Consider the following 112,514-nt stretch of genomic DNA (forward strand, 5'->3'; position numbering starts at 1 on the left):
GCTCGGTCTGGTCGATCACAAGCGCTGGCATCGGCACGGCCGAAACGAATTCGGCAAGGTTGGCATCGGACATGAATGGCCCCTTGCGTTTAGTCTCCGGCACGCACGGGTTTCAGGCCGTCGCGGAATTTGCGCATGTTGTTCTGATAGTGCAGCGCGCTGAGCGCGATCTGCTGCGCTGCCGCCTCGTCCAGTTCGCGCACCACTTTGCCGGGCGCACCCATGACCAGTGAATTGTCCGGGATTTCCTTGCCTTCGGTGATCAGGGCGCCGGCCCCGATCAGGCAGTTCCGCCCGATCTTGGCGCCGTTCAGCACGATCGCCCCCATCCCGATCAGGCTGTTGTCGCCGATCGTGCAGCCGTGCAGCATAACCTTGTGGCCGATCGTACAATTCTTGCCGATGGTCAGCGGAAACCCGGCATCGATATGCATCACGCAGTTTTCCTGCACGTTGCTGCCCTGCCCCACGCGAATCTCCTCGTGATCGGCGCGGATCGTGCAGCCGAACCAGACCGAGGCGCCCTGTTCCAGCACCACCTTGCCGATCAGGTTGGCATCGGGGGCTACCCAGGTGTCCTCGTGGATTTGCGGGGCGTAATCGCCCAGGGCATAGATCGTCATTTCATGCTCTCGAATTCTTGCTGCAAGGCGCGGACGTGCTCTTGCAGCTTGGGTTGCTGGATCCGCCGCATCCGCTCGGCGCTGACGATGGTTTTCAGCTTGTCCTCGGTCGCATCCAGATCGTCGTTGATCAGCACATAGTCGTAATAGCCCCAATGGCTGATCTCGTCCCAGCTTTTCATCATGCGCTTGGCGATCACCTCGGGCGCGTCCTGCCCGCGTGTTTCAAGCCTGCGGCGCAGTTCCTTGATCGAGGGCGGCAGGATGAAGATCGACAGCGCGTGCTTGCCCAGTTCCGAGTTGCGGATCTGCACCTCGCCCTGCCAGTCCACGTCGAACAGCACGTCCCGGCCGCTTTGGATCGCTTCGCGAACCGGGTCGGCGGGCGAGCCGTAGAAATTGCCGAAGACATGCGCGTGTTCCAGCATCTGCCCGCTGGCAACCTGCTGACGAAACTCGTCCTCGGACAGAAAGTAGTAGTCCGTCCCGTGAACCTCGCCCGGGCGGGGCTTGCGCGTCGTCGCTGAAACCGAGAACTGAAGATCGGGGTCCCAGTTCATCAGCCGATGGGCCAGCGTCGATTTACCCGCGCCCGAAGGCGACGACAGAATGATGAGAAGGCCCCGGCGATCCGCCATCTGTGATTGTCCTTGTTTATTCAACGTTTTGTACCTGTTCGCGCAACTGGTCTATCACCGCCTTTAACTCCAGGCCAACCGCCGTCAGCTCGGCGTTCTGCGATTTGGAGCATAAAGTGTTGGCCTCGCGGTTGAACTCCTGCGCCAGAAAATCCAGCTTGCGGCCCACCGGGCCGTCCTGCGCCAGCAGCGCCCGTGCCGCGGCGACATGGGCGGTCAGCCGATCGAGCTCTTCGGTGATGTCGGATTTCACGGCGATCAGCGCAAGTTCTTGGGCCACGCGGTCCGGGTCGGCACCCTGGGCGTTGTCCAGAACTCGGGCCAGATTCTGACGCAGCGCAACGGCCATCGCGTCGGCGCGGGCCTGGGCCAGATCGACGGCTTTCGCGGTCAGCGCCTCGATCCGGTCCAGATGTTCGGCCAGGACCGCAGCAAGGGCCTCGCCTTCGGTACGGCGCATCTCGATGAAATCCGCCAGCAGTTTTCCGAACGCGGCCTTCAGCGCCTCGACTAGTGGCGCGGGGTCATCGTCTTCGGCGCTGGTATCCAGCATCCCTTTCAGCGCTAACAGGTCGCCGGCCCGCGTGGGAGCCAGGGAAACGCCCTGTTGCGCCGCAAGTTCCTCAGCCCGCGCGATCGCCGAAAGCGCCGCGCGCATCGCCGGTTCGTTCAGGCTCAGGTCGGTGGCCGATTCCTGCCGCGTGATGCGCAGGTTCAGCGTTACGTTGCCGCGGCTGATCATGCGCGACAGCTCGGCCCGCAGCGCCGCTTCGAGCCCGGTCAGCCACTCGGGCACCCGCAGCCGCATGTCCAGCCCCTTGCCGTTCACGCTGCGCAGTTCCCAGCTCCAGCCATGCGGCCCGCAGCCCCCTTTGCCCGAAGCAAAACCCGTCATGGATTTGATCATGCCTGCCCTTTCCGACTTTCGCCCTGCGCTGCTGCACCTAATGCCATCGCACCGGTCAGGGCAAGGGTTTGCTGATGGCTGACTTCATCCGGACAAGTTAACCATTCGTTAAAGATTTGCTCCAATTTTAAGTAAACCCGTGTCAATCTGTCAGTCACAAGGACAGGTCGGTTGCAGTTGGCCGCAGCGCCGCAGCAGACCAAAGGACGGCCATTCGACACGAGGTGATGAAATGAAAACCTTCTTCGGGAACGGTTCCGGGCCGAAACTTGGAAAGATCATCGCAATGGACCGCTTTGGCAGTGGGCGCAGTCTGTCGCCGATCCGTCAGGCAGAATCTTACTGGACCGCGCTGCTGGGCGACGACGGGGTTCCCCGGCGGTCGCAGATCGATCCGCGCGGACTGGAAAACATTCTGGAATACACGTTCATCCTCGAACGCATCGCCCCCGGGCTGGCCCGGTTCCGGCTGGCCGGAAGCCATCTAAGCAAGATCGCCGGCATGGAAGTGCGCGGCATGCCGCTGACCGCGTTTTTAGAGCCCTCGTCGCGCGACCGGATCACCGAGGAGTTGGAGACGGTTTTTTCGGAACCCGCGATCGGAGAGTTCGCCTTGGTTTCGAAAGGCAAGCTGGGTCGGGTCCGGCTCGAGGCGCGGATGATCCTGCTGCCGCTGCGCAGCGACCTGGGCGATGTCAGCCGGATTCTTGGCGTTCTGGTCAGTGATGGCGCAATCGGCGCCACGCCCCGCCGTTTTACGATCGAAGCCAGCCACGTCCGGCCGCTGGTCGCGGTTCGGCGGCGGGCTGAAAAACCCCGGCTCGAGTCCGGGTTTGCCGAGGAACAGACCGAGTTCAAGGGCCCGTCTGGCCATCTGAAGCTTGTCTATTCCCGAGACGATTGATCCCTGCTGGGTCGAACGAAAAACGGCGGGCCGAGGCCCGCCGTTCCCGTTTCGGATCAACCGAGATCAGCCTGCTGCGCGATTCTTGCGTTCGCGGCGCAGGTTGGTCAGCTCTTCGGCCACCAAGAACGCCAGCTCGAGCGACTGCGACGCGTTCAGGCGCGGGTCGCAGGCGGTGTGGTAGCGGTCCGACAGGTCCTCTTCGCTGACGGCGCGGACGCCGCCGGTGCATTCGGTCACGTCCAAACCGGTCATCTCGAAATGCACGCCGCCGGGGATCGTGCCCTCGGCCTGATGCACGCCGAAGAAATCCCGCACCTCGCGCAGGACCGATTCGAACGGCCGGGTCTTGTATCCGGTGGCCGACTTGATCGTGTTTCCGTGCATCGGATCGCAGACCCAGGTCACCTTGGCACCCTCTTCCTTTACGGCTTTGATCAGGCGCGGCAGATGCTCGCCCGCCTTGCCCGCGCCGAAGCGCGCGATCAGGGTCAGACGGCCTTCTTCGTTGTCCGGGTTCAGCTTGGACATCAGAACCTTGAGGTCCTCGACCGTGGTGGTCGGGCCGCATTTCAGGCCGATCGGGTTCAGCACGCCCCGGCAGAATTCAACATGCGCGCCGTCGGGCTGACGGGTGCGGTCACCGATCCAGATCATGTGACCCGAGCCGGCCAGCCACTTGCCCGAGGTCGAGTCCAGTCGCGTCAGCGCTTCTTCGTACTCCAACAGCAGCCCTTCATGGCTGGTGTAGAATTCGACGGTCGAGAATTCATGGGTGGTGTCGGCGGTGATGCCGGCGGCTTCCATGAAGTCGATCGTGTCCTGAATGCGGTCGGCGATCTCGGAGTATTTCTGCACATCCTGTTCGTCGGTGAAGCCCAGCGTCCAGGAATGCACGCGGCTCATGTCGGCGAAGCCGCCGGTCGAGAATGCGCGCAGCAGGTTCAGCGTGGCCGCGGCCTGGGTATAGGCCTGCAACATCTTCTCAGGCTTGGGCTCACGCGCCTCGGGCGTGAAGGCCAGCTCGTTGATGATGTCGCCGCGATAGCTGGGCAGCTCGACCCCGTCGATGACTTCGGTCGGGGCGCTGCGGGGCTTGGCGAACTGGCCGGCCATGCGGCCGACCTTGATCACCGGAACTTTGGCGCCATAGGTCAGCACCATCGCCATCTGAAGCATCACCTTGAAGGTGTCGCGGATCGCGTCGGCGCTGAACTGGTCGAAACTTTCGGCGCAATCCCCACCCTGCAGCAAAAAGGCCTCGCCGCGACCGGCGGCACCCAAATGTTGCTTGAGGCGCCGCGCCTCGCCTGCAAAGACCAGCGGGGGATACTGCGAAAGCTTGGCCTCGACCTTGGCCAAGGCGGCCTTGTCGGTATAGTCTGGCATCTGAACCCGCGGCTTGCTGCGCCAGTTCGATTTTTGCCACTCGGTCATAGCTTTGATCTCCGCTGATGTATTTCAGGTGGTCTCTATACAAAATCAACGGACCAGAGACCATAACCGATTTGCGCCTCTTGACGTCGGAAACAAGCTTTGAGCATGGTGGCGGTCAAATTCGCCGCAGGCCCCGTGCCTCGGCCCGCCGAATCAAGGACAGTTCGCCATGCAAGAACAACGCCAAGTTGTCACCGTGGACACGGACGCGGCGAAGCCGCGCAATTTCGTTTTTGTTCTGTTGGACAAGTTTTCCTTGCTCTCATTCGCTTCGGCGCTGGACAGTCTGCGCATCGCGAACCGCATGGCGGACCGGCAGATCTATGCCTGGAGCCTCGCCGGCGAAGGCGGCGAGACGGTGCAATGCTCGGCCGGAACCACGTTCCAGCTGGATCGCGATCTGGACGAGTTGCAGCGCGATGACGTTATCATCGTCTGCGGCGGGGTCGATGTGCAGGCCGCCACGACCAAGAAGGTGTTGAACTGGCTGCGCCGCGAGGCCCGTAAGGGGCTGCGGATCGGCGGGCTGTGCACCGCAGCCTATACCCTGGCCAAGGCCGGGTTGCTGGACGGCAAACGCGCCACGATCCACTGGGAAAACGCCGACAGTTTCGCCGAGGAATTCGAAGACGTCGAACTGACCAAATCGGTGTTTGTGCTGGACGGCAACCGGATGACGACGGCGGGCGGTACCTCGTCGATCGATTTGATGCTGAAACTGATCGCCGATGACTTCGGCGAAGAACTGGCCAATGCGGTGGCCGACCAGATGATCTATTCCTCGATCCGCACCGATCAGGACACCCAGCGCTTGTCGACACCCACCCGGATCGGCGTGCGGCACCCCAAGCTGAGCCAGGTCATCTTGATGATGGAAAAGAACATCGAGGAGCCGATCTCGCCCTCGATCCTGGCCAAGGAGGTCGGCATGTCCACCCGCCAGCTCGAGCGGCTGTTCCGGCGGTATCTGAGCCGTTCACCCAAGCGCTATTACATGGAGTTGCGGCTGCACAAGGCGCGCAACCTGCTGATGCAGACCGACATGAGCGTGATCAACGTGGCGCTGGCCTGCGGTTTTGCCAGCCCCAGCCATTTCTCGAAATGCTACCGCGCACATTACAACACCACGCCCTATCGCGAGCGTGGGACGCAGAGCGGACGGCTGTCGGTCTGAGCGCCTAGAACTTGTCCAGAATGAGCTCGTCGGGCGTGTTGATACTGAACTGCAGAACCGTCACGCCGTCGTTGCGTTGATGCAGAAGGGCTTATTGGTAGAGATAGCTGTTCTTGCCGTTCCAATAGATCCGCATTTCCTGCGAAAAACCATTCTCGAGCTCTATCCGCTTGGCCACATCTGCATTCGTCAGGCAATACGGAACAAGGTCACGCAGCTGACCTTGCAGGGTTTACATCTGCTGCGGCGTGTATGCGTCAGCCCCCCAAATCGGCTGATAACGTTCGAGAATTCGCGGTTTTTTCATCTTGGTGTCGACGAAGGATTCATAATCGGCATAGGTCGCAAAAAAACCTTGTCGGCCGCGGCGGGAAGGGGCGACAGGCAAAAGACTTTGGCTTCGAGAAGGCGGACCATGTCAATCCGCTTTGAAGTGTATCGCTACACCCCTAGGATGATCTCGCTAGCCTGTAAACGGCACCCTGCCCGACCGAGATGAACCAGATCGCCCCGTCTGGGGCCTGCACGATGTCGCGGACCCGTTCGGTTTCGGGGCCTTTGATCTGCTCGACCTCGCGCAGCGGGTTTCCGGTCAGCCGGGCGATATAGTCGAATTTCAGCGAGCCCACGAAAATATCACCGCGCCATTCGGGAAACATGTCGCCCGAATAGACCAACAACCCCGAAGGCGCGATGGACGGATCCCAGTACAGGCGCGGCTGCTCCATGCCGGGTTTACTGGTGCCCTCGCCGATCTTATCCCCTGAATAATGCGTGCCGTAGGAAATCACCGGCCAGCCGTAATTGGCGCCGGGTTTGACAAGATTCACCTCGTCTCCACCCTTGGCGCCATGTTCGGAAACCCACAAGCGACCTCGCGCATCGATGTCGGCGCCTTGCGGGTTGCGATGGCCATACGACCAGATCTCGGGGCGGGCATTAGCCTGCCCGACGAAGGGGTTGTCAGCCGGGACCGTGCCATCCCGATTGACGCGCACCACCGTCCCCATATGGGTCGTCAGGTCCTGCGCGCTCGGCCGGTCTCCACGGTCGCCCAGTGTCACGAACAAGGTGCCGTCTGGCGATTCGACCACGCGCGATCCGAAATGCCGCCCGCCCGAGCCGCCGGGAACGGCCTCGAAGATCACGCGCAGGTTGGTCAGGCGGCGGCCGTCTTCGGACAGGCGTGCCACGGCAAGCGCGGTTCCGGCCCCGCCAGGTTGCGGTTTGGAAAAGGTCAGAAAGATCTCGCGACTGCTCGCGAAATCACGGGCCACGGTCACGTCCAGCAACCCGCCCTGCCCCCGCGCTGCAACCTTCGGCACGCCCCGCACGCGCTGTGCCTGACCATTGCGGGCCAACAGCAGGTCTCCGTCGCGTTCCGTCACCAGAAAGCTGCCGTCGGGCAGTAGCCCGATGGCCCAGGGCGTGTCCAACCCACCCAGCATCCGGGTTGCAGTCAACGGGCCGAACGATGTCCGCAAGCCGTCCGCCGCCGCGGCCACAGTCGATGCCATCAGCCAGAGAATCGCGAAAATCCGGATCATGATGAAGCCTCACATGCTGTCTGGGTGGGCGATGGCCCATACCAAGCCCATCAAATCAAATAGTGTTAACGCCACCAAAGGCACATCTTTGTTTGGACTTTTCTTTTTCCGACAGCTTGCCTAGGGTCGGGCCAGAACGACATCGTTCCAAACAGGGAGTAACCTTATGAAAAAGCTGCTTACTGCAACTGCAGCAACCGCATTGCTGGCCGGTGCCGCAATGGCCGACGACGTCAAGCTGGGCATTCTGCTGGGCTTCACCGGACCGATTGAATCGCTGGCCCCGGCCATGGGCGCGGGCGCCGAACTGGCAATCGCCGAAGTGTCCGAATCCGGCAAGCTGCTGGATGGATCCACCGTCACCCCGATGCGCGCCGATACCGGCTGTATCGACAATGGTCTGGCCACCTCGAACGGTGAACGCCTGATTGCGGATGGCGTGGCCGGCATCATCGGCGGCGACTGCTCGGGTGTGACCGGCGCCGTGTTGCAAAACGTCGCCATTCCGAACGGCATGGTCATGATCTCGCCCTCGGCCACCTCGCCGGGCCTGTCGACCATGGAGGACAACGGCCTGTTCTTCCGCACCGCCCCGTCGGATGCACGCGAAGGTCAGGTGATGGCCGACATCCTGAAAGAGCGCGGCATCAACTCGATTGCCCTGACCTATACCAACAACGACTATGGCAAGGGTCTGGCCGACGCGATCCAGTCGTCGTTCGAGGCGGTGGGTGGCGAAGTGACCATCGTCGCCGCGCATGAAGACGGCAAGGCCGACTACTCGGCTGAAGTGGGTGCGCTGGCCTCGGCCGGTGGCGACATCCTGGTGGTTGCCGGGTATCTCGACCAGGGTGGTCTTGGCATCATTCAGTCGGCGCTGGACAGCGGCGCGTTCGACACGTTTGGCCTGCCCGGTGGCATGATCGGTGACTCGCTGCCTGCCAATGTCGGCCCCGACCTGAACGGCTCGTTCGGTCAGATCGCCGGGTCCGGCGGTGAAGGCGCCGAGAAGTATTTCGCCATGGCCGAAGCCGCTGGTTTTGACGGCTCGTCGCCCTACTCGCCCGAAAGCTATGACGCCGCGGCGCTGTTCATGCTGGCAATGCAGGCCGCGGGCTCGACCAATCCGGCCGACTATGCCGGCAAGGTGATGGAGGTTGCCAATGCACCCGGCGAGAAGATCTATCCGGGTGAACTGGCCAAGGGGCTGGAACTGTTGGCCGCCGGTCAGGACATCGACTATGTCGGCGCTTCGGGCGTCGAGCTGATCGGACCGGGCGAAAGCGCCGGCTCGTATCGCGAGATCGAGGTTCAGGACGGCAAGAACGTGACCGTCAAGTTCCGTTGATCGTTCGGTTGACCACATGAGATCAGACAGCCCGGGCCTTGTGTCCGGGCTGTTTCAATGACAAAAAGCGCCACCCTTTCGGGAATGGGGCAACAGGAAGAGCCGCGAAAGCCGCGGACAGGGGAACACATGATCGTCGTCGAGGACGTGCACAAGCATTTCGGCGGTTTCCATGCGGTGGACGGGGCGTCGCTGGAAATCGAAAAAGGCTCGATTACCGGCCTGATCGGCCCGAACGGGGCTGGAAAAACAACTCTTTTCAACGTGATCGCGGGTGTTTTGCCACCGACCAGCGGCAAGGTCTGGATGGATGGCGAGGATATCACCGGTCTGCCCCCGCACGAACTGTTCCACAAAGGCCTGCTGCGCACCTTCCAGATCGCGCACGAGTTCTCTTCGATGACCTGCCGGGAAAACCTGATGATGGTGCCGGGCAACCAGTCGGGGGAATCGCTGTGGAACACCTGGTTCGGCCGCAAGCGGATCGCCGACGAAGAGCGCGCCCTGCGTGCCAAGGCGGACGAGGTGCTGGAATTCCTGACCATCGAACATCTGGCCGATCACAAGGCGGGTCAGGTCTCGGGCGGCCAGAAAAAGCTGCTGGAACTGGGCCGCACGATGATGGTGGACGCCAAGATCGTGTTCCTGGACGAAGTCGGCGCTGGCGTGAACCGCACCCTGCTGATGACCATCGCCGATACGATCCTGCGTCTGAACAAAGAGCGCGGTTATACCTTCGTGGTCATCGAGCATGACATGGATTTCATCGGCAAGATCTGCGATCCGGTGATCTGCATGGCCGAGGGCAAGGTTCTAGCGCAGGGTACGCTGGACGAGATCAAGGCCAACGAGCAAGTCATCGAGGCCTATCTGGGCACCGGCCTGAAGAACAAGGACAAGCTGGAGGCAGGGGCATGAGCGACAACCCCTACCAGGACGACAAGGGCAACAAAGACGCCTCGATCACCAATACCCGCGGCATGGGCACCATGACCCCGGCGCACCGCGTCAGCGGCAAGACTGAATATGTGGGCGGTGGCCCATTCTTGATCGGCGACAGCATGACCGGCGGCTATGGCAAGGGCCCGGACATCCTGCACGATTGCACCATCTCGGTGGACAAGGGCGAGATCGCCGTAATCGTCGGCCCCAACGGCGCCGGCAAATCCACCGCGATGAAGGCAGTGTTCGGGATGCTGGATGTGCGCTCGGGCTCTGTGCGTTTGGATGGCGAGGACATCACCAACCTCAGCCCGCAGGACCGGGTGGTCAAGGGCATGGGCTTCGTGCCGCAGACCTCGAACATCTTCACCTCGATGACGGTTCAGGAGAACCTCGAGATGGGGGCCTTCATCCGCACCGACGACTTCTCGGACACGATGGAGCAGGTTTTCGAGCTGTTCCCGATCCTGCGGGACAAGCGCAACCAACCCGCCGGTGAACTGTCGGGTGGGCAGCGGCAACAGGTGGCCGTGGGCCGGGCACTGATGACAAAGCCCAAGGTGCTGATGTTGGATGAACCCACCGCGGGCGTTTCGCCCATCGTGATGGACGAGTTGTTCGACCGCATCATCGAAGTTTCGCGCACCGGCCTGCCGATCCTGATGGTGGAACAGAACGCCCGCCAGGCACTCGAGATTGCCGACAAGGGCTATGTGCTGGTTCAGGGGCGTAACGCCTATACCGGAACCGGCAAAGAGCTGTTGGCCGATCCCGAAGTGCGAAAAAGCTTTTTGGGGGGGTAAGGATGAAATTCAGCGTAGTTTCAACAGCCACTTTCTTGTTGACCGCGGGTCACGCCACAGACGTGTTGGCTCGTATCAATAGAGAGGGGCAGATTCTAACGTGTCAGGCTCAAGTTATTTACCGCCATCAAGAGGCTTGCGAAGAATTCTCCGACCTAACAATTCGATTTGTAGGACACGGCCGAATTGGAGCGCCTGATCGCCATGTGTACATCATAAAGGAACATGAGTTGAAAGAAGTCAGTGAGTTTGGAGTAGCGGACACACTGCTATGGGACGACCAACAAGGCAAAAACTTGTTTTTCTTCAACTCTGAGCCTTTTTCTGACAACCCAACGGCCACTTTTGTTTGGGCAATCCACCGGATCGGGCCCGAAGGAAACGTTCGGGAGGACTATGCGGGAGGCGTCATTCAGGGAACCTGTCGCTGGAGAGGAGTGTAACGAATGGACTTCCTCAACGCCCTCGTGGCGCTTTCGAATTTCGTTCTGATTCCCGCGATCGCTTATGGCAGCCAGTTGGCGCTTGGGGCGCTGGGGGTCACCCTGATCTATGGCATCCTGCGGTTTTCCAACTTCGCCCATGGCGACACGATGGCCTTTGGCGCCATGATCGCCGTGCTGGTCACCTGGGGTTTCCAGGCCGCGGGCATCGGGTTCGGCCCCCTGCCGACTGCGCTGCTGGCCCTGCCCTTTGCCATTCTGGGCTGCATCGCGCTGGTACTGATCACCGACAGGCTGGTCTATCGCTTCTATCGCGATCAAAAGGCCAAACCCGTCATTCTGGTGATCGTATCCATGGGCGTCATGTTCATCATGAACGGCTTGGTGCGGTTCATCATCGGCCCCGATGACCAGCGGTTTTCCGATGGCGCGCGATTCCTTATCTCCGCGCGGGATTTCAAGGCTCTGACCGGATTGAACGAGGGGCTTGCTATCAAAACCTCGCAAGGCCTTACCGTAATCGTGGCCGTTGTGGCCGTGGCACTGCTGTTCTGGTTCCTGAACAAGACCCGCACGGGCAAGTCGATGCGCGCCTATTCCGACAACGAGGATCTGGCCCTGCTGTCCGGCATCAACCCCGAACGCGTGGTGATGATCACCTGGATCATCGTCGCCGCGCTGGCAACCACGGCGGGCGTGTTGTACGGGCTGGACAAAAGCTTCAAGCCGTTCGTCTATTTCCAACTGCTGCTGCCGATCTTTGCCTCGGCCATCGTCGGCGGGCTGGGAAATCCGATCGGCGCCATCGCCGGTGGATTCATCATCGCCTTTTCCGAGGTGACCATCACCTATGCCTGGAAAAAGGTCCTGACCTATCTTCTGCCCGAAAACCTTGAGCCGTCGGGTTTGGTGCAGCTCTTGTCAACTGATTACAAATTCGCGGTCAGCTTCGTCATTCTGCTGATCGTGCTGCTGTTCAAGCCCACGGGCCTGTTCAAGGGGAAAGCGGTATGAGCGAAACGGTCAAGAACACCCTGCTGTTTGCACTGGTCGGCGGGCTGATCCTGCTGACCGGCTTCATGCAAAGCTGGAATACGGCGATCCTGATCGTGAACATGGGCCTGATTTCTGCGATCATGGCGATTGGGGTGAACCTGCAATGGGGCTTTGCCGGCCTGTTCAACGTCGGCGTCATGGGCTTTGTCGCTTTGGGCGGGCTGGCGGTGGTTCTGGTCTCGACCCCGCCGACGCCAGGAGCCTGGTCCGCCGGCGGGTACGGGATCGTGCTTGCGCTTCTGCTGGGGGCGGCCACCGTGGTTGCGGCGGTCATGGCGGCCAGAAAACTGCCCAAGGGACGCACTCAAACGCTTGCGATCATTGCGATCCTCGTCGTCGGGTTCTTCGTGTATCGCGCCGTGTTCGACCCCAGCGTCGCAGCCGTCGAGGCGATCGACCCCGCAGTGGCCGGCAATATCGGCGGTTTGAACCTTCCGGTGCTTCTGGCCTGGCCCGCCGGTGGCCTTCTGGCCGCCGGAGCCGCATGGCTGATCGGCAAGACGGCCCTTGGGCTGCGGTCGGATTACCTGGCCATTGCCACGCTGGGCATCGCTGAAATCATCATTGCCATTATGAAGAACGAGGACTGGCTGGCGCGCGGCGTCAAGAACGTTTATGGCATCCCGCGCCCCACCCCGTTCGTGGGCTATGAGATCGACCTGCAAAGCGATCCGTCCTTTGTCGAACGTGCCGCGGGTCTAGGCCTGGACCCGGTCACCGCATCGACGCTGTGGGTCAAGACCGGCTATGCCTTCCTGTTCCTCGTCGTGCTGCTGGTCCTGCTGTGGATGGCTCAGATGGCGCTCAAAAGCCCGTGGGGCCGCATGATGCGGGCCATCCGCGACAACGAGGTGGCGGCCGAGGCCATGGGCAAGGATGTCACCCGCCGCCATCTGCAGATTTTCGTGCTGGGCTCGGCCATCTGCGGCATTGCCGGGGCGATGATGACCACGTTGGACGGGCAGTTGACCCCCAGCGCCTATCAGCCGCTGCGGTTCACGTTCCTCGTCTGGGTGATGGTGATCGTCGGTGGATCGGGCAACAATTTCGGCTCGGTCCTTGGGGCGTTTCTGATCTGGTTCCTGTGGGTGCAGGTCGAACCGATCGGTTTGTGGTTGATGGATCTGATCACCGCCGGTATGCCGGACGGCAGCGCGCTCAAGACGCATCTTCTGGACAGTGCGGCCCATATGCGCCTGTTCACGATGGGGCTGATCCTGCTTATTGTTCTCAGATTCAGTCCAAGGGGCCTGATCCCCGAGAAATAGGCGCCAGCGCCTGCAAATTGCACAACCCGCGCCGGCCTTCTGGCGCGGCTTGTTGATTCTGGGCCCGGAAATGAATAGGAAAATCAGGCGCGTCCGATCTTTCAGCCGTTGCCCGCACCACCAGCGGATACCAACCCAGACCTCTAAAGTATTGGAACACCATGACTTCTACGAACGTCAAATCAACCGTTCTGTTGGCCGGGCTGGCCGTTCTGGCCGGATGCATTCCATCGCCCCGCGACCTCGAAACAACCCCTGTCAAGGTTCAGACACCCAAGGGCGTCGTCACCTGTCAGCTGTATAGGCAGGACCGGGTCGACTGGGATCGTGCGATTGACTTTCCGGCAACCAAGATGACCGTCCCCGAGGCGGATGCTTATTGCCAGCAGGAAGGCCAGCGCCGTCTGGGGCGCTGACATCACCACCTAAATTCAACGGTTTCGGAACAGGCCGCCCAGAATGCCGCGCACGATGCGGCGGCCTGTGGTTCCCTTCAGCTCCTTGATAACGGCCTCACCCAAGGCACTGGCGAAACTGTCCTGTTTTCGATCCCTTCGCGCGGATGATCGCCCGACAAGGCTGCCGCTGTACCGCCGGGCCGAGGCATACTCGCGGTCGGCCGGGCTCTGAGGTTCCACCTCTTCTTCGTCTTCGGCGGCCTCGGCCTCCTTCGCGGCCTGCGCGGCGCGCGCTTTCAGGATCTCGAACGCTGATTTTCGATCCAGCAACGTGTCGTATTTTCCGGCCATGGGCGAGTCCGCCATGACCGCCTGGCGCTCGGCCGGGGTGATCGGCCCCAGCTGCGAGCCGGGCGGGCGGATCAGGGTCCGCTGCACCATGCCGGGCACGCCCTTCTTCTCGAGCATCGAGGTCAGCGCCTCGCCCACACCCACTTCGCGGATCGCGGTTTCCGTATCGAACTCCGGGTTCTCGCGATAGGTTTCCGCGGCCAGCCGCAGGTTCTTGCGATCGCGCGCGGTGAAGGCGCGCAGAGCATGCTGAACCCGGTTGCCCAACTGGCCCAGAATGTCCTCGGGGATGTCGGCGGGGTTCTGGGTGATGAAATACACCCCCACGCCCTTGGACCGGATCAGGCGCGCAACCTGCTCGACCTTGTCGATCAACACTTTGGGCGCGTCGTCGAACAGCAGATGCGCCTCGTCAAAGAAGAAGACCAGCTTGGGTTTCTCGGGGTCGCCGACCTCGGGCAGTTCTTCGAACAGTTCGCTCAGCAGCCACAGCAGAAAGGTCGCATACAGGCGTGGCGACCCCATCAGCTTGTCCGAGGCCAGGATGTTGACCATGCCCTGCCCGGTCGCATCGGTCCGCATCAAATCGGCCAGTTCCAGCGCCGGCTCGCCGAACAGGTTCGTGCCGCCCTGGTTCTCCAGCACCAACAACCGGCGCTGGATGGCGCCGATCGAGGCGGTAGACACGTTGCCGTACTGCAAAGACAGCTGCGCGCGGTTTTCCCCGATCCAGACCAGCAGAGCCTGCAGGTCTTTCAGGTCAAGCAGGGGCATCCCCTCTTCGTCGGCGACGCGAAAGGCGATGTTCAGGATGCCCTCCTGCGCCTCGCTCAGTTCCATCAGGCGCGACAGCAGAAGCGGCCCCATCTCGGAAACGGTGGTGCGCACCGGGTGGCCCTGTTCACCGAACAGGTTCCAGAAGGTCACTGGACAGCGGTCATAGGCGTAGTCCGAGAACCCAATCCGCGCCGCACGCTCCATGAAGGCCTGATGCAGCTTGTGATCGGGGCTTCCAGCCTTGGCCAGACCGGACAGGTCGCCCTTGACGTCGGACAGAAACACCGGCACCCCGGCCTTGGAAAAGCCTTCCGCCAGGATCTGAAGGGTCACGGTCTTGCCCGTCCCCGTCGCACCCGCGATCAAGCCGTGCCGGTTGGCATATTTCAGGCGCAGGCCTTGCGGCTGCGTATAGTCCTTGCCACCACCGCCGATGAAAATTTCGTCCGTCATACGTTTCCAAACCCCTGAAACCTACCGATCTGAGGCCACCATACTAACTTAACCTTTGACTGCCATAGTTGATTTGGCATCCCGGATGGGATGCAAACTTCCTCCCTGTCGACTGGCTGTGCCTTCGGGCACAGCCTTTTTTTGTCCGGTGGAGTTTTCTGTCTGATACCACATTAAAAATCTACGATAGCAGTTGACCGCTGCGGCTGCCTCTCGTAACGTTCCCGCATAACTAAGTCGGCCAGTCCGACGGGGAGATACATCGATCGAAGGGAGCCGGACGAACGGCTCCCTTTTCCTTTGATGACCATACCTGTACCAATCGGCGGAAATCCGTTTGGCGTGCGCCGCTGGGCGAGTTTTCCGCCTGACACCGCCCGTGTTGGATGCTAGACGAAGGCAAACGCTGTTTGAGCACCGTGAGGCAGACATGATCAAGAAACTTCTTCCACTGACCCTGTTGGCGGGTGTCGCCCTGACCGGTTCGGCGCTGGCACAGGAAGCATCGAGCGGGTCGGAAACCCCGGCCCCCACCGGCTCGGACCTGGATTTGGGCGAAACCGGTCCGCGGGTGGGCGAACAGTACATCAGGGAAAAGTCCGGCGATTGGGAGGTGTCCTGCATCAAGACGCAGGAAGGCAATGACCCCTGTGCCATGGTCCAGATCCTGAACGGCCCTCAGGGCGAACCGATTGCCGAGATCACCATCGGCAAGCTGCCCGAAGGCGGTGCCGCAGTCGCCTGGGCGAATGTCATCGTTCCTCTGGAAACCCTTCTGCAGGCGCAATTGGCGATTTCGGTCGATGGCGCGCCGCGCAAACTGTATAATTATCACCACTGCGTTCCGGTCGGCTGCGTGGCGCAGCTGGGGCTGACGCAAGGCGACATCGACGCGATGAAGGCCGGGTCGAAGGCCGTTTTGTCACTGGTTCCGGCCCGCGCGCCGGATCAGATCATCAACATGGACATGTCGCTGTCGGGTTTCACCTCGGGATTCGACGGCCTGCCGATCAACCAGAACTGATCCGGACACGCTTGGATCGGCAAAGCCGCCTTTGGGGCGGCTTTCTCATATCCGTTTGAGGGCCAGCACCGCGTTCAGCCCGCCGAAGGCAAAGGCGTTGCTCAGAACGACGTCGACATTGGCCTCGCGCGCCTCGTTCGGCACCACGTCCAGAGCACATTCGGGGTCGGGCTCTTCATAGCCGATCGTAGGCGCGATGATGCCATCTCGCAGCGCCATGATGCAGGCCAGAAGCTCCACCGCCCCGGTGCCGCCGATCAGGTGCCCGTGCATGGATTTGGTCGACGAAATCATAAGCTCATCGGCATGCGGGCCGAACACATCTGCCACTGCGGCGCATTCGGTCTTGTCATTGGCGGCGGTTCCGGTGCCGTGGGCGTTGATGTAACCGACATCGCTGGCGTTCAGCCCGGCATCCTTCAAGGCACCCGCCATGGCGCGCGCGGCACCCTGTTTGCTGGGCATCACGATGTCCGAGGCATCCGACGTCATGGCAAAACCCGCGACCTCGCACAGGATTTCGGCGCCACGGGCGCGGGCGTGTTCGTATTCCTCGAACACGAAAACTCCGGCACCTTCGCCCTGAACCATGCCGTTGCGGTTGGCGCTGAACGGGCGGCAGGCGTCCTTAGACATCACCCGCAGCCCTTCCCAGGCCTTGACGCCGCCAAAACACAACATGGATTCCGAGCCGCCGGTAATCATCACCGGCGCCGCGCCGCTGCGCACCATCTGGAAGGCCAGTGCCATCGCATGGTTCGACGACGCACAGGCTGTGGAAACGGTAAAGCTGGGGCCCTTCAGGTTATGTTCCATCGAAACATGGCTTGCGGCCGCGTTGTTCATCAGCTTGGGCACCACGAAGGGATGCACCCGGTTTTTGCCGTCCTCGTAGACCGAGCGATAGTTGTCATCCCAGGTCGAGACGCCGCCCCCGGCCGTTCCCAGCACAACGCCCGACCGCGCCGCCAGGTCGCCATGAAACGTGAGGCCCGCCTGATCGATCGCCTCCTTCGCGGCGGTCAAGGTGAACTGGGTAAAACGATCGTACAGCGACATCTGTTGCCGGTTGAAACGGCCCTCGGCCTCGAACCCGCGCACCTGCCCGCCGATCTTGATCGCCAGGCGTTCGACATCGCGAAATTCAAGCTCGGAAATCCCGCAGCGACCTTCGCGCATGGCCTCGAACGTGTCGGGCACCGAATGGCCCAACGCGTTGATCGTGCCCGCGCCGGTGATGACAACCCGTTTCATGGCCTCGTGTCAGACCTTTTCCGCCACGAGCTTTTCGATGCCGGCAATGATCGCCGCCACGTTCGAGATGTCGAAATCGCTGGCCTCGGGCTCATTGGCGTTGAACGGGATGGAGATGTCGAACTCTTCCTCGATCGCGAAGATGCTTTCAACCAGGCCCAGACTGTCGATCCCCAGATCCTCGAGCGTACTTTCGGGCGTCACGTCCGATGGCTCCAGCACGGCCTGCTCGGCAATGATTGCGATGACGCGGTCGCTGATGCTCATGTCATTCCCCTGATTGTCGCGTTGGCGTTGATTTAGTCGCTCGGCGGCTGTTTGAAAACCGCCTTTTTCAACGCCTCAACGTCACGCGCGATGCGCGGCAGGCGGCGCTGTGCCTTGTAGATCTCGGTATGGGTGGACATTTTCACGCCCGGATAGCCCATGATCACACGCCCGGCCGGCACGTTCGACAGGATCTTGGTTCCGCCGCCCGCGATCACCCCGTCTCCGATGAAGATATTGTCGACGACGCCTGTCTGCCCGCCCAGAACCACGTTGTTGCCGATCTCGACCGAGCCGGAGACGCCGGTCTGGCCGCACAGCAGGCAGTCGCGCCCGACCCGGGTGTTGTGGCCCACATGCACGAGGTTGTCGAGTTTCGACCCGCTTCCGATCACGGTGTTGCGGATTGTGCCGTTGTCGACGGTGCAGTTGGCGCCGACCTCGACATCGTCGCCGATTTCGACCGCGCCCAACGAATGGATACGCAGCCAGCTTTGGGCCTTGGCGTCGCCGGCATCTCCCATCGTCTTACGCACGTTTTCAACGCCCGAGACCTCGGGCGTGACGAAACTGAACCCGTCGCCGCCGATCCGGGCGCCAGGTTGGGCGATGAAGCGGTCTCCGATCTCCGCGCGCGCGCCGATGCTGACCATCTCGCGCAGCAGGCAGTTTTCGCCCAGAACCGCATCCATACCCACATGGCATTGCGCACCGATCACGGACCCCGCGCCGATCCGCGCGCGCGGGCCGATGACGCAGAGCGGGCCGATCGAGACACCCTCGCCGATCTCGGCGGTCGGATCCACGACGGCCGAGGGATGCACGCCGGGCTCGACACCCTGCCCCCGGTCCAGCATCGTGGTGATGCCCGCCATCGCCATGCGCGGGCGGGTCACGAAGATTGCGCCCTCAAGGCCCATGGCCTTCCAGTCGGCGCCTTCCCAGACCACGGCACAACGCGCCGCACCCTTTGCCAGAGCCTCGGCATATTTCGGTGCCATCGCCATGGCCAGATCGGTAGGACCGGCGTCGGCCGGTTCGGCCGCCCGCAGGATCGTCAGGCTGGTGTTTCCTTCGGCCGGCGCCCCCAGGGCGTTGGCGATTTGCTGCAAGGTAAACTGCATCGCGGGCTTCCTCGTGACAGGATCTGCCCCGTGATTACCCCTGAACGTCGGGCAGGACCACCCCCGCTTTTTGCAGCGCGTCCCAGATCTTGGCATCCCGGCCATAGACGTCGCGACGATACTGCACATCGCCCTTCGGCGCGATATAAGCAGTGCGGTAGATCAGATGCACCGGAACGGGCTGGTCCAGATCCACCTTTGTTTCCTTGCCGGTATTCAGGATCCGGTGGAAAAACGCCTTGGGGTCCTCTTCCTGCCGCGCCAGCAGCGCATAGGCGAACTCGAACGGTTGAGCCAGACGGATGCATCCGTGGGAAAAGGCCCGGACCTCCCGCGCGAACAGGCTTTTTTGCGGCGTGTCATGCAGGTAGATGTTGTATTGGTTCGGGAACATGAACTTGACCAATCCAAGGGCGTTGCTCTGCCCCGGCGGCTGGCGCATGGCAAAGGGAAAGCTTCTGGCCGAGAACTGGTTGAAATCTACGGCCCCGCGGTCCACCTGTCGCCCCCGCCGGTCGGTGATTTCCAGATGGCGTACGGCATTGGGGTTGGCCCGCAGTTTCGGCAGATACTCCTTGGTGATGATCGACCGTGGCACGTGCCAGCTGGGATTAATCACCATGTGTTCCATCTGATCCGAAAACTCGGGACTGCGGCGATCATGGGTGTTTTTGCCGATTACGGCGCGGGTTTCAAAGGTGACGCGCCCTTCGTCAACGATCTTGGCCGAGAAATCCGCCTGGTTGACCAGAATATGCCGCTCACCGCGATCAGCCGGCAGCCAACGCTCGCGCTCGAGCGCGACGATGACCGATTTCAGGCGGTCGGCGGGGGACCTGTTGATCTCGGCCACCGTGCCCTGCCCGGCGACTCCGTCGGGTTCCAGCCCATGCGCGCGCTGAAAGGCCTGCACCGCCGAAACCATCGCGTCATCGTAGACGGGGCTGGCCGTCGGCTTCATGAAGCCCATCGAAACCAGCCTGTTACGCAGTTTCAAAACCCCGGCCCCGCTTGCGCCGCGTTCGTATTTCCCGTTGGGTACGGTCGGCCCCCAACCTCCATGGCGGATCAGCTCCTGCAGAGCCAGCTTCTGCTTCATAAGAGCGCGATATTGGCTGGATCGCGGGGCAAGTTGCGATACGTAAGCTCCTTCGTCATCAGCCAGCATGGCCGACAGGTGCTCGGATGCCGGTCGCACGGCCACGGGACGCACCAAGCCGTCGTCGATCTCGGACGGGCGCAGAACGCCCGATTGCACGTCGCGTGCGTACCGGACAAATGCGAGGCTGAGCGCCGCTTCGACCGCACCAAGTTCGCGAGGCGTCCGCGCGTTTTCCATCCGCGCCAGCAGGCCTTCGACGTCATAGGTTCCGGTTGGCAGGCCGTGTAGATGCGCCGAGGACAGGGCCTTGATAAGCGCCGTACGCCGCGCGACATACTCGGGCCCGTCACCGACCCAGATCGAAGAAAACCCATTAGACCGATAAAACGCGGCGATTTCGTCCTGGCGAAGCGTGCTTTCCGCAACTGCCATCCGAAATGCGGTTTGTACCGCGTCCTGTGCCGTGGCCGGGGTGTGCCCAACCGCAAGCACGAGACCGGCAACCATCAGCAACCGACGTGTTTTCTCATGGATGAAATTCATTCCGTACCTCAATTCAATCAACAACTTGCGCAACCATTTCCCGAGCCGTCCAAGTATTGGTCAGCGGGTGGCGGATTGTCCATTCACAAAGCCCGGATCGGGCGGATCGGCTTCGGCGTGATGCGCGCTTGCATCTTTGAGGCATCGAAACACGCAAGCGGGTGAATTTTGCATCACGTGCGCAAAAATTTGCCGAAAATTACCCGTGGCGTACATGCGACCCAAAGACTTCTTGGCCACCGAATCCCGGTGTGGCATACATTTCGGCATCTGGGATGGAATTAAATTAAGAAAGCGCGCGTAACATCGTGTGCAGGCAGGAACAGTACGGGACGAACACGAAATGACCAAGAGCAGTGCATCGGGAATCACCCGGCGTGCCCTTCTGGGCGCATTTGCGGCAACGGCCGTAACCGCAGCACCGACCTACGCGAATGCAGCAGGATTTCTCCGCGGTGGCGGTGACATCCGTCGCATCCGCATGTATTCCGGGCGCACCGGTGAACGCATCGACATGATCTATTGGGTCGATGGAAAATACATCAAAGACGCCGTGAAAGAGATCAATCATTTCATGCGCGATTGGCGCACAGATCAGTCTACCAACATCGACCTGCGCACCATCGACATCATGGCCGCCGCACACAACCTGTTGGACGTAAATGAGCCTTACATGCTTCTTTCGGGCTATCGGTCGCCGCAGACAAATGCGATGCTGCGCCGCCGCTCGCGTGGTGTCGCGCGCAATTCACTGCATATGAAAGGCCAAGCTGCGGATCTGCGACTGGCATCGCGCTCTGTGTCGCAGATGGCCAAAGCGGCCATGTCCTGCCGTGCCGGCGGTGTTGGTCAGTACTACCGCTCGAATTTCGTGCACATGGATTGTGGTGACGTCCGCACTTGGCGCGGCTGAAGCCACAGCCCGGTGTTCCACCTGCCGCCCCGGAGCCCCCGCGCCCGGGGCTTTTTGTTTTGCCCCCCGCCCAATCGCCATAGGAGACGACAGGGGCACGCGTCCCGTTTCCGGATTGGCTATCATGGTTCTCGGAAGTGGCGCACCTGAGAGGATTCGAACCTCTGGCCTCTGCCTTCGGAGGGCAATTCCCAGTCCTCACAGCGCCTCAATCCTGCTTCCCCAACAGCGTAGCCTGAGTAAAACAATGCCCTTGTATTGTTAGGGTTTAGGGTTCATTCTGCCTACACCTACCTCACGGCACCGCTATCCAGAAAAATCTGGTGTCCAGCTGGTGTCCAGACCTACGACAACGAAAACGGACGACAAATGGCAGACCGACAGACAGTCAACTCGCGCGGCGACATCGCTGCTCTCGAACCACGACAGACACGCTATCGCGCCTGGGATGCGCAAACGCCCGGCCTGTGCGTGCGGGTGCAGCCCTCGGGCAGTCGCACCTGGTTCTATGAATACCGCGACCCGGGCGGCGCAAGGCAAGCCGTGAAGATTGGCAACGCCGACCGCATCTCCCCTGCCGATGCACGCAAAGCGGCTCGACAGTTCGGCCTCGACCCGGCAGCAGACAAACGCAAGGCCAAGGCCGACCGGGCAGCAAAGCAAGCCGAAAAAGACGCAGCAGCTCTGCGAACAGTCGGTGCCTATCTCACAAACGAATACCAGCCCAACCACCTGGATGCGACGCGCTCGGGCGATGCCACTGCCGACCGCATCCGCAAAGCCTGGGCCTCGCTGCTCGACAAGGATATGGCGCAGATAACCGTGCTGGACATTGAGCGCGTGCGTCGTGGTCGGCTCCAGGCTGGTTTGAATGCGCAAACCCTCAACCGCGACTGGAGCGCCCTGCGTGCCCTGCTCCACTCCGCTCGACGGGCCGGGCTGATAAGCGATGTGCCCGAGCTGCGCAAACTCAAGGAAAACGACGCCAAGCGCATCCGCTGGCTCGGTCAGCGCGACCCGAGTGAGCGCGACAGGTTCCTGGCTGCTTTGGCAGACACACCCGAGCCAGCCCGCACGGTTATTCTCGTCTCTTACTGGACGGGAATGCGACGAGGTGAGGTGTTCAGCCTTGAGTGGGGCGACATCGACTTTGAGCGCGGGCAGATAACCGTGCGGCCCGAGATTGCCAAAACAGGCAGCGCCAGGCACATCCCTCTGCACCCGACGCTGGCAGAGCATCTGACCGGGCTGTATCGCATCTCTGCTTTGGTCTGCCCGTCCCCCAAGACAGGCGAGCGGCTCACGCATATCAAAACCGCGTGGTTGTCGCTGACCACTCGCGCAAACCTGAGTGATTTCCGGCTGCACGATGTGCGCCACGACTTTGCATCCCGCTTGGTCCAGAACGGCACCGACCTCTATGTGGTCAAGGATTTGCTCGGTCACAGCTCCATCACACTGACCGAGCGATACGCCCACCTGGCACCCGAGCGGCACAAGCAGGCACTGGAGGGGCTGGGATGAACCCACTTCTCGTAGCTATGGATGCGCTGGCCCAGGACATCGCAGATGGTCGCGACAGGGTTTCGACCGACGACTACGCAGTGTTCTGGCACGACCTGAGCCGTGCGGGCGACTACCTTTTCGGCAACGACCACGAGCAGGGATACCGCGAGCTGGATTACTTGCGCCTGCGCGTGCCCGAGGCCCGCAAGGCAGAGACACAGCGCAGGAAAGCAGACGCCCGGGCTGTAGCGGTTGTCGAGGAATACCAGCGGCAGCTGAGCGAACACGGCAACGATGAGGCAGCGGCCCGCGCCACAGCCCAGGTGCTGGGGATGTCTTTGCGCAGTGTCTACCGCGCCCGTGAGCGTGTCGGCACACAAACGGCAATCCAGCTCAGCTCACCCGGGCAGCACAGGTAACAGCCAGGCTGATTCTGCATCGCTCTACCTAGGGTCAAAAGCTACAACCAAAAGATGACGGCGATGGCGATGCAAATTGCAGACCAAAACAGTTCACCACATCGGCCATAATGGGTGGCGACACACCGCTAATCCGTCAGTCGGGCAAACAGGTTTTTAACACGGTGGCGTTTGCGACAAAGCTTGGCGTCGTGGTGGGCAGGAGTGCTTCATCCCCGACGCGCTGGAGTGCACGCATCGAAACCCTGCACGGAAAGCGTCTCCCGGAACCAGACCGCATTGCGCCCCTTGTCTCCTAAGAGCACCTTGCCCGGTTACAATCTGCCCAGAAAAGCCAACGCACCTTTAGCGTCACAATCGAACAATATTTCTGGACCAATCATCCAAACCATCCTGCGTTGTAGCCAATAAAACCCATCAATCCCAAGGTGGCCAAAACCAACAAAGTTGCGCTTGCGGCCGCAATCCAAGCGGCGACTTCCACACGCTCCAGTCGATCTTCAAGCCGGTTGCAACGATCTTGCACGTCCCTCAGACCAATGTTGTTCATAGTACTTAGTGATCTGGCAAGAGCAGTATTCAAGCCTGTCATTTCTGTTGTGTATTCCAAAAATTCTTCTTTTGTTGCTGTAGCCCTCTTCTCCGCAATCTCGTTGGTTGCGCGTTTTACGAAATCATCTGTCAGCTTGGTAACATGCGCCATGTGAATTCTTTCGGTGGAACGCCTCATTTCACAATCCTTTTTGGCCTCAGTTGTTCGACGCTGTTTGTCGGTAAATTGTATGAAAGTTCTTATCCGAACCTTTGCTACAGGGTAACCGCCAGCTCCCGTGATGCGTCAACCCAGAGCGGCAGCTCCGTCCGCACTGTGGTGCTTGCCCCGTTTTCAACCAACGTCACTGTTTGGAGACGCGGTCGTTCGTCAATAGTTCCTGACCCAAAGCGCATCAAAAAATCGGCTGTCAGTTCTAAAATTGACAGCCGATTATCTAGGACAGACCGCGTATCTGTGGATAATTAGGTTGCCATCACTCGAAACAAGAGAGGTGGCAGATGTCCAACCAAACACCCATCCAACAACTACGGCGCAAGGCTCAGCAAGTGCGCGTCGGCTCAGGGACGGCAAAGACTACGAGACAGGCTCAGACCCTCGGATTACGCCAAAGCGGCCACAGGCGAGCTCCTGTCGTGCCCTGTGCCCACAGCAGCCGAGCTGGCATCGGCCGAGCGCATCGCCGGATTCACCGAAAAGAAGCTCGGGCAGCTGCGGCAGGTATTCGTGCCGCGTAACACGACCCCGAGGTGGTCGGACCGCGAGCCGCATATGGAGTATTACCCCCTGTCTGCGAGAACGGTCGCAAAACGCGTCGCTGGTGCTGCTCAGTTCGCGTTCTGGCTTGGCGTCGAGCACGCGGGCAGTTTCGACGCCGCCCTGGCACTCGACGACGCTGGAGTGCGGCTGAAGGCACTAAGCACGAACCTTGAGGACAATCGTGAGATGGCGCAGGGTGTCTTTCGCGAGTTCCAGACCGCCCTGTTCGACCTGGGCTGCGACCTGGCAGGGCTGCACGACCACTCAGTGCTGCGCGGGCCGGATGGGTGCTGGTTCGTGATGCGTCGCGACTACACTACCTTCGCGACACCCCGCATCGCCCTGTCGCCGCTGACCAAAGCAGGCGTCGGAGCGACGGAGTGGAGCGCCTGGTTCTACTGGGCTCACTCGAGCGGGCTCGTCAACTACGGTGAAAACTACATATCGACGGGCGCGCACGTCTCGGATGTCGAGGAGAAACAGTCATACCGCGCGCTGCCCAGCGTGCTGCGGCGTTTCGAGGTTATGGGCATCAAGACGCCCGTGCCGCAGGCGCACCTGATGCTGCTGTGCCCCGAAGCCTGGAACGAAAACGGTTGAGTGTGGTAATCGGGGATATGGTCAGTTTCTCAGAGCAGCTCCAGCAAATCCGCGCCAGGCAGAGCGAAGATCCGCTCGTGGCTGATGTCAGACGCTGGCTCAAAGACGAGGCACACAGGTTCTGCCCGGTTGAGACCGGTGGCGGGGTTGTGGAGATGCTGGCAGAGCCTGAGCTGGGCGGCTGGGCCGTTCGTCCAGCCCACGGGCAGCTTGTCGCAAAGCAGCTGGCAGCACCTGCACCCAACGAGCCTGGGGGAAATCTGGGCTTTGCTGTTTATGAGCACGGGCACCTGACGGGCCACTACATCTGGCCCAGCTGTTTCGACCATGCTGTCGAGACTATGGGCTGGCGACCGCGAGAGGCCCGCAGACAACTGCTGGAGATGGGCCACCTCAAGGGCAACAAAGGGCGGGTTTCAACCACGCTGCCACATCGGCTGGCCAAAAAAGTGAAGCTGCCCGAGGGCGCGAGATATGTGCCGCGAATGCGGGTGCTTGCCCTGCGCGGGCTGTATAGTCAGGAGACAAACCAATGCGCTGTGCTGGATGTTCTGAGACGCTGAGCGAGGCCAGAGCGGCCGAGAGCCTGTTCTGCACCTCTGAGTGCGCCCAAAGGTATTCGGAGCGCCAGGAGAGCGGCCTGTCCACTCCGTTCGAGGCAAGTTCTCAAGTGCGCTGGCCCGACAGGGACCGGGCACTTCGTGCGATGGGTGCGGGGCACCTGACGACCGAGACAACAAGGCGCAACCAATGGGGGGTGACACCGCGCCGGTTCAGGCGCTGAGCCACCGCTCCAGCAACATACGCCCGTCCGCGCTCAGACTACCATCGCGACGCAGGATTTGCGCCATCCTCTGTCGGCTCAGCCCGATTTCCTCCGCTGCCACCATCGCCGTGATACCCCGGCGCTCCATCTCATTTTCCACTTGCGAGACGACATCGGGCTGCAACGGGTTTTCACCCGTCAGCCTGACGCACTCTGCCAGAAGTTGCACCAGCCGCCGCCGTATCTGGTCGTCCATATTTTCCCAGAAGTCGTCGTCGGCAACCGTGTCGCGCACCCGGGCAGCGAACCTGCGCGCACCTCGTCTCACGGGGTCGTTCTTCTCAATATAGCTTTTAGATTTTCGCACGTTATCACCATATAATTTCGATGTGTCTTGACAACTTTTCTGCCCCTGATTATGTTCAATGTCAAGGCACCACAAAAACACGCACGGCTCGTTACTCGGTGTAACCACCCAACTCGTGTCAGCTGCCCTCTACCCACCTACGACACGAACGATGGAGGTCCTGTATGGACAGAACCGAGAGACTGGCCCGAGCCTACAACGTAGCCCAAAGCTGCGGTGTGTATCGGCTCAGCCCCGATGAGGTAGAGCAGCGCCTGGTGGAGCTGCTGCCCGACAACGATATGACCCTGGTGCGCCCTGCGCTCGATGAATACCTGGCAGCAAAGCGAGCGGGCGAGGCATCCTCGAAAGTGTCGCGACTACGGGCAAAACTCACCACCGTCGTGAGCTCGCTGTGGTCCGATGCGATGCAGGCTGACAGACGCGCGGCCGCTGAGGCTGAGGAGGCCAGGCGCAAGGCGCTGCGAGCCGAGGAACAGTATCTGCTGGATGCAGCTGCCACACTGGCCCAGACAGTGGACGCAATGCCAGAGCCGACAACGCAGCCCTCCGAGCGTGATCTGGAGCGTATGGACGAGCTGGCCCGGTGGGCTGGGCACCTGTTTGCTGCTGCCGAGCGCGAGCGCAAGAACGGCTTTGGTGGTCCGTTTGCCGAGGCGCTTGATGCAGGCTCACGAGCGTTGTGGGCACAAGCGTGCGAGGTCGGGTGATGCGCGGGCTTAATAAAATTATGAGCCTGCTCACGCTGCTGGGTGTGGCTGCGCGTGGATATAAGCGTGGCGGCGTAGGCCGAGCCGCTGACAGAGTGGTGCGCAATCGAGCACGAGCCTACGCTCACAAGACGCTGGCACGCATCCTGCGCCGGTGGATACCGTGAGACGGTATTTACGCGACCTGAAGCGACTGGCCAGCCAATACGACCGCACGGTAGAACACACACGAGGCGGATATGCCCGCCTCGTGCATCCCACCAAGGACGACCTGTTCGTTGCTGCGACGCACAGCTGCGCGCGAGCGTTGGCCAACATCCAGGCCGAGCTGCGCAGACGACGATAGCGCCACTGTATCCCCGCAGCTTGCACAGCCCGTAAATCTGCCTAACCTTGTGGGGTATCCAGACACCTCGCAGGAGCAACCACGATGAGCGCCACCGTCCGAGTTCATTCATCCGACATTGAAACAGGCACGCTCAGGTTCAGCTCCGGCGAGAAGTCGCTTTATCAGTCGGTCTTGCTGCGCACCATAGCGGATGCCTGCGGGCAGGGCCTCGGCTCAGTTCCAGCCGACCACCGCGAGAGAACCATCCAGGAGGCGCGTCGCTGGCTGCTCGACAACGGCCCCGACTTCGCGATGGTTTGCAGCTTTGCCGGATTGACGCCCGAGGCTGTGCGGATGCGCGTGCAGCTCATCGCAGCCCGGGGCTGGCCTGGTGAGATATTCAAAGGTCGCGGTCGTCGTCCTGACCTTCGCAAGAGCGTGGCCTGAGTGTATTCCAGCGGACCACACTCGTGAATTTTGGATTTTATTTTTCCAGCAGCCCCGATGCTTGCTGAGAGCAGACGGTTGGAAAGTGGTCGGCCATATTGATACGACACCCACAGAGAAGCACAGACAGGCACCCCCCTGACCAACCCCCCCCGGGGGCTCGGCCTCCACCCCCGCATTCTCACAAACACACAAACGATAGCCCCCGGGCCGCTCAGCTCGTGGTTCGCCGTGGTTCGCTGCCCTTGGGTTGCACGGTGTAACCACACGGGCTGCGCGCTGGCACGACAACCTACCGACCACTCGTCCCTGTCCAGTCAAAGCGCCGTGCGATACTGCACGGCGATGAGTGCGCACAGTCCACAGCTTTTTGGTGTCCATAGCGGTGTCCAGCTCGACAACCGCTCAGACCCTCATCAGCTAAGTTACTGAAAGTAATGGCGCACCTGAGAGGATTCGAACCTCTGGCCTCTGCCTTCGGAGGGCAGGGAACTACGCCCACGCTGCCCTCTTTTGGACAATCTAACCCCTTGCTTTCCTTGGGAAAAGAGGTACGACCGAGCCGTTTTGTCCATTCGGCTTTTTGAATTTGTCCAATTTTTGTCCACCGGAATGTCCGGTCAGGGTTTATTTTGCGTTCAATACACAGCTTATAATGATTTGAAAACAAACACTAAAATCGTTGCCAAAACAACTTAGTGCGCTGCCCTATGTGGGCAGAGTGCTAAATCGGTAGGAAACGGCTCCAAAGCTAAATTGGTTGCAAGATTGAACTTCTGAAACTGCCAAGTTCAATCAGTTACCACACTTGCAGATTTTGAAATGGGCCATCACCACGCCCGGTGACTACGATAATACCACTGAGAACCTTACGGTCGTCGGAACGCGCCACCCACGCGGTTTGGGGAACAGGTGCTGGACGAGTTTCAGGTGCTGTAGGTCGAGCCAGAACAAGCGCGACATAGACAATCCTCCTGCCGCCCTTGAATCATGACGGCCTTGCCGATGGAATCGGCCAATGCAATGGCCGCTCAGAACGGCGAACCGATCATCCGACGAAAGGCATCAGATGACGGCAGTGAGCCCAAGGCAGACGTGAATAAGCTTCAAAAGAGGTCCCGGGTAAACAGCATCCGGTTTCCCTAGGAGGTGATGCCGACGTCCGCTTTGGACGCAGGCATCAATCTGAAAGTTTCCAAGAAATTCGGTTTTGTCGATCAATTTGCGGCCGTTTCGTGATATGATTTCCGCGGAAACCGGTGTGGGGAGGTTCGCAATGAAATCATTTCTTTCAATGACAACGGCACTAGGGGTCCTGGGCGCCGCTGCATTCGCATTCGAGCCGACGCCCGACGGTTCGAGCCTCAGCAAGGCTTTTCCCGGTAAGTCCTATTCCCCCTACGCCCAACGTGGGATACCCGACCGGCCTCTCTGGGGGGATACGCATTTGCATACGTCCACTTCGTTTGATGCAGGTGCTTTCGGCAACCGTTTGGACGCGCGGGCTGCCTATCGCTTTGCCAAGGGTCAAGAAGTGCAGGCAACAACCGGCTTCATGGCGCGGCTTTCACGCCCGCTCGATTGGTTGGTGGTTGCTGACCATTCCGACAACATGGGTCTCTTCGACATGATCTATGCACAGGACCAATCCATCATGTCGGATCCTGAGGGTAGCCGCATCGCAACCATGGTGGCGAATGGCGGCGACGAAGGGGTGGCAGCCGCTCTGGAACTCATCGACGCATATTCGCGTGGTGAGGTGATTTCTCCGGTGCTTGCGGTCCAGGCAGGATCAAAACCCTTCCGCTCTGTCTGGCAGCGCCAGATTGAGGCCGCAGAAGAAGCTTACGAACCCGGTCTTTTCACTAGCTTCATCGGCTATGAATGGACCTCGTTGATCCAGGGTGGAAACATGCATCGCGTCGTCGTTTACCGCGACGGAGGTGAAAAGGCTGGCATGATGGATCCGTTCACCACCGAGGCACCCCTTGGTTCCATCAATCCGCGCGACTTGTGGAAATGGATGGCGAACTATGAAGATGTCACGCGCGGAGACGTGCTTGCCATCGCACATAACGGCAACCTGTCAAACGGCATTATGTTTCCTGAAACCGCGCAGTATGATGGCCGGCAACTGGATGCAGAGTATGCGCAGACCCGTGCAATGTGGGAACCCGTCTACGAAGTAACGCAGATCAAAGGGGATGGCGAAGCACATCCCTTCCTCAGCCCGAACGACGAGTTCGCCGATTACGAAACCTGGGACAAGGGCAACCTGAACTTGTCGGAATTGAAGACCGACGACATGCTTGCCGGTGAATACGCGCGTGAGGCGTTGAAAACCGGGTTGCTTCTGGAAACGTCGCTCGGCACCAACCCCTACAAGTTCGGGATGGTTGGATCGACTGACAGCCACACATCACTCGCCACTGCTCAGGAGGATAATTTCTTTGGTAAGCATTCCGGGGCCGAGCCCAATCCTGAACGCCCCGGGCATATCGTCGGCCAGTTCGGAGACGTGGCAATTTTGGGCTGGGAAATGGTCGCATCCGGCCTCGCAGCCGTATGGGCGAGTGAGAACACGCGCGAAGCGATCTTCGATGCGATGGAGCGCAAGGAGGTCTATGCAACGACGGGATCGCGCATCGTGGTACGTTTCTTCGGCGGCTGGAACTACACGATGGATGACCTGACCTCGCGGACCCCTGCAACGGCAGGCTATGCCAAGGGCACTCCGATGGGCGGGGATCTTCCGCCGCCATCCGAAGGTTCGGAAGCGCCAACCTTCATGGTCTATGCGCTGAAGGATCCGATCGGCGGAAATTTGGATCGCATTCAGATCGTCAAGGGCTGGCTCGATGCCGACGGCGAGACACACGAACAGGTGTATGACGTGGCCTGGGCCGGTGATCGGGAGCCGGACGCAAACGGCAAATTGCCCTCCATCGGTTCCACCGTCGACGTGGAGCGTGCCACCTGGACGAACTCGATCGGGCAGGGTGAGATGGGAACGGTATGGACCGATCCTGACTTTGATCCCTCTCAATCGGCCTTCTATTACGCCCGGGTTATCGAAATCCCGACCCCGCGCTGGACGGTGTACGATGCTTTCCGAATGGGCGCGTCGCTGCCTGACGATGCACCGACGGAGACGCAAGAACGTGCCTACACGTCACCTATCTGGTACACGCCTGGCTGAGCCTAATTTCTCGGTTAAGTGGTTCTCCGGAACTAATGGCACGGTGCCTATTAATATCACCAGTCGTCCCCTGAAGAAGGGTGAGCCCAAGGCGTTGGTGTCGGTCGGTTACCCGGTTCTAAGATTGCGCAACATGCGGTTCAGAAAGCAGACATTTACTTCCTTCGGAAAAATGAATGCTTGCGCTTCCGTGCTGTCGACTGCCGGTCAGCAGGTTTGTCCGCACTGTGGTCCCTGCCCCGTTTTCAGCCAACGTCCGCTGTCTACAGAAGCGGTCGCTCGCTCATAGGTCCTGAACCTAGCAGACCAAAGACAATTTCGGCTTCCGAGCCCAAAAGGTCCACACAACCAATATCGCACCACAGAAAAAATGGGCAAATGGGAGCGCCGAAAAACAAAGACCTGTGTAGATATGGCGCTCGCGACAGGATTCGAACCTGTGACCTTCGGCTTCGGAGGCCGACACTCTATCCAACTGAGCTACGCGAGCATTGACCCGTTAGTACCATCTTGGACTGCATTCGCAAGCCCAAATTGCCAATCGGTAAATGGATCTTCGGTGGGAGTATTCTCGGTAAATTTTGTTCTGCCAGCCGACGAAAACCGCCCGAGATCAGTGTCCAAAATTTGTCCAAAATAGTGTCCATCTCTGTGCTATTTTGAGCATTTCTGTGCAACTTTGGGTGCCTTTCAAGGCACCTCTCAGCAAGGAAAAAACACTCTCAAGGACGGGTGCTTTTCTTTACTTTTCAAAGTCTTATTGAATGATTTCCCTGGGTGTCTCCGAAGCGGCCAAAATGGCTTTCGGAGGGCAGCGCTCTATCCAGCTGAGCTACAGGTGCGTTGGCCGTTAGCTAACCTCGTTCCGATCCGGGTGCAACCGGATTTTGCACGGACCGGAATGCAATTTCCGGCCGGATCAGGCGAAAAGATCATGCGCCAGTTCCAGCGCCTCGACCAGAGTGTCGACCTCGTCCTTTGTGTTATATAGGCCAAAGCTGGCGCGGCAGGTTGCGGTGACGCCCAGGTGATCCATCAACGGTCCGGCGCAATGGTGGCCGGCGCGGACGGCGACGCCTTTCTTGTCCAGAATTGTCGACACGTCATGCGCATGACCTGCGCCGTCCAGTGTAAAGCTGAAGATCGCCGCCTTGTCCGGCACAGTTCCCTGCACCTGCAGCCAGTTGAGCCCACCCAGCCGCTGCATGGCATAGTCACGCAGGCCCGCCTCGTGCGCGGCTATGTTTTCCATGCCCAGATCCATCATGTAGTCCAGCGCGACACCCAAACCGATGGTCTGCACAATACCCGGCGTTCCTGCTTCGAACTTCATCGGCGGATCATTGTAGATCACTGCCTCCTTCGAGACCTCCTTGATCATGTCGCCGCCGCCGATGAAGGGGCGCATTTCCGCCATCCGCTCGGACTTGATGAAAATGGCACCGGATCCAGAAGGCCCATACAGTTTGTGCCCGGTGATGGCGTAGAAATCGCAGCCAATGTCCTGCACGTTCACGGGCATGTGCACCGCGCCCTGGCTGCCGTCGACCAGCACGGGCACGCCCTTGGCATGGGCGCCTTCGGTGATCGCCTTGACGTCGACCACCGTGCCCAGAACGTTCGAGCAATGCGTAACTGCCACCAGTTTGGTCCTGGGCCCGATGGCGTCGATCACGGCCTGCGGGTCCAGCGCGCCGTTGGCATCCACATCCACCCATTTCAGAACGACACCTTGGCGTTCGCGCAGGAAGTGCCAGGGTACGATGTTGGCATGATGCTCCATGACGCTCAGAACGATCTCGTCGCCGGCCTGCATCCGCGGCATGGCCCAGCCATAGGCAACCAGATTGATGCCCTCGGTCGTCCCCGAGTTCAGCACGATCTCGTTCTCGTCGGCCACCCCAAGAAACCGCGCGACGGTGCCACGCACGGCTTCGTATTTCTCGGTGGCCAGGTTCGATAGATAGTGCAATCCGCGATGCACGTTCGAATACTCGTGCGCATAGGCGTTGGTGACCGCATCGATCACCACCTGGGGTTTCTGCGCCGACGCCCCATTGTCGAGATAGGTCAGGGGTTTCCCGTTCACCTGCCGCGAAAGGATCGGGAAATCAGCGCGGATTTTCTGGACATCATACATGAACAAGATTCCCTAGACCGGCCCGCTGGGGGTCATCATCAGAACGAACGGAATAGCCAGCAGCCCCGAAATCAAAATCACCACAAAGGACTTGCCCAGCGAGTGAAACTGGTGCGCCTGGTTCACGAAATGCAGGCTGATGTACAGGCTGTACAGGCTCATGGCGAGGAACAGCATCAGAAACATCGCGGGCATCACCAGGACCACGACGAAGATGATCAGCTGGCCCAGAATCTGCAGGAACTGCAGCCAGATCATCAGGACCATGATCCCATCCAGGCTGGCGGTTCCGCCCAACATCCGCCCGACAAATAGAAAGGCGAAAATGCTCAGCGCCAATGCCCCGGCCGAAGTCGCCAACGACTGCACGACCGGTTCAAAAGTCATGCTTAGCGACGGATCCAGCGCCGGGAAGACCAGCGTCGATGCTGACTGCGCCAAGGCGTTCAGAACCACGACCAGCGCCAGTGCGATCCACAGCACTTCGCGTGGAGGAATGGACGCCAGCAGCCGACGCGCGGCCTCGGCCGGATTGGCGAGGGTCAGAATGGCGAGGTTGCCCAGAAAGGCGCTGTTCATGTTGCAGTCCTCGATGCCTGTGCCAGACCCGAAAACCAGAACCACACGAAAACCGCAACCCAAAGCAGGCCGGCCCCCGTCAGTACCGGACCGGGGCCGATGAAGCCGGCAATCAAGCCATTCAGCAGAACCAGTGGCGACGACGCCAGAAGCGCCCAGAACAACGCAACCCGCGCCCTGTAGGATGTGATCGGCGCGCCCAGCAGCCGGGCGATTCCGCCGGATGCCCACGCAAGAGCGTAGAACATTAGCGGCAGCATAAATACCGAGCCCAGCAAGGCCCCGCCCATCAGCATGTTCAGATCCAGCCCCTCAAGATGGGCCCGACGCGCCAACCCCGGCAACTGGGCGACAAAGCCGATCACGCAGAAGGCCATGACGAAGACCAACGCACGGTCTTCGCGCGGACCCATCTCCAGAAGACGGCGCACCACGCGGCCGGGGCCGCGATAGGTGGCAACGATATCGGTGGTCACCGGCATCAGCTGTGCCGCGCCAACCAGCCTTCCAGCCGCGAGACGATGTCCTCGGCCAGCGCTTCGTCTTCGATCTCTTCCACGGCTTCGGCCAAAAAGGCCAGCGTCAACATATTCGTTGCGTCCTTGGCCGGAACCCCGCGCGAGCGCAGGTAGAACAGTGCGGTCTCGTCGATCGCGCCCGAGGTCGACCCGTGCGAACAGGCCACGTCGTCGGCATAGATCTCAAGCTCGGGCTTGGCGAGAAACTGACTGTCATCATCCAGCAGCAAAGACTGGCTGATCTGGTAGCCGTCGGTCTTCTGGGCGCCTTCCTTGACGAGGATCTTGCCTTGGAACACGCCGGTCGCGCCGTTGCGCAGAACCTTTTTGAACACCTGGCGGCTTTCGCAGTGCACCGCGTCATGGGTGATGAACACCGTGTCGTCATGGTGGAAGTCGCCATCGCCTACACAGGCGCCGGCCACATGAGCCACCGCATCGTCGCCAGTCAGCTCAACCACCTGTTCATTGCGCGTCAGCACGCCATTCACGGTCAGGGTGAAAGATTTATAGACGGACTCCTTGCCCAGCCGGGTGAACATATGCGTAGCGGCGCGGCGCTGATGATCCCTGCCCTGCGCCCGCACATGGTGTAGTGTGCCGCCGTCGGCAATGTCGATCTCGATGCACTTGTTGAACCGCGAGGCCGCCGGGCCATTCTCAAGGATTGTCACCTCGGCGCCGCTTTCCACGCGGATCACGTGGTGCAGGATCGCATCCGAGCTTTCGGATTCGTGGCGATAGATCAGGCTGATAGGCTTGGACGGCTTGCCGGTCACGTGGATCGCCACGCCGTCCTGCGCAAAGGCGGTGTTCAGAGCCGCCAGCGGGCGCTGAACCGGGGTCTGGCCCCGCTCTTCGAGCACGCCATACAGCTGCTTGGCCCAATGGATGTCCTTGCAGCATATATCCTCAAGCCGGTCGATGCTCACGCTTTCCAGCGTCAGGTCATCGCTGTCCTCGGGGCTGAACACACCATCGACGAAGACGATCTTCAGGCGGTCGAACCCGTCAAAGACCATCGGCTCGTCGGTGTGGAACACCTCGGCCGCCGGGGCCTCGGGCGAGTTCAGCGTATCGGGACGCGTATATTTCCAATACTCGTCGCGCCGCCCGGGAAGACCCATGGCACGCAGTCGGGCCAAGGCCGCCTCGCGTGCCTCGCGGGTGCAGCCGGCTTCGGGCATGCGCAGCGTGGCCAGCCGCGCCTCGGTCGCGGTTTGTTTCACGTCGGGCAAAGCCATCAGTTCACCTCGGCAAGAATGTCGGCGTAACCGTTGTTTTCAACTTCCAGCGCCAGCTCGGGCCCGCCGGTCTTAACGATCCGGCCGTCGGCCATGATGTGCACCACGTCGGGTTTGATGTGGTCCAGCAGGCGCTGATAGTGCGTGATCACCAGGAACCCGCGGCCTTCGTCGCGCAGCGCGTTCACGCCCTCGGCCACCAGCTTCATCGCATCCACGTCAAGGCCCGAGTCGGTCTCGTCCAAGATGCACATCTTAGGCTCCAGCATCGCCATTTGCAGGATTTCGTTGCGTTTCTTCTCACCACCCGAGAAACCCACGTTCACGGGGCGCTTCAGCATGTCGGCGTCGATTTTCAGCGACTTGGCCTTTTCGCGCACCAGCTTGAGGAAATCCGCAGCAGAGAGTTCTTCCTCGCCGCGCGCCTTGCGCTGGGCGTTCACGGCGGTGCGCAGGAAGGTCATGTTGCCCACGCCCGGGATCTCGACCGGGTACTGGAACGCCAGGAACAGACCCGCCGCGGCGCGCTCTTCCGGCTCCATCTCCAGCAGGTCTGCGCCATCCAGCGTGGCCGCACCCTCGGTCACCTCGTACCCGTCACGGCCCGACAGCACATAGCTGAGCGTCGACTTGCCTGAGCCATTCGGCCCCATAATTGCATGTACCTTACCGGCCTCGACCGTCAGATCCACGCCCTTGAGGATCTGTTTTTCCTCTTCCTCAAGCTTGACGTGCAGGTTCTTGATTTCCAGCATTTTTTGTCCTTTTGCGTATCGTAGGGACGCGCCGGCCCCAATCTGTTCCTATCCCGGCACTCTGCGCAGCAACCGCGCCGCGATCCATCCCAGGACCGCCCCGCCGCCGATCGCCCAGACCGGGTTGATGAAATCGGTGTAGTTGACGTTGACATAGGTCGCGCCCAGCAAGCCGCCCAGAACCGGCAGCGCATAAGACGCTGCGGTCAGGACATCACACCTGCGGTTGCGCAGCGAGCGGGCCATCAGCCGACCGAGCCTTCCAGCGAGATCGCGACAAGCTGCTGGGCCTCCATGGCAAACTCCATCGGCAGCGCCTGCAGCACGTCCTTGCAGAACCCGTTGACCACCAGCGCCACGGCCTCTTCCTCGTCCATGCCGCGCTGACGGCAATAGAACAGCTGATCCTCATCGACCTTCGAGGTGGTGGCCTCGTGCTCGACCCGGCTGCTGTTGTTCTTGACCTCGATATACGGAACGGTGTGCGCCCCGCATTTATCGCCGATCAGCAGGCTGTCGCACTGCGTATAGTTCCGGCTGTTCTTGGCCTTGGGGTGCATCGACACCAGCCCGCGATAGGTGTTCTGGGCCTTGCCAGCGCTGATGCCCTTGGACACGATGCGCGACTTGGTGTTCTTACCCAGATGGATCATCTTGGTGCCGGTATCGGCCTGCTGGTAGTTGTTGGTGATGGCGATCGAGTAGAATTCGCCCTGGCTGTCATCGCCGCGCAGGATGCAGGACGGGTATTTCCAGGTCACGGCGCTGCCGGTCTCGACTTGGGTCCACATCACCTTGGACCGGTCGCCCCGACAATCGGCGCGCTTGGTCACGAAGTTGTAGATGCCGCCTTTGCCGTTCTCATCGCCCGGGAACCAGTTCTGGACGGTCGAATATTTAACCTCGGCGTCTTCTTCTACGATGATCTCGACCACCGCGGCGTGCAGCTGCGCGGTATCACGCTGCGGCGCGGTGCAGCCTTCCAGATAGGACACGTACGAGCCCTTGTCGGCGATGATCAGCGTCCGCTCGAACTGGCCGGTGTTTTCGGCGTTGATGCGGAAATAGGTGCTCAGCTCCATCGGGCAGCGCACGCCGGGCGGCACATAGACGAACGACCCATCCGAGAACACGGCCGAGTTCAGCGTGGCGTAGAAATTGTCCGACACCGGAACCACCGAGCCCAGGTATTTTTTGACCAGTTCGGGGTGTTCTTTGATCGCCTCAGAGATCGAGCAGAAAATGACGCCGGCCTTCTTTAGCTCGGCCTGGAACGTCGTGCCAACCGAAACCGAGTCGAACACCGCATCCACGGCGACCTTGCGGCCCTCGGCCGGGGCATCTTCGGCTCCTTCGACGCCTGCCAAAATCATCTGCTCTTTCAGAGGGATACCTAGCTTCTCGTAAGTAGCCAGCAGTTTGGGGTCGACCTCGTCCAGCGACTTGGGCTTGGTCTCCATCGATTTGGGCCGCGCATAGTAATACTGGTCCTGGAAGTCGATTTCAGGATAATGGACCATGGCCCATTTGGGCTCTTCCATCTGGGTCCAGCGCTCGAAGGCCTTCAGACGCCATTCGGTCATCCACTCGGGCTCTTCGTTCTTTTCCGAGATCAGTTTGACGATATCGGGGTTCACGCCCTTGGGCGCATACTCCATCTCGATATCCGTATCCCACCCATATTTATAGGTTCCGACCTCGCGCACCGCGTCAACGGTTTCCTGATCGACACCTTCTTTTACTTGGGTCTGGTCCAAAGCGGCCATGTTCCACCCTCCGTCAGATCACGCGGCCCGCGCGCGATGCTTTTTCTCTTTTTCCAGCCACGTTTCGGCGAAACGCAGCACGTCTTCTTCACTCGTCTCGGGGCCCAGCGAAACGCGTACCGCGCTGGCCGCCGTGGCCTCGTCATATCCCATCGCAGTCAGTACCGCGCTTGCCCTTACCTTACCGCTGGAGCAGGCCGACCCGGCGCTGATCGCAAAGCCCGACAGATCCATCTGCATCACCTGCGTTTCGCCCTTCCAGCCGGGCGTCGCAAAGCACAGGGTGTTGGGCAACCGACCCTGATCTTTCCCGACAAAAATAGTAGATTTAGAACCAGCCTCAAGAGCCTTTTCTAGAATATTTCTAAGTTCTGCAACCTTTTCCCAAACTCCGTTTGCCAGATCCCGCGCCGCCGCTTCAGCCGCAGCGCCGAACCCCGCGATTCCAATGACATTTTCCGTCCCCGACCGGCGCCCCATTTCCTGGCCACCGCCCTTGATCCGGGCCTCCAAATCGGTGCCGCGTTTCATGACCACGGCACCAACGCCCTTTGGCCCGCCCAGTTTGTGCGCCGAGACCAACGCCATCTGCACATCCAGCCAGTTGAAGGCGATGGGCAGTTTCCCAAACGCCTGCGTTGCATCGGTGACGGCCAGACCCTTGGGCAAGGCCTGAATGATACCGGTTTCGGAATTCGCGAGTTGCAAGGTGGAACGGGCCGGGTCGGCCACGTTGACGGCGCCTTTACTCGACACCGGCAAATCTTCTACGATCCAGGCCCTTACGGCATCATGTTCGATCGCCGCGCCGTGCAGGTCGCGGCCTTCCAAGGCCAGCGCCGCCCCCTCGGTCGACCCAGATGTGAACACGATATCGGCCCCATCAGCCCCAATGGCCGCCGCCACCTGCGCACGCGCCTTTTCGATGATCGCCTTGGCCGCACGCCCCTCGGCATGGACCGAGGACGGGTTCCCGCAGACCTCCATCGCCGCGATCATCGCGTCGCGCGACTCGGGGCGCAGCGGGGTCGTGGCATTGTGATCTAGGTAAACACGTTTCATGGAGTCACCTTTTCCGGCAGGCGTTCAGGTTGCATCGCCTGTCTCATCCGATCAATCATCCACAACAGAAAACAGGCTAGGCACGGCCGGACAAGGCGCCAGTTCGTTCTCGATGACATCCGACAGCCGGGTCTGGTGCAGAAAAACGTAGACATGGGCGCTCAGGCTTTCCCAAAGGCGGTTGGTCAACGACTGCGCCCGGCTGCCGGAAGACGCCCCAGACGCCCCAGCGCCCTTGTGCATGGCGTCCACGGTCTCATCGACGGCCGACAGAATCTCGACTACGCGAATTTCAGATGCTGGCCGCGCCAGACGATAGCCGCCGCCCGGCCCGCGCACCGATGCGACCAGATCGGCGCGGCGCAGTTTGACGAACAACTGTTCCAGATAAGGAAGCGAGATGTCCTGACGCTCGGAAATCTCACCCAGCGTCACCAGGGTGTCGGCGGGCTGAAGCGCGATGTCGGCCAGCGCAACCATCGCATAACGACCTTTGGTGGACAGCTTCATTTCCTCGATCCTTCCGGCGTGAACCGCGTGAAAACATTGACGTCGCCGCAGTCAATGCGTATCTCCGTCGGACAGCGTGTTCACGCTGCGATACTCAATTAGAACCGTTCTAAGGTGCCTGACGATAACCGTCAAGTATATCGCGGCGCCCGCGAGAAAAAGACAGGACAACCGCACACATGCCCGAGGTGATTTTTCCCGGACCTGAAGGCCGCCTGGAAGGCCGCTACCACCCGCAGAAGGAAAAAGACGCACCGATCGCCATCGTGCTGCACCCGCATCCCCAGTTCGGCGGGACCATGAACAACAAGGTCGTCTACAACCTGCATTACGCGTTTTACAACATGGGCTTCACGGTCCTGCGCTTCAATTTCCGGGGCGTCGGCCGCAGCCAGGGCGAGTATGATCAGGGCGTAGGCGAGCTCAGCGATGCCGCGGCGGCGCTGGACTATCTGCAGTCGATGAACAACAACTCGAAACACTGCTGGGTCGCAGGCTTTTCCTTTGGGGCCTGGATCGGCATGCAACTGCTGATGCGCCGGCCCGAGATCACCGGCTTCATCAGCGTCTCACCGCCGGCCAACATGTATGATTTTTCTTTCCTCGCGCCCTGCCCCTCGTCGGGCCTGATTATCAACGGCACCGCTGATCGTGTGGCGCCGCCTGCGGATACCACCGCGCTGGTCAACAAGCTGCATGAGCAGAAAGGCATCACCATCACCCATACCGAGGTGGAAGGCGCCGACCATTTCTTCCAGGGCGAACACATGGATACGTTGATCACCAACGTCACCGACTATGTGAAACGTCGCCTGACCGAGAACACGCGCTGATGTCGGATACCATCACCACCTTGGCCGCCAAACTGGCCGAGGACACCATGAAGGTCATGGACGAGACAGGCCATGACCGATTCTATGTCGAGGTTGGCGAAGTGCTGGGCGCGGCCTCGCAATCGCTGGAAGAGGCCTTCCTGACCGAGATCCGCGTGCGCCTGGCCGAGCGCAAGGCCCGTCAGTTCGTCATCCGCAAGCTGTCGGAACATCGCGCCAAATTGAAGGCCATCGAAAAGAAATAAGCCGCAAAAAAAGGAGCCCTCGGGCTCCTTTTTCATGGTCGCATCGCGATCAAATCTCAGTTTTGCTTGACCTCTCAGCCAAATAGGCTGCGTCGGTTTCGACGGACCCCCCGTCAGCAAGCCACCCACTCGCCGCAATGAGTGCCGAAGCACAAAGGACGAACTTGACAAAAGTCGTCATCTGAAAAACTCGTAACAAAAACACCAATAACTATCACTACGATACATCAACTCACCGTTTGTCATAGTCTGGATTACCTGACCTCTGCGTCAACCCACGTCCCGGCCCTTGCCAGATCCGTTCCGGTTGTGGTCAACCTTCGCAAACTTCGAAACAAGGTGCCGCCTCATGCCCAAAGCCTATCTGATCCTTCTGCTGGCCGTCGTCGCTGAAACCATCGGAACCACGGCCCTACAGGCCAGCCAGCAATTCACGCGGTTTTGGCCTTCGGTTCTGGTCGTGGTCGGCTATGGTGTCGCCTTCTACCTGATGGCTCTGACCTTAAAGGTGATGCCCGTTGGCATCGTTTATGCCATCTGGTCCGGGCTGGGCATCACGTTAATCGCCCTGATCGGATTCCTCGTTTTCGGACAGCGGCTGGATTGGCCTGCGGTGCTGGGGCTGGCGATGATTCTGGGCGGAATCCTCGTCATTCATCTGTTTTCGCACACGGCGGTGCATTGATCTCGCGTTAGGGCTGGTAACTTGTGGCGTCCCGCGTTATGCGCGCGGCAACTTCCCGTTCAAAGGCTGACTTCATGGACCTGCGCAACATCGCAATCATCGCCCACGTGGACCACGGCAAAACGACCCTGGTGGACGAACTTCTTAAACAATCCGGCGCGTTCCGCGAGAACCAGGCCGTGGCCGAACGCGCCATGGACAGCAATGATCTTGAACGCGAACGCGGCATCACCATTCTAGCCAAGGCCACCAGCGTCGAATGGAAGGGCACGCGCATCAACATCGTCGACACCCCCGGCCACGCCGATTTCGGCGGCGAGGTCGAACGCATTCTCAGCATGGTCGATGGCGTCGTGCTGCTGGTCGATGCCGCCGAAGGCCCTATGCCCCAAACCAAGTTCGTGACCTCGAAGGCGCTGGTGCTGGGGCTGCGCCCGATCGTGGTGCTGAACAAGGTCGACAAGCCCGATGCCGAGCCCGACCGCGCGCTGGACGAGTGCTTTGACCTGTTCGCCAACCTCGGCGCCGACGATGACCAACTGGATTTCCCGGCCATGTACGCCTCGGGGCGGTCGGGCTGGGCCGACATGGAACTGGACGGACCGCGCAAGGATCTGTCGGCGCTGTTCGACCTGATCGTCGATCACGTTCCCGCCCCCAAGCAAATCGCGCGCAAGGATGAACCCTTCCGCATGCTGGCAACGACCTTGGGCAGCGACCCGTTCATCGGCCGCATCCTGACCGGCCGTGTCGAAAGCGGCACGCTCAAGGCGGGCGATGCGCTCAAAGCGCTCAGCCGCGACGGCACCCTGATCGAGAATTTCCGCGCCACCAAGATCCTGGCCTTCCGCGGTCTCAGCCAGCAACCGATCGACGTGGCCGAAGCGGGCGACATCGTGACCATCGCGGGCATGAGCAAGGCCACCGTGGCGGATTCGCTGGTGGCGCCCCAGGTTGACGAGGCCTTGCCCGCCCAGCCGATCGATCCGCCCACCATCACCGTCACCTTCGGCATCAACGACTCGCCGCTGGCGGGGCGTGACGGCAAGAAGGTCCAGTCGCGCGTCATCCGCGACCGCCTGATGAAAGAGGCCGAATCCAACGTGGCCATCCGCGTTACCGACACTCCGGGCGGCGAAGCCTTCGAGGTCGCGGGCCGTGGCGAATTGCAGATGGGCGTTCTGATCGAGAACATGCGCCGTGAAGGGTTCGAACTCAGCATCTCGCGCCCACAGGTTCTGTTCCGCGAGGAAAATGGCCAGCGGCTGGAACCGATCGAGGAAGTCACCATCGACGTGGATGACGAATATTCGGGCGCCGTGATCGAAAAGATCACCGGCGCGCGCAAGGGCGAACTGGTCGAGATGCGCCCCGCCGGTGCCGGCAAGACCCGCATCATCGCGCATGTCCCGTCGCGTGGGCTGATCGGCTATCACGGCGAGTTTCTGACCGACACCCGCGGCACCGGTGTTTTGAACCGCGTGTTCCACGGCTGGGCGCCGCACAAGGGCCCGATCCCCGGCCGCCGGGCCGGCGTTCTGATCTCGATGGAGAATGGCCAAGCCGTCGCCTATGCGCTGTGGAACCTCGAGGAGCGCGGCCGCATGTTCATCGGCCCGCAATCTAATGTGTATCAAGGCATGATCATCGGTGAGCATTCGCGGGACAACGACCTCGAAGTGAACCCGCTCAAGGGCAAGAAGCTGACGAACGTGCGCGCCAGCGGATCGGACGACGCGGTTCGGCTGACCCCGCATGTCCAGTTCTCGCTGGAGGAGGCCATCGCTTATATCGATGACGATGAACTGGTCGAAGTGACCCCGAACGCGATCCGCCTTCGCAAACGATTCCTCGACCCCCACGAACGGAAGCGGATGGCCAAATCCGCCTGATCCGAACGGCAAACCGACCTTACTCGGAAGCAATGACGTCAGCTTGACGTCATTGTTTCCGCTCTGATTTCGTTGGGAAAAACGAAAAAGACACGCTTTCTCCAACGGCCATTTGTTTCAACTGTACTTTTTCGGGAACACGGTCTGAATACTCTCCCGTCAGCCTGGCCAGAACCTTGCGATTGTGGCGCATCGGGGGTGTAATCATGGCGTGAATGTGGCGCCGATTCTGTATGCTCTGCCAAGCCGTGGCATCGCAGTTGGCGTGTTTTTTTGAGTAACCAGTGCCGAGGAGCTTGGTCATGGTAGTATTTTCCCGCGTTTTCATTGTTTTTTCACTTTTTTTCACGTCCGGGATTTCGGCCGGAACTGAGGCAAGCGCGGCGTGTACCGTGAAAACAGCTCGTCAATCAGGGGCGTCCGCTCAAGTACTGTGTGAATGCGATCAAGTCACAAGAAGTATGCTGAGATACATCCAGCGCCGCGCGGACTTTGAACAAATTCTGACGAGGCTAGGAGCCGAATGTCCGCAACTTGCCGTGCTTTTAACCGATATACCGACAGCCTCGATCGGCTTTCAACAACAGAAAAGTGGCGACGGACCGTCCGAACCTGAAACTGGCAGCTCTGGCGCGCAGGGGGCAAGCACGACCGTTGGCAATGGTGGCATCACCGGCGGTGACGATGGGGGCAATACCGACGGCGGCGATGGGGGCAATACCGACGGCGACGGTGGAGGCAATACCGACGGCGACGGTGGGGGCAATACCGACGGCCGCGATGGGGGTAATACCGGCGGCGATGGGGGCAATACCGACGGCGACGGTGGGGGTAATACCGACGGCGACGGTGGGAGCAATACCGGCGGCGGCGATGGGGGCAATACCGACGGCGGCGATGGGGGCAATACCGGCGGTGACGATGGAGGTTGCACCTGTTCAGGGCCCCCGGACGCCGACGACGACAAGCCAGATCGCGACGGAAAAGGCAAGAAAAGCGGAAAAGGTACAAAGGGCGACAAGGGTGGAAATGGAAAAAATAGTGGAAACAAGTCCGGCGATGGTCGCAAGGGAAGCACGGGCAACAATGGTGGTGGCAATGGGCCCGAGGGAAGCAGCCCAGGCAAAGGCCACAATGCTAATAACGACGAGAGCTGACGGGGCTTGAACTCGGATGCAGGGCTTCAATTTGAGGCCCTGCATTCAACCATTTCGTCAATCGATTCGCGCCAGACGCAAATTCAGCTGCGCCGAAAAACCCCGACCCAACGATGGGGTTGATTGGGATCTTGCATGCGCAGGAATAGGTACCTGGTCGATGCCCACGGCTTGATCTGGTTGGTTTGATTGTCCAGAATCATATCGCCGCGCGGCGACCGATAGACCAAAACCGCATGGCCCCGGCGTCTCGTGTCCAGTACGGTCGCGATAAGAAGCCGCTTGGGATCAACGCCAGCTTCGATCAGGTTTCTCTTTTTCAGCAGAACGAAGTCTTCGCAGTCCCCACCCAACTTTGTCGGCAGCGCCCATTTTTCCTGCAGCCGGTATTGTGACTGGTCAGAAACCTCCCTGGTCGAGGCGTTCACGTGGCGATTGATCTGCTTCACGACCAATAACTCTCGGTGACCATCAATCGTTCGGCTGGATCCTTCCGAGCATGCCCAACTGTATCGTTGGCAGAGTTGAGACGCGCCCGATGGCGGCTGAGCAGGGGTCGCCCCGGTAATGAAAGCGCTGTCAGCCAAGGCTGCGGAACTGAACGCCGCCATGGCAACAGCCGCCAAAATACCCAATGCGCGACACCGACCAGCCGCCACTACAGGTCCGGATCGCAATTTCAGTGCAGAAGATTGGGTCGCCTTCTTCATCTCAACCTCCGGATCTTGACAGCACACTGGTCACCGGATGAAAATCTAGGTGTCTGCAATCAACTAAGTGTCATGCAAATACCCAAACACGGCAACCTTCCGCCAAATTCGGGTCGAAAAACGGCGAAAATCCGTCTGTCAATCAGGCAATTTGGGATCAAGACGATGGCAGAAATGGGCACCAAGAGGCCGGCAGGCCGTTTATCGCTAGGCGCGAAACGCCGGCATTTGCGGGTGGCGCAAAATCCTACTCAGCCCCACAAACCAAGTCAGTTAGCGTCGCAAGAAACAAGGTTTGCGTTGTCTGGACGTTTGAAAAGGGCGGCCCGTGCCTCGGGCCACCGGGTCATTCGGTCGTTTCGACCACGATCAACTCGCGTTCACTGGCCCCGCGCGCATGATCCAGCGCCTGCTGGTATTCCGGCGAGTTGTAGCAGGCCACCGCGTCTTCGACAGACGGGAACTTGGCCACGACATTGCGCGGCCGTTCCTTGCCCTCAAGCTGAACGTACCGCCCTGCCCGGGCGATGAAATGCCCGCCATGCTTGGCAATCGCAGGGCCTGCCAGTTCGGCATATTTTCCATATGCTTCGGCATCGGTTACCGTGACATGAGCAATCCAGAGTGCTGGCATTCTAACCTCCCAATACCAGTTCCGCCGCCTTGATGGCCGCGGCTGCATTCGACGGATCGCGTCCGCCGCCCTGAGCCATGTCGGGGCGTCCACCGCCGCCCTTGCCGCCCAGTTCCTGCACGGCCGCCCGAACCAGATCGACCGCCGAGATCTTCTGCGTCAGGTCGTTGGTCACGCCGGCCGCAACCGCGGCTTTTCCACCGCTGTCGGCAATCAACAGAACCGCGCCCGAGCCGAGTCGACTTTTATGTTCGTCGATCAAGGCCGGCAGGTCCTTGCCCGAGACCCCGCTCAGGGCCTGGGCCAGGAACTTGATGCCGTTGACGTCCTTGGCCACGGCACCGTTCGCCTGCCCCGCGCCTCCGGCCATGGCCAGTTCGCGGCGCAGCTGTGCAACCTCGTTCTGCAGGGCCTTGCGTTCGTCCAGCAGGGCCTTGACCCGACTCACCACATCCTCGGGCTGCGCCTTGAGTTCGGACGCGACCTGCACAAGACGGCGATCCTGGGTCGAGAGGTATTCGAGGGCGGCATCCCCCGTCAAAGCCTCGATCCGGCGCACGCCGGCGCTGCTGGCGCTGTCGCCCAGGATGACAAAGGTGCCGATGTCACCCGTGTGGCGCACATGGGTGCCGCCGCACAGTTCGATCGACCAGGTCTCGCCGTCATGACCTTTGCCCGTGGGCGCCTTGCCCATCGAAACCACGCGCACCTCGTCGCCGTATTTCTCGCCGAACAGCGCCTGCGCGCCCAGCTTACGGGCATCGTCCGGCGTCATGATCCGGGTTTCCACGGGCGAGTTCTGACGGATGAAGGCGTTGACCTCACGCTCGACCGTTTCGATTTCCTCTGGCGTCATCGCCTTCGTGTGGCTGAAATCGAAACGCAGACGGTCTGCGGCGTTCAGAGAACCGCGCTGCGCCACATGCGCCCCCAGCGTTTCGCGCAGGGCCTCGTGCAGCAGGTGCGTGGCCGAGTGGTTGGCCCGGATCGCGCTGCGACGGGCATGGTCGACCTCAAGTTCCACCGCCTCGCCCTTGGCAAATGGGCCACGCTCGATTGTAACCTTGTGCGCGATCACCTTGCCGTCGGCGAACTTCTTGGTGTCTTCGACCACGGCAACCTCGTCGCGGTCCTCCAGGCGCCGAATGACGCCGGTATCGCCGACCTGACCACCGGCTTCACCATAGAACGGCGTCTGGTTCGTGACGATCCAACCGCTTTCACCCGGCTCCAGCTTCTCCACCAGCGCCCCGTCGCGGATAACGGCCAAGACCTGGCCCTCGGCTTTCTCGGTCTCGTAGCCCAGGAAATCGGTCGCACCGGCGGCGTCCAGAACGTCGAACCACACGGCCTGATCGGCGGCTTCCCCCGATCCCGCCCAGGCGGCCCGAGCCTTGGCCTTCTGTTCGGCCATCGCAGCATCGAACCCTTCGGTGTCCACGGTCCGGCCCTTCTCACGCAGGGCGTCCTGCGTCAAATCCAGCGGAAAGCCATAGGTGTCATACAGTTTGAACGCAGCCTCGCCGGGCAAGGGCGCACCGTCGGGCAGGCCCGCCACTTCGTCATCCAGCAGCTTGAGGCCGCGGTCCAGCGTCTGCTTGAACCGGGTTTCCTCCAACAGCAGCGTTTCCTCGATCAGCGCCTGCGCCCGGCCCAGCTCTGAATATTGCGCGCCCATCAGTTGCACCAGCGTGGGCACCAACCGGTGCATGACCGGATCCTTGGCGCCTAGCAGATGCGCGTGACGCATGGCCCGGCGCATGATCCGGCGCAGCACATAGCCACGCCCGTCATTCGACGGCATCACACCATCCGCAATCAGGAACGAGGTCGACCGCAGGTGGTCGGCGATCACCCGGTGATGCACGTTCTGATCGCCGTAGGGGTCGACATTGGTCACATCCGCCGACGCCTCGATCAGAGTTTTGAACAGATCCGTATCATAGTTGTCGTGGCTGCCCTGCAGCAGCGCACCGATCCGTTCCAAACCCATGCCGGTATCGATCGACTGCATGTCCAGTTCACGCATCGAGCCGTCCTCGAACTGCTCGTTCTGCATGAAGACGATGTTCCAGATCTCGATGAATCGATCGCCGTCCTCCTCGGCCGACCCCGGAGGACCGCCCCAGATGTGATCGCCGTGATCATAGAAGATCTCGGTGCAGGGGCCGCAGGGGCCGGTGGGGCCCATCTGCCAGAAATTGTCGCTGGTGGCGATGCGGATGATCCTGTCCTCGGGAACGCCGACCTTTTTCCAGATTTCGAACGCTTCGTCGTCGGTATGATAGACCGTCGTCAGCAGCCGGTTCTTGTCGATCCCGAACTCGTTGGTGATCAACTCCCAGGCGAAGGGAATCGCCGCTTCCTTGAAGTAATCCCCAAACGAGAAGTTGCCCAGCATCTCGAAGAAAGTATGGTGGCGGGCCGTGTAACCGACATTGTCCAGATCGTTGTGCTTGCCGCCGGCACGCACGCATTTCTGCGCGGTGGTAGCGCGTTTGTAGTCGCGGGTCTCGAGGCCGGTGAACAGGTTCTTGAACTGCACCATGCCGGAGTTGACGAACATCAGGGTCGGGTCGTTGCGCGGCACCAGCGGGCTCGACGCAACCACCTCGTGCCCTTGTTTAGCAAAGTAGTTCAGAAAGGTTGAGCGGATATCGTTCAGCGTGGGCATTGGGCTCTCTCAGCGCGCAGTCATGATCTGTCGCGACGGTTTAGCCGCCCGCCCGCCGATAGTCCACAGGATTGCTGCACCGCAAACGAAACAGGGCGGCCCAAAGGACCACCCTGCCTGTCTTTGACCCGGTCGATCACGCTTCGAGGATGTCGTCCTCGTCCGCCCCGGGCGGCATGTCGAACTCCAGCCCGTGCGCGGCACGGATCTTGTCTTCGATCTCCAGCGCAATCCGGCTGTTCTCGCGCAAGTACTGCTTGGCGTTTTCCCGCCCCTGCCCGATCCGTTCGTCGCCATAGCTGAACCACGAGCCCGATTTCTCGACCACGCCGGCCTTGACGCCCAGGTCCAGCAATTCGCCCATCTTGCTGATGCCTTCGCCATACATGATGTCGAATTCCACCTGCTTGAACGGCGGCGCCACCTTGTTCTTGACCACTTTCACGCGGGTCTGGTTGCCGACCACCTCGTCGCGGTCCTTGATCGCGCCGATGCGGCGGATATCCAGGCGGACTGAGCTGTAGAATTTCAGGGCGTTGCCGCCGGTCGTCGTTTCCGGGCTGCCGAACATGACGCCAATCTTCATGCGGATCTGGTTGATGAAGATCACCATGCAGTTGCTGCGGGCGATCGAGCCGGTCAGCTTGCGCATTGCCTGGCTCATCAACCGGGCCTGCACGCCCACATTGCTGTCGCCCATGTCGCCTTCCAACTCGGATTTCGGCGTCAGCGCCGCCACCGAGTCCACCACGACCATGTTGACCGCCCCGGAACGCACCAGCGTATCGGTGATTTCCAGCGCCTGTTCACCCGTATCGGGCTGCGAGATCAGAAGCTCGTCCAGATCCACCCCTAGCTTGCGGGCGTATTGCGGGTCCAGCGCATGTTCCGCATCGACGAACGCACACACACCACCGCGTTTCTGCTGTTCTGCGATGCAATGCAGGGTCAGGGTCGTCTTGCCCGAGCTTTCCGGGCCGTAAATTTCGACGATCCGACCCATCGGCAAGCCGCCGATGCCCAGGGCGATGTCCAACCCCAGAGAGCCGGTCGAACTGGCCTCGATCTCCTGTCGGGCGCCGTCGCCCAGTTTCATGATCGACCCCTTGCCGAACTGCCGCTCGATCTGGGCCAGCGCGCTGTCGAGCGCCTTTTGCTTGTCCGCGTTTTTCTTGTCGCTCATCGTCAGAAGATCCGCCATTGTCCTGTCGCCTTCCCTTTTGTCACACCCGAAACCGGGCGGCAATCGCTGCTTTGTTCGCCTCTTGTTCCTTATGAGATCAAAAAGTGAACATTTCAACCAAAACTTTCAGGATTTACTTTCAACAAAAGATGTTAACGAGACGTTTACTTGAGGCTTGGGTCGCGGCATGATCGCGCAAAGCGCTGAAAAATAACGCTTTTTTCAGCAATTCGCGCTGCGAATCCGGCCGCATCATTGACCTTGCGGACAAGCCCGGCCAAACATTGTCCCATAAACAGGTTTAGCGTTGGGCAGTAGTTTCATGCTGATATTCTTCAAAGAACGACTGGCTTTGCTGTCCGTCCCCAAGACCGGCAGCACCGCGTATTTCAAATCGCTGCGTGATCGGGCCGATATCGTGGTGTCCGGCCCTCCCGATCTTAAACACGCGCCGGTGCGCCGGTTCGACCGGTTCTTTCAGAACATTTTCTTGAAGATGTACGATACCGAAATCGAGGTCATGGCCGTTGTCCGCGAGCCTCTGGATTGGCTGGGCAGTTGGTACAGGTACCGATCGCGGCCTGAATTGCAGGGTCACGAAAAGGCGACACATGAACTCAGCTTCGACGCCTTCGTTCAAGGCTACTTGCGCACACCGCGCCCAGCCTTTGCCGACGTGGGCAGCCAATCCGAATTTTTCAGAACGCGCAGCAATGGCCGCGGTGCGACCCATATTTTTCGCTATGACAACCAGCAAGCAATCCTCGAATTCCTGCAGGACCGTTTGAAAACCGAAATCAACCTGACCCAGGAAAACGTGTCGCCAAAACGCCAGATGGACATCGCGCCGGAGACCGAGCGACGGTTTCGCAAGATCCACGCGGCCGAGTTCGACCTGTACGGTCGGGCCAGATGACTCAGCTCAGATGCTGCTGCACCGATTCGGCCAGTTGCGTCAGCGAAAACGGCTTGGGCAGAAAACTTGCGTCGGGCATTTCCGGACCGGACTCACCAAAGGCGCCCTCGGTGTATCCCGACATGAACACCACCCGCACGTCCGGCCTGTCGATGCGCGCCTTGGAGACCCAGGTCGGGCCGTCCATACCCGGCATGACCACATCGGTCACAAAGACATCGACATGCAGATCCGGGTCTTCAAGGAGTTTCAGCGCTTCCTCGGCGGAACCGGCCTCGAGCACAGTATAGCCCTTCAGACGCAAGGCGCGGGTCGCAAAGGCCCTGACCGGTGCCTCGTCTTCGACCAGCAGAACCACGCCCTCGCCGGTATGGTTGGCGCCCTGTTCCTCGGCCTTGTGTTCCGGCGGCTTTTCGGTTTCGGCCGTACTGCACACCGGCAGCAGTACGTTGAATTCAGAGCCGCGGCCTTCGACGCTGTCCACGAAGATGAACCCGCCGGTCTGCTTGACGATCCCGTAAACCGTTGACAACCCCAGCCCGGTGCCTTCGCCGGTGCGCTTCGTGGTGAAGAACGGCTCGAACACCTTGTCCAGCTTGTCCCCCGGTATACCGATTCCGCTGTCGATGACCTTGACCGAAACATATTCGCCGGGCGCGACGGTTGCCCGGTCACGTCTGAATTCTTCGGTCAACACGACGACTTCGGTCTCGATGCGGATATCGCCCCCCTCTGGCATGGCGTCACGCGCGTTGACTACGAGGTTCATCAACACCTGTTCCAACTGACGCTTGTCCGCCCGCACGGGCTTCAACACCGGGTCGTGGCTGAGGACCAGCCGGATCTTCTCGCCCACCAGTCGGTTCAAAAGGTGGATCAGGTCGGAAATGGTGTCGCGCAGGTCCAGGACTTCGGGCCGCAACGTCTGTTTGCGGGAAAACGCCAGCAACTGCCCCACAAGGGCGGCCGCGCGGTTGGCGTTCTGGTTGATTTGCACCAGGTCCGCATAGTCAGGATCACTCGCCTCGTGCCGCAGCAGCAGCAGATCGCAGTGACCTGAAATTGCGGTCAGCAGGTTGTTGAAGTCATGCGCGACGCCGCCGGCCAACTGCCCGACGGCCTGCATCTTCTGGCCCTGAACGAACTGTGCTTCCAGCGTCTTCAATTCCGTCGCATCATGCAGTACGGCCAGCAGACCGACCTCACCATCATTAACGACCCGGGACAGGGTGACCTGAACATAGATGTCCTTGTCCTTCCGACTCAGCCGCAGAAACTCGGAACATGGGGGGGCCTCGCGCTGAGCCACATCCGTCAACAATGCGGATACCGGGCGGTTCAATCCCTGCATGATCTCACCGATGTTGGTCTGGCCGACAGGAAAGTCACCCAACAGTTTCGCAGCAAGGTGATTGGCCTCGATGACATCTCCGGTCAGCGACAACCGCAACAACGGCACAGGCAAGTCGTCCACCGCCGGCGCCCATTGGGCCGGTTTGGTGTCGTCGATCTCGATCAACGCCAGGTCTCGGCCCGAGTTCGTCCGCTTAAGTTCGGTGACACAGATACGGCTCACTGCATCGTTTCCTTCGATGCGAACCATGCCAGCGCCCTTCGAAGTCCTTGCTGAAAGAACCTTCTGCAGCGCGTCGGGGACCCGGCTCAGCAGTTCTTGCGCAGGCGGATTTGCCGCAAGTACACTGTCCTTGTGCCCCAAAGTGACCACCGGAACCGACACTTGCGCCCATTGCTGGCGTCCCGATACCTTGATTCGCCACAAAAACAGGCCGTTGCCGAGATCAACGGTCAGGACCGGAATGCTGGCGCCCTTGCTCACGATGTCTTCGGCCGCCCGGCCATGGGCCACGGCCCGAGAATGCATGCGCAGCAAAATGGGCGACGGGTTGGCAAAGACGGACCGCAGACACCGATCCAGCCGGACGCCAGGACCGGCGTTGAACCGGCTTCGGGCCGCTGAATTGGCGATGACAATGGTCCCGTCGGAATCGGAGATAAAGCCAGGCGCGGGTTCCTTTTCCAGAAAGGCAGCCAGTATCGCCCTGACCTTGCTGTTCGCGCGTTCCTCAAGCAAGCCACGAAGCGACACGAAGAAAAATACCGCCAGAAAGGACCCGCCGACCGCCAGAATGCCGGGCGTCCATTCATCAGGGATTGTCGACAGCATCGGCAGCATGCATACGCCCACGGCCGCCCCCAGCAAAGACAGCATCCGCGACCAACTGGGCAATGATCTGTCGTTCAGCCTGGGTACCGCCCCAACCGTCTGAGTCATAAAATAGCCTGTTTCAATTCGCCCCGTGTGCAGTCGGGCACACGGATGGTAAATATGACGTTAACGCAAGCCTCGGCGCTAACTTCTACCTTGAGTTGTTTTCAGCCCGTGGCTATCTCGTCAAGTGAGCAGTGAAGAACCCATCGGTTCCGTGTACAACCTGCCACAATTTTCGGAACCCGCACGTCCAGTCTGGGTGTTCCGCCAGAAACCGGTCGACGCGCCGGTCATTCTCGACATCCAGCAGCGAACAGGTGGCATAGGCCAGCACACCCTGTCCGGTGACCAACGGCGCCACCTGGTCAAGAATGCCGTCCTGAATGCCGGACAGCTCGGTCAGCCGGTCCGGTGTCAAGGCCCATTTGCCGGCGGGCGCGCGGCGCCAGGACCCGCTGCCCGAACAGGGCGCGTCCACCAGCACCAGGTCGAAAGGCCCGTGTCGTGCGACCTCATGCGATGCCAGTGGTGTCACGCTTACCCCGGCCCTGCCCGCCCGCACCGGCAAATCCCGCATCCGGGCCGGGTTTGCGTCATGGGCAAACACCTGAACCCCCGTGTAGGCAGCCATCGCCAGGGCCTTGCCGCCGCCGCCTGCACAGAAATCCAGAACCCGCATGCCGGGCTTTGGGTCCAACTCGGCAACCACCGCCTGGCTGGCCGCGTCCTGAAGTTCGACTAGCCCGCGCGCATAGGCCTGGCCGTTCGATACACGACGCGCACCCGAGACGACTTCGAGCGCGGTTGCGCAGGCTGGATGCGGGACCACCTCGACACCATCGGACAGCAGCGTCGAGACGGCGGTTTCCACATCTGCCCGGGCAAGATTCACCCTCAGATGGACCGGCGCCCGCCGCTGCAAGGCGACGGCGGTGGGGCGCGCCAGATCACCGAGGGACCGCTCGAAGATCGGCCACAGCCATTCGGGGATATCATGTTCCTCGGCCACGGTGGCAAAGGCGCGTCCGACCTCGTTGTCCTGCACCGGCGCCGGTGCGTGCCGATCCCCAGAGAAAAAATCGTCCAGCTCTTCGCCCGCGGCGCGCAGCGCACCCAGCATCAACCCACGCCCGGTCATCGCTCCGCCGCGCGCCGCGTAGGACCGCATGCACCGGACTGCATCGAACACGTGGTCGCGGATGGCCGCGCGATCCTTGGACCCGGCGAAGCGGCTGCGCCGCGCCCAGCCGGTCAAAGCCTTTTCGACGGGCGCACCCGATAGGATGTCGTCAAGGATTTCGATGGCGGCCTGAACCCGCGCGGCTGGTGTCATCTGCTGATCCGTTCGGGCAACCCGTTGGCGCCTTTACATGATGCGGTAGTTGGGGCTTTCGCGGGTGATCTGCACGTCATGCACATGGCTTTCCTTCAGGCCCGCGCCGGTGATCTTTACGAACTGACAGTTGCGCCGCATCTCTTCGATCGTGGCACATCCGGTATAGCCCATGGCCGCACGCAGGCCGCCGACCAGCTGGTGCACGACGGCGCTGGCCGAGCCTTTGTAGGGCACCTGCCCCTCGATCCCTTCGGGCACCAGCTTGTCATTCGCGGCGTCCTTTTGGAAATAGCGATCAGCCGAGCCGCGCGCCATCGCGCCCAGGCTGCCCATGCCGCGATAGGACTTGAACGAACGGCCCTGATACAGGATCACTTCGCCCGGGCTTTCGTCGGTGCCCGCGATCATCGAGCCAACCATGGCGCAGGACGCCCCCGCCGCGATGGCCTTGGCGAAATCGCCCGAGAACTTGATACCACCATCGGCGATGACCGGAACGTCTCCGGCGGCCGCTGCGCAATCCATGATCGCGGTCAGTTGCGGCACGCCGACACCGGCGACCATGCGCGTGGTGCAGATCGAGCCTGGCCCGATCCCGACCTTTACCGCATCGGCACCGGCGTCGATCAGCGCCTTGGTCGCGTCTGCGGTGGCGACGTTGCCTGCGATGATCTGCACTTCGTTCGACAGGGCCTTGATCCGCTTCACCGCGTCCAGCACCCCTTGGGAATGGCCGTGCGCAGTATCGACCACGATGATGTCGACGCCCGCATCCACCAACCGCTCGGACCGTTCGAAACCGGCATCTCCAACCGACGTGGCCGCCGCGACGCGCAGCCGGCCCAGATCGTCTTTGCAGGCCGTTGGATTCAGCACCGCTTGCTCGGTATCCTTCAGCGTCAGCAGTCCGGTCAGCTTGCCGTTGGCGTCCACAACCAGCAGCTTTTCGATCCGGCGGGCCTTCATCAGGCTGATGGCTTCTTCCCGGTCGGCCGGTTCTTGCAGCATGGCCAGGTTGTCCGAGGTCATCATCGCGCGGATTGGCTGGTCGTCCGAGGTGGCAAAGCGCATGTCGCGATTGGTTACGATGCCGACGACGCGGCCTTCGTCATCCACCACCGGGAACCCGGTGAAGTTGTAGCGCTCGACCAAGGCCTTGGCATCGGCCAGCGTCTGATTGGCGCGCAGGGTGACGGGATTGTAGACAATGCCGGATTCGAAACGCTTGACCCGGCGCACCTCGCGGGCCTGTTCTTCGACCGTCAAGTTTTTGTGGATCACCCCGATGCCGCCGGCCTGTGCCATCGCGATGGCCATGCGCGCCTCGGTCACAGTGTCCATGGCCGAGCTGAGCAGCGGTATGTTCATGGTGATCGCGCGCGTCACGCGCGTGGACGTGTCTGCCGTTGCCGGCAGCACCGACGAGGCCGCCGGAACCAAAAGAACGTCATCAAAGGTGAGTGCCTCACGAATCTGCATCTGCTAACCCCATGCAAAACCCCGTTTGGCGGTGACCCTATTGCATGGTTTCGACAAAAGGAAAAGCCCCTGCCCCAACTTGTTCGCCCACAAACCGCCGCGATGGCGCGGAAAACGACGCAAGCCGTGCAAAACCTGCCGCGGATTGGCCTTTCCCTTTGCCTCGAAACCCATATCTTGCCGCCATACGCGCGAACACCAAAAAGGCATCCGTCATGACCACCGATCCCCTTGTCGTCTTTACCCCATCGGGCAAACGCGGACATTTTCCCGTGGGTACTCCGATCCTGACGGCGGCCCGGCAGCTGGGAGTCGACCTGGATTCGGTCTGCGGTGGGCGTGGGATCTGCTCGAAATGCCAGATCACGCCCAGCTATGGCGAGTTTCCAAAACATGGCGTCACGGTCCGCGAAGACGCGCTGAGCGAATGGAACGCGGTCGAGCAGCGCTATGACGACAAGCGCGGTCTGAAACCGGGCCGGCGTTTGGGCTGTCAGGCCACCGTTCAGGGTGACGTGGTGATCGACGTTCCACCCGAAAGCCAGGTTCACCGCCAGGTGGTGCGCAAGGCCGCCGCCGCGCGGGCCATCACCATGGACCCGGCCACGCGCCTTTATTTCGTGGTGGTCGAGGAACCGGACATGCACTCGCCCACCGGCGATTTGGAACGGCTGGAGCGTGCCCTGCGCGAGCAGTGGCAGATCGACGCCGTCACCGCCGACCTGTCGCTTCTGTCCAAACTGCAGCCGACCCTGCGCAAGGGCAAGTGGGAGGTTACGGTTGCCTTGCACGAGGGGCACAAGGACAGCGTGGCGCGCATCGTCGAAATCTGGCCCGGCCTGCACGAAAACGGGCTGTACGGGCTGGCCATCGACCTCGGCTCGACCACCATCGCCGCGCATCTGACCGATCTGGAAACCGGCGAGGTCAAGGCCTCCTCCGGCCTGATGAACCCGCAAATCCGGTTCGGCGAGGACCTCATGAGCCGGGTCTCTTATGCCATGATGAACCCTGGCGGTGATCAGGAAATGACCCGGGCCGTGCGCGAGGCGATCAACGATCTGGTCACCTCGATCGCCGACGAGGCCGGGATCGACCCGGCCCTGATCGTGGAAACGGTATTCGTCTGCAACCCGGTCATGCACCACCTGCTGCTGGGTCTGGACCCAGTCGAGCTGGGCCAGGCGCCCTTCGCGCTGGCCACATCCGAAAGCGTCTCGCTGCCCGCGCGCGAGATGGATCTGACCACGATGAACCCGCGCGCGCAGGTCTACATCCTGCCCTGCATCGCGGGCCATGTTGGTGCCGACTGCGCCGCCGTAGCGCTGAGCGAAGAGCCGGGCAAGTCGCAGGACCTGGTGTTGATCGTGGACGTCGGCACCAATGCCGAGATCCTGCTAGGCAACACGACCCGCGTGCTGGCATGTTCCTCGCCCACCGGACCGGCGTTCGAGGGCGCGCAGATCAGTTCGGGCCAGCGCGCCGCGCCCGGCGCGATCGAGCGCATTCAGATCGACCCGGTGACCAAGGAACCCCGGTTCCGCGTGATCGGCTCGGACAAGTGGTCGGACGAAGACGGGTTCGAGACGGACATCGCCACCACCGGCATCACCGGCATCTGCGGGTCGGGCATCATCGAGGCGGTGGCCGAAATGCGCTTGGCCGGCCTGCTGGACGAGAGCGGCCTGATCGGCTCGGCCGAACAGACCGGCTCCAGCCGCTGCATCCCCGAGGGCCGCACTCATTCCTATCTGATTCATGATGCCAGCGCCGAAGGTGGCCCACGCATCACCGTGACCCAAGGCGACATCCGCGCGATCCAGCTGGCGAAATCCGCGCTCTATGCCGGGGCGCGGCTGCTGATGGACGAGATGGGCGTGGACAAGGTGGATCGCGTGGTGCTGGCCGGGGCGTTCGGCGCCCATATCTCGACCAAACATGCGATGGTTCTAGGCATGATCCCCGACGCGCCGCTGGACAAGGTCTCGAGCGCGGGCAACGCCGCCGGTACCGGCGCGCGCATCGCGCTGTGCAACATCGCCGCCCGGGCCGAGATCGAGCGCTTGGTGCGCGAGATCACCAAGGTCGAAACCGCGATCGAGCCGAAATTCCAAGAGCATTTCGTCGCCGCCAACGCGATCCCGCACAAGACCGACCCCTTTCCGGAACTGTCAAGGGTCGTCAGCCTGCCCGCCCCATCCTTCAACACCGGGGGCGATGCGGAAAAAACTGGCCGCCGTCGCCGCAGAAAGGCATAGTCGAGCGAAACGCGGAGGGCGTCCTTGCAACTGGCGAATGAAGACCAAGCTGAATACTGGGGAAACTCGGCGTCAGGCACCAAGTGGTTGACCTTCGAGGACAAACTGGACCATATGCTGGCCCCGGTTCTGGACCTGGTTCTGGAGCGCGCCGAACTGACGTCCGGCCTGCGGGTGCTGGACATAGGCTGTGGCACCGGTGCCAGCACGGTCGCTGCGGCGCGCGCAGTCGGACCCGAGGGGCACGTTCTGGGTGCCGATATCTCGGGCCCGTTTCTTGACCGAGCCGCACTGCGTGCCGACGCGGCCGGCCTGCCCAACACCGCGTTTCAACTGGCCGATGCCCAAGTCGCACCGTTTGAGCCGGAATCCCGCGACGTGGCTATTTCGCGTTTTGGGGTGATGTTCTTCGACGATCCTGTCGCCGCTTTTGCCAATATCGCAATGGCACTGTTTCCGGGCGGACGGATGATCTTTGCCGCCTGGGGGCCGCTGTCAGACAACCCGTGGTTTCGGGTGCCGCATGTGGCCGCCACGGCGCATCTGGGCCACCCACCCAAATACGGACGCCACGCGCCCGGCCCGCTGGCCTTTCAGGACATCGACCGCGTCACCCGCCTGATGACCCAGGCCGGGCTGCGCGATGTTTCCGGCGAACCTGTGACCCTGCGCCTGCCCGGCCTGAACAGCGTCGAGGAAACGGCCAGCCTGTGTACCCGCGTGGGGCCTGCCGCGCGAGTCATCGCGCATTTCGACGGGTCCGAGGACGACGCCCGCATCATCCAGCGCGCCGTTCAAAGCGAATTTGAACGCTTCGTCGTCGATGGTAATCCCGGGCTGCCCGCGGTCATCAACCTGTTTCAGGCCCGCCGCGCCGCCTAAGGCGGCCCCTGGCCGTTGCACCCATTGCGGCCAATGCCGCATCCTGGGGCGACCTTTTCCGACCAAGGTCCGTGGCAAATGGCGATCGGCCGGGCAATAGTGGGGGCAGCATGAAACTACCAAAGCCCGATCTCAGTTCCGGAAACTGGTCCCTGTCCCGCGCCTATCTTGCGGCCAGCGTCGTGGTTATGGGGACCGGCGCTATCGTAATCGGCGGCTGGGTCACGGGCCGGATCGAAGATGCGGTCGTACAGAACTCTGCCAATTCCGCAGCCCTCTACATGGAAAGCATCCTGTCGCCGCTCAGCCAGGAACTAGCCCACGGCGACAGCCTTTCGGACCCGGCAGCGCGGGCCGTGTCCGAGCTGTTCGATCAGCAATCGATGCAAGAGCGGATCGTCTCGTACAAGATCTGGAAAAAGGACGGGCTGATCGCCCATGCGTCAGACCCCGACATCATCGGACGCACGTTTCCCCCCACCGACGATCTGAAACGCGCCTGGTCGGGGCAGATCTCGGGTTCGTTCGAGAAACTAGACCGCGCCGAGAACCAAGCCGAGGCCGCGATGGGCATTCCGCTGCTGGAAGTCTACAGCCCCATACGCGAGATCTGGTCCGGCGAGATCATCGCCGTCGGCGAATTCTACCAGCGCGCGGATCAGTTGCAGACCGACCTGATGCAGGCCAGACGCACCAGTTGGTTCGTGGTGGCCACGACTTTCGGGCTGAGCACGCTGATCCTGTACCTGATCGTAGCGGTCGGCGACCGGACGATCCGCACCCAGTCCGACCTGCTGAAGGCCCGTCTGGCCGACAGCCAGAAGATGTCGCAACAGAACGCCGACCTGCGTGCGCGGGTGATCGAGGCATCGGACCGGTCAACCGCCCAAACCGACCGCTTTCTGCGCAAACTCGGTGCCGAGCTGCATGACGGCCCGGCCCAGTATCTGGCGTTGGCAGCGCTGCGGTTGGATTCGGCCTTTCCCCAAGACGGGTCCGGCAACAAGGTCGCCCACGAGGTTCACCAATCGATTCAACGCGCGCTGACCGAGATCCGCGCCCTGTCCCGCGGGCTGGCGGCCCCCGACATAGAGACGCTGGACCTTGAGGACGTGATCGTGCGCGCCGCCAGCGACCGGTCGGTTCCCGACGCGCCCGCCCCCGAGTTGTCGATCAGCGGCGACGTGATGCCCGCGTTGTCCTACGCCGAAAAGCTGTGCGTTTTCCGTTTCGTGCAGGAAGCCCTGTCGAATGCCGCCCGTCACGCAAAAGGGGCGAAATGCACCGTTACCTGCACTTCAAGCCCCGACGAGCTGTCGGTGGCGGTCGCCGATGATGGTCCGGGGTTCGATCCGTCAGATGCCATCAAGCTGGGTACCGAGGGCGGTCAGGGCCTGATGGGGCTGCGCGACCGGGTGGAAAGCATCGGAGGGCGTTTCGAGCTCAAAACCGCCCCCGGTGCGGGAACAACGATCAAAATGACTCTGTTTCACAGGCAAGCGAGGCCGAGATGACCACGACAATCGTATTGGCGGACGATCACCCGATTTTTCGGGACGGATTGCGCCGGACATTGGAAGATTCGGGTGAATTCAAGGTGCTGGCGGCCGGCGAGAGCGCCAATGAGGCCGTGCAACTGACCCGAGACCACAAGCCCGACCTCGTCATCCTGGACCTGTCCATGCCGGGCGGCGGAATCGCCGCCACGCGGCAGATCGCGGCCATGGAGGATCCACCGCGCATTGCCATTTTGACCGTCTCCGAGGACAGCAACGACGTCGCCGACGCGCTGGAGGCCGGGGCGACGGGTTACATCCTAAAGGGCGTCACGGCCAGCGCCTTGACCGGATCGCTGCGCAGCATCGCCGCCGGCGAAGGGGTCGTGTCCCCCGGGCTGGCCGCGCGGGTCCTGTTCTCGATCGGAAAGAGCAAGACCAAGGTCGCCGAACCTGACGGGCTGAGCGACCTGACGCATCGCGAAGAGGAAATCTTGCGTCGCGTGGCCAAAGGGCTGAGCAATCGCGAAATCGCCGAAGAGCTGACGCTTCAAGAAAAGACCGTAAAGCATTATATGACAAGCATTCTGTCCAAGCTGCATGCCCGAAATCGGGTCGAGGCGGCACTGATCGCCCACGACGCCTGGAAAACCTGACGCCCAACTGAAAACGACCCCAGAAATTCCGGAGGCCGTAATTGGTTTGCTCGACGGCTTGCTCAGTTCGTGATCGCGTTCAACCGCTGCATATCGGCCGAGGTTGCCGGGCGTTCGACCACTGTCCGGTTGTATGGATCCTTCAACTCGTACCGGCCGGCCTCGATTTCCTCTTTCCAGCCATTGGTATAGCGCACCTCGATATTGCTGCCCTGGCGTTCCACCTTGGCTGGCCGGCCACCGGCACTGTTGCCACCAGACGGCACGCTGTTGATGGTCACGCTGTCGGCCAGCGAACGCAGTCGGGTCAAGTCAGAGCCGGTCGCCGGTCGCTCCTCAACCGTACGGTTCTGCGCGTTCTTGCGTTCATAGCGCCCGTTCTCGATTTCTTCCTTGGTGCCGTCTGAATAGCGAATCTCGACGCCGCTGGCGCTGGTTTCAATCTTGGTCACGCGCACCGGGCCATTGCCCGATCCCGACGCGGCAGCGGATCCGCCGCGCTTGCTTTTGCCGCTGCGGGACTTGTCGTCGTCGTCATCATCGTCGTCGTCCCGGTCATCATCGCGGTCATCATCCCGATCGTCGTCTCGGTCATCGTCGCGGTCATCATCCCGATCGTCGTCTCGGTCATCGTCGCGGTCATCATCCCGATCGTCGTCCCGGTCATCGTCGCGGTCGTCGTCACCATCCTTGCCTTTGCCGCTTTTTGCAAAAGCATAGGAGGGATCCACATGGAAACCGGAGTCAAAGTCAAAACTCAGCGAATAGGGGCTGGCGGCGAAGGCTGACGCCAGGGCTGCGGTGCTCAACAACCTTGCGATTTTCGTTTTCACGCTCATCTCGATATCCTTTCCTGTCAAAACGCCCTTCCTGACGCTATTGGGAAAAGGCTAACAGGCTGGGGACACGGCAACATCGGCCCATGGTCGGGCGAATTTTCGGCCCTTGGGACCCTGCCCCACAGGTCTTTCATCCGATCAGGATGCAAACGTACCGGCCTGACGCCGAGACAACGCGATTTCGATGTCAATCAATCGCGCGATTGGGGGATGGCCTTGAGATAGCTGGCAATGGCCAGACGATCTGCGTCGCTCAGCTTCGCGGTATTCAGCACCACCTCGGCCATCTCGCCCCCGGCGCTGTCATAGTCCGGCGTGAACCCGGACCTCAGATACTCGGCAATATCCGCTTCGGACCAGTCCAGCTGATCGGGGGCCAGCCCCGGGATGCGCCCCTTTCCGCTGGGATTCGGGGCGCCCTGCAGCCATTTCGACAGGATCAACCCGCCCAGGGCATTGCGCGGGGTATGACATTCTCCGCAATGGCCCAGAGCCTCGACAAGGTAGCGGCCGCGCTGCTGCTGGCCGGACAGATCTCCGTCCATGATCCAGCCAGACCGCAGAAACAGCAGCTTCCACCCTCCCAAGGCCAGCCGCAGATTGAACGGAAAACCTACCTCGTGGGGTGCATTGGGCGTGGCGTCGGCTGGAAGGCTCATCAGGAAGGCATGCAACGAGACGACATCCTGCGGCGCCATCCTGACGTAGGACGCATAGGGGAAGGCTGGGTAATAATGCTGTCGGTCCGGGCTGCTGCCATGCCATAGCGCGCTTGCCAGATCGACGGGCGTCCAATCGCCGATCCCGTGAACCGGATCACTGGATATGTTGGGCGCGACGAAGGTACCGAACGGCGTCGAAAACCTGCGCCCACCGGACAAAACCAGGCGGGTATCGCCCTCGGCCCCGGGTGCCGAATGGCAGGCCGCGCAGCCGGCGGCATGAAACGCCTGTTCACCCTGCGCAATGTCGGGAGCCAGACCGCTCAACCTCGCCGGATCAGCCAAACGCGGGCGGGTCACGAAAAGTCCCGCGCCCACGATCACGGCCGCGAAGGCAGCGGCCGTGAATCCCCATTTTCGCATTCCACCCTTACTCCTTGGGGGCGCGATAGGCCTTGTGGCACGCCGAACACGCCCCACCCAGAGGCCCCATCGCGGCCTTCAGGGCATCAAGATCCTGCCCGGCGGCCGACTGCATGGCAACAGCGGCTTCGGCCAGGGCCTGCCCCTTGGCGCTGACATCAGGGAAATTCTGCCAGATCGCCGGCAAAGCACGCGAAGACGGATCGCCCGCATTGTCGGTTCCGGCCGGCCACATCGCCGACTGATCGACTTGGGTCAGCGTGGCCAGATTGTTCGCCGCAGCCGCCGCGACCTTGGCATCGTATTCGGCCTCGCCCTTGGCCATGGCGCCCAACTGACCGATGTTGAACGCATAAAGCGACATCAGAGACTGCCGCGCCTTAACTGCGGGGTTCTTCGCCTCTTGCGCCATGCTGGTACCTACGATCGCAACCGACAGAAGACCGGCCGCCGCAAAAGAAAGATATTTGGTCATAATTCTGCTCCCTTGTTGAACACACAAAGACTAGCTTGAATAATTTTTCTTGTAATTGTTTGATATTTTGCTGAGCCTGTTCATTTATGAACAAGACAAATTGGGATGACATCCGCTTCGTGCTGGCCGTCCGTCGCCATGGTTCATTGAACGCTGCCGCGACGGCCCTGAACGTTACGCATGCCACGGTCCTGCGCCGGGTCGCTGCGTTCGAGCAGCGCCACGGTTGCCATCTGTTCGGCAAAGCCACGTCCGGCTATGTACCCCGCCCCGAGGCACAGCAGATCTTCGCCGCAATGGAGGATGTCGAAAACGCGGTTCTGGCGCTGGATCGTACGATTGCAGGGGCCGACCGGTCCCCGGTCGGAAAAGTGCGGATCGCTTCGACGGACAGCCTGTGCCAGATCGTGCTGCCATGTATCTTGCGCCGAATCTCGGAACGGTTTCCGGGGCTTGAATTCACTTTGCTCAGCAACAATACGCATCACGACCTGACCCGCCTGACGGCGGACATTGTGGTGCGCCCGTCCCCCGGATTGGATGGCGGCCTGACCGGCCAGATGGCCGGTACACTGCGCTTTGCCGTCTATCACGATGGCACGCCCAGCCAGAAATGGCTGGCCCTGCAAGGCGCGCTGGGCAAGTCGAAGCCCGCGCAGTGGATGGCGGACAACATCGCGCCCGCGGCCATCATCAGCGGTGCCGACAGCTTCTTGGTCCTGCGGCAGATGGCTGCCGAAGGAGCGGGCAGGACGTTCCTGCCGACCTTCGTCGGAGACGCTGACCCCAGACTAAAGCGCGACCCCGAAGTGCCCCCCGGGATGGCCGTGCCCCTTTGGGTCGCCATGCTGGAAGAGATTGCCCACACTCCTAGGTTCGCGCTGGTGCGTGACCAACTGCTGGCACGGCTTAGACCGCTGTTTGCAGCAGAGCACGCCTGACGCTCAAACGAGCGCAACACATTGCCAAAGCGGGAAAAATCTGGAGCGAGTAGCGCGCACCATGTTGCTGTTGCAACGTGTCGCAAATTGTCCGATCCGGCCAATGTAGGTTGCAAAACGCGACCGACGCTTGTAGCACGGTGTTGCAGAGTGTCGCAAACAAACGCACCCCAAGAGGGGGGGCTAAAGGGGGGGCCGGATGGCAGGCAGTCTATCAGCAGTAAAAATCAAAAACGCCAAGCCGGGTGACAAGCTCTTGGATGGCGACGGGCTATTCTTCATCAAATCGGACTCGGGCGGGAAATGGATCTACCGCTATCGGTTCCAGGGCAAGCGCAGGGAAATGGGCCTTGGCTCGTTCCCGGCAATCTCCTTGGCCGAGGCCCGGAAAGAACGGCTGAAATGGGAATAGTCCGCGACCGATTCTGAAGAACTCCAGGTCCAGTCTGGTGAAGGTCGAGGATCTGGAAAACCTGATCGAAGGAAGAGCGGCCTAATACTGCAAGGTGGGGGGGCCAATGGGGGGGCTGCAAAAGCGGCCCCTCTTTTTTGTTTTTGTTTTACAGTGTGTTGAGGGGATTTTATGGAGCGGGTAGCGGGAATCGAACCCGCGCGTTCAGCTTGGGAAGCTGACAGGCTACCATTACATCATACCCGCCGCAGGAGCTGAAATAGCACCGGATGCGCACCGGGATCAAGCGGCGATCTGCTGGAAAGACGCGTTATTGCCACAGAAAAAGGCCGGGCTGAACACCCGGCCCCGGAACAGCGTCAAACCCACATCAGGCCCGGCGGCGGCGGCCGCCACCCCGACGGCCACGCGCGCCCTCGCTTTCGGCGCCTGCGGCATCGGCCGGCTTGTTGAACTTGATCCATTCGCCGCCATGCGGGTCGTTGTTGGTCAGCAGGTTGGCGGCGCGGATGGCCTCCATTTCCTTGCCGGCGCGCGGCTTGGTCGAGCCCAGACCGAACATCTGAACGAAGGTTTCGTCGTCCATGCCCTCGGGCAGGATGATGCCCGCCGCCGCAACCTCGGCCCTTTTCTCAGCAATCTTCTTCTGCGTCACCGGCAGCGCCACCGGGTTCATGATGGCCGAGGTCATGCCCGCGCCCATCGCCATCGGCAGGAAGGCGTTGTTGATGCCGTGACGGTTCGGCAGACCGAACGAGATGTTGGACGCGCCGCAGGTGGTGTTCACGCCCAGCTCTTCGCGCAGGCGGCGCACCAGGGCAAAGACCTGAAGCCCCGCAGTTGCCATCGCACCGATCGGCATCACCAGCGGGTCCACAACGATGTCGTGGGCCGGAATGCCATAGTCGGCGGCGCGCTGGACGATCTTCTTGGCAACCTCAAAGCGCACGTCGGGATCTTCGGAAATGCCCGTATCGTCGTTCGAGATCGCAACGACCGGCACGTTGTATTTCTTGACCAGCGGCAGCACAAGTTCCAGGCGATCCTCCTCGCCGGTGACCGAGTTCAGCAACGGGCGGCCTTCGGCAGCCTCGAGCCCGGCCTCCAACGCGCCCGGAACCGAACTGTCGATGCACAGCGGCACATCGACCAGACCCTGCACCAGTTCGACGATCTGTTTCATCAGCGGCGGTTCGGTCTCGTTCGGGTTGGGGTTCGAGTTGTAAACCACGCCCGCGTTGATATCGAGCACGGTCGCCCCGGCCGCCACCTGCGCCAGCGCGTCCTGCTCAACGGTCGAGAAATCGCCCGCTTCCAGCTCGGCTGCCAGCTTCTTGCGGCCGGTGGGATTGATCCGCTCGCCGATCACGCAGAACGGCTGATCGAAGCCGATGATCGCGGTTTTGGTCTTTGATTCTACGACTGTACGGGTCATGTCCGGTCCTTAAGCGTTTACAGGCTTCGCCGAGGCGCCGCCGTTTTCGATGGCCCAGTTGGCATTGGTCTTGATGCCGCCAAGCGGGAAGAAGTGCACGTTGGTGATGTTGAAGTCGGGGTTGGCCGCCTTGTGTTCGGCCAGCGCGGTGATCACGTCGGTCGGCTCGTAGGGCAGCAGCAGCTTGGACACGTCCATGGCGCGCTTCTGCAGCACCTTCAGCGACGGGCCCACGCCGCAGGCGATCGCGAATTTGATCAGCGTCTGCAGCTTGGCCGGACCGGCGATGCCGATGTGGATCGGCAGGTCGATCCCGGCCGCCTTCAGGCCGTCGGCCCATGCGATGATCGGCTTGGCGTCAAAGGCAAACTGGGTGGCCAGCGCCATTTCGGCGTCTGTGGTTTCGCTGAATTTCTGCTTCCAGCGCAACGCCTCGTCCACGTTTTTGGTCGAGCCGTCCGGGTCGATATCCTTGTTGCCCTCGGGGTGACCTGCGACGTGCAGACGCTTGAAGCCCGCCTTGTCGAACAGTCCCGTCTCAAGCAACTGCATCGAGCTGTCGAACTCGCCATGCGGCTTGTCCACGCCCCCGGCCAGCAGCAACGCCTGATCGACGCCCGCCTCGCCCTGATACATGGCGATCCAGTTCTCCAGCGTCGCCGCGTCCTTGATGATGCGGGCCGGGAAATGCGGCATGACCGGATAGCCCTCGGCCGTGATCCGCTTGGCGGTCTTGACCATGTCCTCGATCGGCGTGCCCTCGATATGGGCGATGTAGACGCGCGTGCCTTCGGGCAGCAGATCGCGAAAATCTTCGACCTTCTCGGCGGTGCGCGGCATCACCTCGATCGAATACCCTTTCACAAAGGCTTCGACGGCAGGGTTCACCGGGGCCTTTTCGGCCGCATCACGTTTTTTGAAGTTCAGCAAAGCCATCGCGGCCTCCCATAAAGATCTGGGGCTCATGCCCAACCGTCATTTCCGATCAGGGCCTTGAGGCGATCCTGATCGTATTCCGTTTCCAGGCGCAGCGCCTGGGCCTCGGCGATCTCGGCCGGGTCGCCCTCAACCTCGAACGGCTCGGCCTTGCGCCACTCGGCCAGGTAGGCGTCGCTGTCCTTGGCGTTCACCTTCATGGCGGCGCGGTCGATGGCCTGTTCGAACCGTTCCGACAATTGCCGCTTGGCCCCGCGCCGGCCCTTGCCGACGATGACCTGAGCGGGAATGTCGCGCCAGTATACGATGGTGACGTCAGGCATTGATCGTGATTCCTCCTAACCAGATGGTCCGGTTCTAAACGGCAATGTGGGGCCGGGTCGGTCGGATTTCGACACACGGCGCTGTTCCAGCGACCTTTTCGCCCCCTTGGGATACAGCGCCTCGGGTCGTCTCTCCAGTGCCGATGGGCATCAAAATCCTCATGACCTTAATGAGCATCTTGCACGTCGGACGCCCGCAACCTAATGTCGGGGTAACTCGTAAATCGGAGGGCGTGACGATGGCGCCCAAGCGTCCCAAAGGTGCGGGCGCGTTCCCGAAAGTGGTCGAAAGCCCCGCGCCGGCAAGACCCGATCCAGATGCGCTGTATGCGGCGCTGGATCTGGGAACAAATAGCTGCCGCATGTTGATCGCCCAGCCCAAGGGCAGCGGGTTCCATGTGGTGGACAGCTTCTCGAAGTCCGTGCAACTGGGCTCGGGGCTTGAACGGACCGGACGTCTGTCGCGGTCCTCTATGGCGCGCACCATTCAAGCCTTGCGCATCTGCCAGCAGAAGCTGAAGCGCAACAAGGTCAAGCGCATGCGGCTGGTGGCGACCGAAGCCTGCCGTCGCGCCCGAAACGCGCGCGACTTCATCCGGCAGGTGAAACGCGAAACCGGCCTGACCTTGGAGATCATCCAACCCGAGGAAGAGGCGCGCCTGGCCGTGATTTCATGCGCGCCGCTGGTCAGCACCAAGACCGAGCAGCTGCTGGTGGTCGATATCGGCGGCGGCTCGACCGAGCTGGTCTGGATCGACCTGTCCTCGGTGCCGCGGCGCGACCGGCCATCGGCGATCATGCGGTTGCACAACGGGTTCCACACCGCCGACAGCCCCTTTCCTGCGGCCAAGGTGGTGGACTGGATCAGCGTGCCGCTGGGCGTGGCCACCCTGCGCGACCAATTCCACGATGTCGAGGACGACGCCGCCCGGTTCGCGCTGATGAGCTGGTTCTTCGAAGAAAACCTGGCCGATTTCGCCCCCTACAAGGATGAACAGGCCCGCGAGGGGTTCCAGATCGTCGGCACCAGCGGCACAGTCACGACGGTCGCGGCCTCGCATCTTGGGTTGAAGCGTTATGACCGCACCAAGGTGGACGGGCTGCGCATGACCAGTGATCAGATTGACAAGGTGATACGCGGCTATCTAGAACTCGGCCCTCAGGGTCGGCGCCGCGATCCGCGCATCGGCGAGGACCGGCAGGCCCTGATCATGTCCGGCTCGGCCATTTTGCAGGCGCTGCTGCGCTGCTGGCCCACCGACCGCCTTTCGGTTGCGGATCGGGGGCTGCGCGAGGGTCTGCTCTATGCCCAGATGAGCGCGGACGGGGTATTGGAAGACGGACCGTTCTGATGGCGAAGACACCAACCGGCAAAAACACCTCGGGGCGCGGGCAGCGTGACCTGAAGGTCAAGGTCAAGACCGCACGCGGGCGCAAGCTCAGCTCGACCCGTTGGTTGCAGCGGCAGCTGAACGACCCCTATGTGAAACGGGCGCAGGCCGAGGGGTATCGCGGGCGCGCGGCCTACAAGATCATGGAGTTGGACGACAAATACCGGTTCCTGGTGCCGGGCGCGCGGGTCGTCGATCTGGGCTGTGCGCCGGGGGGCTGGTGCCAGGTCGCGGTCAAACGCGTGAACGCGCTGGGCGAGAAATCGGGCAAGCGGATCGGCACCGTTCTGGGCATCGACCTGCAAGAGGTCGAACCCATCGCCGGTGCCGAGATCCATCAGTTGGACTTCATGGAAGACGACGCTGACGAGAAGGTCAAAGCCTGGCTGGGCGGCAAGGCCGACGTGGTCATGTCGGACATGGCCGCTGCGTCGTCGGGGCATAAGCAAACCGACCACCTGCGCATTATCGCCCTGTGTGAAACCGCCGCCTATTTCGCTTTTGACGTTCTGGAACAGGGCGGCACCTTCGTCGCCAAGGTTCTGGCAGGCGGGGCCGAGGGCGACCTGCAGAAACTGCTGAAACAGAAGTTCGAGAAGGTCGCGAACGTCAAGCCGCCGGCGTCTCGGTCGGACAGTTCCGAGAAATTCGTGGTCGCCACCGGGTTCCGGGGCTGAGCTTAAATGTCTTCCGCGGTTTTTGCGCCCGCGAACTGCTGTTCCCGCAGGGATGCGGTAGCCAACCCCAGCAGCATCAACGCGTCGCCATGCCCGAGATAGACGACGGGACGGCTGCGCAGGGATTCGATCCGTTGAACCAGCGCCGGGTCGCGTGGCATCGAGGCTTTCTCGGACCTCGTGGGCGGGAATGTCGAATGCAACATGGTACAACCATCACCAAACGGGCCTTTTGCCCTCGGCGAAGGGATAGGTCGGAAATCTGCCGTCAAGATGGCAGGATCGGGGAAGTTCGGTGCCGGGTCAGCGGCCCAGTTGATCGGCCAGCGCCCCAAGCGCCGCGCTGTCGGGCAGAACCTTCAGCCCCTCGCGCAGAACGGCGCGCGCGGCCTCGACGCCGCGATTGATCTGCGCCAGTTGGACCAGCATCGGCCAGGCCTCTTCGCGCTGGGGATCCAGGGTCACCACCTGACGAAAGGCCTGTTCGGCCGCCGGCGCGTTGCGCAGCGTCAGCGCCATGCCACCCAGGACCAGATGCGTTTCGGGGAAGTCCAGCCGGTTCGACAAAGTGCGCTGCCAATCAGCCATGGCTTCGCGCGCGTTGGTGCGCTGCAACGGGATCAGCGCCTGCCCGGGAATGGTCAGGAATTCCTTGGCGGCCGACAGCCGGACGGACCGGACCGGGTCGGACAGCAACTGGGACAGCCGGTCGATCCGGTCCGGCAGGTCGGCGGACCGTTGCAGCGGAACCGCATTGGCCCGCACCAGCGGGTCGGCATCCGCCAGCAGACCGGCAGTGGTCGCCGCCAGATCCGCCGACCCATGCTGTTGCAGCAGATAGGCCGCAGTGGCCCGCACGATGCCCGGCTGATCCGCGTCCAGCGCGATCGTCATCAGAGCTTGGGGGTCGGCGCCCTGACCGGAAAAGGCCGGCGCGAAGACCGTGCCGAAATGCGGCCGGCGGTGGGCCGGGTCCGGGTACCACGCGTCGATCGTGGCCGCGGCCCAAGGTTGATCCCGATCGCTGTGGCAATCGGTACAGGCGTCCGCGCCGAGGCCCAGATCGGGGCGCGGCACACGGAAACTGTGGTCGCGCCTGCCATCGACACCCATGTAGACCCGCTCGATCATGTGGCAGCTTTTGCATTGCGCCCCCTCGCCCCCAGGCGTGTGGCGATGGTGCGCGGGATCGTCGTACAGCGCCTTGCGCAGGGTCGGAAAATCGGGATTGCCCGCCGGGGAATGGCACTGCGTGCAGACGGCGTTGCCCTCGGCCTTCAAGGTTGCCCCGTGCGCCTCGTGGCAATTCAGACAGCCAACGCCCTTCGCGTACATCTTTGATTGCAGAAACGAGCCGTAGACATAGACCTCGTCCATGATCTGGCCATCGGGCTGGTAAAGACCGGGCCGCAGAAGGGCCAGATTGTAGGCATCGTGGAACGGTATGCCCGGCAGCGGATTTCCATCCGCGAACGCCTCGCGGCGGGAATGGCAGGAGGCGCATTGCTGAATCTCGGCCTCGGTGTCCCCCCTGCCCCAGCGCATAGAAAACCCGAACGCGTCCAGCCCGGCAGGCATGGTCTGGCCACGGGTCCACTCCAGATGGGCCGAGCCCGGACCGTGGCAGGCCTCGCACCCCACGCCGATCTCGGACTGGGTCGAGGCATAGCTCTGCGTCTGCACGTCAAAGTTCTTTTTGAACTCGGTCGCGTGACATTCAGCGCAGCGGGCGTTCCAGGTCTTGTAGGAGCCCGTCCAGTGCAACCCGTCGTCCGGGGGCAGATCCTGATCCGGGTAGAGGTGGTACCAGCGTTTTTCCACCGTGTCCCAGACCACGTCGAAGCTCTGCAAACGGCCGGGTTCGGTTTCGAACAGATATTGCTGCAACGGCTCGATGCCCACGACGGAGTGGACCCTGTATGTCCGCGTTTGGCCGTCCTGCTCGGTCACGTCTGCGATGTAGACGCCATCTTCCTGTCGGAACTCGACCGCCATGCCGTTGTCCGCGAATGTCGTGCCGTCGAAATCGGCCACCACGTTTTCAGGCGTGGGCGCGGTCCAGGCCTTGGCGTGATGGGACCCGATCCACGCTTGCACTTGTTCGTCATGGCAATCCCGGCAGGCTTCCGAGCCGACATAGTCCTGCGCCACCGTTGGCCCGGCAAGCAGGATGCTTGCCAAGGAGATTGCGGATGCCCATGCGGCGTGCGGCCAAATCGTCATACGTTTCCGACCTCGTCATGATTGTCGATATCCATCAGCGCACCGTTGAATTCGGCTCCAAAGATCATGATGGCCGCGCTCAGATACAGAAAGATCAATGCGGCCATGGCGCCGGCCAGCCCCGCATAGGTGGCGCTGTAGCTTGCGAACTGACCGATATAGAGCGAGAACGCCAGCCCGCCGGCCAGCCACAAACCCAGCGTCAACAGCACGCCAGGAAGGATCTGGCGCAGCGAATGCCGACCGACCGGCAGAACCAGATGGGCCAGCAGCACCGTCAGTGCCGGGACCGCCACGGCGAAGGTCCACCGCAGGCGTTCGACCGACAACCAGTCAGCGACATTCACTGACGTCTTCTCGGACATCAGGCGGGAATAGATCGGCAACAGCAGTTCAACCGCCGCAACGATCAAAATCGCGGCGCCACCCAGAATGACCAGCCCCAGACAGAACAGGCGCGTTTTCCAGAACGGCCAGCTGTCGGTGTCGTGATAGGCCTGATTGATGGCCGCCCGAACGGCTACTACTCCGTTCGACGCGAAGTAGACGGCAAGCACTGCACCCAAGGTAATCGTTCCCGACCCTGCCCCGTTCAAAACCGCGCGAAGTTCGGCCACGATCGGCTCGGCCACGTCCTTGGGCCAGACGCCGAAAATCAGGCCGATCATCTCGTCGGTGACATAGTCCTGCGACAGCAGGCCGGCCAGAGACACGGTGAACAGGGCAAAGGGAAACAGCGCCAGCATCAGAGACATGGCGACATGGCTGCTCATGACGAACCCGTTCTTGTCGTCGAAGCGCCGGACGGCCAGCCAAAGCGCCCGAACGAAGCGGCCCAAAACGGGAATCAGGACATGTGTCATTTGGAAACCCTAGCCTGCAACTCACGACGAAAGAACCGGCCAATGCGTCAATTGCACGAGAATTTTCCGAATAACTGTCTGGCCCGATTGCACAAAGCCTGCCGTCCGTGCAGGATCGCCATTGGACAATACCGTTGCACCCAGCTCGCGCTGGAACAGCCGAGGCCCGAATGACGAAATCCGCTCCGCCGACCCGCACACCGCTGAGGTTGAGTGTCGTTCGCGACGTCACCATCGTGCTGACCCTAGTGGTGCTGGGGCTTTACGCAGGTGCAAGTTTTCTGGTTCCGCTGACCATGGCGCTGTTGATCAACGTGCTGATCATAGCGCTCAGCGACCGTGTGATCGCTCTGACCCGCGCGCCGGTGTGGTTGGCAAATCTGGCTGCCGTCACGGTGGTTCTGGCCGGCCTGTTCATGATCACCTACATCCTGGGCAGTCAGGCCACGCAGTTCGCACGGACCGCGGGCGACTACGAAAACCAGCTCGACGGCGTTATCAACCGCGTGACCGGCCTGGTCGGGAACGATGTGACCGCCTTTGTGCGCGACAATCTGATCAGCATCGACATGGCCTCGGTCGCGCGGGTTCTGCTGGGCAGCGCCACCTCGATGCTGAACCAGTTTTTCCTGATCAGCCTGTATGTCGCCTTCCTGATGGCCGAGCGGCTGGCCTTCCGCAAAAAGCTGAAGATCGCGGCCGGAAATCCCGTCACCGGGGGCGACCTTTCCACGGTTCTGGATGCGATAACCTTCAGTCTGCAGCGCTATGTCGGGGTCAAGACCTTCATCAGCCTTGTCACGGCCGGGATCAGCTATGCCATCTTTCGGGCTCTGGGGCTGGAATACGCGGAAACCTGGGCCGTTCTGACCTTTGCGCTGAACTTCATCCCGTCGATCGGCTCGATCATCGCGGTTGTTTTTCCGGCGATGATCGCCCTGGTTCAGTTCGAAACGCTCGGCCCCTTCCTGGTGATCGTTTTCGGGTGCGGCACGATCCAATTCCTGATCGGCAACTTCCTGGATCCGGCCCTGCTGGGCCGTTCGCTGAACATGTCAACCTTTCTGGTGATTCTGGCGCTGACCTTCTGGACCACGGTCTGGGGTCTGATCGGCGCGTTCCTCAGCGTTCCGCTGACTGTTTGCATCCTGATCATCTTCAGCCACATTCCGGCCCTGCGCCCCGTCGCCGTTTTGATGTCGTTGGACGGGCGCCTGGCCGAGGACGTCAAATCGCCGCGTGCCTGACTTCGGTTGAACACCCTGAAATCAGGGGTGGATCGGCCATGAATGCGCTGCTAGCCTCCAAATATTGCAATGGCTTGGCCGAATGATCCACCGGGTCCGGCGCAAAGTGTTTGGATGACCGTTTGTGATGATTGGACCGCCATGACACCGCTTGACCAAATCAACGATCTCAAAGCCCGGATGGCCCGATCGATCATCGGACAGACACAGGTCATCGACCGCCTTCTGATCGGCCTGCTGGCCAACGGGAACCTGCTGATCGAAGGTTTGCCCGGCCTCGCTAAAACTCGTGCAGTAAAGGCGATGGCCCGCAATCTTGATGCCGAATTCAGCCGCATTCAGTTCACGCCCGACCTGCTGCCGTCCGACGTCACAGGGACCGAGGTCTATACCCAGACCGAAGCGGGCGGCACCTTCCGGTTCGAGCCCGGCCCGATCTTCGCAAATATCGTCCTGGCGGACGAGATCAACCGCGCTCCGGCCAAGGTTCAGGCCGCGCTGCTCGAGGCGATGGAGGAACGGCAGGTCACCGTGTCCGGCACCACCCACAAGATGGAGCCGCTGTTCATCGTGATGGCCACCCAGAACCCGATCGAGCAGGAAGGCACCTATCCGCTGCCCGAGGCGCAGATGGACCGGTTCCTGATGCATGTTCAGATCACCTACCCCCCGGTCGAGGACGAGGTGCTGGTGATCCGTCTGGTGCGCGGCGAGGACACCGCCGCCAATTCCGGGACCACTGCCGAGAAACCGTCACCAATCCCGCAAGATGCCGTTTTTGCCGCCCGGCAGCAGATCGGGCAAATCCATGTCTCGGATGCGATGGATCGGTACATGGCCGATCTTGTTCAGGCGACCCGGACGCCGTCCGCGCTCAGCGATGACCTCGCCGCGTGGATCGAGATCGGCGCCAGTCCGCGGGCATCGCTGGCGCTGGACAAGTGCGGCCGGGCCCATGCCTGGATGAACGGGCGCGATTATGTCGACCCGGCCGACATCCGTGCCATTGCCCATGACGTGTTCCGCCACCGTATCACGCTGAGTTTCGAAGCGCAGGGCGACGCCAAGACCGCCGATGACGTGATCGACGAGATCCAGAAGCTCGTCGCCCTGCCCTGATCGTAACAAAGGAGAGCCGCGTGTCCCCGACCGCAGCGACATCCCGCGACCCACGCATCCACGTCGATGCCCGCCACCTGCTGAGCCTCGGCGGGCGCACCGGCGCGCTCAGCCTTCTGCCCCGGCAGCCGGCCCGTTCGGTGCTGAACGGCCGCCATGCCTCACGCCTGCGCGGGCGCGGCCTGAATTTCGAGGAACTGCGCACCTATCTGCCCGGAGACGACATCCGCACGATCGACTGGAAAGTGACGGCCCGAACGGGCGAGCCACATGTGCGCGTCTACACCGAAGAGCGTGACCGCCCGGCTCTGCTGCTGGTGGATCAGCGGGTTTCGATGTTCTTCGGCACAAAAGTCTACATGAAATCGGTAGTGGCGGCCGAGGCCGCGGCCATCGCCGCCCATCGGGTTTTGGCACAGGGCGACCGCGTCGGCGGTATCGTGTTCGGTGATACCGACCTGGCCGAACATCGACCGCAGCGCCGCCCGGCGGCTTTGCGGCAGTTTCTGTCCTCGCTCGGCGCACTCAATTGCAGCCTGAATGCCGGGCTGCGCCCACAGACCACGGTCTCGCTGAACCAGGTGCTGCAACAGGCTGCGCGCATCGCACATACCAATGCCTTGGTCTGTGTGTTCTCGGACTTTGACGGCCTGACCGACGGGTCCGAACGGCTACTGCGCCGCCTGGCCCATTCCAATGACCTGATCCTGTTCGACATTTCCGACCCGATCTCGCGCCACATGCCGCCCGAGCTGCGGCTGACGGTCTCGGACGGCAACCAGCAGATCGAACTGGACGCGTCTGACAGACAAATGTCGGACCGCGTGACAAGGGCGATGGAGCAGAGGTTGGCACAGCTGCAATCCTGGTCGCGCCGATACGGGTTTCCGATCGTCCCGCTGACCACGGCCGAGCCCGCATTGGCCCAGATACTCCGGCTGTTCGGCCACCAAGGGGGACGGTCATGACCCCGGACACCGAAGGCAAATCGCTGGTCGAACTGCTGGACATGCTGAAACCGGCGCCCGAGCCGGCTCCGATTTCCATGGTACCGCAGACCTGGGGCTGGGTTGTTCTGACGGTGGCGCTGTTGCTCGTGGTTGGTCTGATCCTCGTGACGATCTGGCGGCACCGGCGGGCAAATGCCTATCGGCGGCTTGCGCTGAAGGAATTGGACCGGTGTCAGAATGACCCGGCCAAAGCCGCCGAGATCGTTCGCCGTGCCGCCCTTGCCGCCTTTCCCCGGTCTCAGGTGGCCGGTTTGACCGGTGAAAACTGGACGAATTTTTTGGGCCAAACCGCTGACCTATCAGGATTTTCCGCCTCTGCCCTCGGCAATCTGGCAGCCGCCCCCTACCGCAAGGGGATCTCAGACCCGAATGCCGCTGAACTGGCGCGGTACTGGATCAAGTCGCATCGGTCCAAGGGGGCGGCGTGATGTTCAGTTTCGCCGCGCCTTGGGTTTTTCTTCTGCTGCCACTGCCGGCACTGGTCTATTTCCTTGCTCCGCCGCACCGGCAACGGGTCGATGCCATTCGCATCCCGTTCTTTCGCCACGTCGCCCAGGCTGCCGGGGCCGAGCCGCAGTCTGGCTCGGTAACCCTGAGACGCACGCGGATGCAATCCGGGCTGGTGATCCTGATATGGGTGCTGCTGGTTCTGGCAATGGCCCGGCCCGAAAGGTTGGGCGACCCGATCGTCGTCGAAAAATCCGCCCGCGACGTGGTGCTGGCGGTGGACATCTCGGGTTCGATGGACCAGCGCGATTTCAGGGCAGAAGACGGCACGCCCAAGCAGCGGCTGGAGGCCGTAAAGGACGTTCTGCGTGCCTTCATCGCCGGGCGCAACGGCGACCGGATGGCGCTGATCATCTTCGGCACCCGCGCATTCGTTCAGGCTCCGTTCACCGAGGATTTGCAAAGCCTCAACGGTTTTCTGGACCAGACCGCTGTCGGCATGGCGGGTCCGAACACGGCGCTGGGCGATGCGATCGGGCTGGGCATCCGCACCTTCGAGTCGAGCGAGGTGGACCAACGCCTGATGATCGTATTGTCGGACGGTGCCGACACCTCAAGCCGCATGACGCCGGTCAATGCCTCGTCGATTGCGGCGGACAAGGGTGTCGTGATCTATACGATCGGCGTCGGCGACCCGGCTGCCAGGGGCGAAGACCGGGTCGATCTGGACGCGCTGAAGGACATCGCCAACAAAACCCAAGGCCAGTATTTCTTTGCCGATGATGAGGCCGCCCTGACAGAGGTCTACCAGCAGATCGACGCCCAGAACCCCCGCGTGGTGGAAACCCAAAGCTACCGCCCGAGGATCAGCCTTGCACACTATCCGCTGGCGGCGGCGCTGCTCTTCATCCTCGCCAGCACCTTGGGCTTGAGTCTCACACTGGGCCAGAGGCGCGCGGCATGATCGACGCTCTGGCCCAGTTTCATTTCCTGCGCCCCTACTGGTTGCTGCTGTTGCTGCCGATCGCTGCCTTCTGGTGGCTGACCCGGCCACGCAGATCCGGCAGCTCGGAACTGCCTGCGGGCATCGCGCGCCACCTGGCGCAGGTACTGCGTCTGGGTGCCGAGGATCAACGGCGGGTCGGTCCGCTGGACCTCGCAATGCTCGCCGCCAGTCTTCTGACCCTTGCCGTGGCAGGGCCGACATGGTCACGGGCGCCGAACCCTCTGATTGCGGACACCGCGCCGCTGGTGATCGCGCTCAAAGTCACCGACAGCATGGAGTCGGCCGACCTCGCGCCGTCAAGGCTGGACCGTGCCAAGTTGAAGATTACCGATCTGATCAACACCCGCGCAGGTGCGCCCACCGCCCTGATCGCCTATGCCGGATCCGCACACCGGGTCGCGCCGCTGACCGAAGACGCCAACATCCTGCGCCCCTTGCTCGAAGGGTTGACCCCGGCGGTCATGCCGGTCGCGGGCGATGCCGCCGGTGACGCGCTGACGCTGGCGCAGGACATTCTGGGCGATCAGATGGGCACAAGTGCGGTTCTCTTTGTACTCGACGATGTCGATCCGCAGCAGGTTTCCGCATTGGGACAATCTGATATCCCATTGTTTTTCCTGACGATGCTTCCGAATGGTCGCCAGATTCCGCAACTGGACGGCCTGCGCAATGCCTCGATCGTTCCGTTCTCGGGCGATGACCGCGACATCATCCGACTGAACCGCGGTATCACCAGCAGTTTTTCCGCGGCCTTGGGCGAGGACGATCGCGTTGACTGGCAGGACCGCGCTTGGATTTTGGCCTGGCCCGTCGCCTTGATCGCACTGCTGTGGTTCAGACGTGGCTGGGTCATTCGCTGGGGATTTGTGGCATTGCTGTTTCTGCCGCCGACCGGCGCGCGCGCAGACGCTTGGCGGGACTGGTTCCTGACCCCGGACCAGCAAGGCCAGATCGCCATGAACCGGAAGGACTACGCCGCGGCCAGCACGCTGTTTCAGGATCCGTATCACCGAGGCTACGCCCAGTTGAAAGCCGGGCAATATGCGGAAGCGTCTGAGACCTTTACCCAGCTTTCCACGCCCGAAGCGGCGTTTGCCGAAGGCATGGCCCGCATCCGAAATCGACAGTATCGTCCGGCCATCGCGGCCTTTGAAACCGCGCTGGAGCGCCGCCCGGATTGGCCAGAGGCCGCGTACAACCTGGCCGTCGCCAAAGCCATTCTGGCCGAGGTCGAATCCACCCGTGAGCAATCCGACACCGGCGAAGCGTCGGGCATCGGGGCTGACGACATAGTGTTCGACAACGAAGCCGGTCTGGGCGCGGACACCACGCAACCGGCCGAGACCGGGGACGCCGCGACCCTGTCGGCCGACCAGTGGATCAGTGCCATCGACACCGACATGCAGGACTTCCTGCGCAGCCGGTTTGTTCTAGAAAATCAGGAGCGATCCCAATGAGGTACCTTGCGCTCTTGATAATGCTTCTATGCCCCGCTCAGGTTTTGGCGCAAGCAACAGACTTCCAGCCCCGCGTCACGATCGAAGTGCCTCCGGATCCGACAATCGTCGGCCAACCCGCCATCGTTCGCCTGAAGGTGCTGGTGCCGACCTACATGCCAAATCCACCGGTCTTTCCATCGCTTGAACAGGAAAACCTTCTGGTGCGCTTGCCCGATCGCGCTTCGGGGCCGGTCAGCGAGAGCGTTGAGGGCGAAACATGGTCTGGGGTTCAGCGCAGCTATCGGCTGTATCCGTTCGCCCCCGGTACGTATGAATTTGCAGCGGCCGCGGTGCAGGTGACCTATGCCGATCCCGAAACCAACGATCCGGTTCAGGTCTCGGTTCCCCTGCCCGCCGTTCGCCTGACAGTCGAGGTTCCTGACGCAGCCCGAGGACTGGATCCCCTGATAATCGCTGACAGGTTCGAACTGTCTCAGGAGATTGAGGGCGATACCAGCCTTCAAACCGGAGACGCACTGACCCGCACCATCACGGCCAAAATCACCGGAACGACCCCGATCATGATCCCGCCTTTGTTGCCCGAGATCGAGGACCCGTTGTTGCGAGCCTATCCCAATGAACCCCGATTGTCGGAAACCGAAGACCGGGGCGTCCTGTCCGGCCAACGTACCGACCGCGTGACGTATGTGGCCCAGGACGGCGGACAGACCCAATTGCCTGCTGTCGAGATCGATTGGTTCAACCTCAAGACCAACAAGATCGAAACTGCGCGCGCCGATCCCGTCGACCTCGTTCTTGCGCCGCCGCCGTGGCAACCTCCGGACCGGGAAACGGTGATACGTCTGATCGGCTATTTCACCATTGGGGCCGCAATATTATGGCTTGTTTTCCGCAAACTATATCCGGTTTTCAATGTACATTTGGAAGCCGCCAGACAAAGCAGGCTGGCCTCGGCCGCGCATGCGTTTTCGGAACTCAAAAAAGCTGTGCGCCAACAAGACATCGCCCGCGTTTATCAGACGTTGGAAGACTGGAAACGGCGGCTGGCCGACCCACCAGACACTGCTGAATTCGAGGCTTCTCTGGCCGAAATCGGAGCGTCCAGATATGGAAGAGGTAATCTCCAACCGGAAAACTGGCGCAAGGTCCGCGATTGTCTTGATCGTATCGCCCGCCCGCGGCGTCACTCTCAATCCGGCTTGCCTCAGCTCAATCCCTGACGCGGTTGCCACCCTCTTACCCTACGTCAACCTCATTGGAGCCGAATCCTTGGGAACTATCTTCCAACATAAGTATTTTTGGATTGGTCTTTGTGATAGTTTTCAATTGCCTAGAGGGGCTTGTCTTGATTCCCCTTTTTGCCGAACCGCCTGACCTGGAAAGGGCGTGTTGAATTATTGACGGATCGGGGGGCGCATTTTCCCCCTTTTGACTTTCCTGCAAGGCCGTTTTTGCCTGACCACATAAGGAGAAAAAGATGTCATCACAGGGAAATTTAACGCATTTATGGCGCAGAGGGTTGCGGCGACTGGCCGTGGCCACGGTGTCCCTCGCGCTGGCCGCACCGGCTTGGGCACAGGATCAGAAACCGAACATTCTGGTCATCTGGGGCGACGACATCGGTCAGTCGAACATCTCGGCCTATACCATGGGTATGATGGGGTATCGCACGCCGAATATTGACCGGGTTGCGAATGAAGGCATGATCTTCACTGATTATTATGGCGAGCAATCCTGTACCGCAGGCCGGTCGTCCTACATCATGGGTCAGTCAGTGTTCCGCACAGGGCTGTCGAAGGTCGGCCTGCCGGGTGCGGATCTTGGTATGCAGGTCGAAGATCCGACCATTGCTGGTCTGTTGAAGGACCACGGCTATGCCACCGGTCAATTCGGCAAGAACCACTTGGGTGACAAAGATGAACATCTTCCGACAAACCACGGATTTGACGAGTTTTTCGGCAACCTGTACCACCTGAACGCGGAAGAGGAGCCCGAGAACGAAGATTATCCGGGCGATGCGGTTCTACCCGATGGCCGGACCTTCCGCGAAGCCTTTGGCCCGCGTGGCGTCATAAAGTCCAAGGCCGACGGAACCATCGAAGATACCGGACCGCTGACCAAGAAGCGGATGGAAACCGTGGATGACGAAACCGTGGCTGCGGCGATCGACTTCATCAAGCGTGCCCACGAACAGGGCCAGCCCTTCTATGTCTGGTGGAACGGAACGCGCATGCACTTCCGCACTCACGTCAAAGACGAGATGCGCCAGCAGGCCAATGACATGACCGGTCGTGTGATGGACGAATACTCGGCCGGCATGATCGAACATGACATTCATGTGGGCCAGCTGCTCGACCTGCTTGACGAGTTGGGCATCGCAGACAACACGATCGTCCACTACTCGACGGACAACGGACCGCACTACAACACCTGGCCTGATGCCGCGTCCACGCCCTTCTGGGGTGAAAAGAACACCAACTGGGAAGGCGGCTGGCGCGTACCCTCGATGGTGCGTTGGCCCGGCAAGATCGAACCCGGCTCGGTCACCAACGAGATCGTGCATCACATGGACTGGCTGCCCACCTACCTGGCGGCGGCCGGAGATCCCGAGATCAAGGAAAAACTGAAGCAGGGCTACAGTTCGCCGGCCATGGGTCGCGACTATAAGGTACATCTGGACGGCTACAACATCCTGCCGCTGTTGACCGGTGAAACCACCCAAAGCCCGCGCAAGGAAATCTTCTATTTCTCGGATGACGGCGACCTGACCGCCCTGCGCTACGGCGACTGGAAGTTGATCTTTCTGGAGCAGAAGGCCTGGGCCACCCTGCGCGCCTGGATGGAACCCTGGACCGAACTGCGGGTGCCGATCATCGTGAACCTGCGGCGCGATCCCTATGAGCGCGGATACCGGACCTCGAACACCTATTATGACTGGATGATCGACCGCGTGTATCTGCTGGTGCCGGCTCAGCAATATGTGGCGAATTTCCTGGCGACCTTCCGGGAGTTCCCGCCGCGGCAGGAAGCAGCTAGCTTCAGCTTGGACCAGGTGATCGAGACGATGCTGACGCCGACCAACAACTGATAAAGGTCGGTTCTACTCTCGAGGGTCGCCGGCCTGAGCGGCGACCCTCATTATTTTGCAATAAAAGGATATTTCGTGTTTCGACAGCTTGTTTCATTCGCCCTTCTTGCGCTGCCGGCAGGGCTTGCGGCCGACCCCTTGCTCAGTTGGACCGATAGCCCCAGCAAAGAGCGGATCATCGCCTTCGTCGATACGGTGACTACGCCGGGCACCAAGTAATACGTCATCCCCGCCGACCGTGTGGCCGTGTTAGACAATGACAGTACGCTGTGGGCAGAACAGCCCGTCTATTTCCAGTTAATCTATGTCATGGATAAACTGGCTGAGAAGGCGCACGACGACCCGTCGATTCTGAGCACGCCGACGTTGGAAGCCGCCGCCAGGGGCGACGCCGAGACCGCATTGAGGGGCGGAGAGGACGCCCTGATCGAAGTCGTCAGCGCCACGCATTCGGGCCTTAGCGTCGAGGCGTTCCTGGCAGCCGTCGCCGAATGGTTCCAGACCGGGCGCCATCCCCAAACGGGGCTGGCTTATGACCAGATGACCTATCAGCCCATGGTCGAGCTGCTCAGAGACCTGCGCGACGAAGGGTTCACGACCTATATCGTCTCGGGTGGCGGGGTACATTTCATGCGCGTCTTTACCCAGGATGCCTACGGGATACCCCCCAACCAGGTTCTGGGAACTAATGCCTAACGCGTTTACGAACTGGTGGATGGCGCGCCCACGATCATGAAGACGCCCGCGCTGGCGTTCATCGACGACAACGAGGGCAAGCCCATCAACACCGAGCGCACGATTGGCAAACGCCCCATCATGGCTGTCGGAAACTCGTAAGGTGATTTCGCAATGCTCGAATGGACCACCGCCGGCGACGGGCCGCGGATGGGGGTTCTGATCCACCACACCGACGCCGAACGGGAATGGGCATATGACCGCGACAGCCACATCGGGCGCCTTGTCGACGGTCTGGACAAAGGCCCGGAAATGGGCTGAGTTATCGTGGACATGGCCAAGGACTGGTCCCGGGTTTTCACCGGATCGAACTGAAGCGCGGAAGGGTTGCCCCCAATGTGGACATTCATCGCCTCGCTATCGGTCTTTGCCGTCTATTGCGTCGCGGTGTTTTTCTCGGTGCGGGCGGCGCAGACGGCGCGCACGCCGCAAGGGGCCGTCGGGTGGGCGGTGTTTCTGCTTTCGGCGCCCTTTCTGGCGGTTCCGCTGTACCTGTTTCTCGGCCATCACCGGTTTCGCGGTTATCACATCGCACGCAAGGAAAGCGAACGCGTGGTCGAAGGCATTCGCGCCTTTTCCGACGCCGCCAAACCCGACCCCACCGGCCTTTCGATCAACCCCAGGCCGTTCGAGGCCCTAGCCCACCTGCCCGTCTGCCGTGGCAACAGCATGGACCTGCTGGTAGATGGCCAGGCGACGTTTGAGGCGATCTTCGCCGCGATCGATCGGGCGCAAAAATACGTTCTGATCCAGTTCTATATCGTGCGCGACGATGCGCTTGGGATCGAACTTCAGGAAAAGCTGATCGACGCGGCCAGCCGTGGCGTGCATGTACGCTTCATGACCGACGCGGTCGGCAGCTATGGCCTGCCATCGGCCTATCTGGAAGAGCTGCGCCGGGCCGGTGTGGACGTAGCCGACCCACGGGACCAGCGCGGACCGAATTTCAGGTTCCAGCTGAATTACCGCAATCACCGCAAGACCGTGATCGTCGATGGCGAGATCGGATTCATCGGCGGCCACAATGTCGGCATCGAATACCTTGGCCAGGATCCCGAATTCGGCCGCTGGCGCGACACCCACATCCGGATGACTGGCCATATCGTGCGCCAGTTGCAGTTGATCTTCACCGAGGACTGGCACTGGGCCCGCGGCGAAGACCTGATCGATCTGCTGGACTGGGCCGGCAGCGAATCCGACCGGAACATGAACGCGCTGCTGGTGGCGACCGGTCCCGGCGACGACACGGAAACCGGGGCGATGATGTTCTTCGCCGCGATTGCCGCGGCGACCGACCGCGTGTGGATTGCCTCGCCCTATTTCGTGCCCGACATCGACATCATGTCCGCGCTGAAGAATGCCGCCCTGCGGGGCGTGGACGTGCGCATCCTGTTGCCCGACGCGATCGACCATCGTCTGCCCTGGCTGGCGGCCTTCGCCTATTTCGACGAGATTCGCGACTGCGGCGTGCGCGTCCTGCGCTATACCGACGGGTTCATGCATCAAAAGGCCTTCGTGGTCGATGACACGCTGGCAGCCGTCGGAACCACAAATCTCGACAACCGCTCGTTCCGGCTGAACTTCGAGGCGATGGCCCTGTTCTTCGACAAACGCGCGGCCGAGGCCGTGGCCGACATGCTCCGCACCGATTTCGAGAACAGCTATGAGTTGACGCGCCGGCTGATCCAACAGCCGCCGCATATCCGCCATGGGGCCCCGCTGGCCCGCCTGTTCGCCCCTATCCTCTAGGGGTTCACGTGTTCTTCGAACATCCGGGTCATCAACGCGACGAGAAAGGCCGTGGACAGGCCAAAGGCCAGCAGCCCGGTCACGGATGCAAAAGCGCCGAAGATGCGTAACCCCTCCCCCAGAACGATGTCGCCGTAGCCCAGCGTGGTGAAGGTCACCAACGAAAAATACAGCGCCGAGTTCCAGTCGGGCAACACGTCACCCAGAACCCAGACCACCGCCCAGATCCAGACCTGAACCGTGTGCGCCGCGACGATCACACCCAGGGAAAAGGCGATGGGTCCGGCGGTACGCAGGATGCGGCTGCGGCTCTGCCAGTTCTGGTCCAGCCGGCGCAGCACCAAAACGCACCAGGTCAGCAACCCGATCTCGATCAGGAAACACAGCCCCAGATAGAAGCTGCCCCAAAGGATCTGTTGCAGCAATGTCATGTCTCACTCCGGCAATTGTCCAACCCCGAACTCGAAGAATGACGGCATCAAGCGCCCGGCACAAGGGACGTCCACGTGCGGCGAAATGAAAGCGTGGAGTTCGGGCACTGGACACCGGCGCCGCGTGCCGCACATTCTGGGGTGGAGTATGACAGGCCCTGACATGTTGCTGGAGTTTCACGATATCCACAAAACCTATCCCGGCGGGCGCCCGGTTCTGAACGGTGTTTCGCTGTCGCTGGATCATGGGCAGACCCTCGCCCTGACCGGCGAAAGCGGCAGCGGCAAGAGCACGCTGCTGAACCTCGCGGCCACCCTAGACCGGTTCGACAGCGGTGAAATCCTTCTGGATGGCACCGCCTTGTCACGGCTCGGCGACGCCGACCGCGCGGCGCTGCGCCGGACGCATGTGGCGCTGGTGTTCCAGCAGTTCAACCTGATCCCGTCGCTGACAGTCGCGCAGAACCTGTCGTTCCATGCGCGGCTGGCAGCCCGGCACGATCCCGAGTGGGAGGCGCATCTGATCCGGCGGTTGGGGCTGTCCGATCTGACCGAGCGTTATCCTGAAGGCCTCTCGGGCGGACAGCAGCAACGGGTGGCCATCGGGCGCGCCCTGGCGGTTCGGCCTCGGCTGCTGCTGGCTGATGAGCCCACCGGCAACCTGGACGAAACCGCCAGCGCCGCGGTGCTGGATCTGATGCTGGCGCTGGTTGCGGAAACCGGCGCCGCGTTGCTGCTCGTCACGCATTCCCAGGCCATCGCGGCTCGCTTGGACAGGCAGGCCCATCTGACCAACGGCCGTATCGCATGATCGGCACCGCCCTACAGGCGCTGTGGTCGCATTGGCGCTGGCACCGGGTGCAATTGGCTACCCTGCTGACCGGTATCGCCTTGGCGACCGGGTTGTGGTCGGCCGTTCAGGCCATCAATGCCGAGGCGCGCGCCAGCTATGACCGGGCCAATACGCAACTGGGGCTGGGGCAACTGGACGAGTTGATCCATCCCTCGGGGCGCATCCCGTTGGAAACCTACGTCGGGCTGCGCCGTTCGGGCTGGCAGGTCGCCGCGGTTCTGGACGGCCGGATCGACACAGGCGGACGATCCGTGCGCCTCATGGGGGTCGACATGGTCTCCTACCCGGCCCTGCCTGCGCTGACTGATCCGCAGGGGAACCCACCCGCCCCCGAAGCCGTACTGACCACACCCGGTCGGCTGTTTGCTACACCCGATCTGGCCGCGCAGCTTTCGGAGCGGCGGGATTTGCCTCCGATCCTGACCAGCACGGCGCTGCCGCCGGATCTAGTACTGACGGATATCGGCACCGCCGAAGCCATTCTGGGTCAGTCAGGCATTCTGACGCGCCTAGTGGTGCTGCCCGACCAGCCCCGCGCGCGCCCGTTGCTGGATCAGGTTGCGCCCGACCTGCGCCGCCGGGGCCCGGACAGCCGAGTCGACACGGCGCGCCTGACCGACAGTTTTCACCTGAACCTCTCGGCCTTCGGGCTGTTGTCCTTTGCGGTGGGGCTGTTCATCGTTCATGGCACGGTCGGGCTGGCCTTCGCGCAGCGGCGCGGTATGGTTCGGACCTTGCGCGCGCTTGGAGTGCCGCTGGCTACACTGTCGCGGCTGATGTTGGCCGAGCTGGTCGTAATTGCCCTGATCGGCGGAACGCTGGGTCTGATTCTGGGGCATCTGCTGGCTGGCGCGTTGTTGCCCGACGTGGCCGCCACCCTGCGCGGTCTTTACGGCGCACCGGTCCAGGGGCAGTTACACCTGCGGCCGGAATGGGCCGCCGCCGGGCTGGCGATGGCCGTGGGCGGCACGATTCTGGCCAGCGGACAGGCGTTGTGGCGGCTGGCCAAACTGCCTCTGCTGGCCGCACCCGGCGTACAGGCGTGGCGCGGCGGAACCGGCCACCGCGCCAGCGCCTTGACCGGGCTGATTGTCTGTGCGGCAGGAATTGCCGCGTATTCCCTGTTCGACGGGCTGGTGGCGGGCTTTGTCCTGTTGGGCGGCATCCTGACCGGCAGCGCGCTGCTGCTGCCGATACTTGTGTCGACCGCCCTGCGCGTCTTTGGCCGGCGCGCAAGAAAGCCGGTGGCGCAATGGGTCTGGGCGGACATGCAGACGCAGTTGCCGGGGCTGTCTCTGGCGTTGATGGCGTTGCTGCTGGCGCTGGCGGCGAATATCGGCGTGGGCACGATGGTATCCAGCTTTCGGCTGACCTTCCTTGGCTGGCTCGATCAGCGGTTGGTGTCGGAACTGTACGTGACGGCCGAGGACTCGGATCAAGGCCGGCAGATCCAGGCCTGGCTTGAGCCGCGCGCCGAGGCGGTTCTGCCGATCCGCAACGTCGAGCTGTCCCATGAAACTGGGCCGTTGTTCCTGTATGGCATCGTCGATCACCCGACCTATCGCGAACACTGGCCGCTGGTCGCCGGCGACCCCGATGTCTGGGACACGCTGTTTCAAGGCGGGGGTATTCTGATCAACGAACAACTGGCCCGCCGCGCCGATCTGTGGCCCGGCAACCGCTTGCCCCTTGCGCCCGGCAAGACATTGACGATTACGGGGGTCTATTCCGACTATGGCAATCCGACTGGGCAGGCCATTGTGGCCATGGACCTGTTCGATCAGATCGCGCCCGAGGCCGAAAACCGCCGGTTCGGCGTACGGATCGACGCGACTCAGGCTGCCCCTCTGGCCGATACCTTGCGCGCGCGGTTCGACCTGGGCCCGGGTGCCGTGGTGCCGCAAGCGACCGTCAAGGCGCAGTCGCGTGCGATCTTCGAAAAGACGTTCGTCGTGACCTCGGCGTTGAACGTGCTGACACTGGGCGTCGCCGGATTCGCCATATTCACCAGCCTGCTGACACTGTGGACACAGCGTTTGCCGCAGATCGCTCCGGTCTGGGCGCTTGGGCTGACCCGGCCTCGGCTGGCGGCATTGGAACTGTTGCGCAGCGTGCTGCTGGCCGCCCTGACCGCCTGCCTTGCCTTGCCCTTGGGGCTGGTGCTTGCCTGGATCCTGCTGTCGGTCATCAACGTTCAGGCGTTTGGCTGGCGTCTGCCCATGTTCCTGTTTCCCTGGGCCTGGGTGCAGCTTTTCGTACTGACGGCCATCGCCGCCCTGCTGGCCGCCGCCCTGCCCGCGTGGCGATTGCGCCGCGTTCCACCTGCCGACCTGCTGAGGGTTTTTGCCAATGAACGTTAAGGCGCTTGTCTTTCTGCTGCTGGCCCCTTTTGCGGCATCTGCCCAAGGCTTTGCCGGTCTGGGCAGCAGCGCCGAAGGCTTTGAAATCCCGCAGCCGGGCTATCGCTTCGACTTCCCGGCCGATCACGGCCCGCACCCGACCTTCCGCATCGAATGGTGGTACCTGACCGCCAACCTGACCGGCGCGGACGGGCAGGAGTATGGCATCCAGTGGACCCTGTTCCGTTCGGCGCTGCGGCCATTCGAGGAGAGCGGCTGGCAGAGTCCACAGCTGTGGATGGGTCATGCCGGCCTGACGACACCGGACACCCACTTCTTTGCCGAACGCCTGGCGCGTGGCGGCATCGGGCAGGCCGGGTTCACAGCCAACCCGTTCGAGGCCTGGATCGACGAATGGCACATGCGCGGCGACACCATCGACGCGTTGACCCTGCGCGCCAACGGGGCCGATTTCGGCTATGACCTGACCCTAGCGGCGGAAGGCCCCCTGGTGTTCCATGGCGACGGTGGGTATTCGGTCAAATCCGGTGAGGGGCAAGCCAGCTATTACTATTCGCAACCCAGATACGCGGTTTCAGGGATACTGCACCTGCCCGACCGCGATGTGCAAGTCACCGGCGAAGGCTGGCTGGATCGCGAGTGGTCCTCGCAACCGCTGGCTGCTGATCAGTCCGGGTGGGACTGGTTCTCGCTGACATTCGACACGGGCGACAAGATGATGGCCTTTCGGCTGCGCGGCGGGCGGGGCGATTTCACGGCCGCGACCTGGATCGATGCCGAAGGCACCAGCCAGTCCCTGCCCGATGGTCAGATCCGGTTCACGCCCGTGCAGACCAGTTTGGTGGACGGGCGCGACATCCCGACCGAATGGGCGATATCGCTACCGGCCAAGGGGGTCGATATTCGCGTCAACGCCCTGAACTCCGGCGCCTGGATGGGCACCCGATTTGCCTATTGGGAGGGGCCGGTCACCGTGTCAGGCAGCCACGTCGGGCGCGGCTACCTTGAAATGACGGGGTATGGATCGCCGCCCTAGCGGACGACGTAGACCGAAACATCCGAATGCCGCACGACCCGCGCGGCGTTCGGCCCCAGCAGGTAGTCCTTGAAATCCGGCTTGTGCGCACCGATCACGATCAAATCGCTGCCGGCGCTTTCGGCGGTTTTTAGAATCTCTTGATAGGCCGTGCCGGTGGCCACCACATGCCGGATCGAGGCATTGCGCTCGGCGCCCAGCACATCCTCGCACAGGGCGACCAACTGGTCATGGGCCTCTTGCGTGGCTTTTTCGTGGAAATCCGGCTTGAAGAATCCTGACACCCAGCTTTCACCGAAATCCGGTAATACGGTCACCACGTCCAGTTGCGCTCCGTCCAGATCGGCAAGTTTGACCGCTTCTTTCAGGACCGGGGCGTCGATCTTGCCGTTGCTGATGTCTACGGCGCACAGAACCGATTTGCTCATGCGGGTACCTCTTGTCTGGCGGCACGGCCGCGTTGCAGGAAGGCGATCAACCCCAGCAGCAACATGGCCGGGATGTAGATCAGCTGTTTAGGCGGCTGGCTGACAGGCAGATCGGCGGATGCGATGCGCACCGGCTCGTCGCCGTAATAGTCGAAATTGGCCAGACTGTCAGCAATGGGCGCGCCGAACATCGGTTCGTCCATCTTAACCAGTCCGTCCTCTTCGATCAGCAGAAAACCCATTGCCTCGACCCGCGCCGCGCCATCGGCTTCGGACCCGACGGTGACGACGACCGTGGTCTCGGTCGAGTTGCCGGTGTCGAAATCCGGCCCGCTGACCACCACCCGCACCTCCGTGCCGGGCTCCGCCTCGCCCACGGCCTGCACGAACCCGGCCGGCTCGACCTCGAGATGCGAGGGCGAGATTCGATCCATGAAGAAATCCGGGCGGAACAGCGCGAAGGCGATCGCGATCAGGGCGACGCTTTCATAAATGCGATTGTGGGTCAGGAAATATCCCATCGTGCCGGCTGTGAACACGAGGATGGCAATCGTGGCGAATACGGCCACTATGATCCCTTCGACCCAGGTGACGTCGATCAGCAGCAGGTCGGTGTTGAAGATGAACACGAAAGGCAGCGCAACGGTGCGCAGGCTGTAAAAGAAGGCGATGAACCCGGTCCTGATCGCGTCGCCCCCCGACACGGCGGCCGCGGCAAAGCTGGCCAAGCCCACGGGCGGCGTCACGTCGGCCATGATACCGAAGTAGAACACGAACAGATGCACGGCGATCAACGGCACGATTAGGCCGCTTTGCGCGCCCAGTTCCACCACAACGCCCGCCATCAGCGAGCTGACGACGATATAGTTCGCGGTGGTCGGCAGCCCCATACCCAGGATCAGGCTCAGCAGCCCGACCATGACCAACATCAGGATCAGGTTGCCGCCGGACAGGAACTCGACCAGATCGGCCATCACCTGCCCCACGCCAGTCAGGGTCACGGTGCCGACGATCACGCCCGCGGTGGCCGTGGCCAGCGCGATACCGATCATGTTGCGCGCACCGTCGATCAGGCCCTGCCACAGATCGGCGACCCCATCGACAAAGGCATTCGCCAGATCGCTTTGCCCGCGGAAAATCGCCTTTAGCGGTTTCTGTGTCAGCAGGATCACGAACAGCAGCGCCGTCGCCCAGAAGGCCGACAGACCCGGCGATTTCTGTTCGATCATCAGGAAATACACCAGAACGACGATCGGCAGGAGGTAATGCAGGCCGGCCTTGTAGATCTCGGAGATCACCGGCAGCTTCACTTCGGTCGCGTTCGGGTCGTCGGGCTCAAGGTCAGGCACCTGCGCGGCCAGATAGACCAAGGCCACATAGATCGCGCATACGATCAGGCTGAGGATCAGCCCCGCGCTGGACGGCGCCCAAGCGGTGACCGCTTCGACCGGGTATTGCGAGCCATAACACAGCCCCGCAAACACCAGGAAGAACATCAGCATCCCCACGACCGTGCGCGCCAGATGTACGTCGCGATCGCCCAGGGTGGGCATGTTTCGCTTCACGGCCTCGAGATGCACGATATAGACCAGCGCGATGTAAGAAATCGCCGCCGGCAGGAAGGCGTGAGTGATCACCTCGACATACGAGATGCCCACGTATTCCACCATCAGGAAGGCGGCCGCCCCCATGACGGGCGGCATGATCTGGCCGTTGACCGAACTGGCAACCTCGACCGAGCCGGCCTGTTCGCTAGAAAACCCCACGCGTTTCATCAGCGGGATGGTAAAGGTGCCAGTGGTGACGACGTTGGCGATGGACGAGCCTGAAATCAGGCCGGTTGCGGCCGAGCCGACGACGGCGGCTTTGGCCGGCCCTCCGCGCAGGTGGCCCAACGCGCCAAACGCCATCTTGATGAAGTAGTTCCCCGCCCCGGCCTTGTCCAGCAGCGCGCCGAACAGAACGAACAGGAACACGAATTTGGTCGAAACACCCAAGGCGATGCCGAACACGCCCTCGGACGTGATCCACATGTGACTCATGGCTTTTTTGAGGCTGGCACCTTTCCAGCGGATCACTTCGGGAACCCATTCGGACGAGCCGAAGAACACATAGGCCAAGAATATCGTCGCGATGATCGCCATTGCCGGGCCGAGCGCACGTCGCGCGGCCTCGAACAGCAGCAGCAGACCACCCAGGGCGACCCATTTGTCCACGTCGTCAGCCAGGCCGCCGGCATTCACGATCTTGTCGTAGAAGAAATATCCATAAAGCGCCACGCCAGCGCCCAGAACGCCCATGATCCAGTCCTGGATCGGAATGTAGTTGCGCGGGCTGGATTTCAGCGCGGGATAGGCCGCAAAGGCCAGAAACAACGCGAAAGCCAGGTGGAACTGACGCGCGTTATTGACGATGCTGCCGGGCAGGATGACGTTCGACAGTGGCGAGGCCAGAATGACCTGGAAAATCGACCAGATCGCCGCGACGATGGCCAAGAACAGCCCGACGTTGCCCGCTGGATCACGCGCACCCGCATCCGAGGATGCGACCAGTTCCTGCAGTTCTTCTTCGGATAGCGGACGATTGCCCTGAGGGTCAGCGCTCATTAAAAATCTCCCGTCCCGCGGCCGGTTCTTGGCCTGCTTTGTTTTTTGTCCGGCCTCCCGCCGGCGGAAACGAGGCGCCGTTGGGCGCCTCGCGGTCTTGGGTCAAAGCCGGATTACTGGATCCAGCCCTTTTCGCGATAGTATTTCTCGGCACCCGGGTGCAGCGGAGCGGACAGGCCGTCCTTGATCATTTCCTCAGGCTTGAGGTTGGCGAAGGCCGGGTGCAGCTTTTTGAAGTCTTCGAAGTTCTCGAAGACCGAGCTGACGACGGCATAGACCGCATCTTCCGACACATCGGCCGAGGTCACGAAGGTCGCGCCCACACCAAAGGTCTGCACGTCCTCGTCGGTGCCGCGATACATGCCGCCGGGGATGGAGGCCTTGCGGTAGAACGAGTTGTCCTCGACCAGCTTGTCGACCGCCGGGCCGGTCACGTTGACCAGCACGGAGTCACATGCGGTGGTCGCTTCCTGGATCGAACCCGAGGGGTGGCCGACGGTATAGACCATCGCGTCGATCTGGTTGTCGCACAGGGCGGCCGACTGTTCGGCGGCTTTCAGCTCGGTGGCCAGTTCGAAATCATCCGTCGTCCAGCCCACCGCTTCCATCAGCACTTCCATGGTGCCGCGCTGACCGGAACCGGGGTTGCCGATGTTGACGCGCTTACCCTTCAGGTCTTCGAAGTTCTTGATGCCGGAATCGGCGCGGGCCACCACTGTGAACGGTTCAGGGTGCACCGAGAACACGGCGCGCAGGCCCTCGAACGGGCCGGCTTCTTCGAATTTCGAAGTGCCGTTATAGGCATGGTACTGCCAGTCCGACTGGGCCACACCGAACTCCAGCTCGCCTTCGCGGATGGTGTTGATGTTGTAGACCGACCCACCCGTCGATTCGACCGAGCAGCGCACGCCATGTTCCTTGCGGCCCTTGTTCACCAGACGGCAGATCGCGCCACCGGTCGGGTAGTACACGCCGGTCACGCCGCCGGTGCCGATGGTGATGAATTCTTCGGCATAGGCCGCGGGGGCCATCAGCGCGGCAGTGACGACCGCACCCAGGCTCAGCTTGCTTTTCTTGATCATTTGAGGACTCCCAAGATTTTTTGCTTTCTGACGGAAGACGGGTCAAGAACCCGGTCCGGGGATCGAGCGGATAGGGCAATCCGACGCGTCATGCAACGGATGCAACCATCTGTATTCCCAATTTCTCCCAACAGGTTCGAGGTTTGTGTCACCTTGACGCTTTGTCAAGCCTTCTGACCTTGGGGCACCCTACCCGCCGCAGATGTGACGATGGGCCGGAATAATTCCCCCCTGCCACACGACTCGGCACGCCGGCCTTTCGCGGCAAGTGGGCGCAGCAACCGCCCGTTGACCCTGCCGACCCGGCGCACCGCTATGTCACGGCCGTTCGCACCATGCCCGTCGCCACAACTGTCGTTGCAAGGAACGGCGGGCCGAACGCCGCTCTGGTCAACGCATTTTCGTGTTTTCGTGAAAATTCAGCGTGGTGCCCAAGGTGAGACTCGAACTCACACGGTATTGCTACCGGGGGATTTTGAATCCCCTGCGTCTACCATTCCGCCACTTGGGCCACGCGCATTGAATTACCGCCCAAGCGTGCGAAGGTCCAGAGGCAAAAATCACCAAAGACAGGGCAGCGCGATAGCGCAAGAGGTTGACGCTGGGGCGTGCACATGATTTGCCTCGTCAGACTTGAACAGTGGAATTTGGTGCAAATGCTGCGATCGCTGTATGACTGGACCATCCGTCTGGCCGATCACCCGCATGCCCTTTGGGCGCTGGCCGTCGTGGCATTCATCGAAAGCTCGTTCTTTCCGATCCCGCCCGATGTTCTGATGATCCCGATGATTCTTGCGCGCCCGTCGCGCGCCTGGCTGATCGCCACCGTGGCCCTGGTTGCCTCGGTGCTGGGTGGGATGCTCGGCTATGCCATCGGGGCCTTCTTCTACGAAAGCGTGGGCCAGCCTATCCTCGAGGCCATGGGCAAGGCCCACGCCATGGAAGAATTCAACCAGCGGTTCAACGATTTCGGTTTCTGGGCGGTTCTGACCGCCGGCGTCACGCCCTTCCCCTACAAGGTCATCACGATCATGTCCGGCTGGACGGGCATGCCGCTGGGCACCTTCATCGCGACATCCATTCTGGCGCGTGCGCTGCGGTTCTTCATGGTTGCCGGGCTGCTTTGGGGCTTTGGGGAACCGATCCGCGATTTCATCGAAAAACGTCTGGGTTTAATGTTCACCCTTTTCATCTTTCTGCTGATCGGCGGATTTTTGGTGGTGAAATACGTATGACGCGCAAACGCACACTCATTCTTCTGGCCGCCACCGGATCCCTGGGATTGCTGCTGGGGGCCTGGGCCTTTCAATACATCGGTGGAATGGCGCCTTGCAAAATGTGCATCTGGCAACGCTATCCACATAGCGCGGCAATCGCGATCGGCGCCTTGGCCTTCGCCCTGCCGGGCGTACGCCTCCTGCCGCTTCTCGGCGCGGCAGCCGCCGCTACCACCTCGGGCATCGGCATCTATCACGCCGGGGTCGAGCGCGGGCTATGGGAAGGCCCGTCCAGCTGCACCTCGGGCAGCATCAGCGGCCTGTCGACGGAAGAATTGATGGAACAGATCATGGCCGCCCCACTGGTGCGCTGCGACGAAATCCCGTGGGAGATGTTCGGCCTGTCCATGGCCGGTTGGAATGCACTGCTGTCCGCAGGTTTGGTTCTGGTCTGGCTGGCCGCCTGGCGCGCGCGCTGACCCTACTGGGCGTCCAGTTCCGCATCCCAATACAGAAAGTCGATCCAGCTTTCGTGCAGGTGGTTGGGCGGAAACTTCCGCCCGATGTTCTGCAGCATCTCGGCATCGGGCTGGCGCGGCGGCTTGCGCAGGCTCATCCCGGCTTGGCGCAACGATTTCGACCCCTTGCGCAGATTGCACGGGCTACAGGCGGCGACCACGTTCTGCCAACTGGTGACGCCTCCGGCCGCGCGCGGCACCACATGGTCAAAAGTCAACTCGCCCCGGCTGCCGCAATACTGACAGCGGAACTCATCCCTCAGAAACAAATTAAAGCGCGTGAAGGCCACGCGCTTTCTGGGTTTCACGTAGTCTTTCAGGACAACCACCGACGGTATTCGGATCACCGTGCTGGGGCTGCGGACCACCTCGTCATATTCGGCGATGATATCGACCCGATCCAGCCAGGCGGCCTTTATCGCCTCCTGCCAGGGCCACAGCGACAGCGGATAGTAGGACAGCGGGCGGTAATCGGCGTTCAAAACCAAGGCCGGATGGTGCTTCAGCGCACCCGGCTCCCTGACAAATTCGGTCCTGAAATCTCCGTCCATCGCAGAATCGCTCCTCGCTCTCGGCTGCCTGTATGGGACACCAGAGCGGGGAGCACCCGCCCCGGTCTTGATTCAACTATATATCGTGGCAAAGCTCTGGCAAGCCCTGAGTTTCCACAATATCTCGGGAGCATGATAGGCAGCGGCCGTAACAAGCGCGTGAGAGTTATCCACAGCTTGCGCTGGCGATGAACCGCGGGTATGCGAGCCCCATGTCCTGGTTCATCCGTTTCAACAAGCCGTTCGACGTGCTGCCGCAATTCACCGACCGGCAAAACGCCGACTCGCCGCGCCGCACCCTGTCGGATTTCATAGACTTGCCGGGTGTCTATCCGGCCGGGCGGCTGGACCGCGACAGCGAGGGGCTGATGCTGCTGACCGACAATGGGCGGCTGCAATCCCATATCTCGGACCCCAAGCACAAGATTCCCAAAACCTATTGGGTCCAGGTCGAGGGCATCCCGGATGCAGCGGCCATTCGGGCCCTGCGCGACGGGGTGGAGTTGAATGACGGCATGACCCGCCCAGCCAAGGCGCGGCTGATCGACGAACCCCAAGGCCTGTGGCCGCGCACCCCACCGATCCGCGACCGCAAGACGGTGCCGGATTGCTGGCTGGAACTGACCCTGCGCGAAGGGCGCAACCGTCAGGTGCGCCGCATGACGGCCGCCGTGGGCCACCCCACCCTGCGCCTGATCCGCGCCAAGATCGGGGACTGGACCCTGGACGACCTCGCCCCCGGCAGCTGGGACAGTCTGCCGTTGCCCGTTCTGGAAACCGCCCCCCAACGCAAGCGGGACAGGCGTCCGCGGCGGTGACTTTTTCGGCGATGTCCGATATCATGTCGCCATGAAAGTAGCAGCCGGAATCCCGTCGCCTTCGGGCATTCTCGAGGCCGCGCTGTATGTCGATGATCTGGATGCAGCCGAACGGTTCTATGGCGAGGTTCTGGGCTTGGAACGCATTCAGCGCGTGGAGGGCCGGCACGTGTTCTTCCGGGTCGGCGCCTCGGTGTTGCTTTTGTTCAACCCTGACCAGACAGAACAGCCTCCGACCAACCCGGACCTGCCGGTGCCGCAGCATGGCGCTCGCGGTTCGGGGCATGTGTGCCTGATCCTGACGCGCGATCAGATCGCGTCGATGCGCAAGCATTTGTTGGACTGGAACGTCCCTGTCGAGGCCGAATTCGACTGGCCCAACGGGGCCCGGTCGCTCTATGTGCGCGACCCGGCCGGAAATTCGGTGGAATTTGCCGAGGGTCACCTGTGGGGGTGACTCTACCCAGTCACAGGCTCAGCTTGTCGCGCATGAAGGCCAGCGCGACGCCCAGCCCGTCGGGTGCGATTCCATGGCCGGTGCCCTTCATGATGTGGGCATAGACCTCCTTGAAACCCGCGCGCTGCAGGGCCTCGGCGGCCTCGGGTAGCGATTGCGGCGGCACCATGTCATCGGCATCGCCATGAACCAGCAGCACGGGCATCCGGCTGACCACCTCGTCGGCCAGCAGGTCAGGCTCCAACAGGCGGCCGGAAAACGCGATCACGCCAGCCACCGGGTCTTCGCGGCGCGGGGCCACGTGCAGGCTCATCATCGTGCCTTGGGAAAAGCCGAACAGCACCACCTGCTCGGGCAGCACGTCCTCGTCCACCATCAGGGCGTCGAGAAAGGCGTTGAAATCCTCGACCGCCATTTCCATGCCGCGCCGGGCCTCCTCCTCGGACGAACCGTCGATCCACGGGATCGGAAACCACTGGAAGCCGTTGGGCATGCCGGGGATCTGCTCGGGTGCGTCGGGGGCCACGAACAGCGTGTCGGGCAGGTGTTCGCCCAGAACATCCGCAAGCCCCAGCAGATCGGCCCCGTTGGCGCCATAGCCATGCACGAACACCACGACCGAGCGCGTGTCGCCCGAAACCGGCTCTTTGCGGAGCGCGTTCAAAACCCTTGTCATCTGATCCCTTCCCTATCCTTGGCCACGCGGTAATAGGCCCACAGAACCCGGGCTGCAACCGACCGCCACGGCGACCACGCCTCGGCCATCTGCCGCAGCGCCTTGTCGGTCGGCCGATCTGACAGGTCGTACAGCATCCGTGCAGCCTCCTGCAGGGCCAGATCACCCGGCGCGATCACATCCGCGCGCCCCAGCGAGAACATGGCATAAATCTCGGCCGTCCAGACCCCGATGCCCGGCACTTGGGTCAGCGTCGCAATGACCACGTTATCGGGTACCTCGCGCAGGGCTTTGTAGTCGATCCGCGCCTCGGCCAGCGCCCGGGCATAGCGGATCTTCTGACGGCTCAGCCCGACTGCGCGCAGGTCATCGTCGGTGGCCCACTTGATCTTGCGCGGCCCGGTCAGGCCGGCCTGCTGCATCCGCCCCCAAATCGCGTTGGCCGAGGCCACGCTGACCTGCTGGCTGACGATGGCGCTGAGCAGTTGCGCGAAACCGTCAGGCCGGCGGCGCAGGGGCAACGGGCGGGTCAGTTCGATCGCGTGCGCCATGCGCGGACAGGTGTCAGACAGCCACTCGGCCCCTTCCGCAACGCATTCTGGTGTCTCGATAATTCGACCAACGGTCATGGCGGCTCCAGGTGGCGGTTCAGGGCGCAGGTTAGGCTGCTTTGTCGCATATGCAACCCGCTTGTATGTCCGCCGGTTCGCCGATACCCATTTGCGCATGTCGATGACCAGCACAGCCCCCGACGATACCCGCGCCAAGCGCAACGTTGCCGTTCTGGTGGCGGCGCAGGCGATTCTGGGCGCGCAAATGCCGATGATCTTCATCGTTGGCGGATTGGCGGGCCAGTCGCTGGCCAGCAACGCCTGCCTGGCCACGCTGCCGATTTCGCTGATCGTTCTGGGCTCGATGCTGGCGGCAACGCCGGTCTCGGCCATCATGCAGCGCTGGGGCCGCCGCGCCGGATTTCTGGTCGGTGCCACCGCCGGAGCGGTGGGCGGCGGCGTAGGAGCCTATGGCCTGTACCTGGGGTCGTTCCCTGTCTTTCTTGTCGGCAGCCTGCTGACCGGCATCTACATGAGCGCACATGGCTTCTATCGCTTTGCCGCCGCTGATACTGCTTCAGACGCATTCCGGCCCAAGGCGATCTCTTATGTCATGGCCGGCGGCCTGGCTGCCGCCATCATCGGGCCGCAGATCGTCAAGCTGACCTCGCAGGCCTATGTCATTCCGTTCCTGGGCACCTATTTCGCAGTGATCGCAGTGAACGTCATAGGGTCGGTCCTATTCCTGTTTCTGGACATTCCGACCCCCGACCGTCCGTCACAGTATGCGCCCAAAGGCCGGTCGCGGCTGGAGTTGCTGAAAACCCCACGTATTGCCGTGGCCATCATCTGTGCCATGGTCTCGTACGCGCTGATGAACCTTGTGATGACCTCAACGCCGCTGGCCGTCGTCGGCTGTGGCTTCTCCGAAGGTGATGCGGCGGATGTGGTCACCAGCCACGTTCTGGCGATGTATGTTCCCAGTTTCTTCACCGGCCACCTGATCGCCCGGTTCGGGGCCGAGAAAATGGTCGCGATCGGTTTGGCGATTTTGGGCGGCGCGGGCGTTGTGGCCCTACAAGGCGTTGAGATCGGGAACTTCTTTCTGGCCCTCGTGCTGCTTGGCATTGGCTGGAACTTCGGTTTCATCGGCGCCACCAGCATGTTGGCGGCCCAGCACGATGTGCATGAACGCGGCCGAGTGCAGGGACTGAATGACCTGCTGGTGTTTGGAGGCGTGACGATTGCGTCGCTGGCCTCGGGCGGATTGATGAACTGTTCGGGCGGCTCCCCGGTCGAGGGATGGACGGCCGTCAACCTGGCGATGGTACCATTGCTGACCTTGGCGGGCGGCGCGCTGCTGTGGCTAGTGCTCAAACCCGATGCCGCGGATACGGCCTGATCACCACCGACCTGTGGTCGCGGTCCAGATCAGGGATGCCCGCCGACGAAACTCGCTTTGTTTCAAAGCGCCCGTGCTGACCGCTGTCGGGTCAGCGACCACGCGGCGCAACACCCATTCGGCCTGCCAACCGGCCACAAGCGCCGGGCGCGCCTGATCCGAAACATCGACGCGCCGTGCTCGGGCCGCGGCCATCCGGTCCAGCGCCCGCTCGGCCAATTGACGCACCCCGTCCGGCGTTCCGTCCAACAGGGGAATGCGCCCGCGGGCTTCAAGCGCGGGGATGGCGCGGAACCAGTTCGCCACACCGACCGCATAGCCAAAATCGCGCAGAACCGTTTCGTCGGCGGCACCCAGGGCTTGCGCCGCGGCGACCATCAGCGACCCTGCGCTGTGGGTCAGGTAGGCCTCGAAGTGTTCCTCATCCTCGAACGGATCGCGGTAGATATCCCAACGCCTTACGGCCACGAATTCATCCAGCATCGCCGCCAGATGCGGGGAAAGGACGCGCGACAGGGGCGTGACCACCTCGTGCCGCCGCACAGAGGGCCCTTCGGCGATCTCCTGCAGCGCGTCGCGCCACCATTGCAGGCGCATCTCGGCAATCATCGGCTCTTGGGTGACCCACGGCGCGCGGGCGACCTCGATATTCATCGCATAGATCGGAAACAGCACGGCCCGCGCTTGGACCGGCGCCGCCATCGCGGCCATGAACCGATCGGGGTCGGCCCGGTGGACCAGCGCCGCGCAGGCCTTGACGTCGTCGTCGAAGGGCACGCTCACTCGGCCACCACCGATTGCGGGCTGCAATCGCGCACCAGCTTCCACTGGATCGCCTCCAGCAGCGCCTCGAACGAGGCGTCGACGATGTTCGCGCTGACCCCCACCGTGGACCAGCGCCGCCCCTGCCCGTCTTCGCTGTCGATGATGACGCGGGTCACCGCCTCGGTCCCGCCCTGGGTGATGCGCACCTTGAAGTCCACCAGGTGCATATCGTCCAGGATGGGCGAGTACTGCCCCAGATCCTTGGCCAAAGCTTTGGCCAGCGCGTTCACCGGGCCACGGTCGCTGCCGTTTTCGTCCATCGACTCGCTGACCGAAAGCTTCTTCTCACCATCCACCTTCACCACGACGACCGCTTCGGACAGGCTGACCATCTGGTTGTACTTGTTCTTGCGCCGCTCGACCGTGACCTTGTAGCGCTTGACCTCGAAGAACTGCGGCAGCTGGCCCAGTTCATCGCGGGCCAGCAGCTCGAAACTGGCCTGCGCGGTGTCATAGGAATACCCTTCGGCTTCGCGTGCCTTGATCCGTTCCAGAATGCGCCCCAGCGCCGGGTCGCCCGGCTCGACCTGCAATCCGGCCTCGGTCAGGCGTTTGCGCAAGTTCGACTGGCCCGCCTGGTTCGACATCGGAATGATCCGCGCATTGCCCACGGTCGCCGGATCGACATGTTCATAGGTCGAAGGGTCCTTGAGAATCGCGCTGGCATGCAGCCCTGCCTTGTGCGCAAAGGCCGAGGCGCCAACATAGGCCGCCTGTTTGCTGGGCACCCGGTTCAGGATGTCGTCCAGCATGCGGCTGATGCGGGTCAGACCGGTCAGCGCGTCGCGACTGACGCCGATCTCGAAGGCCGAGGCATAGGGCTCCTTCAACAGCAGCGTCGGGATCAGGGCTGTCAGGTTGGCATTGCCGCAGCGCTCGCCCAGCCCGTTCAACGTTCCCTGAATCTGGCGCGCGCCGGCATCCACAGCGGCCAAGGAACAGGCCACGGCATTTTCGGTGTCGTTGTGGGTGTGAATGCCCAGCCGGTCGCCGGGGAAGCCCGCGGCGACCAGGGCGGACACGATCCGCCCCACTTCAGCCGGCAGCGCGCCGCCATTGGTGTCGCACAACACCACCCAGCGGGCACCGGCCTCCAGCGCCGCTTGGCAGACCTGTATGGCATAAGCGGGGTTGTCCTTGTAGCCGTCAAAGAAATGCTCGGCATCAAACAGCGCCTCGCGCCCCTGCGCCACGATATGCGCGACCGAGGCGCGGACGTTCTCGACATTTTCCTCCAGCGAGATCCCCAGCGCGTCGGTCACGTGATAGTCATGCGACTTGCCCACCAGACAGACCGCCCGCGTGCCGGCGTTCATGACGGCGGCCAACACGTCGTCATTCTCGGCCGAGCGCCCGGCCCGTTTGGTCATGCCAAAGGCGGTCAGGCAGGCGCGCGTCTTGGGCGCGGCGTCGAAAAATGCGCTGTCGGTGGGGTTCGCACCGGGCCAGCCGCCTTCGATATAGTCCACCCCCAAAGCATCCAGCGCCTGCGCGATCTGGACCTTTTCGGCGGTCGAGAACTGAACGCCCTGCGTCTGCTGGCCGTCGCGCAACGTGGTGTCATAGAGGTACAGGCGCTCTTTGCTCATTCCACGCCCTCCAGCCTGCTGGCATCAAAGCCCGCGCCTGGCACCAGTTCGACCCCGTCCTTGCTCATCCGCACTTCCAGACCAGCCGACAGATAGGCGGCCTTCAACCGATCCACTTCCGAGAAATCCTTGGTCTGCATCGCCTCGGCCCGAACACGGGCCAGCCGGTCGGCATGGGCCGACAGATCCACGCCGTCGGTCTCGGCCCAGCCCCCCATCTCGGGTTCCAACAGGCCCAGTACCTGCGCACTGGCCAGCAAAGTGGCGGCATCGCCGTCCGAGGCCAGACGATGCAGCTCGGCAAGGGCACCCGCCGTGTTGAGGTCATCGGAAAGCGCCTCGATCACCGCGGGCGCCGCGCTGGCTGCGGGTTCGATGCCCGCAGTCAGCGCCCGCCACTTTCGCAACGTGGCCTCGGCCTCGCGAGCCTTCTTTTCTGTCCAGTCCATCGGCTTGCGATAGTGGGTCTGCAGGAAGACGAACCGGATCACCTCGCCCGGCACGCCCTGATCCAGCAGGTCATGCACGGTGAAGAAATTGCCCAGTGATTTGGACATCTTCTTGCCCTCGACCTGCAGCATCTCGTTATGCAGCCAATAGCGCGCGAATTCGCCGTGCGGATGGGCGCATTTGCTCTGGGCGATCTCGTTTTCGTGGTGCGGGAACATCAGGTCGTTGCCGCCGCCATGGATGTCGAAACTTTCGCCCAGCAACTCATAGCTCATGGCCGAGCACTCGATATGCCAGCCCGGACGCCCCCGGCCCCAGGGCGACTCCCAACCGGGCAGTTCATCGTCCGAGGGCTTCCACAGCACGAAATCCATCGGGTTCTTTTTATAGGGCGCCACCTCGACCCGCGCGCCCGCGATCATGTCATCGACTGACCGACCCGAAAGCTTGCCATACTCGTCGCGCCAGCTGTCCACCGCAAACAGAACATGCCCCTCGGCCTCATAGGCGTGGCCCTTGGCGATCAAGTCCTCGATCATCGCGATCATCTGGTCGATATACCGCGTGGCCCGCGGCATCTGGTCGGGCTCCAGCGCCCCCAGCGCGCCCATGTCGTGCAGGTACCAGCCGATCGTCTCGTCCGACCGCTCCTGCACCAACTGCTCAAGCGTTCCTTCGGCCCCGGCCTGCTTGCGCGCCAGGGCCGTCGCGTTGATCTTGTCATCGACGTCGGTGAAGTTGCGTACATAGGTCACATGCTCGGGCCCGTAAACGTGACGCAGCAGGCGGTATAGCACGTCAAACACTACCACGGGCCGCGCGTTGCCCAGATGCGCCCGGTCATACACGGTGGGTCCGCAGACATACATCCGCACGTTGTCGGGATCGATCGGAACGAAATCTTCCTTCGTCCGGGTCCGCGTGTTGTGCAGTTTGATCGTCGTCATGCGTCTGGCTCCTGGATACAGCAATAGCGTCCGCGTTGACGCGGGCTTAGCAACTTGTCTCAGGGAAGAAAACGAAAGAAACCGGCCCGCGTGAAAGTTCAGCAGGGAATGCAGCAGATAATGATGCAGGCCTTCCGGTTCATGGCCCATCGCATAGCACGCCCGGTCCCGCGCGCCAAGACTTCTGTTGCCTGCGGGAGAAGCTGATTGACAAATCACCCCGGCTCTGACCCATTCGGCGGACTTGCCGCAACGGAGGCGCGCCATGAAACTTTCGCACCGCATCACGCATCTGACCGGAGGCGGTTCGGACGGGTGGGACGTGTTCTATCGCGCGCGCCGCATGATCGCCGAAGGCCAAGCCGTGACCGAGCTGACCATCGGCGAACATGACATCCGCACCCACCACTCGATCCTGGCCGAGATGGACCGGTCGGCGCGCTCGGGCCATACCGGATACGCTATGGTGCCGGGCACGGATCTGCTGCGCGATACCGTGGCCGCGCGGGTGCAGACCCGCACGGGCGTTCCGACCACGCGCCACAACGTGCTGATCACCCCGGGCGGACAGGCCGCGCTGTTCGCCGCGCATATGGCAGCGTGCGACCCGGGCGATGTGGGCCTCTATCTCGATCCCTTCTACGCCACCTATCCCGGCACGATCCGCGGGGCGGGCGCGATCGCGCGCGCGGTTCAGACCCGGGCCGAGGACGCCTTTCAGCCCAACGCAGCCACGATAGCAGAACAGGCCGAGGGTGCCGCATCATTGCTGATCAACACGCCGAACAACCCGACCGGGGTCGTCTATTCACGCGAGACCCTGACCGAGATTGCCGATCTGTGCCGCGAGCGCGACATCTGGCTGATCTCGGACGAGGTTTATGACACGCAAGTCTGGGAAGGCGCGCACCTGTCGCCCCGCGCCCTGCCCGGTATGGCCGACCGCACCCTGGTCGTGGGCTCGATGTCGAAGTCCCACGCCATGACCGGGTCGCGCTGCGGTTGGATCGTTGGCCCCGAAGAGGCCATCGAACATCTGATCAACCTTGCCACGCACACCACATACGGGGTTCCGGGTTTCATCCAGGACGCCGCCAGCTATGCGCTGACCGCGGGGGACGAACTTGAAGAAGAGGTTGCGGCCCCTTTCCGCCGCCGCTGCGCCCTGGCGATGCAGGTTCTGGCCCGACAGAACACGGTGGGCCTGATCCCCGCACAAGGCGCAATGTACCTGATGCTGGACATCCGCGCGACAGGGCAAAGCGGCGAAGACTTCGCCAATGCACTGCTGGACACCCACGCCATCGCGGTCATGCCCGGAGAAAGCTTCGGCCAAGCCGCCGCAGGGCATGTGCGCGTGGCCATGACCATCGATGATGACCGGTTCGCCGCTGCCCTTCAGACCCTATGCGAATTCGCAGACCGGCTTGCGGGTCAGACAGCGGCCGAGTGACCGAGACGGGTTTCGTTCAGAACCGGAACGTCGCGCGCAGGTTAAAGGTGTTGGTATCCAGATCGCCCCGCGACCGTGTGACATCGTTAAAATTCTGCCGCAACGCTTCGCCACTGATGATCAGCCGATCGCCCAGAGGATAGGCTACGCCGATTCCGTAGACCGCTGCTGTGTCGCTGTCGCCCGAAGTATTCGCCCGCGCGGCACCTACCACGACGTAGCCCAAAGCGGGCCCGAACTCATATCCGCCGCGCAGTTTCACGCGGGACACGCTGTCCAAACTGCCCTCCGAGGCGCCCAGGTCGAGATTCAGCCGGTCATATTCCAGTTCACCCCCGACGACGAAGCTGCCAAGATCCAGATCGTATCCGATATTTGCGCCGATGCTGCCCGAATTGCTTCCACTGCCGCCGGGTCCGTCCGCGTCGGTATAACCGAAGGTGAACCCGGCGTAAGCGCCCGTCCAATCCTCGGCCAACGCCACCTGCGCCGCTGGAATCAGCAGGGCCGACAGCAAGGCGCGGATCAGTTTCATGCAAGCCTCCGGTTTTCGTTCAGCACCCTTTGCAATTGAAACAGATGCGGTGATGTGCACCTCTACTAAACATGTGCTTTGGTGCAGTCAGATCAATTCAAGTCACGCAAATCTTAACAATAAGTAATGGAAGCATAACATATTTCGCCATCTGCGTGAGGATTTCCTGCCGCGTTCATCAACGTTCCGAGTTTTTGAGGCCAAAAGCGACATCGGTCGCAAACGGGACAGATTGCTTGCTCGGACCCTGACACTATTCGTCGCAGGAGTTGAGGGCCACATGCCAAACGATATCTGGAAGATTTGCCTGATTAGCCGCACCATTGGTGCCGATCGGGGGCGTGCGGCACGAGGACGGCCGTGACGGGTTGAAGCTTCCCCCCTTTGACCTGACTTTCATTTTGGAGTCCTCACCATGAACGACCAATCCCGCTCAACGTCCCGCAGTGGCGGCCGCGCCGCCCGTCGCGCCGCCCGTGCCGCAGCCCTGCCCGAACATCTTCGCCCCGTTCGTCCGGGGCTTGAGGGCGGCACGTACAAACCGCTCAGCCAGCAGGACATGGAGCGTATTCACGCCGCCGCGCTGGACGCGCTGGAAACCATCGGTTTGGCCGACGCGCCGCCCAGCGGCATCGATTACCTTGTCAATGCCGGCTGTACGCTGGGCGATGACGGGCGTATCCGCTTTCCCCGCGCGCTGGTCGAGGACACGATCGCCCGTGCCAACCGCTCGGTGACGCTCTACAGCCGCGACGGCAAGACCGATCTCGAACTTTCGGGCAACCGCGTGCACTACGGCACCGCCGGGGCGGCGGTCAGCATGGTCGATGCCCAGGGCCGCAACTATCGCGATTCGACCGTGCAGGACCTGCACGACGCGGCCCGGATCTGCGAGCAGTTGGACAATATTCATTTCGTGCAGCGCCCCATGGTCTGCCGCGACATCGCCGACAACCGCGAAATGGACCTGAACACGATCTATGCCTGCTGTTCCGGCACCTACAAACATATCGGCACCTCGTTCACCGACCCACGCTATGTGGCTCCGGCGATGGAGATGCTGCACATGATCGCCGGCGGCGAGGACAAATGGCGCGAGCGGCCCTTCGTGTCGAATTCGAACTGTTTCGTCGTGCCGCCGATGAAATTCGCCACCGAAAGCTGCCAGGTGATGGAGGAATGCATCAAGGCAGGTATGCCGGTGCTGCTGCTGTCAGCGGGCATGGCAGGCGCGACGGCGCCTTCGACCATCGCGGGCGCGATCGTCCAGGCCACCGCCGAATGCCTGGCCGGGTTGGTTTATGTCAATGCCGTAAGCCCCGGTGCTCCGGCGGTTTTTGGCACCTGGCCCTTTGGGCTGGACCTGCGCACCGGCGCGATGTCGGTCGGTTCGGGCGAGCAGGCGCTGCTGAGCGCGGGCTGCGCCCAGATGCACAAGTTCTACGACCTGCCGGGCGGCGCCGCGGCCGGTGCTTCGGATGCGAAACTGCCCGACATGCAGGCCGGGTGGGAGCAGATGTGCTCGAACGTCATGGCCGGGCTTTCGGGATTGAACATGGTCTACGAAGCCGCGGGAATGCACGCCTCGTTGCTGGGCTTCTGCTTCGAGAGCCTGATTCTGGGCGATGACTTGATCGGGCAGGCCCTGCGTTGCGTCCGCGGGATCGAGGTGAATGAAGACACCCTGGCCGTCGACCAGATTGCCGAGGTCTGTTTGGGCGGGCCGGGCCATTATCTGGGCACCGATGCCACGCTCAGCCGGATGCAGGCCGATTATGTATATCCCATCCTGGGGGATCGGACCTCGCCCAAGGAATGGGCCGAGCTGGGCAAGCCCGACCTGATTGCCAAGGCCACCGCCCGGAAGGAAGAGATTCTAGGCCAGCCGTCGCAAGCCCGGTTCGATCCAGTGCTGGACGCCGAGATCCGCAGCAAGTTCAACATTCACTTACCCGCATAACCTATTGTAAAGCAGCCCGGGTTTCCCCGGGGCCGCGCTCCGCCGACAGGTGTCAGCCGTTGCTTGGGGGAAGCAACCCTGCCTCCTGCGCGACGGCGATTTCGGCCTGATCCAGCGCGCCGTCACCATTTGCATCCATCGCCGAGAACGTGTCTGCATCCATGTCCGGCAGAACGGCCTGCACCTCTTCGATGGTCAGAACGCCGTCGCCGTTGGCATCGGCGCTGCATTGGGCCAGAACAACTGCCGGAACGCCCAGGGCCACGGTGGCCAGAAGAGCGAGATTGCGAGGTTTCATCGTCAAATCTCCAAATAAGGGGTGTGTGGTAGTTTGTCCGGACACCGGCACCAAACACCCCTGCTCGGCCCATGTCACCCCCGCCGAGTCGCACAGCCCGATTCGTGCCGATCCCCGCCCCTTTTGCGCACCTGGCGGCGCGATCTTTTGCCGTGCAAAATTCCGCCGGGACGTTGCGCCATGACTCCCCTCATGCGGGCGGCCCGATCCGGCAGAACGTCGCCCAAAAAGAAAGGGGGCCGAAGCCCCCTGTCAGTTTTGCCGTCCAGGCTCATTCTCATTGACCGCCCGGTGTTTTTTGCCTGCGGCCTGGACTGCACATGGGACGAGCGCACCCGCCCCGTGAAAGAGTGGGAAGGAGCAAATATTCCGCCCCACCCTGTTCGTGGCCGACACGGGCATGTCGGCCGGGCGGAGAAAGGCCAGATGGTAAGCCTTGCGGCCTGTCTCCGTATTCGTCGGGACCGGCACCGTATTGGCAGCGTCCGGCCCCTGCGCCCCGGGTTGCCGGGGCGTTTAGCTCAGCTACACCCGCTGGTTGCGCCGCAGGTGTTGCATTTCATGCAGGTCCCGTTGCGCACCAGCGTGTAGTTCCCGCATTCCCCGCAGGGATCGCCCTCGTAGCCCTGCATCTTGGCCTTGGTCCGGGCATCCATCCCGGTGGCCGTCTCGGCAACGACGGTGGTCTCGCTTTTGGTCTCGAAGGTGACGGACGCCTCGGACATGCCGGTCGCGGCCGCCTGCCCTCCGTTGAACACCACCAGATCCTGCGGAAGACGCTTGCGCAGATAGCCGGTCGAGCTGATCTGTTTCAGCACCTCCAGCGATTTCGACGCCGCGCTGTCGCTGACCTCCGAGACGTTCGACACGCCCTCTTCCTCGCCGCGGCCCAGATCGTCGAAGGTTGCGCCTTGCGGCTTCACATGCGCCAGGTCGGTACGATCCAGATACGACACCGCAAGCTCGCGGAAGATGTAGTCGAGGATCGACGTGGCGTTCTTGATCGAGTCGTTGCCCTGCACCATCCCGGCCGGTTCGAACTTGGTGAAGGTGAAGGCGTCGACGAACTCTTCCAGCGGCACACCGTATTGCAGGCCGACCGAGACCGCGATGGCAAAGTTGTTCATCATCGCGCGGAAGCCGGCGCCTTCCTTGTGCATGTCGATGAAGATCTCGCCCAGCTTGCCGTCCTCAAACTCGCCGGTACGCAGGTAGACCTTGTGCCCGCCCACGATCGCCTTCTGGGTATAGCCCTTGCGGCGATGCGGCAGCTTTTCGCGGTGGCTGCGGATGACCTCCTTGACCACGACCTTCTCGATGACCTTTTCGGCCAGTGTCACGGCCTTTTCCCGCGCCGATCCGCTTTCGAGGATTTCCGCCGCCTCATCGTCATCCTCGACCAGCGCAGCTGCCAGCGGCTGGCTGAGCTTGGACCCGTCGCGATACAGCGCGTTTGCCTTGACGCCCAGGCTCCAGGACAGCTCGTAGGCCTTCTGGCAATCCTCGATGGTGGCATCATTGGGCATGTTGATCGTCTTGCTGATCGCGCCCGAAATGAAGCTTTGCGCCGCCGCCATCATCTTGATGTGGCTGTCGACACCCAGGAACCGCTTGCCCTTCTTGCCGCACGGGTTGGCGCAGTCGAAGATCGCGTAATGCTCAGGCTTCAGATGCGGGGCCCCTTCCAGGGTCATGGTGCCGCAGACATGGTCGTTGGCCGCGTCGATATCCGCCTTGCTGAAGCCCAGATGGCGCAGCATGTCAAAGGTCGGATCATTCAGCTTGCTGGCCGGGATGCCCAGAACACCGGTGCAGAAATCTTCGCCCAGCGTCCACTGGTTGAAGACGAACCGGATGTCGAACGCGCTTTCCAGCGCGGCGTCGATCTTGGCCAGCTCGTTCGGGCCGAACCCGTGACCTGTCAGCGAGGTGTGGTTGATCCCCGGCGCGTTGCCCAAGGTGCCGTGACCCACCGCGTAGGACACAATCTCTTCGATCTGGGCCGAGGAATAGCCCAGCTTCTCGAGCGCCGCGGGGACCGAGCGGTTGATGATCTTGAAGTAGCCGCCCCCGGCCAGTTTCTTGAACTTGACCAGCGCAAAGTCGGGCTCGATCCCGGTGGTGTCGCAGTCCATCACCAGTCCGATCGTGCCGGTCGGCGCGATCACGGTGGCCTGCGCGTTGCGGTAGCCGTTCTTCTCACCCAGGCTCAGCGCCTCGTCCCAGGCGCTCATGGCCAGATCGATCAGGCGCTTGTCCGGACAATTGGCGTGATCCAGCGGCACCGGCTTGACCGAGAGTTTCTCGTACCCCTCGGTCACGCCCTGCGCAGCGCGGCGGTGGTTGCGGATGACCCGCAGCATATGCTCGGCGTTGCGCTTGTAGCCGGCGAACGGCCCCAGCTCGCCGGCGATCTCGGCCGAGGTGGCATAGGCCACACCGGTCATGATCGCAGTCAGTGCGCCACAGATCGCGCGACCCTCGTCCGAGTCGTAGCCATAGCCCATATTCATCAGCAGGCCGCCGATGTTGGCATAGCCTAGACCCAGCGTACGGAAGTCATAAGACAACTGCGCGATCTCTTTCGACGGGAACTGCGCCATCGTCACCGAGATCTCGAGCGTCAGCGTCCAGAGACGGGCCGCGTGCATATAGTCGGCCGCCTGAAACTCGCCATCCTTCAGGAAGGTCAGCAGGTTCATCGACGCCAGGTTGCAGGCCGTGTCATCCAGGAACATGTACTCTGAGCACGGGTTCGAGCCGCGGATCTCGCCGTCTTCGGGGCAGGTGTGCCATTCGTTGACCGTGTCGTGGAATTGAATGCCCGGATCGGCGCAGGCCCAGGCCGCATGGCCGACCTTTTCCCACAGGTCGCGCGCCTTGACCACCTTGGCCACCTTGCCGTCGGTGCGGTTGATCAGTTCCCAGTCGGCATCCTTTTCAACCGCCTTGAGGAAGGCGTTGGTCACGCGGATCGAGTTGTTGGAGTTCTGACCCGAGACCGAATTGTAGGCTTCCGAATCCCAGTCGGTGTCGTAGGTCGGAAACTCGATGCTGTCGTGGCCCTGCTTGGCGTAATCCAGCACGCGCTTGATGTAAGTCTCGGGGATCGCGACCTTTTTCGCCTCGCGGATCGCTGTTTTCAGCCCGTCGTTCTTCTTGGGATCATAGGCGTCGTCCTGTGCGCCGTCCCACGTGCGGATGGCCTCGAAAATGCCGTTCAGCATCTTTTCGTGCATTTTCGATCCGGCAACGATCGAGGCCACCTTCTGCTCTTCGATCACCTTCCATTCGATGAATTGCTCGATGTCAGGGTGATCTGCATCGACGATCACCATCTTTGCTGCTCGACGGGTTGTCCCGCCTGATTTGATCGCGCCAGCGGCGCGGTCGCCGATCTTGAGAAAGCCCATCAGGCCCGAGGACTTACCGCCACCCGACAGCGCTTCGCCTTCTGCGCGCAGATGGCTGAAGTTGGTCCCGGTGCCCGAGCCGTATTTGAACAGGCGCGCCTCGCGCACCCACAGATCCATGATGCCGCCTTCGTTCACCAGATCGTCATCGACCGACTGGATGAAGCACGCATGCGGCTGTGGATGTTCATAGGCCGATTTCGACTTGGTCAGCTTGCCGGTTTTGTAGTCGACATAGTAGTGACCCTGCGCCGGGCCATCGATCCCGTAGGCCCAGTGCAGACCGGTGTTGAACCATTGCGGGCTGTTTGGTGCGGCGCGCTGGGTCGCCAGCATATAGCGCATCTCGTCGAAATAGGCGCGCGCGTCCTCCTCGGTCGAGAAATAGCCGCCCTTCCAGCCCCAATAGGCCCAGGCACCGGCCAGACGGTCGAACACCTGTTTCGAGGACGTCTCCCCGCCGAACTCGGCATCCTCGGCCGGAACCGAGCGCCAGAGGAATTCGGGCACGTCCTTCTCGCGCACTTTCTTCAGCTTGCTGGGAACGCCGGCCTTGCGGAAATATTTCTGTGCGATCACGTCGCTGGCGACCTGACTCCAGGTCGAGGGCACCTCGATGCCTTCCAGCCGGAACACGATGGTGCCGTCGGGGTTGCGGATTTCCGAGGTGACGGACACGAAGTCCAGATCGGCATAAGCGTCCTGCCCAGGTTTCGTAAACTTTCTTTCAATCTTCATGTCCGCAGCCCCAGATCATCAAACAGTGCTATTCATGTCCTCGGCACCCAATTCACATTCGGCGGGGTGCCGCCCGCCGTGCCTGCAAGAAACCTCTGGACGTACTGGCCCGGCACCGCCAAAGCGGCGTGAACCCGACTGAGCGGTACACGTCAGTTTGAGTTTGCTTCCGACCCTCGCCCGTTGCCCTCTGACTGGCTTTTCATACCAGATTTAGTGGCTATTGCTCCGGCCCATACAATCTGGCGTATCTTCCCATAGTTGGTCAACGGCATTTTTTGCTCGAAACGCAGAACTTTTCAGTTGACCCCACCGCGTCCAGAAGGCGCCCGCGCACCGAAACCGATTCATCCACAGGGCGATCGGTTTTTATCTGGCCCGATGCCCATTCGGTTTTTCCGCCTTTTTTCAGACCGGTTGCAGCATAATGGTCAAGCAAGCGCTTCTGCCCCATACTGAATCGGGAATCACGGATCCGGGGCCGATCGGGTTCACGAATCTCGCGCCCATGAGTTGACAGGAATCGTTGTGAAAAAAGCACTCATCGCTTTCGCCCTCGCACCGCCCTTTCTGTGGGGGTGTGCGTCGTCGCCCCCGGAACCGACCTCGCGCAGCGCCCAGTTCAGCGACTATCCTGGGCAATTGCTCGAAACATTCGAGATCAGCTGTGACGGCCCCGGCGAGCAATTCCGCAAAACGAAGTCGACACAGTTCGAATGCCTTTCGGCCCTACCACCCGACACCACCGCCTTTTTGATTCTGAATTATGACGGGTCGACCAAGGACTTGCCCAGGGGAATCCGGCGGATGTCCACCCAACGCAACCCGGCAGGCTATCGCGTAGATGCCGAATTGTTCTTCCTTGTCCCTCAGAAAGACGGCGCACCGGTCAAGGTCCCCATAGAAAGCGCGACCCTGGATCAGGAACTCACGACTCTGTACCGGTATTTCGGTGGAATGCCACTGTGAGTGAAAAGTGGTCGGGGCGGCGAGATTCGAACTCACGACCCCCTGTACCCAAAACAGGTGCGCTACCAGACTGCGCCACGCCCCGGACCGTGCGTCTTCC

109 protein-coding genes, 5 tRNA genes and 1 pseudogene (1 of these 115 cut by a window edge) are annotated in these 112,514 nt (G+C 61.8%); 56 read left to right on the forward strand and 59 right to left on the reverse strand.

All coding sequences use genetic code 11. From position 1 onward, the window contains the following. The 4 genes in view from AC2FMM_RS11280 to AC2FMM_RS11295 are tightly spaced (at most 16 nt apart) and all read right to left on the reverse strand, a layout consistent with a single transcriptional unit that may run on beyond the window. Positions 1-73 carry the 5' end (the start) of a sensor histidine kinase gene (locus AC2FMM_RS11280; protein ID WP_496711085.1) on the reverse strand. The gene continues 974 nt to the left of window position 1, outside the view, so the window shows 73 of its 1,047 coding nt (coding positions 1-73); it begins with the start codon at positions 71-73; its stop codon lies off the left edge, out of view. A 16-nt stretch (positions 74-89) separates the two neighbouring features. Beyond that, positions 90-623, reverse strand: a complete 534-nt coding sequence (locus AC2FMM_RS11285; RefSeq protein ID WP_496796596.1) for a gamma carbonic anhydrase family protein — start codon at positions 621-623, stop codon at positions 90-92. After that, on the reverse strand, positions 620-1,261 hold the full coding sequence (gene gmk / locus AC2FMM_RS11290; protein WP_496711083.1) for a guanylate kinase: 642 nt from the start codon (positions 1,259-1,261) through the stop codon (positions 620-622). Before gmk ends, AC2FMM_RS11285 begins: the two co-directional genes overlap by 4 nt. 16 nt (positions 1,262-1,277) lie before the next feature. Beyond that, positions 1,278-2,168 (reverse strand): YicC/YloC family endoribonuclease, encoded by an 891-nt coding sequence (locus AC2FMM_RS11295; RefSeq protein ID WP_496796597.1) that lies wholly within the window; start codon positions 2,166-2,168, stop codon positions 1,278-1,280. A 232-nt stretch (positions 2,169-2,400) separates the two neighbouring features. Between AC2FMM_RS11295 and AC2FMM_RS11300 the strand changes: the two genes are divergently transcribed. Continuing rightward, entirely contained in the window at positions 2,401-3,072 is a 672-nt protein-coding gene (locus AC2FMM_RS11300) for a PAS domain-containing protein (RefSeq protein ID WP_496711081.1), read from the forward strand. A 66-nt stretch (positions 3,073-3,138) separates the two neighbouring features. Here the strand turns inward: AC2FMM_RS11300 and AC2FMM_RS11305 are convergent, their stop codons facing one another. Next, positions 3,139-4,509 (reverse strand): class II 3-deoxy-7-phosphoheptulonate synthase, encoded by a 1,371-nt coding sequence (locus tag AC2FMM_RS11305; protein WP_496796598.1) that lies wholly within the window; start codon positions 4,507-4,509, stop codon positions 3,139-3,141. A 169-nt stretch (positions 4,510-4,678) separates the two neighbouring features. Here AC2FMM_RS11305 and AC2FMM_RS11310 point away from each other — a divergent pair, with 169 nt between their 5' ends. Next, positions 4,679-5,683 (forward strand): GlxA family transcriptional regulator, encoded by a 1,005-nt coding sequence (locus AC2FMM_RS11310; protein ID WP_496684074.1) that lies wholly within the window; start codon positions 4,679-4,681, stop codon positions 5,681-5,683. A gap of 449 nt (positions 5,684-6,132) precedes the next feature. Here AC2FMM_RS11310 and AC2FMM_RS11315 read toward each other — a convergent pair whose 3' ends face one another. Then, complete coding sequence (locus AC2FMM_RS11315) at positions 6,133-7,230, reverse strand: PQQ-dependent sugar dehydrogenase (RefSeq protein ID WP_496796599.1); 1,098 nt, start codon at positions 7,228-7,230, stop codon at positions 6,133-6,135. 166 nt (positions 7,231-7,396) lie between these two features. On the opposite strand from AC2FMM_RS11315, the gene AC2FMM_RS11320 reads away from it, so the two are divergent. The 7 genes from AC2FMM_RS11320 (at position 7,397) to AC2FMM_RS11350 (ending at position 13,506) form a co-directional block, all read left to right on the forward strand. Then, a complete protein-coding gene (locus tag AC2FMM_RS11320) occupies positions 7,397-8,578 on the forward strand; it encodes an ABC transporter substrate-binding protein (protein ID WP_496711078.1) in 1,182 nt (393 codons plus the stop codon). Between the two features lie 129 nt (positions 8,579-8,707). Continuing rightward, a complete protein-coding gene (locus AC2FMM_RS11325) occupies positions 8,708-9,496 on the forward strand; it encodes an ABC transporter ATP-binding protein (RefSeq protein ID WP_496689314.1) in 789 nt (262 codons plus the stop codon). Then, complete coding sequence (locus AC2FMM_RS11330) at positions 9,493-10,323, forward strand: ABC transporter ATP-binding protein (protein ID WP_496684081.1); 831 nt, start codon at positions 9,493-9,495, stop codon at positions 10,321-10,323. Before AC2FMM_RS11325 ends, AC2FMM_RS11330 begins: the two co-directional genes overlap by 4 nt. A 2-nt stretch (positions 10,324-10,325) precedes the next feature. After that, positions 10,326-10,766 carry a hypothetical protein gene (locus AC2FMM_RS11335; protein WP_496796600.1) on the forward strand — a complete coding sequence of 147 codons (441 nt, stop codon included), beginning with the start codon at positions 10,326-10,328 and terminating at the stop codon, positions 10,764-10,766. 3 nt (positions 10,767-10,769) lie between these two features. Beyond that, positions 10,770-11,780: a branched-chain amino acid ABC transporter permease gene (locus AC2FMM_RS11340; protein WP_496796601.1), complete on the forward strand. Its 1,011-nt coding sequence runs from the start codon at positions 10,770-10,772 to the stop codon at positions 11,778-11,780. After that, entirely contained in the window at positions 11,777-13,090 is a 1,314-nt protein-coding gene (locus AC2FMM_RS11345) for a branched-chain amino acid ABC transporter permease (RefSeq protein ID WP_496678351.1), read from the forward strand. The genes AC2FMM_RS11340 and AC2FMM_RS11345 overlap by 4 nt, the downstream gene beginning before the upstream one ends. Positions 13,091-13,251: 161 nt before the next feature. After that, complete coding sequence (locus AC2FMM_RS11350) at positions 13,252-13,506, forward strand: hypothetical protein (protein ID WP_496742298.1); 255 nt, start codon at positions 13,252-13,254, stop codon at positions 13,504-13,506. A 15-nt stretch (positions 13,507-13,521) separates the two neighbouring features. Here AC2FMM_RS11350 and AC2FMM_RS11355 read toward each other — a convergent pair whose 3' ends face one another. Then, positions 13,522-15,069, reverse strand: a complete 1,548-nt coding sequence (locus AC2FMM_RS11355) for a helicase HerA-like domain-containing protein (RefSeq protein ID WP_496796602.1) — start codon at positions 15,067-15,069, stop codon at positions 13,522-13,524. 430 nt (positions 15,070-15,499) lie between these two features. On the opposite strand from AC2FMM_RS11355, the gene AC2FMM_RS11360 reads away from it, so the two are divergent. Next, positions 15,500-16,093 (forward strand): invasion associated locus B family protein, encoded by a 594-nt coding sequence (locus AC2FMM_RS11360; protein WP_496678347.1) that lies wholly within the window; start codon positions 15,500-15,502, stop codon positions 16,091-16,093. 45 nt (positions 16,094-16,138) lie between these two features. Here AC2FMM_RS11360 and AC2FMM_RS11365 read toward each other — a convergent pair whose 3' ends face one another. From AC2FMM_RS11365 to AC2FMM_RS11380, 4 genes are read right to left on the reverse strand one after another with little or no spacing between them, the layout of a single operon-like run. Next, entirely contained in the window at positions 16,139-17,347 is a 1,209-nt protein-coding gene (locus AC2FMM_RS11365) for a beta-ketoacyl-[acyl-carrier-protein] synthase family protein (RefSeq protein ID WP_496678345.1), read from the reverse strand. Between the two features lie 9 nt (positions 17,348-17,356). Beyond that, entirely contained in the window at positions 17,357-17,614 is a 258-nt protein-coding gene (locus tag AC2FMM_RS11370; RefSeq protein ID WP_149774345.1) for an acyl carrier protein, read from the reverse strand. A gap of 32 nt (positions 17,615-17,646) precedes the next feature. Continuing rightward, positions 17,647-18,738: a UDP-3-O-(3-hydroxymyristoyl)glucosamine N-acyltransferase gene (lpxD, locus tag AC2FMM_RS11375; protein ID WP_496796603.1), complete on the reverse strand. Its 1,092-nt coding sequence runs from the start codon at positions 18,736-18,738 to the stop codon at positions 17,647-17,649. Positions 18,739-18,772: 34 nt separating this feature from the next. Beyond that, positions 18,773-20,383 (reverse strand): L,D-transpeptidase family protein, encoded by a 1,611-nt coding sequence (locus tag AC2FMM_RS11380; protein ID WP_496796604.1) that lies wholly within the window; start codon positions 20,381-20,383, stop codon positions 18,773-18,775. 343 nt (positions 20,384-20,726) lie between these two features. On the opposite strand from AC2FMM_RS11380, the gene mepK reads away from it, so the two are divergent. Next, positions 20,727-21,296, forward strand: coding sequence for a peptidoglycan L,D-endopeptidase MepK (gene mepK / locus AC2FMM_RS11385; RefSeq protein ID WP_496678339.1), 570 nt, complete (start codon positions 20,727-20,729; stop codon positions 21,294-21,296). A 138-nt stretch (positions 21,297-21,434) separates the two neighbouring features. Here the strand turns inward: mepK and AC2FMM_RS11390 are convergent. Beyond that, positions 21,435-21,503, reverse strand: a tRNA-Ser gene (locus AC2FMM_RS11390). 162 nt (positions 21,504-21,665) lie between these two features. Here AC2FMM_RS11390 and AC2FMM_RS11395 point away from each other — a divergent pair. Further along, positions 21,666-22,820, forward strand: a complete 1,155-nt coding sequence (locus AC2FMM_RS11395) for a site-specific integrase (protein ID WP_496796605.1) — start codon at positions 21,666-21,668, stop codon at positions 22,818-22,820. Next, on the forward strand, positions 22,817-23,221 hold the full coding sequence (locus tag AC2FMM_RS11400; RefSeq protein ID WP_496796606.1) for a hypothetical protein: 405 nt from the start codon (positions 22,817-22,819) through the stop codon (positions 23,219-23,221). Before AC2FMM_RS11395 ends, AC2FMM_RS11400 begins: the two co-directional genes overlap by 4 nt. A gap of 41 nt (positions 23,222-23,262) precedes the next feature. Here AC2FMM_RS11400 and AC2FMM_RS11405 read toward each other — a convergent pair. Together AC2FMM_RS11405 and AC2FMM_RS11410 are read right to left on the reverse strand one after the other, a co-directional pair. Further along, positions 23,263-23,403, reverse strand: a pseudogene (locus tag AC2FMM_RS11405) (IS5/IS1182 family transposase); the annotation flags it as partial. Positions 23,404-23,600: 197 nt separating this feature from the next. Next, positions 23,601-23,951 (reverse strand): hypothetical protein, encoded by a 351-nt coding sequence (locus AC2FMM_RS11410; protein ID WP_496796607.1) that lies wholly within the window; start codon positions 23,949-23,951, stop codon positions 23,601-23,603. Between the two features lie 465 nt (positions 23,952-24,416). Between AC2FMM_RS11410 and AC2FMM_RS11415 the strand changes: the two genes are divergently transcribed. After that, the gene (locus AC2FMM_RS11415; protein WP_496796608.1) at positions 24,417-25,133 is read left to right on the forward strand and encodes a hypothetical protein; all 717 of its coding nucleotides are present in this window, start codon (positions 24,417-24,419) and stop codon (positions 25,131-25,133) included. A 17-nt stretch (positions 25,134-25,150) separates the two neighbouring features. Then, positions 25,151-25,696 (forward strand): hypothetical protein, encoded by a 546-nt coding sequence (locus AC2FMM_RS11420; RefSeq protein ID WP_496796609.1) that lies wholly within the window; start codon positions 25,151-25,153, stop codon positions 25,694-25,696. Between the two features lie 210 nt (positions 25,697-25,906). Here AC2FMM_RS11420 and AC2FMM_RS11425 read toward each other — a convergent pair whose 3' ends face one another. Further along, positions 25,907-26,266 carry a hypothetical protein gene (locus AC2FMM_RS11425; RefSeq protein WP_496796610.1) on the reverse strand — a complete coding sequence of 120 codons (360 nt, stop codon included), beginning with the start codon at positions 26,264-26,266 and terminating at the stop codon, positions 25,907-25,909. A gap of 164 nt (positions 26,267-26,430) precedes the next feature. On the opposite strand from AC2FMM_RS11425, the gene AC2FMM_RS11430 reads away from it, so the two are divergent. The 4 genes from AC2FMM_RS11430 to AC2FMM_RS11445 all read left to right on the forward strand — a co-directional run bounded on the left by AC2FMM_RS11430 (position 26,431) and on the right by AC2FMM_RS11445 (position 30,950). After that, on the forward strand, positions 26,431-26,976 hold the full coding sequence (locus AC2FMM_RS11430) for a hypothetical protein (protein ID WP_496796611.1): 546 nt from the start codon (positions 26,431-26,433) through the stop codon (positions 26,974-26,976). Positions 26,977-27,139: 163 nt separating this feature from the next. Next, positions 27,140-27,322, forward strand: a complete 183-nt coding sequence (locus AC2FMM_RS11435; RefSeq protein ID WP_496796612.1) for a hypothetical protein — start codon at positions 27,140-27,142, stop codon at positions 27,320-27,322. A gap of 84 nt (positions 27,323-27,406) precedes the next feature. Next, complete coding sequence (locus tag AC2FMM_RS11440) at positions 27,407-27,751, forward strand: hypothetical protein (protein WP_496796613.1); 345 nt, start codon at positions 27,407-27,409, stop codon at positions 27,749-27,751. Positions 27,752-29,027: 1,276 nt separating this feature from the next. After that, positions 29,028-30,950: a DUF3604 domain-containing protein gene (locus tag AC2FMM_RS11445; RefSeq protein WP_496711242.1), complete on the forward strand. Its 1,923-nt coding sequence runs from the start codon at positions 29,028-29,030 to the stop codon at positions 30,948-30,950. Between the two features lie 413 nt (positions 30,951-31,363). Here AC2FMM_RS11445 and AC2FMM_RS11450 read toward each other — a convergent pair. The 10 genes from AC2FMM_RS11450 to iscR form a co-directional block, all read right to left on the reverse strand. Continuing rightward, positions 31,364-31,440, reverse strand: a tRNA-Arg gene (locus tag AC2FMM_RS11450). 429 nt (positions 31,441-31,869) lie between these two features. Then, positions 31,870-33,090 (reverse strand): cysteine desulfurase, encoded by a 1,221-nt coding sequence (locus AC2FMM_RS11455; protein WP_496678338.1) that lies wholly within the window; start codon positions 33,088-33,090, stop codon positions 31,870-31,872. 12 nt (positions 33,091-33,102) lie between these two features. Then, the gene (locus AC2FMM_RS11460; RefSeq protein WP_496796614.1) at positions 33,103-33,669 is read right to left on the reverse strand and encodes a Yip1 family protein; all 567 of its coding nucleotides are present in this window, start codon (positions 33,667-33,669) and stop codon (positions 33,103-33,105) included. Beyond that, positions 33,666-34,151 (reverse strand): YIP1 family protein, encoded by a 486-nt coding sequence (locus AC2FMM_RS11465; RefSeq protein ID WP_496678335.1) that lies wholly within the window; start codon positions 34,149-34,151, stop codon positions 33,666-33,668. The genes AC2FMM_RS11460 and AC2FMM_RS11465 overlap by 4 nt, the downstream gene beginning before the upstream one ends. After that, positions 34,151-35,431: a Fe-S cluster assembly protein SufD gene (sufD, locus tag AC2FMM_RS11470; protein WP_496796615.1), complete on the reverse strand. Its 1,281-nt coding sequence runs from the start codon at positions 35,429-35,431 to the stop codon at positions 34,151-34,153. Before sufD ends, AC2FMM_RS11465 begins: the two co-directional genes overlap by 1 nt. Continuing rightward, positions 35,431-36,186 carry a Fe-S cluster assembly ATPase SufC gene (gene sufC / locus AC2FMM_RS11475; protein ID WP_496678332.1) on the reverse strand — a complete coding sequence of 252 codons (756 nt, stop codon included), beginning with the start codon at positions 36,184-36,186 and terminating at the stop codon, positions 35,431-35,433. Before sufC ends, sufD begins: the two co-directional genes overlap by 1 nt. 48 nt (positions 36,187-36,234) lie before the next feature. After that, on the reverse strand, positions 36,235-36,432 hold the full coding sequence (locus AC2FMM_RS11480) for a hypothetical protein (protein ID WP_496742293.1): 198 nt from the start codon (positions 36,430-36,432) through the stop codon (positions 36,235-36,237). Then, the gene (gene sufB / locus AC2FMM_RS11485; protein ID WP_496678328.1) at positions 36,432-37,952 is read right to left on the reverse strand and encodes a Fe-S cluster assembly protein SufB; all 1,521 of its coding nucleotides are present in this window, start codon (positions 37,950-37,952) and stop codon (positions 36,432-36,434) included. The genes AC2FMM_RS11480 and sufB overlap by 1 nt, the downstream gene beginning before the upstream one ends. Before the next feature lie 18 nt (positions 37,953-37,970). Continuing rightward, positions 37,971-39,014, reverse strand: coding sequence for a cysteine desulfurase family protein (locus AC2FMM_RS11490; RefSeq protein WP_496796616.1), 1,044 nt, complete (start codon positions 39,012-39,014; stop codon positions 37,971-37,973). Positions 39,015-39,065: 51 nt separating this feature from the next. Further along, positions 39,066-39,524, reverse strand: coding sequence for a Fe-S cluster assembly transcriptional regulator IscR (gene iscR / locus AC2FMM_RS11495; RefSeq protein ID WP_496689335.1), 459 nt, complete (start codon positions 39,522-39,524; stop codon positions 39,066-39,068). A gap of 179 nt (positions 39,525-39,703) precedes the next feature. Between iscR and AC2FMM_RS11500 the strand changes: the two genes are divergently transcribed. The 4 genes from AC2FMM_RS11500 to typA all read left to right on the forward strand — a co-directional run bounded on the left by AC2FMM_RS11500 (position 39,704) and on the right by typA (position 43,179). Continuing rightward, on the forward strand, positions 39,704-40,357 hold the full coding sequence (locus AC2FMM_RS11500) for an alpha/beta hydrolase (protein ID WP_490360388.1): 654 nt from the start codon (positions 39,704-39,706) through the stop codon (positions 40,355-40,357). Then, positions 40,357-40,602 (forward strand): hypothetical protein, encoded by a 246-nt coding sequence (locus tag AC2FMM_RS11505; protein ID WP_490360389.1) that lies wholly within the window; start codon positions 40,357-40,359, stop codon positions 40,600-40,602. The genes AC2FMM_RS11500 and AC2FMM_RS11505 overlap by 1 nt, the downstream gene beginning before the upstream one ends. A gap of 349 nt (positions 40,603-40,951) precedes the next feature. Further along, positions 40,952-41,287 (forward strand): DMT family transporter, encoded by a 336-nt coding sequence (locus tag AC2FMM_RS11510; protein ID WP_496678323.1) that lies wholly within the window; start codon positions 40,952-40,954, stop codon positions 41,285-41,287. A gap of 74 nt (positions 41,288-41,361) precedes the next feature. Beyond that, complete coding sequence (typA, locus tag AC2FMM_RS11515; RefSeq protein WP_496796617.1) at positions 41,362-43,179, forward strand: translational GTPase TypA; 1,818 nt, start codon at positions 41,362-41,364, stop codon at positions 43,177-43,179. A 49-nt stretch (positions 43,180-43,228) separates the two neighbouring features. Here typA and AC2FMM_RS11520 read toward each other — a convergent pair whose 3' ends face one another. Continuing rightward, on the reverse strand, positions 43,229-43,483 hold the full coding sequence (locus AC2FMM_RS11520; protein WP_496712061.1) for a hypothetical protein: 255 nt from the start codon (positions 43,481-43,483) through the stop codon (positions 43,229-43,231). Between AC2FMM_RS11520 and AC2FMM_RS11525 the strand changes: the two genes are divergently transcribed. Then, a complete protein-coding gene (locus AC2FMM_RS11525; protein WP_496796618.1) occupies positions 43,482-44,336 on the forward strand; it encodes a hypothetical protein in 855 nt (284 codons plus the stop codon). The two genes, AC2FMM_RS11520 and AC2FMM_RS11525, sit on opposite strands and share 2 nt — an antisense overlap. Before the next feature lie 83 nt (positions 44,337-44,419). On the opposite strand, the gene AC2FMM_RS11530 is transcribed toward AC2FMM_RS11525, so the two are convergent. The 4 genes from AC2FMM_RS11530 to recA all read right to left on the reverse strand — a co-directional run bounded on the left by AC2FMM_RS11530 (position 44,420) and on the right by recA (position 49,555). After that, positions 44,420-45,046 (reverse strand): transglutaminase-like cysteine peptidase, encoded by a 627-nt coding sequence (locus AC2FMM_RS11530; protein WP_496678317.1) that lies wholly within the window; start codon positions 45,044-45,046, stop codon positions 44,420-44,422. A gap of 346 nt (positions 45,047-45,392) precedes the next feature. Further along, positions 45,393-45,680, reverse strand: a complete 288-nt coding sequence (locus AC2FMM_RS11535) for a DUF1330 domain-containing protein (protein ID WP_490360396.1) — start codon at positions 45,678-45,680, stop codon at positions 45,393-45,395. Position 45,681: 1 nt separating this feature from the next. Next, positions 45,682-48,354 carry an alanine--tRNA ligase gene (alaS, locus tag AC2FMM_RS11540; RefSeq protein ID WP_496796619.1) on the reverse strand — a complete coding sequence of 891 codons (2,673 nt, stop codon included), beginning with the start codon at positions 48,352-48,354 and terminating at the stop codon, positions 45,682-45,684. A gap of 136 nt (positions 48,355-48,490) precedes the next feature. Further along, a complete protein-coding gene (gene recA, locus AC2FMM_RS11545; RefSeq protein ID WP_496678314.1) occupies positions 48,491-49,555 on the reverse strand; it encodes a recombinase RecA in 1,065 nt (354 codons plus the stop codon). Between the two features lie 304 nt (positions 49,556-49,859). Between recA and AC2FMM_RS11550 the strand changes: the two genes are divergently transcribed. After that, positions 49,860-50,453 carry a gamma-glutamyl kinase gene (locus AC2FMM_RS11550; RefSeq protein ID WP_496796620.1) on the forward strand — a complete coding sequence of 198 codons (594 nt, stop codon included), beginning with the start codon at positions 49,860-49,862 and terminating at the stop codon, positions 50,451-50,453. 1 nt (position 50,454) lies between these two features. Here the strand turns inward: AC2FMM_RS11550 and AC2FMM_RS11555 are convergent, their stop codons facing one another. The 3 genes from AC2FMM_RS11555 to guaB form a co-directional block, all read right to left on the reverse strand. Further along, positions 50,455-52,638, reverse strand: coding sequence for a hybrid sensor histidine kinase/response regulator (locus AC2FMM_RS11555; RefSeq protein WP_496796621.1), 2,184 nt, complete (start codon positions 52,636-52,638; stop codon positions 50,455-50,457). A gap of 220 nt (positions 52,639-52,858) precedes the next feature. Further along, on the reverse strand, positions 52,859-54,016 hold the full coding sequence (locus AC2FMM_RS11560; protein ID WP_496796622.1) for an RsmB/NOP family class I SAM-dependent RNA methyltransferase: 1,158 nt from the start codon (positions 54,014-54,016) through the stop codon (positions 52,859-52,861). A 33-nt stretch (positions 54,017-54,049) separates the two neighbouring features. Continuing rightward, the gene (gene guaB / locus AC2FMM_RS11565) at positions 54,050-55,498 is read right to left on the reverse strand and encodes an IMP dehydrogenase (protein WP_496678306.1); all 1,449 of its coding nucleotides are present in this window, start codon (positions 55,496-55,498) and stop codon (positions 54,050-54,052) included. A gap of 215 nt (positions 55,499-55,713) precedes the next feature. On the opposite strand from guaB, the gene AC2FMM_RS11570 reads away from it, so the two are divergent. From AC2FMM_RS11570 to AC2FMM_RS11585, 4 genes are all read left to right on the forward strand, one after another. Next, positions 55,714-57,756 carry an ASKHA domain-containing protein gene (locus AC2FMM_RS11570; RefSeq protein WP_496796623.1) on the forward strand — a complete coding sequence of 681 codons (2,043 nt, stop codon included), beginning with the start codon at positions 55,714-55,716 and terminating at the stop codon, positions 57,754-57,756. A 24-nt stretch (positions 57,757-57,780) separates the two neighbouring features. Then, the gene (locus AC2FMM_RS11575; protein WP_496796624.1) at positions 57,781-58,638 is read left to right on the forward strand and encodes a class I SAM-dependent methyltransferase; all 858 of its coding nucleotides are present in this window, start codon (positions 57,781-57,783) and stop codon (positions 58,636-58,638) included. 110 nt (positions 58,639-58,748) lie between these two features. Then, positions 58,749-60,152 (forward strand): sensor histidine kinase, encoded by a 1,404-nt coding sequence (locus tag AC2FMM_RS11580; RefSeq protein ID WP_496796625.1) that lies wholly within the window; start codon positions 58,749-58,751, stop codon positions 60,150-60,152. Further along, positions 60,149-60,790, forward strand: coding sequence for a response regulator (locus tag AC2FMM_RS11585; protein WP_496796626.1), 642 nt, complete (start codon positions 60,149-60,151; stop codon positions 60,788-60,790). Before AC2FMM_RS11580 ends, AC2FMM_RS11585 begins: the two co-directional genes overlap by 4 nt. A gap of 62 nt (positions 60,791-60,852) precedes the next feature. Here the strand turns inward: AC2FMM_RS11585 and AC2FMM_RS11590 are convergent, their stop codons facing one another. The 3 genes from AC2FMM_RS11590 to AC2FMM_RS11600 all read right to left on the reverse strand — a co-directional run bounded on the left by AC2FMM_RS11590 (position 60,853) and on the right by AC2FMM_RS11600 (position 63,189). Continuing rightward, on the reverse strand, positions 60,853-61,629 hold the full coding sequence (locus tag AC2FMM_RS11590; RefSeq protein WP_496796627.1) for a hypothetical protein: 777 nt from the start codon (positions 61,627-61,629) through the stop codon (positions 60,853-60,855). 191 nt (positions 61,630-61,820) lie between these two features. After that, positions 61,821-62,714, reverse strand: coding sequence for a c-type cytochrome (locus AC2FMM_RS11595; RefSeq protein WP_496742279.1), 894 nt, complete (start codon positions 62,712-62,714; stop codon positions 61,821-61,823). A gap of 7 nt (positions 62,715-62,721) precedes the next feature. Further along, positions 62,722-63,189 carry a c-type cytochrome gene (locus tag AC2FMM_RS11600; protein WP_496678291.1) on the reverse strand — a complete coding sequence of 156 codons (468 nt, stop codon included), beginning with the start codon at positions 63,187-63,189 and terminating at the stop codon, positions 62,722-62,724. Between the two features lie 86 nt (positions 63,190-63,275). Here AC2FMM_RS11600 and AC2FMM_RS11605 point away from each other — a divergent pair, with 86 nt between their 5' ends. Continuing rightward, positions 63,276-64,130 carry a LysR family transcriptional regulator gene (locus AC2FMM_RS11605; RefSeq protein ID WP_496796628.1) on the forward strand — a complete coding sequence of 285 codons (855 nt, stop codon included), beginning with the start codon at positions 63,276-63,278 and terminating at the stop codon, positions 64,128-64,130. 199 nt (positions 64,131-64,329) lie between these two features. After that, positions 64,330-64,542, forward strand: a complete 213-nt coding sequence (locus tag AC2FMM_RS11610; protein WP_496796629.1) for an Arm DNA-binding domain-containing protein — start codon at positions 64,330-64,332, stop codon at positions 64,540-64,542. A 172-nt stretch (positions 64,543-64,714) separates the two neighbouring features. On the opposite strand, the gene AC2FMM_RS11615 is transcribed toward AC2FMM_RS11610, so the two are convergent. The 4 genes from AC2FMM_RS11615 to AC2FMM_RS11630 form a co-directional block, all read right to left on the reverse strand. Beyond that, positions 64,715-64,788: transfer RNA gene (locus tag AC2FMM_RS11615), tRNA-Gly, on the reverse strand. Positions 64,789-64,912: 124 nt separating this feature from the next. Further along, on the reverse strand, positions 64,913-65,977 hold the full coding sequence (locus AC2FMM_RS11620; RefSeq protein ID WP_496689581.1) for a methyltetrahydrofolate cobalamin methyltransferase: 1,065 nt from the start codon (positions 65,975-65,977) through the stop codon (positions 64,913-64,915). A 9-nt stretch (positions 65,978-65,986) separates the two neighbouring features. Then, positions 65,987-66,913 carry a methylenetetrahydrofolate reductase gene (locus AC2FMM_RS11625; protein ID WP_496796665.1) on the reverse strand — a complete coding sequence of 309 codons (927 nt, stop codon included), beginning with the start codon at positions 66,911-66,913 and terminating at the stop codon, positions 65,987-65,989. Positions 66,914-66,939: 26 nt separating this feature from the next. Continuing rightward, a complete protein-coding gene (locus AC2FMM_RS11630; RefSeq protein WP_490360414.1) occupies positions 66,940-67,236 on the reverse strand; it encodes a virulence factor in 297 nt (98 codons plus the stop codon). Between the two features lie 239 nt (positions 67,237-67,475). On the opposite strand from AC2FMM_RS11630, the gene AC2FMM_RS11635 reads away from it, so the two are divergent. Both AC2FMM_RS11635 and AC2FMM_RS11640 read left to right on the forward strand, forming a co-directional pair. After that, positions 67,476-68,588 carry a Ppx/GppA phosphatase family protein gene (locus AC2FMM_RS11635; RefSeq protein WP_149774380.1) on the forward strand — a complete coding sequence of 371 codons (1,113 nt, stop codon included), beginning with the start codon at positions 67,476-67,478 and terminating at the stop codon, positions 68,586-68,588. After that, positions 68,588-69,304, forward strand: a complete 717-nt coding sequence (locus AC2FMM_RS11640; protein WP_149774381.1) for an RlmE family RNA methyltransferase — start codon at positions 68,588-68,590, stop codon at positions 69,302-69,304. Before AC2FMM_RS11635 ends, AC2FMM_RS11640 begins: the two co-directional genes overlap by 1 nt. A gap of 2 nt (positions 69,305-69,306) precedes the next feature. Here the strand turns inward: AC2FMM_RS11640 and AC2FMM_RS11645 are convergent, their stop codons facing one another. From AC2FMM_RS11645 to AC2FMM_RS11655, 3 genes are all read right to left on the reverse strand, one after another. Further along, positions 69,307-69,465 carry a hypothetical protein gene (locus AC2FMM_RS11645; protein WP_496712034.1) on the reverse strand — a complete coding sequence of 53 codons (159 nt, stop codon included), beginning with the start codon at positions 69,463-69,465 and terminating at the stop codon, positions 69,307-69,309. Between the two features lie 142 nt (positions 69,466-69,607). Then, on the reverse strand, positions 69,608-71,527 hold the full coding sequence (locus AC2FMM_RS11650) for a multiheme c-type cytochrome (protein ID WP_496796630.1): 1,920 nt from the start codon (positions 71,525-71,527) through the stop codon (positions 69,608-69,610). Next, positions 71,524-72,390 (reverse strand): YihY/virulence factor BrkB family protein, encoded by an 867-nt coding sequence (locus AC2FMM_RS11655; RefSeq protein WP_496796631.1) that lies wholly within the window; start codon positions 72,388-72,390, stop codon positions 71,524-71,526. The genes AC2FMM_RS11650 and AC2FMM_RS11655 overlap by 4 nt, the downstream gene beginning before the upstream one ends. A gap of 170 nt (positions 72,391-72,560) precedes the next feature. On the opposite strand from AC2FMM_RS11655, the gene AC2FMM_RS11660 reads away from it, so the two are divergent. From AC2FMM_RS11660 to cls, 12 genes are all read left to right on the forward strand, one after another. Continuing rightward, positions 72,561-73,637 (forward strand): AI-2E family transporter, encoded by a 1,077-nt coding sequence (locus AC2FMM_RS11660; RefSeq protein ID WP_496796632.1) that lies wholly within the window; start codon positions 72,561-72,563, stop codon positions 73,635-73,637. Between the two features lie 141 nt (positions 73,638-73,778). After that, entirely contained in the window at positions 73,779-74,756 is a 978-nt protein-coding gene (locus AC2FMM_RS11665; protein WP_496796633.1) for an AAA family ATPase, read from the forward strand. Positions 74,757-74,776: 20 nt separating this feature from the next. Then, a complete protein-coding gene (locus AC2FMM_RS11670; RefSeq protein ID WP_496796634.1) occupies positions 74,777-75,724 on the forward strand; it encodes a DUF58 domain-containing protein in 948 nt (315 codons plus the stop codon). Continuing rightward, positions 75,721-76,194: a DUF4381 domain-containing protein gene (locus tag AC2FMM_RS11675; RefSeq protein WP_496796635.1), complete on the forward strand. Its 474-nt coding sequence runs from the start codon at positions 75,721-75,723 to the stop codon at positions 76,192-76,194. Before AC2FMM_RS11670 ends, AC2FMM_RS11675 begins: the two co-directional genes overlap by 4 nt. Further along, positions 76,194-77,177, forward strand: coding sequence for a vWA domain-containing protein (locus tag AC2FMM_RS11680; protein ID WP_496796636.1), 984 nt, complete (start codon positions 76,194-76,196; stop codon positions 77,175-77,177). The genes AC2FMM_RS11675 and AC2FMM_RS11680 overlap by 1 nt, the downstream gene beginning before the upstream one ends. Beyond that, positions 77,174-78,676, forward strand: a complete 1,503-nt coding sequence (locus AC2FMM_RS11685) for a VWA domain-containing protein (protein WP_496796637.1) — start codon at positions 77,174-77,176, stop codon at positions 78,674-78,676. Before AC2FMM_RS11680 ends, AC2FMM_RS11685 begins: the two co-directional genes overlap by 4 nt. Further along, positions 78,595-79,899: a hypothetical protein gene (locus tag AC2FMM_RS11690; protein WP_496796638.1), complete on the forward strand. Its 1,305-nt coding sequence runs from the start codon at positions 78,595-78,597 to the stop codon at positions 79,897-79,899. The genes AC2FMM_RS11685 and AC2FMM_RS11690 overlap by 82 nt, the downstream gene beginning before the upstream one ends. 257 nt (positions 79,900-80,156) lie before the next feature. Further along, on the forward strand, positions 80,157-81,767 hold the full coding sequence (locus AC2FMM_RS11695; RefSeq protein ID WP_496796639.1) for an arylsulfatase: 1,611 nt from the start codon (positions 80,157-80,159) through the stop codon (positions 81,765-81,767). Between the two features lie 75 nt (positions 81,768-81,842). Then, positions 81,843-81,986: a hypothetical protein gene (locus AC2FMM_RS11700; protein ID WP_496796640.1), complete on the forward strand. Its 144-nt coding sequence runs from the start codon at positions 81,843-81,845 to the stop codon at positions 81,984-81,986. Positions 81,987-82,013: 27 nt separating this feature from the next. Next, positions 82,014-82,463, forward strand: coding sequence for a haloacid dehalogenase-like hydrolase (locus AC2FMM_RS11705; protein ID WP_496796641.1), 450 nt, complete (start codon positions 82,014-82,016; stop codon positions 82,461-82,463). A 153-nt stretch (positions 82,464-82,616) separates the two neighbouring features. After that, positions 82,617-82,763 carry a hypothetical protein gene (locus AC2FMM_RS11710; RefSeq protein ID WP_496689024.1) on the forward strand — a complete coding sequence of 49 codons (147 nt, stop codon included), beginning with the start codon at positions 82,617-82,619 and terminating at the stop codon, positions 82,761-82,763. Positions 82,764-82,838: 75 nt separating this feature from the next. Continuing rightward, a complete protein-coding gene (gene cls, locus AC2FMM_RS11715; protein WP_496712014.1) occupies positions 82,839-84,251 on the forward strand; it encodes a cardiolipin synthase in 1,413 nt (470 codons plus the stop codon). Here cls and AC2FMM_RS11720 read toward each other — a convergent pair. After that, a complete protein-coding gene (locus tag AC2FMM_RS11720) occupies positions 84,248-84,682 on the reverse strand; it encodes a potassium channel family protein (protein ID WP_496678258.1) in 435 nt (144 codons plus the stop codon). The genes cls and AC2FMM_RS11720 overlap by 4 nt on opposite strands. Before the next feature lie 163 nt (positions 84,683-84,845). Between AC2FMM_RS11720 and AC2FMM_RS11725 the strand changes: the two genes are divergently transcribed. From AC2FMM_RS11725 to AC2FMM_RS11735, 3 genes are read left to right on the forward strand one after another with little or no spacing between them, the layout of a single operon-like run. Continuing rightward, positions 84,846-85,493: an ABC transporter ATP-binding protein gene (locus AC2FMM_RS11725; protein WP_496796666.1), complete on the forward strand. Its 648-nt coding sequence runs from the start codon at positions 84,846-84,848 to the stop codon at positions 85,491-85,493. Next, positions 85,490-87,895, forward strand: a complete 2,406-nt coding sequence (locus AC2FMM_RS11730) for an ABC transporter permease (RefSeq protein WP_496796642.1) — start codon at positions 85,490-85,492, stop codon at positions 87,893-87,895. Before AC2FMM_RS11725 ends, AC2FMM_RS11730 begins: the two co-directional genes overlap by 4 nt. Beyond that, positions 87,885-88,931, forward strand: a complete 1,047-nt coding sequence (locus tag AC2FMM_RS11735) for a lipocalin-like domain-containing protein (protein WP_496796643.1) — start codon at positions 87,885-87,887, stop codon at positions 88,929-88,931. The genes AC2FMM_RS11730 and AC2FMM_RS11735 overlap by 11 nt, the downstream gene beginning before the upstream one ends. Here the strand turns inward: AC2FMM_RS11735 and AC2FMM_RS11740 are convergent. The 4 genes from AC2FMM_RS11740 to AC2FMM_RS11755 all read right to left on the reverse strand — a co-directional run bounded on the left by AC2FMM_RS11740 (position 88,928) and on the right by AC2FMM_RS11755 (position 93,558). After that, positions 88,928-89,359 (reverse strand): universal stress protein, encoded by a 432-nt coding sequence (locus AC2FMM_RS11740; protein ID WP_496678252.1) that lies wholly within the window; start codon positions 89,357-89,359, stop codon positions 88,928-88,930. The two genes, AC2FMM_RS11735 and AC2FMM_RS11740, sit on opposite strands and share 4 nt — an antisense overlap. Next, positions 89,356-91,965: a TRAP transporter permease gene (locus AC2FMM_RS11745; protein ID WP_496712009.1), complete on the reverse strand. Its 2,610-nt coding sequence runs from the start codon at positions 91,963-91,965 to the stop codon at positions 89,356-89,358. Before AC2FMM_RS11745 ends, AC2FMM_RS11740 begins: the two co-directional genes overlap by 4 nt. Before the next feature lie 113 nt (positions 91,966-92,078). Beyond that, positions 92,079-93,047 (reverse strand): TAXI family TRAP transporter solute-binding subunit, encoded by a 969-nt coding sequence (locus AC2FMM_RS11750; protein ID WP_496678249.1) that lies wholly within the window; start codon positions 93,045-93,047, stop codon positions 92,079-92,081. Between the two features lie 425 nt (positions 93,048-93,472). Continuing rightward, a tRNA-Leu gene (locus tag AC2FMM_RS11755) sits at positions 93,473-93,558 on the reverse strand. Between the two features lie 145 nt (positions 93,559-93,703). On the opposite strand from AC2FMM_RS11755, the gene AC2FMM_RS11760 reads away from it, so the two are divergent. Both AC2FMM_RS11760 and AC2FMM_RS11765 read left to right on the forward strand, forming a co-directional pair. Continuing rightward, on the forward strand, positions 93,704-94,282 hold the full coding sequence (locus tag AC2FMM_RS11760; RefSeq protein WP_496689143.1) for a YqaA family protein: 579 nt from the start codon (positions 93,704-93,706) through the stop codon (positions 94,280-94,282). Beyond that, complete coding sequence (locus AC2FMM_RS11765) at positions 94,279-94,743, forward strand: disulfide bond formation protein B (RefSeq protein WP_496796644.1); 465 nt, start codon at positions 94,279-94,281, stop codon at positions 94,741-94,743. The genes AC2FMM_RS11760 and AC2FMM_RS11765 overlap by 4 nt, the downstream gene beginning before the upstream one ends. Before the next feature lie 2 nt (positions 94,744-94,745). On the opposite strand, the gene AC2FMM_RS11770 is transcribed toward AC2FMM_RS11765, so the two are convergent. Beyond that, positions 94,746-95,333 carry an HNH endonuclease gene (locus tag AC2FMM_RS11770; protein WP_496678242.1) on the reverse strand — a complete coding sequence of 196 codons (588 nt, stop codon included), beginning with the start codon at positions 95,331-95,333 and terminating at the stop codon, positions 94,746-94,748. A 212-nt stretch (positions 95,334-95,545) separates the two neighbouring features. Here AC2FMM_RS11770 and AC2FMM_RS11775 point away from each other — a divergent pair, with 212 nt between their 5' ends. Both AC2FMM_RS11775 and AC2FMM_RS11780 read left to right on the forward strand, forming a co-directional pair. Further along, entirely contained in the window at positions 95,546-96,151 is a 606-nt protein-coding gene (locus tag AC2FMM_RS11775) for a pseudouridine synthase (RefSeq protein WP_496796645.1), read from the forward strand. Between the two features lie 31 nt (positions 96,152-96,182). Next, a complete protein-coding gene (locus AC2FMM_RS11780) occupies positions 96,183-96,608 on the forward strand; it encodes a VOC family protein (protein ID WP_496678238.1) in 426 nt (141 codons plus the stop codon). Between the two features lie 10 nt (positions 96,609-96,618). On the opposite strand, the gene AC2FMM_RS11785 is transcribed toward AC2FMM_RS11780, so the two are convergent. Both AC2FMM_RS11785 and AC2FMM_RS11790 read right to left on the reverse strand, forming a co-directional pair. After that, positions 96,619-97,284, reverse strand: a complete 666-nt coding sequence (locus tag AC2FMM_RS11785) for an alpha/beta hydrolase (RefSeq protein WP_496740536.1) — start codon at positions 97,282-97,284, stop codon at positions 96,619-96,621. Further along, a complete protein-coding gene (locus tag AC2FMM_RS11790; protein ID WP_496796646.1) occupies positions 97,281-97,913 on the reverse strand; it encodes a DNA-3-methyladenine glycosylase family protein in 633 nt (210 codons plus the stop codon). Before AC2FMM_RS11790 ends, AC2FMM_RS11785 begins: the two co-directional genes overlap by 4 nt. Positions 97,914-98,010: 97 nt before the next feature. On the opposite strand from AC2FMM_RS11790, the gene AC2FMM_RS11795 reads away from it, so the two are divergent. Then, a complete protein-coding gene (locus AC2FMM_RS11795; RefSeq protein WP_496689041.1) occupies positions 98,011-99,237 on the forward strand; it encodes an MFS transporter in 1,227 nt (408 codons plus the stop codon). On the opposite strand, the gene AC2FMM_RS11800 is transcribed toward AC2FMM_RS11795, so the two are convergent. From AC2FMM_RS11800 to cysS, 3 genes are read right to left on the reverse strand one after another with little or no spacing between them, the layout of a single operon-like run. Continuing rightward, entirely contained in the window at positions 99,238-100,014 is a 777-nt protein-coding gene (locus tag AC2FMM_RS11800; RefSeq protein WP_496796667.1) for a squalene/phytoene synthase family protein, read from the reverse strand. It abuts the gene before it with no gap. Between the two features lie 2 nt (positions 100,015-100,016). Then, the gene (gene cimA / locus AC2FMM_RS11805) at positions 100,017-101,651 is read right to left on the reverse strand and encodes a citramalate synthase (protein ID WP_496796647.1); all 1,635 of its coding nucleotides are present in this window, start codon (positions 101,649-101,651) and stop codon (positions 100,017-100,019) included. Continuing rightward, entirely contained in the window at positions 101,648-103,048 is a 1,401-nt protein-coding gene (gene cysS / locus AC2FMM_RS11810) for a cysteine--tRNA ligase (protein WP_496711374.1), read from the reverse strand. The genes cimA and cysS overlap by 4 nt, the downstream gene beginning before the upstream one ends. A gap of 265 nt (positions 103,049-103,313) precedes the next feature. Here cysS and AC2FMM_RS11815 point away from each other — a divergent pair, with 265 nt between their 5' ends. Beyond that, complete coding sequence (locus tag AC2FMM_RS11815; RefSeq protein ID WP_496796648.1) at positions 103,314-104,501, forward strand: pyridoxal phosphate-dependent aminotransferase; 1,188 nt, start codon at positions 103,314-103,316, stop codon at positions 104,499-104,501. Between the two features lie 16 nt (positions 104,502-104,517). On the opposite strand, the gene AC2FMM_RS11820 is transcribed toward AC2FMM_RS11815, so the two are convergent. Further along, a complete protein-coding gene (locus AC2FMM_RS11820) occupies positions 104,518-105,036 on the reverse strand; it encodes an outer membrane protein (protein WP_496796649.1) in 519 nt (172 codons plus the stop codon). A gap of 415 nt (positions 105,037-105,451) precedes the next feature. Here AC2FMM_RS11820 and AC2FMM_RS11825 point away from each other — a divergent pair, with 415 nt between their 5' ends. After that, complete coding sequence (locus AC2FMM_RS11825; protein ID WP_496796650.1) at positions 105,452-106,996, forward strand: trimethylamine methyltransferase family protein; 1,545 nt, start codon at positions 105,452-105,454, stop codon at positions 106,994-106,996. A 52-nt stretch (positions 106,997-107,048) separates the two neighbouring features. Here the strand turns inward: AC2FMM_RS11825 and AC2FMM_RS11830 are convergent, their stop codons facing one another. From AC2FMM_RS11830 to AC2FMM_RS11840, 3 genes are all read right to left on the reverse strand, one after another. Next, positions 107,049-107,294 carry an EF-hand domain-containing protein gene (locus tag AC2FMM_RS11830; protein WP_496678218.1) on the reverse strand — a complete coding sequence of 82 codons (246 nt, stop codon included), beginning with the start codon at positions 107,292-107,294 and terminating at the stop codon, positions 107,049-107,051. Between the two features lie 521 nt (positions 107,295-107,815). Further along, positions 107,816-111,445 (reverse strand): vitamin B12-dependent ribonucleotide reductase, encoded by a 3,630-nt coding sequence (locus AC2FMM_RS11835; RefSeq protein ID WP_496796651.1) that lies wholly within the window; start codon positions 111,443-111,445, stop codon positions 107,816-107,818. Positions 111,446-111,710: 265 nt separating this feature from the next. Further along, the gene (locus tag AC2FMM_RS11840; RefSeq protein ID WP_496740550.1) at positions 111,711-111,899 is read right to left on the reverse strand and encodes a hypothetical protein; all 189 of its coding nucleotides are present in this window, start codon (positions 111,897-111,899) and stop codon (positions 111,711-111,713) included. A 74-nt stretch (positions 111,900-111,973) separates the two neighbouring features. Between AC2FMM_RS11840 and AC2FMM_RS11845 the strand changes: the two genes are divergently transcribed. Beyond that, positions 111,974-112,414, forward strand: a complete 441-nt coding sequence (locus tag AC2FMM_RS11845; protein ID WP_496678211.1) for a hypothetical protein — start codon at positions 111,974-111,976, stop codon at positions 112,412-112,414. A gap of 8 nt (positions 112,415-112,422) precedes the next feature. Here the strand turns inward: AC2FMM_RS11845 and AC2FMM_RS11850 are convergent. Further along, positions 112,423-112,499 (reverse strand) — tRNA-Pro (locus AC2FMM_RS11850). Positions 112,500-112,514 lie beyond the last annotated feature (15 nt).

It is taken from the genome of Ruegeria sp. BHSC043, assembly GCF_059612985.1.

Coding starts and splice junctions, on each gene's coding strand:
- AC2FMM_RS11285 (WP_496796596.1), bottom strand. CDS start 623: ATGACGATCTATGCCCTGGGCGATTACGCCCCGCAAATCCACGAGGAC.
- gmk (WP_496711083.1), bottom strand. CDS start 1,261: ATGGCGGATCGCCGGGGCCTTCTCATCATTCTGTCGTCGCCTTCGGGC.
- AC2FMM_RS11295 (WP_496796597.1), bottom strand. CDS start 2,168: ATGATCAAATCCATGACGGGTTTTGCTTCGGGCAAAGGGGGCTGCGGG.
- AC2FMM_RS11300 (WP_496711081.1), top strand. CDS start 2,401: ATGAAAACCTTCTTCGGGAACGGTTCCGGGCCGAAACTTGGAAAGATC.
- AC2FMM_RS11305 (WP_496796598.1), bottom strand. CDS start 4,509: ATGACCGAGTGGCAAAAATCGAACTGGCGCAGCAAGCCGCGGGTTCAG.
- AC2FMM_RS11310 (WP_496684074.1), top strand. CDS start 4,679: ATGCAAGAACAACGCCAAGTTGTCACCGTGGACACGGACGCGGCGAAG.
- AC2FMM_RS11315 (WP_496796599.1), bottom strand. CDS start 7,230: ATGATCCGGATTTTCGCGATTCTCTGGCTGATGGCATCGACTGTGGCC.
- AC2FMM_RS11320 (WP_496711078.1), top strand. CDS start 7,397: ATGAAAAAGCTGCTTACTGCAACTGCAGCAACCGCATTGCTGGCCGGT.
- AC2FMM_RS11325 (WP_496689314.1), top strand. CDS start 8,708: ATGATCGTCGTCGAGGACGTGCACAAGCATTTCGGCGGTTTCCATGCG.
- AC2FMM_RS11330 (WP_496684081.1), top strand. CDS start 9,493: ATGAGCGACAACCCCTACCAGGACGACAAGGGCAACAAAGACGCCTCG.
- AC2FMM_RS11335 (WP_496796600.1), top strand. CDS start 10,326: ATGAAATTCAGCGTAGTTTCAACAGCCACTTTCTTGTTGACCGCGGGT.
- AC2FMM_RS11340 (WP_496796601.1), top strand. CDS start 10,770: ATGGACTTCCTCAACGCCCTCGTGGCGCTTTCGAATTTCGTTCTGATT.
- AC2FMM_RS11345 (WP_496678351.1), top strand. CDS start 11,777: ATGAGCGAAACGGTCAAGAACACCCTGCTGTTTGCACTGGTCGGCGGG.
- AC2FMM_RS11350 (WP_496742298.1), top strand. CDS start 13,252: ATGACTTCTACGAACGTCAAATCAACCGTTCTGTTGGCCGGGCTGGCC.
- AC2FMM_RS11355 (WP_496796602.1), bottom strand. CDS start 15,069: ATGACGGACGAAATTTTCATCGGCGGTGGTGGCAAGGACTATACGCAG.
- AC2FMM_RS11360 (WP_496678347.1), top strand. CDS start 15,500: ATGATCAAGAAACTTCTTCCACTGACCCTGTTGGCGGGTGTCGCCCTG.
- AC2FMM_RS11365 (WP_496678345.1), bottom strand. CDS start 17,347: ATGAAACGGGTTGTCATCACCGGCGCGGGCACGATCAACGCGTTGGGC.
- AC2FMM_RS11370 (WP_149774345.1), bottom strand. CDS start 17,614: ATGAGCATCAGCGACCGCGTCATCGCAATCATTGCCGAGCAGGCCGTG.
- lpxD (WP_496796603.1), bottom strand. CDS start 18,738: ATGCAGTTTACCTTGCAGCAAATCGCCAACGCCCTGGGGGCGCCGGCC.
- AC2FMM_RS11380 (WP_496796604.1), bottom strand. CDS start 20,383: ATGAATTTCATCCATGAGAAAACACGTCGGTTGCTGATGGTTGCCGGT.
- mepK (WP_496678339.1), top strand. CDS start 20,727: ATGACCAAGAGCAGTGCATCGGGAATCACCCGGCGTGCCCTTCTGGGC.
- AC2FMM_RS11395 (WP_496796605.1), top strand. CDS start 21,666: ATGGCAGACCGACAGACAGTCAACTCGCGCGGCGACATCGCTGCTCTC.
- AC2FMM_RS11400 (WP_496796606.1), top strand. CDS start 22,817: ATGAACCCACTTCTCGTAGCTATGGATGCGCTGGCCCAGGACATCGCA.
- AC2FMM_RS11410 (WP_496796607.1), bottom strand. CDS start 23,951: ATGAGGCGTTCCACCGAAAGAATTCACATGGCGCATGTTACCAAGCTG.
- AC2FMM_RS11420 (WP_496796609.1), top strand. CDS start 25,151: ATGGTCAGTTTCTCAGAGCAGCTCCAGCAAATCCGCGCCAGGCAGAGC.
- AC2FMM_RS11430 (WP_496796611.1), top strand. CDS start 26,431: ATGGACAGAACCGAGAGACTGGCCCGAGCCTACAACGTAGCCCAAAGC.
- AC2FMM_RS11440 (WP_496796613.1), top strand. CDS start 27,407: ATGAGCGCCACCGTCCGAGTTCATTCATCCGACATTGAAACAGGCACG.
- AC2FMM_RS11445 (WP_496711242.1), top strand. CDS start 29,028: ATGAAATCATTTCTTTCAATGACAACGGCACTAGGGGTCCTGGGCGCC.
- AC2FMM_RS11455 (WP_496678338.1), bottom strand. CDS start 33,090: ATGTATGATGTCCAGAAAATCCGCGCTGATTTCCCGATCCTTTCGCGG.
- AC2FMM_RS11460 (WP_496796614.1), bottom strand. CDS start 33,669: ATGAACAGCGCCTTTCTGGGCAACCTCGCCATTCTGACCCTCGCCAAT.
- AC2FMM_RS11465 (WP_496678335.1), bottom strand. CDS start 34,151: ATGCCGGTGACCACCGATATCGTTGCCACCTATCGCGGCCCCGGCCGC.
- sufD (WP_496796615.1), bottom strand. CDS start 35,431: ATGGCTTTGCCCGACGTGAAACAAACCGCGACCGAGGCGCGGCTGGCC.
- sufC (WP_496678332.1), bottom strand. CDS start 36,186: ATGCTGGAAATCAAGAACCTGCACGTCAAGCTTGAGGAAGAGGAAAAA.
- AC2FMM_RS11480 (WP_496742293.1), bottom strand. CDS start 36,432: ATGGCCCGCTCGCTGCGCAACCGCAGGTGTGATGTCCTGACCGCAGCG.
- sufB (WP_496678328.1), bottom strand. CDS start 37,952: ATGGCCGCTTTGGACCAGACCCAAGTAAAAGAAGGTGTCGATCAGGAA.
- AC2FMM_RS11490 (WP_496796616.1), bottom strand. CDS start 39,014: ATGAAACGTGTTTACCTAGATCACAATGCCACGACCCCGCTGCGCCCC.
- iscR (WP_496689335.1), bottom strand. CDS start 39,524: ATGAAGCTGTCCACCAAAGGTCGTTATGCGATGGTTGCGCTGGCCGAC.
- AC2FMM_RS11500 (WP_490360388.1), top strand. CDS start 39,704: ATGCCCGAGGTGATTTTTCCCGGACCTGAAGGCCGCCTGGAAGGCCGC.
- AC2FMM_RS11505 (WP_490360389.1), top strand. CDS start 40,357: ATGTCGGATACCATCACCACCTTGGCCGCCAAACTGGCCGAGGACACC.
- AC2FMM_RS11510 (WP_496678323.1), top strand. CDS start 40,952: ATGCCCAAAGCCTATCTGATCCTTCTGCTGGCCGTCGTCGCTGAAACC.
- typA (WP_496796617.1), top strand. CDS start 41,362: ATGGACCTGCGCAACATCGCAATCATCGCCCACGTGGACCACGGCAAA.
- AC2FMM_RS11525 (WP_496796618.1), top strand. CDS start 43,482: ATGGTAGTATTTTCCCGCGTTTTCATTGTTTTTTCACTTTTTTTCACG.
- AC2FMM_RS11520 (WP_496712061.1), bottom strand. CDS start 43,483: ATGACCAAGCTCCTCGGCACTGGTTACTCAAAAAAACACGCCAACTGC.
- AC2FMM_RS11530 (WP_496678317.1), bottom strand. CDS start 45,046: ATGAAGAAGGCGACCCAATCTTCTGCACTGAAATTGCGATCCGGACCT.
- AC2FMM_RS11535 (WP_490360396.1), bottom strand. CDS start 45,680: ATGCCAGCACTCTGGATTGCTCATGTCACGGTAACCGATGCCGAAGCA.
- alaS (WP_496796619.1), bottom strand. CDS start 48,354: ATGCCCACGCTGAACGATATCCGCTCAACCTTTCTGAACTACTTTGCT.
- recA (WP_496678314.1), bottom strand. CDS start 49,555: ATGGCGGATCTTCTGACGATGAGCGACAAGAAAAACGCGGACAAGCAA.
- AC2FMM_RS11550 (WP_496796620.1), top strand. CDS start 49,860: ATGCTGATATTCTTCAAAGAACGACTGGCTTTGCTGTCCGTCCCCAAG.
- AC2FMM_RS11555 (WP_496796621.1), bottom strand. CDS start 52,638: ATGCTGTCGACAATCCCTGATGAATGGACGCCCGGCATTCTGGCGGTC.
- AC2FMM_RS11560 (WP_496796622.1), bottom strand. CDS start 54,016: ATGACACCAGCCGCGCGGGTTCAGGCCGCCATCGAAATCCTTGACGAC.
- guaB (WP_496678306.1), bottom strand. CDS start 55,498: ATGCAGATTCGTGAGGCACTCACCTTTGATGACGTTCTTTTGGTTCCG.
- AC2FMM_RS11570 (WP_496796623.1), top strand. CDS start 55,714: ATGACCACCGATCCCCTTGTCGTCTTTACCCCATCGGGCAAACGCGGA.
- AC2FMM_RS11580 (WP_496796625.1), top strand. CDS start 58,749: ATGAAACTACCAAAGCCCGATCTCAGTTCCGGAAACTGGTCCCTGTCC.
- AC2FMM_RS11585 (WP_496796626.1), top strand. CDS start 60,149: ATGACCACGACAATCGTATTGGCGGACGATCACCCGATTTTTCGGGAC.
- AC2FMM_RS11590 (WP_496796627.1), bottom strand. CDS start 61,629: ATGAGCGTGAAAACGAAAATCGCAAGGTTGTTGAGCACCGCAGCCCTG.
- AC2FMM_RS11595 (WP_496742279.1), bottom strand. CDS start 62,714: ATGCGAAAATGGGGATTCACGGCCGCTGCCTTCGCGGCCGTGATCGTG.
- AC2FMM_RS11600 (WP_496678291.1), bottom strand. CDS start 63,189: ATGACCAAATATCTTTCTTTTGCGGCGGCCGGTCTTCTGTCGGTTGCG.
- AC2FMM_RS11605 (WP_496796628.1), top strand. CDS start 63,276: ATGAACAAGACAAATTGGGATGACATCCGCTTCGTGCTGGCCGTCCGT.
- AC2FMM_RS11610 (WP_496796629.1), top strand. CDS start 64,330: ATGGCAGGCAGTCTATCAGCAGTAAAAATCAAAAACGCCAAGCCGGGT.
- AC2FMM_RS11620 (WP_496689581.1), bottom strand. CDS start 65,977: ATGACCCGTACAGTCGTAGAATCAAAGACCAAAACCGCGATCATCGGC.
- AC2FMM_RS11625 (WP_496796665.1), bottom strand. CDS start 66,913: ATGGCTTTGCTGAACTTCAAAAAACGTGATGCGGCCGAAAAGGCCCCG.
- AC2FMM_RS11630 (WP_490360414.1), bottom strand. CDS start 67,236: ATGCCTGACGTCACCATCGTATACTGGCGCGACATTCCCGCTCAGGTC.
- AC2FMM_RS11635 (WP_149774380.1), top strand. CDS start 67,476: ATGGCGCCCAAGCGTCCCAAAGGTGCGGGCGCGTTCCCGAAAGTGGTC.
- AC2FMM_RS11640 (WP_149774381.1), top strand. CDS start 68,588: ATGGCGAAGACACCAACCGGCAAAAACACCTCGGGGCGCGGGCAGCGT.
- AC2FMM_RS11645 (WP_496712034.1), bottom strand. CDS start 69,465: ATGCCACGCGACCCGGCGCTGGTTCAACGGATCGAATCCCTGCGCAGC.
- AC2FMM_RS11650 (WP_496796630.1), bottom strand. CDS start 71,527: ATGACGATTTGGCCGCACGCCGCATGGGCATCCGCAATCTCCTTGGCA.
- AC2FMM_RS11655 (WP_496796631.1), bottom strand. CDS start 72,390: ATGACACATGTCCTGATTCCCGTTTTGGGCCGCTTCGTTCGGGCGCTT.
- AC2FMM_RS11660 (WP_496796632.1), top strand. CDS start 72,561: ATGACGAAATCCGCTCCGCCGACCCGCACACCGCTGAGGTTGAGTGTC.
- AC2FMM_RS11665 (WP_496796633.1), top strand. CDS start 73,779: ATGACACCGCTTGACCAAATCAACGATCTCAAAGCCCGGATGGCCCGA.
- AC2FMM_RS11675 (WP_496796635.1), top strand. CDS start 75,721: ATGACCCCGGACACCGAAGGCAAATCGCTGGTCGAACTGCTGGACATG.
- AC2FMM_RS11680 (WP_496796636.1), top strand. CDS start 76,194: ATGTTCAGTTTCGCCGCGCCTTGGGTTTTTCTTCTGCTGCCACTGCCG.
- AC2FMM_RS11685 (WP_496796637.1), top strand. CDS start 77,174: ATGATCGACGCTCTGGCCCAGTTTCATTTCCTGCGCCCCTACTGGTTG.
- AC2FMM_RS11695 (WP_496796639.1), top strand. CDS start 80,157: ATGTCATCACAGGGAAATTTAACGCATTTATGGCGCAGAGGGTTGCGG.
- AC2FMM_RS11710 (WP_496689024.1), top strand. CDS start 82,617: ATGCTCGAATGGACCACCGCCGGCGACGGGCCGCGGATGGGGGTTCTG.
- cls (WP_496712014.1), top strand. CDS start 82,839: ATGTGGACATTCATCGCCTCGCTATCGGTCTTTGCCGTCTATTGCGTC.
- AC2FMM_RS11720 (WP_496678258.1), bottom strand. CDS start 84,682: ATGACATTGCTGCAACAGATCCTTTGGGGCAGCTTCTATCTGGGGCTG.
- AC2FMM_RS11725 (WP_496796666.1), top strand. CDS start 84,846: ATGTTGCTGGAGTTTCACGATATCCACAAAACCTATCCCGGCGGGCGC.
- AC2FMM_RS11730 (WP_496796642.1), top strand. CDS start 85,490: ATGATCGGCACCGCCCTACAGGCGCTGTGGTCGCATTGGCGCTGGCAC.
- AC2FMM_RS11735 (WP_496796643.1), top strand. CDS start 87,885: ATGAACGTTAAGGCGCTTGTCTTTCTGCTGCTGGCCCCTTTTGCGGCA.
- AC2FMM_RS11740 (WP_496678252.1), bottom strand. CDS start 89,359: ATGAGCAAATCGGTTCTGTGCGCCGTAGACATCAGCAACGGCAAGATC.
- AC2FMM_RS11745 (WP_496712009.1), bottom strand. CDS start 91,965: ATGAGCGCTGACCCTCAGGGCAATCGTCCGCTATCCGAAGAAGAACTG.
- AC2FMM_RS11750 (WP_496678249.1), bottom strand. CDS start 93,047: ATGATCAAGAAAAGCAAGCTGAGCCTGGGTGCGGTCGTCACTGCCGCG.
- AC2FMM_RS11760 (WP_496689143.1), top strand. CDS start 93,704: ATGCTGCGATCGCTGTATGACTGGACCATCCGTCTGGCCGATCACCCG.
- AC2FMM_RS11765 (WP_496796644.1), top strand. CDS start 94,279: ATGACGCGCAAACGCACACTCATTCTTCTGGCCGCCACCGGATCCCTG.
- AC2FMM_RS11770 (WP_496678242.1), bottom strand. CDS start 95,333: ATGGACGGAGATTTCAGGACCGAATTTGTCAGGGAGCCGGGTGCGCTG.
- AC2FMM_RS11775 (WP_496796645.1), top strand. CDS start 95,546: ATGTCCTGGTTCATCCGTTTCAACAAGCCGTTCGACGTGCTGCCGCAA.
- AC2FMM_RS11780 (WP_496678238.1), top strand. CDS start 96,183: ATGAAAGTAGCAGCCGGAATCCCGTCGCCTTCGGGCATTCTCGAGGCC.
- AC2FMM_RS11785 (WP_496740536.1), bottom strand. CDS start 97,284: ATGACAAGGGTTTTGAACGCGCTCCGCAAAGAGCCGGTTTCGGGCGAC.
- AC2FMM_RS11790 (WP_496796646.1), bottom strand. CDS start 97,913: ATGACCGTTGGTCGAATTATCGAGACACCAGAATGCGTTGCGGAAGGG.
- AC2FMM_RS11795 (WP_496689041.1), top strand. CDS start 98,011: ATGTCGATGACCAGCACAGCCCCCGACGATACCCGCGCCAAGCGCAAC.
- cimA (WP_496796647.1), bottom strand. CDS start 101,651: ATGAGCAAAGAGCGCCTGTACCTCTATGACACCACGTTGCGCGACGGC.
- cysS (WP_496711374.1), bottom strand. CDS start 103,048: ATGACGACGATCAAACTGCACAACACGCGGACCCGGACGAAGGAAGAT.
- AC2FMM_RS11815 (WP_496796648.1), top strand. CDS start 103,314: ATGAAACTTTCGCACCGCATCACGCATCTGACCGGAGGCGGTTCGGAC.
- AC2FMM_RS11820 (WP_496796649.1), bottom strand. CDS start 105,036: ATGAAACTGATCCGCGCCTTGCTGTCGGCCCTGCTGATTCCAGCGGCG.
- AC2FMM_RS11825 (WP_496796650.1), top strand. CDS start 105,452: ATGAACGACCAATCCCGCTCAACGTCCCGCAGTGGCGGCCGCGCCGCC.
- AC2FMM_RS11830 (WP_496678218.1), bottom strand. CDS start 107,294: ATGAAACCTCGCAATCTCGCTCTTCTGGCCACCGTGGCCCTGGGCGTT.
- AC2FMM_RS11835 (WP_496796651.1), bottom strand. CDS start 111,445: ATGAAGATTGAAAGAAAGTTTACGAAACCTGGGCAGGACGCTTATGCC.
- AC2FMM_RS11840 (WP_496740550.1), bottom strand. CDS start 111,899: ATGGGGCAGAAGCGCTTGCTTGACCATTATGCTGCAACCGGTCTGAAA.